This is a genomic window from Streptomyces sp. NPDC060184 (genome assembly GCF_042728795.1).
GTDB lineage: Bacteria > Actinomycetota > Actinomycetes > Streptomycetales > Streptomycetaceae > Streptomyces.
Genome location: NZ_JBHWYX010000014.1, coordinates 1 through 115,343, shown reverse-complemented (window position 1 = coordinate 115,343; position 115,343 = coordinate 1). Strand labels below are relative to the sequence as shown.

General features: G+C 71.7%; 89 protein-coding genes and 1 riboswitch (1 of these 90 running past the window's edge). Of the genes, 68 read left to right on the top strand and 21 right to left on the bottom strand.

Annotation, left to right across the window (positions count from 1 at the left end; genetic code table 11):
• Both ACFWEE_RS12360 and hflX read left to right on the top strand, forming a co-directional pair.
• On the top strand, positions 1-955 hold the 3' portion of the coding sequence (locus ACFWEE_RS12360; protein WP_386888540.1) for a M1 family metallopeptidase. Its footprint begins 596 nt before the window's first position; 955 of the gene's 1,551 nt are visible here — the last part of the coding sequence; its start codon lies beyond the left edge, outside the window; it ends in the stop codon at positions 953-955.
• A gap of 168 nt (positions 956-1,123) precedes the next feature.
• Positions 1,124-2,644 (top strand): GTPase HflX, encoded by a 1,521-nt coding sequence (gene hflX, locus ACFWEE_RS12355; RefSeq protein WP_386888539.1) that lies wholly within the window; start codon positions 1,124-1,126, stop codon positions 2,642-2,644.
• Positions 2,645-2,780: 136 nt separating this feature from the next.
• Here the strand turns inward: hflX and ACFWEE_RS12350 are convergent, their stop codons facing one another.
• Positions 2,781-4,004 (bottom strand): trypsin-like serine peptidase, encoded by a 1,224-nt coding sequence (locus ACFWEE_RS12350; protein WP_386888538.1) that lies wholly within the window; start codon positions 4,002-4,004, stop codon positions 2,781-2,783.
• 404 nt (positions 4,005-4,408) lie between these two features.
• Between ACFWEE_RS12350 and ACFWEE_RS12345 the strand changes: the two genes are divergently transcribed.
• The 5 genes from ACFWEE_RS12345 to ACFWEE_RS12325 all read left to right on the top strand — a co-directional run bounded on the left by ACFWEE_RS12345 (position 4,409) and on the right by ACFWEE_RS12325 (position 12,762).
• Positions 4,409-5,788: a diaminobutyrate--2-oxoglutarate transaminase family protein gene (locus ACFWEE_RS12345; RefSeq protein WP_386888537.1), complete on the top strand. Its 1,380-nt coding sequence runs from the start codon at positions 4,409-4,411 to the stop codon at positions 5,786-5,788.
• Positions 5,789-5,816: 28 nt separating this feature from the next.
• Positions 5,817-7,688: an IucA/IucC family protein gene (locus ACFWEE_RS12340; protein WP_386888536.1), complete on the top strand. Its 1,872-nt coding sequence runs from the start codon at positions 5,817-5,819 to the stop codon at positions 7,686-7,688.
• Positions 7,689-7,950: 262 nt separating this feature from the next.
• The gene (locus tag ACFWEE_RS12335) at positions 7,951-8,676 is read left to right on the top strand and encodes a GNAT family N-acetyltransferase (protein WP_386888535.1); all 726 of its coding nucleotides are present in this window, start codon (positions 7,951-7,953) and stop codon (positions 8,674-8,676) included.
• Positions 8,677-8,736: 60 nt separating this feature from the next.
• Positions 8,737-10,626 carry an IucA/IucC family protein gene (locus ACFWEE_RS12330; RefSeq protein WP_386888534.1) on the top strand — a complete coding sequence of 630 codons (1,890 nt, stop codon included), beginning with the start codon at positions 8,737-8,739 and terminating at the stop codon, positions 10,624-10,626.
• Between the two features lie 165 nt (positions 10,627-10,791).
• The gene (locus tag ACFWEE_RS12325; RefSeq protein ID WP_386888533.1) at positions 10,792-12,762 is read left to right on the top strand and encodes an ATP-dependent DNA helicase; all 1,971 of its coding nucleotides are present in this window, start codon (positions 10,792-10,794) and stop codon (positions 12,760-12,762) included.
• 244 nt (positions 12,763-13,006) lie between these two features.
• On the opposite strand, the gene lexA is transcribed toward ACFWEE_RS12325, so the two are convergent.
• A complete protein-coding gene (gene lexA, locus ACFWEE_RS12320; protein ID WP_386888532.1) occupies positions 13,007-13,804 on the bottom strand; it encodes a transcriptional repressor LexA in 798 nt (265 codons plus the stop codon).
• A 560-nt stretch (positions 13,805-14,364) separates the two neighbouring features.
• Between lexA and nrdR the strand changes: the two genes are divergently transcribed.
• Complete coding sequence (gene nrdR / locus ACFWEE_RS12315; protein WP_327178357.1) at positions 14,365-14,871, top strand: transcriptional regulator NrdR; 507 nt, start codon at positions 14,365-14,367, stop codon at positions 14,869-14,871.
• Between the two features lie 160 nt (positions 14,872-15,031).
• Positions 15,032-17,929: a vitamin B12-dependent ribonucleotide reductase gene (locus tag ACFWEE_RS12310; RefSeq protein WP_386888531.1), complete on the top strand. Its 2,898-nt coding sequence runs from the start codon at positions 15,032-15,034 to the stop codon at positions 17,927-17,929.
• 239 nt (positions 17,930-18,168) lie between these two features.
• Here the strand turns inward: ACFWEE_RS12310 and ACFWEE_RS12305 are convergent, their stop codons facing one another.
• Entirely contained in the window at positions 18,169-18,708 is a 540-nt protein-coding gene (locus tag ACFWEE_RS12305; RefSeq protein ID WP_386888530.1) for a TerD family protein, read from the bottom strand.
• A 295-nt stretch (positions 18,709-19,003) separates the two neighbouring features.
• Positions 19,004-19,960 (bottom strand): DUF1152 domain-containing protein, encoded by a 957-nt coding sequence (locus ACFWEE_RS12300; RefSeq protein WP_386888529.1) that lies wholly within the window; start codon positions 19,958-19,960, stop codon positions 19,004-19,006.
• Positions 19,961-20,060: 100 nt separating this feature from the next.
• Here ACFWEE_RS12300 and ACFWEE_RS12295 point away from each other — a divergent pair, with 100 nt between their 5' ends.
• The 6 genes from ACFWEE_RS12295 (at position 20,061) to ACFWEE_RS12270 (ending at position 26,501) form a co-directional block, all read left to right on the top strand.
• Positions 20,061-20,669, top strand: coding sequence for a DUF4937 domain-containing protein (locus tag ACFWEE_RS12295; RefSeq protein ID WP_386888528.1), 609 nt, complete (start codon positions 20,061-20,063; stop codon positions 20,667-20,669).
• 133 nt (positions 20,670-20,802) lie between these two features.
• On the top strand, positions 20,803-21,462 hold the full coding sequence (locus ACFWEE_RS12290) for a histidine phosphatase family protein (RefSeq protein ID WP_386888527.1): 660 nt from the start codon (positions 20,803-20,805) through the stop codon (positions 21,460-21,462).
• An 82-nt stretch (positions 21,463-21,544) separates the two neighbouring features.
• On the top strand, positions 21,545-22,462 hold the full coding sequence (locus ACFWEE_RS12285; RefSeq protein ID WP_386888526.1) for an ADP-ribosylglycohydrolase family protein: 918 nt from the start codon (positions 21,545-21,547) through the stop codon (positions 22,460-22,462).
• Positions 22,463-22,854: 392 nt separating this feature from the next.
• Positions 22,855-24,738, top strand: coding sequence for a DUF4153 domain-containing protein (locus tag ACFWEE_RS12280; RefSeq protein WP_386888525.1), 1,884 nt, complete (start codon positions 22,855-22,857; stop codon positions 24,736-24,738).
• 383 nt (positions 24,739-25,121) lie between these two features.
• A complete protein-coding gene (locus ACFWEE_RS12275) occupies positions 25,122-25,832 on the top strand; it encodes a ribonuclease HII (protein WP_386888524.1) in 711 nt (236 codons plus the stop codon).
• 60 nt (positions 25,833-25,892) lie between these two features.
• Positions 25,893-26,501 (top strand): hypothetical protein, encoded by a 609-nt coding sequence (locus tag ACFWEE_RS12270; protein WP_386888523.1) that lies wholly within the window; start codon positions 25,893-25,895, stop codon positions 26,499-26,501.
• A 137-nt stretch (positions 26,502-26,638) separates the two neighbouring features.
• Here the strand turns inward: ACFWEE_RS12270 and ACFWEE_RS12265 are convergent, their stop codons facing one another.
• A complete protein-coding gene (locus ACFWEE_RS12265; protein WP_386888522.1) occupies positions 26,639-27,280 on the bottom strand; it encodes a hypothetical protein in 642 nt (213 codons plus the stop codon).
• 333 nt (positions 27,281-27,613) lie between these two features.
• On the opposite strand from ACFWEE_RS12265, the gene ACFWEE_RS12260 reads away from it, so the two are divergent.
• The 7 genes from ACFWEE_RS12260 to ACFWEE_RS12230 all read left to right on the top strand — a co-directional run bounded on the left by ACFWEE_RS12260 (position 27,614) and on the right by ACFWEE_RS12230 (position 38,362).
• Complete coding sequence (locus ACFWEE_RS12260) at positions 27,614-29,773, top strand: RecQ family ATP-dependent DNA helicase (protein WP_386888521.1); 2,160 nt, start codon at positions 27,614-27,616, stop codon at positions 29,771-29,773.
• A gap of 344 nt (positions 29,774-30,117) precedes the next feature.
• On the top strand, positions 30,118-31,476 hold the full coding sequence (locus ACFWEE_RS12255) for a DUF4192 domain-containing protein (protein WP_386888520.1): 1,359 nt from the start codon (positions 30,118-30,120) through the stop codon (positions 31,474-31,476).
• A gap of 228 nt (positions 31,477-31,704) precedes the next feature.
• Complete coding sequence (locus tag ACFWEE_RS12250; protein WP_386888519.1) at positions 31,705-32,466, top strand: NUDIX domain-containing protein; 762 nt, start codon at positions 31,705-31,707, stop codon at positions 32,464-32,466.
• A 296-nt stretch (positions 32,467-32,762) separates the two neighbouring features.
• On the top strand, positions 32,763-34,487 hold the full coding sequence (locus tag ACFWEE_RS12245; RefSeq protein WP_386888518.1) for an ATP-binding cassette domain-containing protein: 1,725 nt from the start codon (positions 32,763-32,765) through the stop codon (positions 34,485-34,487).
• Between the two features lie 160 nt (positions 34,488-34,647).
• Entirely contained in the window at positions 34,648-35,532 is an 885-nt protein-coding gene (locus ACFWEE_RS12240; protein WP_386888517.1) for a FadR/GntR family transcriptional regulator, read from the top strand.
• A 320-nt stretch (positions 35,533-35,852) separates the two neighbouring features.
• On the top strand, positions 35,853-37,394 hold the full coding sequence (locus tag ACFWEE_RS12235) for an RNA polymerase sigma factor (protein ID WP_327178371.1): 1,542 nt from the start codon (positions 35,853-35,855) through the stop codon (positions 37,392-37,394).
• Positions 37,395-37,534: 140 nt separating this feature from the next.
• Positions 37,535-38,362, top strand: coding sequence for a S1 family peptidase (locus ACFWEE_RS12230; RefSeq protein ID WP_386888516.1), 828 nt, complete (start codon positions 37,535-37,537; stop codon positions 38,360-38,362).
• A 118-nt stretch (positions 38,363-38,480) separates the two neighbouring features.
• Here the strand turns inward: ACFWEE_RS12230 and ACFWEE_RS12225 are convergent, their stop codons facing one another.
• Complete coding sequence (locus tag ACFWEE_RS12225) at positions 38,481-38,714, bottom strand: hypothetical protein (RefSeq protein ID WP_266709915.1); 234 nt, start codon at positions 38,712-38,714, stop codon at positions 38,481-38,483.
• A gap of 445 nt (positions 38,715-39,159) precedes the next feature.
• On the opposite strand from ACFWEE_RS12225, the gene ACFWEE_RS12220 reads away from it, so the two are divergent.
• The 7 genes from ACFWEE_RS12220 to ACFWEE_RS12190 all read left to right on the top strand — a co-directional run bounded on the left by ACFWEE_RS12220 (position 39,160) and on the right by ACFWEE_RS12190 (position 47,362).
• Positions 39,160-41,292: a type IIA DNA topoisomerase subunit B gene (locus ACFWEE_RS12220; RefSeq protein WP_386888515.1), complete on the top strand. Its 2,133-nt coding sequence runs from the start codon at positions 39,160-39,162 to the stop codon at positions 41,290-41,292.
• Between the two features lie 169 nt (positions 41,293-41,461).
• Positions 41,462-42,013 carry a DUF1453 domain-containing protein gene (locus ACFWEE_RS12215; RefSeq protein ID WP_386888514.1) on the top strand — a complete coding sequence of 184 codons (552 nt, stop codon included), beginning with the start codon at positions 41,462-41,464 and terminating at the stop codon, positions 42,011-42,013.
• Positions 42,010-43,173 (top strand): sensor histidine kinase, encoded by a 1,164-nt coding sequence (locus tag ACFWEE_RS12210; protein ID WP_386888513.1) that lies wholly within the window; start codon positions 42,010-42,012, stop codon positions 43,171-43,173. Before ACFWEE_RS12215 ends, ACFWEE_RS12210 begins: the two co-directional genes overlap by 4 nt.
• The gene (locus ACFWEE_RS12205; protein ID WP_386888512.1) at positions 43,170-43,976 is read left to right on the top strand and encodes a response regulator; all 807 of its coding nucleotides are present in this window, start codon (positions 43,170-43,172) and stop codon (positions 43,974-43,976) included. The genes ACFWEE_RS12210 and ACFWEE_RS12205 overlap by 4 nt, the downstream gene beginning before the upstream one ends.
• Positions 43,977-44,072: 96 nt before the next feature.
• Positions 44,073-44,549, top strand: a complete 477-nt coding sequence (locus tag ACFWEE_RS12200) for a DUF485 domain-containing protein (protein WP_386888511.1) — start codon at positions 44,073-44,075, stop codon at positions 44,547-44,549.
• Positions 44,546-46,138, top strand: coding sequence for a cation acetate symporter (locus tag ACFWEE_RS12195; protein WP_386888510.1), 1,593 nt, complete (start codon positions 44,546-44,548; stop codon positions 46,136-46,138). The genes ACFWEE_RS12200 and ACFWEE_RS12195 overlap by 4 nt, the downstream gene beginning before the upstream one ends.
• Positions 46,139-46,342: 204 nt before the next feature.
• A complete protein-coding gene (locus ACFWEE_RS12190; protein WP_386888509.1) occupies positions 46,343-47,362 on the top strand; it encodes a LacI family DNA-binding transcriptional regulator in 1,020 nt (339 codons plus the stop codon).
• 58 nt (positions 47,363-47,420) lie between these two features.
• On the opposite strand, the gene ACFWEE_RS12185 is transcribed toward ACFWEE_RS12190, so the two are convergent.
• On the bottom strand, positions 47,421-48,971 hold the full coding sequence (locus tag ACFWEE_RS12185) for a citrate/2-methylcitrate synthase (RefSeq protein WP_386888508.1): 1,551 nt from the start codon (positions 48,969-48,971) through the stop codon (positions 47,421-47,423).
• A 124-nt stretch (positions 48,972-49,095) separates the two neighbouring features.
• Between ACFWEE_RS12185 and ACFWEE_RS12180 the strand changes: the two genes are divergently transcribed.
• Both ACFWEE_RS12180 and ACFWEE_RS12175 read left to right on the top strand, forming a co-directional pair.
• Positions 49,096-50,367 carry a citrate/2-methylcitrate synthase gene (locus ACFWEE_RS12180; protein ID WP_386888507.1) on the top strand — a complete coding sequence of 424 codons (1,272 nt, stop codon included), beginning with the start codon at positions 49,096-49,098 and terminating at the stop codon, positions 50,365-50,367.
• A gap of 38 nt (positions 50,368-50,405) precedes the next feature.
• Positions 50,406-51,725 (top strand): CobW family GTP-binding protein, encoded by a 1,320-nt coding sequence (locus ACFWEE_RS12175; RefSeq protein ID WP_386888506.1) that lies wholly within the window; start codon positions 50,406-50,408, stop codon positions 51,723-51,725.
• A 152-nt stretch (positions 51,726-51,877) separates the two neighbouring features.
• Here the strand turns inward: ACFWEE_RS12175 and ACFWEE_RS12170 are convergent, their stop codons facing one another.
• Positions 51,878-54,328, bottom strand: a complete 2,451-nt coding sequence (locus ACFWEE_RS12170; RefSeq protein ID WP_386888505.1) for a DNA topoisomerase (ATP-hydrolyzing) subunit A — start codon at positions 54,326-54,328, stop codon at positions 51,878-51,880.
• Positions 54,329-54,721: 393 nt separating this feature from the next.
• On the opposite strand from ACFWEE_RS12170, the gene ACFWEE_RS12165 reads away from it, so the two are divergent.
• The 4 genes from ACFWEE_RS12165 (at position 54,722) to ACFWEE_RS12150 (ending at position 59,626) form a co-directional block, all read left to right on the top strand.
• Positions 54,722-56,089 carry a M16 family metallopeptidase gene (locus ACFWEE_RS12165; protein ID WP_386888504.1) on the top strand — a complete coding sequence of 456 codons (1,368 nt, stop codon included), beginning with the start codon at positions 54,722-54,724 and terminating at the stop codon, positions 56,087-56,089.
• A gap of 26 nt (positions 56,090-56,115) precedes the next feature.
• Positions 56,116-57,498, top strand: coding sequence for a M16 family metallopeptidase (locus ACFWEE_RS12160; protein ID WP_386888578.1), 1,383 nt, complete (start codon positions 56,116-56,118; stop codon positions 57,496-57,498).
• A gap of 212 nt (positions 57,499-57,710) precedes the next feature.
• Positions 57,711-57,879: riboswitch (cyclic di-AMP (ydaO/yuaA leader) on the top strand.
• 12 nt (positions 57,880-57,891) lie between these two features.
• Positions 57,892-58,656 (top strand): M23 family metallopeptidase, encoded by a 765-nt coding sequence (locus ACFWEE_RS12155; protein WP_386888503.1) that lies wholly within the window; start codon positions 57,892-57,894, stop codon positions 58,654-58,656.
• A gap of 274 nt (positions 58,657-58,930) precedes the next feature.
• Positions 58,931-59,626: a GntR family transcriptional regulator gene (locus ACFWEE_RS12150; RefSeq protein ID WP_386888502.1), complete on the top strand. Its 696-nt coding sequence runs from the start codon at positions 58,931-58,933 to the stop codon at positions 59,624-59,626.
• 168 nt (positions 59,627-59,794) lie between these two features.
• Here the strand turns inward: ACFWEE_RS12150 and ACFWEE_RS12145 are convergent, their stop codons facing one another.
• A complete protein-coding gene (locus tag ACFWEE_RS12145; RefSeq protein ID WP_386888501.1) occupies positions 59,795-60,076 on the bottom strand; it encodes an HPr family phosphocarrier protein in 282 nt (93 codons plus the stop codon).
• Positions 60,077-60,589: 513 nt separating this feature from the next.
• On the opposite strand from ACFWEE_RS12145, the gene ACFWEE_RS12140 reads away from it, so the two are divergent.
• From ACFWEE_RS12140 to ACFWEE_RS12110, 7 genes are all read left to right on the top strand, one after another.
• Positions 60,590-63,550 carry a GNAT family N-acetyltransferase gene (locus ACFWEE_RS12140; RefSeq protein WP_386888500.1) on the top strand — a complete coding sequence of 987 codons (2,961 nt, stop codon included), beginning with the start codon at positions 60,590-60,592 and terminating at the stop codon, positions 63,548-63,550.
• A gap of 58 nt (positions 63,551-63,608) precedes the next feature.
• A complete protein-coding gene (locus tag ACFWEE_RS12135) occupies positions 63,609-64,211 on the top strand; it encodes a DUF5998 family protein (protein WP_386888499.1) in 603 nt (200 codons plus the stop codon).
• Positions 64,211-65,398 carry an alkaline phosphatase family protein gene (locus tag ACFWEE_RS12130; RefSeq protein WP_386888498.1) on the top strand — a complete coding sequence of 396 codons (1,188 nt, stop codon included), beginning with the start codon at positions 64,211-64,213 and terminating at the stop codon, positions 65,396-65,398. The genes ACFWEE_RS12135 and ACFWEE_RS12130 overlap by 1 nt, the downstream gene beginning before the upstream one ends.
• 63 nt (positions 65,399-65,461) lie before the next feature.
• Complete coding sequence (locus ACFWEE_RS12125) at positions 65,462-66,112, top strand: thymidine kinase (protein ID WP_386888497.1); 651 nt, start codon at positions 65,462-65,464, stop codon at positions 66,110-66,112.
• 668 nt (positions 66,113-66,780) lie between these two features.
• A complete protein-coding gene (locus ACFWEE_RS12120; RefSeq protein ID WP_386888496.1) occupies positions 66,781-67,731 on the top strand; it encodes a sugar ABC transporter substrate-binding protein in 951 nt (316 codons plus the stop codon).
• Positions 67,732-67,993: 262 nt separating this feature from the next.
• On the top strand, positions 67,994-69,574 hold the full coding sequence (locus ACFWEE_RS12115) for an MFS transporter (RefSeq protein ID WP_386888577.1): 1,581 nt from the start codon (positions 67,994-67,996) through the stop codon (positions 69,572-69,574).
• A 149-nt stretch (positions 69,575-69,723) separates the two neighbouring features.
• Positions 69,724-70,692: an Lrp/AsnC family transcriptional regulator gene (locus ACFWEE_RS12110; protein ID WP_386888495.1), complete on the top strand. Its 969-nt coding sequence runs from the start codon at positions 69,724-69,726 to the stop codon at positions 70,690-70,692.
• Positions 70,693-70,707: 15 nt separating this feature from the next.
• Here ACFWEE_RS12110 and ACFWEE_RS12105 read toward each other — a convergent pair whose 3' ends face one another.
• Entirely contained in the window at positions 70,708-71,484 is a 777-nt protein-coding gene (locus tag ACFWEE_RS12105) for a VOC family protein (RefSeq protein WP_386888494.1), read from the bottom strand.
• A 272-nt stretch (positions 71,485-71,756) separates the two neighbouring features.
• Between ACFWEE_RS12105 and ACFWEE_RS12100 the strand changes: the two genes are divergently transcribed.
• Positions 71,757-72,587 carry a sulfurtransferase gene (locus ACFWEE_RS12100; RefSeq protein WP_386888493.1) on the top strand — a complete coding sequence of 277 codons (831 nt, stop codon included), beginning with the start codon at positions 71,757-71,759 and terminating at the stop codon, positions 72,585-72,587.
• 75 nt (positions 72,588-72,662) lie between these two features.
• On the opposite strand, the gene sepH is transcribed toward ACFWEE_RS12100, so the two are convergent.
• The gene (gene sepH / locus ACFWEE_RS12095; RefSeq protein WP_386888492.1) at positions 72,663-73,706 is read right to left on the bottom strand and encodes a septation protein SepH; all 1,044 of its coding nucleotides are present in this window, start codon (positions 73,704-73,706) and stop codon (positions 72,663-72,665) included.
• Positions 73,707-74,235: 529 nt separating this feature from the next.
• Between sepH and ACFWEE_RS12090 the strand changes: the two genes are divergently transcribed.
• The gene (locus ACFWEE_RS12090; protein WP_386888491.1) at positions 74,236-75,321 is read left to right on the top strand and encodes a hypothetical protein; all 1,086 of its coding nucleotides are present in this window, start codon (positions 74,236-74,238) and stop codon (positions 75,319-75,321) included.
• A gap of 92 nt (positions 75,322-75,413) precedes the next feature.
• Here the strand turns inward: ACFWEE_RS12090 and ACFWEE_RS12085 are convergent, their stop codons facing one another.
• Positions 75,414-76,730 carry a D-arabinono-1,4-lactone oxidase gene (locus ACFWEE_RS12085; protein ID WP_386888490.1) on the bottom strand — a complete coding sequence of 439 codons (1,317 nt, stop codon included), beginning with the start codon at positions 76,728-76,730 and terminating at the stop codon, positions 75,414-75,416.
• 258 nt (positions 76,731-76,988) lie between these two features.
• Here ACFWEE_RS12085 and ACFWEE_RS12080 point away from each other — a divergent pair, with 258 nt between their 5' ends.
• Entirely contained in the window at positions 76,989-78,116 is a 1,128-nt protein-coding gene (locus tag ACFWEE_RS12080) for a ferrochelatase (RefSeq protein ID WP_386888489.1), read from the top strand.
• 88 nt (positions 78,117-78,204) lie between these two features.
• Entirely contained in the window at positions 78,205-79,005 is an 801-nt protein-coding gene (locus tag ACFWEE_RS12075) for an inositol monophosphatase family protein (protein ID WP_386888488.1), read from the top strand.
• Between the two features lie 184 nt (positions 79,006-79,189).
• Here ACFWEE_RS12075 and ACFWEE_RS12070 read toward each other — a convergent pair whose 3' ends face one another.
• The gene (locus ACFWEE_RS12070; protein ID WP_327178405.1) at positions 79,190-79,363 is read right to left on the bottom strand and encodes a hypothetical protein; all 174 of its coding nucleotides are present in this window, start codon (positions 79,361-79,363) and stop codon (positions 79,190-79,192) included.
• Between the two features lie 380 nt (positions 79,364-79,743).
• On the opposite strand from ACFWEE_RS12070, the gene ACFWEE_RS12065 reads away from it, so the two are divergent.
• The 4 genes from ACFWEE_RS12065 to ACFWEE_RS12050 all read left to right on the top strand — a co-directional run bounded on the left by ACFWEE_RS12065 (position 79,744) and on the right by ACFWEE_RS12050 (position 83,331).
• Entirely contained in the window at positions 79,744-80,397 is a 654-nt protein-coding gene (locus ACFWEE_RS12065; protein ID WP_145808652.1) for a response regulator transcription factor, read from the top strand.
• An 8-nt stretch (positions 80,398-80,405) separates the two neighbouring features.
• Positions 80,406-81,647 (top strand): sensor histidine kinase, encoded by a 1,242-nt coding sequence (locus tag ACFWEE_RS12060; RefSeq protein ID WP_386888487.1) that lies wholly within the window; start codon positions 80,406-80,408, stop codon positions 81,645-81,647.
• A gap of 406 nt (positions 81,648-82,053) precedes the next feature.
• The gene (locus tag ACFWEE_RS12055; RefSeq protein ID WP_003965732.1) at positions 82,054-82,350 is read left to right on the top strand and encodes a DUF4193 domain-containing protein; all 297 of its coding nucleotides are present in this window, start codon (positions 82,054-82,056) and stop codon (positions 82,348-82,350) included.
• A 12-nt stretch (positions 82,351-82,362) separates the two neighbouring features.
• Complete coding sequence (locus ACFWEE_RS12050) at positions 82,363-83,331, top strand: hypothetical protein (RefSeq protein WP_386888486.1); 969 nt, start codon at positions 82,363-82,365, stop codon at positions 83,329-83,331.
• An 84-nt stretch (positions 83,332-83,415) separates the two neighbouring features.
• Here ACFWEE_RS12050 and ACFWEE_RS12045 read toward each other — a convergent pair whose 3' ends face one another.
• Complete coding sequence (locus ACFWEE_RS12045; protein ID WP_386888485.1) at positions 83,416-83,883, bottom strand: DUF3093 domain-containing protein; 468 nt, start codon at positions 83,881-83,883, stop codon at positions 83,416-83,418.
• Between the two features lie 58 nt (positions 83,884-83,941).
• Here ACFWEE_RS12045 and ACFWEE_RS12040 point away from each other — a divergent pair, with 58 nt between their 5' ends.
• The 11 genes from ACFWEE_RS12040 to ACFWEE_RS11990 all read left to right on the top strand — a co-directional run bounded on the left by ACFWEE_RS12040 (position 83,942) and on the right by ACFWEE_RS11990 (position 95,901).
• A complete protein-coding gene (locus tag ACFWEE_RS12040) occupies positions 83,942-84,526 on the top strand; it encodes a PaaI family thioesterase (protein ID WP_386888484.1) in 585 nt (194 codons plus the stop codon).
• Complete coding sequence (gene dut / locus ACFWEE_RS12035) at positions 84,523-85,053, top strand: dUTP diphosphatase (RefSeq protein ID WP_327178410.1); 531 nt, start codon at positions 84,523-84,525, stop codon at positions 85,051-85,053. The genes ACFWEE_RS12040 and dut overlap by 4 nt, the downstream gene beginning before the upstream one ends.
• 1 nt (position 85,054) lies before the next feature.
• Positions 85,055-85,825, top strand: coding sequence for a DUF3710 domain-containing protein (locus ACFWEE_RS12030; protein ID WP_386888483.1), 771 nt, complete (start codon positions 85,055-85,057; stop codon positions 85,823-85,825).
• 391 nt (positions 85,826-86,216) lie between these two features.
• Entirely contained in the window at positions 86,217-86,306 is a 90-nt protein-coding gene (gene kdpF, locus ACFWEE_RS12025) for a K(+)-transporting ATPase subunit F (RefSeq protein ID WP_078075662.1), read from the top strand.
• Positions 86,307-86,312: 6 nt separating this feature from the next.
• Positions 86,313-87,977, top strand: a complete 1,665-nt coding sequence (gene kdpA / locus ACFWEE_RS12020) for a potassium-transporting ATPase subunit KdpA (RefSeq protein ID WP_386888482.1) — start codon at positions 86,313-86,315, stop codon at positions 87,975-87,977.
• A 26-nt stretch (positions 87,978-88,003) separates the two neighbouring features.
• Positions 88,004-90,100 (top strand): potassium-transporting ATPase subunit KdpB, encoded by a 2,097-nt coding sequence (gene kdpB, locus ACFWEE_RS12015; protein ID WP_386888576.1) that lies wholly within the window; start codon positions 88,004-88,006, stop codon positions 90,098-90,100.
• Between the two features lie 5 nt (positions 90,101-90,105).
• A complete protein-coding gene (locus ACFWEE_RS12010) occupies positions 90,106-90,774 on the top strand; it encodes a potassium-transporting ATPase subunit C (RefSeq protein ID WP_386888481.1) in 669 nt (222 codons plus the stop codon).
• Positions 90,775-91,076: 302 nt separating this feature from the next.
• Complete coding sequence (locus ACFWEE_RS12005) at positions 91,077-93,620, top strand: ATP-binding protein (protein WP_386888480.1); 2,544 nt, start codon at positions 91,077-91,079, stop codon at positions 93,618-93,620.
• Between the two features lie 190 nt (positions 93,621-93,810).
• Positions 93,811-94,503 (top strand): response regulator, encoded by a 693-nt coding sequence (locus tag ACFWEE_RS12000; protein WP_327178415.1) that lies wholly within the window; start codon positions 93,811-93,813, stop codon positions 94,501-94,503.
• A 231-nt stretch (positions 94,504-94,734) separates the two neighbouring features.
• Complete coding sequence (locus ACFWEE_RS11995; protein WP_386888575.1) at positions 94,735-95,085, top strand: OB-fold nucleic acid binding domain-containing protein; 351 nt, start codon at positions 94,735-94,737, stop codon at positions 95,083-95,085.
• Positions 95,086-95,088: 3 nt separating this feature from the next.
• Positions 95,089-95,901: a DUF3159 domain-containing protein gene (locus ACFWEE_RS11990; protein ID WP_386888479.1), complete on the top strand. Its 813-nt coding sequence runs from the start codon at positions 95,089-95,091 to the stop codon at positions 95,899-95,901.
• 142 nt (positions 95,902-96,043) lie between these two features.
• Here ACFWEE_RS11990 and ACFWEE_RS11985 read toward each other — a convergent pair whose 3' ends face one another.
• Entirely contained in the window at positions 96,044-96,904 is an 861-nt protein-coding gene (locus ACFWEE_RS11985; protein WP_386888478.1) for a phytanoyl-CoA dioxygenase family protein, read from the bottom strand.
• A gap of 109 nt (positions 96,905-97,013) precedes the next feature.
• Between ACFWEE_RS11985 and ACFWEE_RS11980 the strand changes: the two genes are divergently transcribed.
• Positions 97,014-98,066, top strand: coding sequence for a LacI family DNA-binding transcriptional regulator (locus tag ACFWEE_RS11980; RefSeq protein ID WP_386888477.1), 1,053 nt, complete (start codon positions 97,014-97,016; stop codon positions 98,064-98,066).
• A 244-nt stretch (positions 98,067-98,310) separates the two neighbouring features.
• Here the strand turns inward: ACFWEE_RS11980 and ACFWEE_RS11975 are convergent, their stop codons facing one another.
• The gene (locus ACFWEE_RS11975) at positions 98,311-98,991 is read right to left on the bottom strand and encodes a TrkA family potassium uptake protein (RefSeq protein WP_327178419.1); all 681 of its coding nucleotides are present in this window, start codon (positions 98,989-98,991) and stop codon (positions 98,311-98,313) included.
• Positions 98,991-99,659 (bottom strand): TrkA family potassium uptake protein, encoded by a 669-nt coding sequence (locus ACFWEE_RS11970; RefSeq protein WP_327178420.1) that lies wholly within the window; start codon positions 99,657-99,659, stop codon positions 98,991-98,993. Before ACFWEE_RS11970 ends, ACFWEE_RS11975 begins: the two co-directional genes overlap by 1 nt.
• Before the next feature lie 491 nt (positions 99,660-100,150).
• On the opposite strand from ACFWEE_RS11970, the gene ACFWEE_RS11965 reads away from it, so the two are divergent.
• Positions 100,151-102,199, top strand: coding sequence for an APC family permease (locus ACFWEE_RS11965; RefSeq protein WP_386888476.1), 2,049 nt, complete (start codon positions 100,151-100,153; stop codon positions 102,197-102,199).
• A gap of 227 nt (positions 102,200-102,426) precedes the next feature.
• Positions 102,427-103,755 carry a class I SAM-dependent RNA methyltransferase gene (locus ACFWEE_RS11960; RefSeq protein WP_386888475.1) on the top strand — a complete coding sequence of 443 codons (1,329 nt, stop codon included), beginning with the start codon at positions 102,427-102,429 and terminating at the stop codon, positions 103,753-103,755.
• 119 nt (positions 103,756-103,874) lie between these two features.
• Here the strand turns inward: ACFWEE_RS11960 and ACFWEE_RS11955 are convergent, their stop codons facing one another.
• Positions 103,875-104,867 (bottom strand): LacI family DNA-binding transcriptional regulator, encoded by a 993-nt coding sequence (locus ACFWEE_RS11955; RefSeq protein WP_386888474.1) that lies wholly within the window; start codon positions 104,865-104,867, stop codon positions 103,875-103,877.
• A 338-nt stretch (positions 104,868-105,205) separates the two neighbouring features.
• Between ACFWEE_RS11955 and ACFWEE_RS11950 the strand changes: the two genes are divergently transcribed.
• The 3 genes from ACFWEE_RS11950 to ACFWEE_RS11940 all read left to right on the top strand — a co-directional run bounded on the left by ACFWEE_RS11950 (position 105,206) and on the right by ACFWEE_RS11940 (position 109,058).
• A complete protein-coding gene (locus ACFWEE_RS11950) occupies positions 105,206-106,930 on the top strand; it encodes a discoidin domain-containing protein (protein ID WP_386888473.1) in 1,725 nt (574 codons plus the stop codon).
• Between the two features lie 230 nt (positions 106,931-107,160).
• Entirely contained in the window at positions 107,161-108,531 is a 1,371-nt protein-coding gene (locus ACFWEE_RS11945) for a DUF1996 domain-containing protein (RefSeq protein WP_386888472.1), read from the top strand.
• Positions 108,507-109,058, top strand: a complete 552-nt coding sequence (locus ACFWEE_RS11940; protein ID WP_386888471.1) for a DUF305 domain-containing protein — start codon at positions 108,507-108,509, stop codon at positions 109,056-109,058. The genes ACFWEE_RS11945 and ACFWEE_RS11940 overlap by 25 nt, the downstream gene beginning before the upstream one ends.
• 21 nt (positions 109,059-109,079) lie before the next feature.
• On the opposite strand, the gene ACFWEE_RS11935 is transcribed toward ACFWEE_RS11940, so the two are convergent.
• Together ACFWEE_RS11935 and ACFWEE_RS11930 are read right to left on the bottom strand one after the other, a co-directional pair.
• On the bottom strand, positions 109,080-111,914 hold the full coding sequence (locus ACFWEE_RS11935) for an FtsX-like permease family protein (protein WP_386888470.1): 2,835 nt from the start codon (positions 111,912-111,914) through the stop codon (positions 109,080-109,082).
• Positions 111,911-112,609: an ABC transporter ATP-binding protein gene (locus ACFWEE_RS11930; protein ID WP_386888469.1), complete on the bottom strand. Its 699-nt coding sequence runs from the start codon at positions 112,607-112,609 to the stop codon at positions 111,911-111,913. Before ACFWEE_RS11930 ends, ACFWEE_RS11935 begins: the two co-directional genes overlap by 4 nt.
• Positions 112,610-112,710: 101 nt before the next feature.
• Between ACFWEE_RS11930 and ACFWEE_RS11925 the strand changes: the two genes are divergently transcribed.
• Positions 112,711-113,343: a helix-turn-helix transcriptional regulator gene (locus tag ACFWEE_RS11925; RefSeq protein WP_386888468.1), complete on the top strand. Its 633-nt coding sequence runs from the start codon at positions 112,711-112,713 to the stop codon at positions 113,341-113,343.
• Between the two features lie 665 nt (positions 113,344-114,008).
• Here the strand turns inward: ACFWEE_RS11925 and ACFWEE_RS11920 are convergent.
• The gene (locus ACFWEE_RS11920) at positions 114,009-114,578 is read right to left on the bottom strand and encodes a PadR family transcriptional regulator (protein WP_386888467.1); all 570 of its coding nucleotides are present in this window, start codon (positions 114,576-114,578) and stop codon (positions 114,009-114,011) included.
• Positions 114,579-115,343: the final 765 nt, after the last annotated feature.

Below are 115,343 nucleotides of genomic sequence, written 5' to 3'. Positions count from 1 at the left end.
ACTGCCGGCCGGGGAGCGCCACCGGGGCACCACGGTGACCAGGACGTTCCGCACCGAGCACCCGATGGCCACCGAACTCGCCCAGGTCTCCCTCGGCACCTCCGAGGTCCTGCACCGCGACGGCCCCGGCGGCCTGGAGCTGCGCGACGTCGTCCCGGCGGCCGACGCCGCGGTCCTGGAGCCCTGGCTGAGCAGGACCCCCGCCCAGATGGAGTGGATGGAGCGGCAGGTCGGCCCGTACCCCTTCGAGACGTACGGGCTGCTGGTGGCCGACTCGGTCACCGGCTTCGAGCTGGAGACCCAGACCCTGTCGCTCTTCGAACGCCGGCTCTTCACCGGCACCACGCACCCCGGGTGGTACGTCGAGTCGGTGATGGTCCACGAGCTGGCGCACCAGTGGTTCGGCGACAGCGTCTCCCCGGCGTCCTGGTCCGACCTCTGGCTCAACGAGGGGCACGCGAGCTGGTACGAGGCCCGCTACGCGGCGGAGCGGGGCGGCCCGTCGCTGGAGCGGCGCATGCGGGACGCGTACACCCACTCCGACGGCTGGCGCGCGGCCGGCGGGCCCCCGGCCCGGCCCGCCCTGCCGACGGCCGGGCACAAGCTCGACCTGTTCCGGCCGGTGGTCTACGACGGCAGCGCCCTCGTCCTCTACGCGCTGCGCCAGGAGATCGGCGCCGAGGCCTTCGACCGGCTGGAGCGCGCGTGGGTGCGCGGACACCGCGACGCGTCCGCCACCACGGCCGACTTCGTGCGGCTCGCCTCGCGCGCGGCCGGCCGCGACCTCGCGGGGTTCCTGGACGGCTGGCTGTACGGGGAGAAGACCCCCGCGATGCCCGGTCACCCGGACTGGCACGCCGCCGCGCCGACGACGGGCCCGACGACGGCCCCGAAGGCGGCTCGGAAGCCGGCCTCGCCCACGGCCCCCGAGGCGGCCCCGCCGGCCGGCCGGTGACGGGCCCGGTGCGCGGGACCGCCGGGAAACCCGCATGACGGGCCCGGCGGGCGCATGCCACTATCAGGGGTCGGCAGCGCGGCCGGGCCGGTGCGTTCCCTCGGGAATCATCCGGCGACGTGACGCGTTGTGACTGTCACTACGAGAAATCTTCGACGTAAGGATCCAATGACCTCCTCTTCTTCCCTTCCCCAGGACGCGCAGGACGCGCAGAGCGCCACGGAGTCCGCCTCCGCACGTGCCACCGAGAGCCTTCGGGCCGACGCCCTGATGGAAGAGGACGTCGCCTGGAGCCACGAGATCGACGGAGAGCGGGACGGCGACCAGTTCGACCGCTCCGAGCGTGCCGCGCTGCGCCGCGTCGCCGGTCTCTCCACCGAGCTCGAGGACGTCACCGAGGTCGAGTACCGGCAGCTCCGTCTGGAGCGTGTGGTGCTCGTCGGTGTGTGGACCTCCGGGACCGTGCACGACGCGGAGATCTCCCTCGCGGAGCTCGCCGCTCTCGCCGAGACGGCGGGCGCCCAGGTGCTCGACGCCGTGTACCAGCGCCGCGACAAGCCGGACCCGGCCACCTACATCGGCTCCGGCAAGGCGTTGGAGCTGCGTGACATCGTGCTCGAATCGGGCGCCGACACCGTCGTCTGCGACGGTGAGCTCAGCCCCGGCCAGCTCATCCACCTCGAAGACGTCGTCAAGGTCAAGGTGGTCGACCGGACCGCGCTGATCCTCGACATCTTCGCCCAGCACGCCAAGTCCCGGGAGGGCAAGGCGCAGGTCTCCCTGGCGCAGATGCAGTACATGCTGCCGCGCCTGCGAGGCTGGGGTCAGTCGCTCTCCCGGCAGATGGGCGGCGGTGGCTCCAGCGGCGGTGGCGGCATGGCCACGCGTGGTCCCGGTGAGACCAAGATCGAGACCGACCGGCGCCGCATCCGCGAGAAGATGGCGAAGATGCGCCGGGAGATCGCGGAGATGAAGACCGGCCGCGAGATCAAGCGGCAGGAGCGCAAGCGCAACAAGGTGCCCTCGGTCGCCATCGCCGGTTACACCAACGCAGGGAAGTCCTCCCTGCTCAACCGGCTGACCGGAGCCGGCGTCCTGGTGGAGAACGCGCTGTTCGCCACCCTGGACCCGACCGTCCGCCGGGCCGAGACGCCCAGCGGCCGGGTCTACACCCTGGCCGACACCGTCGGGTTCGTACGGCACCTGCCGCACCACCTGGTCGAGGCGTTCCGCTCCACCATGGAGGAGGTCGGCGACTCCGACCTGATCCTGCACGTGGTGGACGGCTCGCACCCCGTCCCGGAGGAGCAGCTCGCCGCCGTTCGCGAGGTGATCCGGGAGGTCGGCGCCACCGACGTCCCCGAGATCGTCGTGATCAACAAGGCCGACGCGGCGGACCCGCTGGTCCTGGCGCGGCTGATGCGCGCCGAGCGGCACGCCATCGCCGTCTCTGCCCGTACCGGCGCCGGGATCGACGAGCTGCTCGCACTCGTCGACGCCGAGTTGCCCCGGCCGTCCGTGGAGATCGAGGCCCTGGTCCCGTACATCCAGGGCGCCCTGGTCTCGCGGGTGCACGCCGACGGCGAGGTGATCTCCGAGGAGCACACCGCGGAGGGCACCCTGCTCAAGGCCCGGGTCCACGAGGAACTCGCCGCGGAACTCGCGGTGTTCGTCCTCGCGGCCCACTGACCGCGTTTCTTCGCGGACTACGCGGACTACGCGGACTACGCGGACTACGCGGACGAAGCGCCGCAGCCGCACGTACCGGAGGCCCGGCCGCTCCCCCAGGGGACCGGCCGGGCCTCCGGCATGAGCGTCACTCCGGTCACCGCCCCGCGTACTTCCGGCTCACCCCGTCGTAGACGGCCTTCGCCTCCTTGCCCAGGCGCGGTCCCGCGAGCCAGCCCGCGGTGACCGGGCCGATCGAGGTGTTCGAGAACAGCGCGGGCTTGCCGTCGGCGCCCTCGCCGACCCAGCCGCCGCCCGAGGCGCCCCCGGTCATCGAACAGCCGATGCGGTACATCGTGGGCTGGTCCTCGAAGACCGACAGCCGGCCCGGGGCGTCGTCGCACTGGAACGCCTTCTGCCCGTCGTACGGGGGAGCGGCCGGGTAGCCGGTCGCCGTCAGCGAGGAGATCCCGGAGACCGCGGGCGCGTCGAACGCGACGGGCAGCGCGGAGCCCACCGTCTCCTCCAGCGACTTGCCCGTCGACCCCGTCTCCGGCGTCACGTGCAGCACCGCGAAGTCGTACGGGGCGCCCTGGCCGCCGGTGGACGCCCCCTGCGCGATCCACTGGTCCGAGGTGGAGGCCCAGTCGCTCCACCACACACCGTACGGAGCGATCTCCTCCTTCGACGCGGTCTCCAGCCGGGCCGTCTCCATGCCGCTGTCGTTGTACCCGGGGACGAAGGCGATGTTGCGGTACCAGCCGCCCTCCTTGCCCGCGTGCACGCAGTGCCCGGCGGTCCACACCAGGTTCGACTTGCCCGGGTGCGCCGGGTCCTGCACCACGGTGGCGGAGCAGACCATCGAGCCCTCGGGACCGTCGAACAGCAGTTTCCCGCTCTCCGGCACGCTGTCGTGGTACGGGGTGTGCGCCTCGACGGCCTCCCGGACGGCGGGCGTCGGGTCGGTCACCCCCTCGTCGCCGGAGATGTCGTCGGCGACGGGGCGCTCCGGGGCGGGGTCGGCGTCCCGCATCCGCTCCGGGTTCCAGAGGTTCTCGATGATCGGGTTGACGTAGTCCTTCGCCTCACGGAGCCACTGGTCCTTGTCCCAGTTCTTCCACTCGCCGTTCCGCCACTGGTCGAGATCGATCCCGTGCGCCTTGAGCCGGTCCTTCAGCTCGTCCGGGATGACGATCTTCCCGTCCGAGGAGGCGGTGGCCGAGCCGGTGGGCTCCTTGGCCGCGCCGTCGTCCTCGGGACCGCAGGCGGTCGCCGTGAGGGCGAGGGCCGTCGCCAGGGCGGCGGCGGCCAGCACGGACGAGGACCTGCGGCGCCCGCCCCTCCCGTTCCGGGCGGCATCGATCGGGTGAATGGGTCGCATCTGGTGATCCCCCTGTGACTTTGTCGTTCGTCGCTGCGTACGGCAACCCGGTCGCCCGGTGCCGCCCCGCCTGCCGGGCATTCGGCTCCGCACCGGGCGGGCGGGGACGGGGCGTGAATCGCCCTTCCCCGGCGCCCGGTTGGGCAACGGCCCTATGCTGAGCGGCCTCTACTATGCCGGTGCTCCCGAAGACCGCGCCGGGCAGGGCCGTGGTTCCACGCCGTCAGGAACCGCCGCCCGCAAGGATCTTCCGATTTACCCGTGATCCCCGGCCCGTCCGCTCGTTGGTCCGTACGGGGGACACACGCTCGGAGTTCACCCGCGCACTCCGTCGCCGGGAGAACGTACTCCGGGACGACCCAACGACGTGCAACTCAACCGTGAACGCAGGAGGATCAACAGTCGTGGCCGTGACCGAATCAGCACCGGCGGCCCTGCCCGCGGCGCACGAGGGCATCCTGCGCCGCCAGTCGCTGCGCGAGTCGGCGGCGCGCACCTACGCGCGCTCCCTGCCGATCGTGCCCGTGCGGGCACGCGGGCTGACCATCGAGGGAGCAGACGGCCGCAGATACCTCGACTGCCTCTCCGGCGCGGGCACCCTGGCGCTCGGCCACAACCACCCCGTGGTGCTGGAGGCCATCCGCAAGGTCATCGACTCCGGCGCGCCGCTGCACGTCCTCGACCTCGCCACCCCGGTGAAGGACGCCTTCACCACCGAACTGTTCGCCACGCTCCCGGGCGAACTGGCCCGCGACGCCCGTATCCAGTTCTGCGGACCCGCCGGAACCGACGCCGTCGAGGCCGCGTTCAAACTGGTCCGCGCGGCCACCGGCCGCACCGGACTGCTCGCCTTCACCGGCGCGTACCACGGCATGACCTCGGGGGCGCTCGACGCGTCCGGCGGCGCCCAGGAGGTGCGCGTCACGCGACTGCCCTTCCCGCAGGACTACCGCTGCCCCTTCGGGATCGGCGGGGAGCGGGGAGCCGAGATCGCCGCCCACTGGACCCAGCACCTGCTGGACGATCCCAAGGGCGGAGTCCCCGCCCCGGCGGGCATGATCCTCGAACCCGTGCAGGGCGAGGGCGGGGTCAACCCCGCCCCGGACGCCTGGATGCGCCGGATGCGCCGGATCACGGCCGACCGGTCCATCCCGCTGATCGCCGACGAGGTGCAGACCGGCGTCGGCAGGACCGGCCGCTTCTGGGCGGTCGAACACAGCGGGGTGGTCCCCGACGTGATGGTGCTCTCCAAGGCGATCGGCGGCTCGCTGCCCCTCGCCGTGATTGTCTACCGCTCCTCGCTCGACCTCTGGCAGCCCGGCGCCCACGCCGGTACCTTCCGCGGCAACCAGCTCGCCATGGCGGCGGGCGCGGCCACCCTGGCGTACGTCCGTGAGAACGGCCTGGCCGAACGCGCCGGCGAACTCGGCGAACGCATGCTCGGCCGGCTCCGCGAGCTGGCCACGCACCACCCCTCCATCGGGCACGTCCGGGGGCGCGGCCTGATGATCGGCGTCGAACTCGTCGACCCCGAGGCCGCCCCCGAACAGGACGGCGGCGCACCACCGCCCGACCCGGGCTTCGCCGTCGCCGTGCAGCAGGAATGCCTGCGCCGCGGCCTCATCGTCGAACTCGGCGGGCGCCACGACGCCGTCATCCGGCTGCTGCCGCCCCTCACCCTCACCGACGAACAGGCGACGGCGGTCCTCGACCGCCTCGCCGACGCGCTGCAAGCCGCAGAAGGCTCGCCGCACCGGCGGGCCGCCGCCGGGTCGCTCCGCTGACCCCGCAACCCCTCACAAGGAAGAAGCCGTGAACCCCACCCCCGCGCCCGAGGCCGACACCCCTCTCACCAGCCAGATCCGAGGGCAGGAAGCGCCGCTCGGCCCGCGTACGGCCGAGGCGACGACCGTTCCCCGTCAGAAGGCCGGCCACCACGGGGACGAGAGCGCCCCGGCCCCGCACGCGGACCCGCTGGACGATCCGGACCCGTACCGCGCGGCCGACGTCGCGGGCGCCGAGAGCCTGCTGCGCTGCTGGGCGCGGGAGATGGACCTGCCCCGCCCCGAGCGGGACACCCTGCGCATCCCCCTCCCGGCCAGCGGCACCGCCCTCCTCGTGCCGGTCCTCCACTGGTCGCCCACCGGGCACCACCGCTTCGGCCCGCCGACCCTCGAAGGCGCCCCCGCGGGAGCCCCGGCCGCCGACGCGGTCACCGTCGCCGCCCTGCTCTGCCGGGAGGGCGACCGGCACGCCGCCGCCGAACTCGTGGGCCGGGTAGCCGACTCCGTACGCCACACCAGCCAGTTCCTCACCCAGCGGCGCCGCACCCCCGAGGAGCCCCCCGGCACCGACCCCTTCCTCGCCGCCGAACAGTCCCTGCTGCACGGACATCCGCTCCACCCCACGCCCAAGAGCCGCGAAGGGCTCTCGGAGTCGGAGGCCCGGCTCTACTCGCCCGAACTCCACGGCAGCTTCCCGCTCCACTGGATGGCCGTCGACCGCTGCGTGCTCGCCACCGACTCCGCGTGGACCCGCGACGGCCGCCCGGTCACCGCCGAGGAACTCCTCGCCCCGCACACCGAGGGGCTGCGCCTCCCGGAGGGCACGGTCGCCCTGCCGGTCCACCCCTGGCAGGCCGAAGAGCTGCGGCGCCGCACCGAGGTCACCGAACTCCTCGACGCGGGCCTCCTGCACGACCTCGGCGAGGCGGGCGGACGCTGGCACCCCACCTCCTCGGTACGGACCGTCTACCGGCCGGGCGCGGGCGTCATGCTCAAGCTCTCGCTGGGCGTACGCATCACCAACTCCCGCCGGGAGAACCTCCGCAAGGAGCTCCACCGGGGCGCGGAGGTGCACCGGCTGCTCAGCGGCGGCCTGTCCGCCGAGTGGCGCCGGGCCCACCCCGGGTTCGACATCGTCCGCGACCCGGCCTGGCTCGCCGTCGACACCAAGGACGGCAGCCCGGTCCAGGGACTCGACGTGGTCCTGCGGAACAACCCCTTCGGCCCGCACGACGACGCCCTCTGCGTCGCGGGCCTCACCGCCGTCCGTCCCCGGCGTGGCCGCACCGCGATGCGCTCACGCCTGGCGGAGACGGTCTCCCGGCTCGCCGACCGCACCGGACGCACCGTCGGCGCCGTCTGCGCGGAGTGGTTCCTGCGCTACCTCGACCGCGTCGTACGCCCCGTCCTCTGGCTCGACGCGACCGCCGGGGTGGCCCTGGAGGCTCATCAGCAGAACACCCTCGTGGTGCTCGACGCGGACGGCTGGCCCGTGGGCGGCCGGTACCGCGACAACCAGGGGTACTACTTCCGCGAGTCCCACCGGGACGCGCTCGACCGCCGGCTGCCCGGCATCGGGACCGAGAGCGACACCTTCGTCTCCGACGCCGTCACCGACGAACGGTTCGCCTACTACCTCGGCATCAACAACGTCCTCGGGCTGATCGGCGCCTTCGGCTCCCAGCACCTCGCCGACGAACGCCTCCTGCTCGACGCGTTCCGCCGCTTCCTGCGCTCCGCCGCGCCGATGGGCTCGCCCCTCCCCGCGTACCTCCTGGAGACCACCCGGCTGCGCTGCAAGGCGAACCTGCTGACCCGGCTGAACGGCATGGACGAACTCGTCGGCCCCGTCGACACCCAGTCCGTGTACGTCACCATCACCAACCCGCTGCATTCCTGACCGCACGGCACCTACGGGACCCGGGCCCGGGTCCGGGGCCGGCGGGGAGTCCCGGGCCCGGGTCCCCGCCCGCCGACCCGGGAGTCCCGGTCCGAAGCACGGGCCGGGACTCCCGCCGGTTCCCGAGGGACCGCGGGATGCCGGGACGCCGGGACCGCCGGTCAAAGGAGAGGAGAACGCCGCTGTGCCATCCGCCGACACGCCCGGGAACCGGGCGGCCGGACCGGTTTCACGGAAGGCCACCCACGGACAAGATCCCAGGATGACGAGAGCAGAGGACGCCCGGACCACCGGCGGGGCGGGCCGAAGGAGCGCCCCGGCCACCGCCGTCGAGGACACCCTGGACCTGCGTCTGACCGAGGAACTGCTCGCCCTGTTCGCCGCGGACGCCCCGTCGGCCGCCGGTCCCGCCGCCTCGGCGCTGCTGGACGCGCCCGGCAGCTGGCGCCCCGCCACCACGTCCGCCGGGATCTTCCAGCTCGTCCCCGTACGCCTCGAACGCGACCTCGCCGTCGTCACCCGCTGGATGAACGATCCGGCCGTCGCCGCCTTCTGGGAGCTCGCCGGGCCCGAGGAGGTCACCGCCCGCCATCTCGCCGGGCAGCTCGAAGGCGACGGGCGGAGCGTCCCCTGCCTCGGCGTGCTCGACGGCAAGGCGATGAGCTACTGGGAGATCTACCGCGCCGACCTCGACCCGCTCGCCCGCCACTACCCGGCCCGCCCCCACGACACCGGGGTGCACCTGCTGATCGGCGGGGTCACCGACCGGGGCCGACGGGTCGGAACCACCCTGCTGCGCGCGGTGGCCGACCTCGTGTTCGACCACCGTCCCTCCTGCGCACGCGTCGTCGCGGAACCCGACCTGCGCAACACCCCTTCCGTCTCGGCCTTTCTGAGCGCGGGATTCCGTTTCTCCGCCGAACTCGACCTGCCCGAGAAGAAGGCCGCCCTGATGGTCCGCGACCGAGCCCACCGAGACCACCTGTGAAGAACACGCCGAAGCACGCACACCGCTCGAACCCCATCGGTTCCGTCCCGAGGAGTCCCCGTGCACACATATCCCCTGAGCCCTGAACAGGCGGGGCGTCAGCAGCTCCCGGCCCGCCCGGAACTGAACAGAGCCGTCTGGGACCGGGTCACGGCCCAGCTGCTCGCGAAGATGCTCGGCGAGTTCGCGTACGAGGAGATCCTCACGCCGCTCCCGCAGCAGCCCCCGGTCACCACGGACGGCACCGGCGAACCGTACGCCCTGCTCCTCGACGACGGCGCCACCCTCGCCTTCCGGGCCCGCCGCGGGGTGTACGGCAGCTGGCGCGTCGACCCCGCCTCGGTCCGCGAGACACCCCGGCCGGACGACGGCGGCGGGGACGCGGACAACCCGCCGCAGGGGCGGCCGTTCCGCGATCCACTGCTCTTCCTCACCCGCGCCCGGGGCCTCCTCGGCCTGGACGGCGCCACCCTCGGACACCTCGTGCGCGAACTCACCAGCACCCTGGCCTCCGACGCGCACCTCGCCCACACCGCGCTCGGCGCGGCCGACCTCGCCGACCTCGGTTACGCCGAACTCGAAGGCCACCAGACCGGCCACCCCTGGCTCGTCGCCAACAAGGGCCGCCTCGGGTTCTCCGCCGGCGACGCCGCCCGCTTCACCCCGGAGGCGCGCGCCGCCACCACCCTGCCGTGGATCGCCGTCAGCACCCGGATCGCCGGCTACCGCGGCGTATCCGGGCTCGACACCCCCGACCAGCTGTACGCCCGCGAGCTCGACCCCTCCGTACGGGACGCCTTCGAGGCCCGGCTCGCCGGCCGGGGGCTCGACCCGCGCGCGTACGTCTACCTGCCGGTCCACCCCTGGCAGTGGGACGAGTGGATCGTGCCGCTCTACGCGCCCGCCATCGCCGCGGACGACATCGTCCCCCTGCACGACGACGGCGATCTGCGGCTGCCCCAGCAGTCCATCCGGACCTTCGCCAACGTGGGGTGCCCCGAGCGCTTCACGGTGAAGCTCCCCCTGTCGATCCTCAACACCCTCGTCTGGCGCGGGCTGCCGACCGAGCGCACCCTCGCCGCGCCCGCCGTCACCGGCTGGGTGCAGGGGCTGTGCGACGCCGACCCGTTCCTGCGCGACACCTGCGCGGTGATCCTGCTCGGCGAGGTGGCCTCCGTGACGGTGGAGCACCCGCTCTACGACCGGCTGCCCGAAGTGCCCTACCAGTTCAAGGAGATCCTCGGCGCGATCTGGCGCGAGCCGCTGCCGCCGAGGCTGGCGGCGGGGGAACGGGCCCGCACCCTCGCCTCTCTGCTGCACACCGACCCCGACGGCCGTGCCTTCACCGCCGAACTGGTCGAACGCTCCGGACTGGCCCCCCGCGACTGGCTGGTCCGCCTCTTCGCCGCCCTGCTCCCGCCGCTCCTGCACTTCCTCTACCGGTACGGGACCGTGTTCTCGCCGCACGGTGAGAACGCCATCGTGGTCTTCGACGAACGGGACGTACCCGTGCGGCTCGCGATCAAGGACTTCGTCGACGACGTCAACGTCAGCGCCCACCCGCTGCCCGAGCACGCCACCATGCCCGCGGACGTGCGCGCCGTCCTGCTGACCGAGGAGCCCTCCTTCCTCACGCAGTTCATCCACTCCGGGCTCTTCGTCGGCGTCTTCCGCTATCTGTCGCCGCTCTGCGAGGAGCAGCTGGGGGTTCCCGAGGGCGAATTCTGGTCACTCGTGCGGGCCGAGGTGCTGCGCCACCACGCCCGCTTCCCCGAGCTCAAGGACCGGTTCGAGATGTTCGACATGCTGACGCCGGAGATCGAGCGCCTGTGTCTCAACCGCAACCGCCTGCTGGTGGACGGCTACCGGGACCGCCCGGACCGCCCGCACGCCGCCGTCCACGGCGTCGTCCCGAACCCGCTGCACATCGCCGGATCCGTCCAGGAGTGATCCACCGCGTCGTCCAGGAGTGATCCACCGGATCCGGCCCGCCCCGTCGGATCCGTCCTGGAACGATCCGTCTCGGAGAGATCCGTCGATCCGCCCCGGAACGATCGGTCGATCCGTCCTGGAGTGATCGCCGCTGTCACCGCCGCGCCGTAGGCTGGTGCGGCTATGACGAAGCCATCCCTCACCGAGCTCCTCCACGCCGCCGTCTCCGCCGTCGGCGGTACGGAACGGCCCGGCCAGGCCGCGATGGCCGAGGCCGTCGCCGGGGCCGTGGACGACAATTCCCACCTCCTCGTCCAGGCCGGCACGGGCACGGGCAAGTCCCTCGGCTACCTCGTCCCCGCGCTGGCGCACGGGGAACGGGTCGTGGTCGCGACGGCCACTCTCGCCCTCCAGCGCCAGCTCGTGGAGCGGGACCTGCCGCGCACCGTGGAGGCGCTGCACCCGCTGCTGCGCCGCCGCCCCCAGTACGCGATGCTCAAGGGCCGCTCCAACTACCTCTGCCTGCACCGCCTTCACGAGGGCATGCCGCAGGACGAGGAGGAGGGGCTTTTCGACCAGTTCGAGGCGGCGGCGCCGTCCAGCAAGCTGGGCCAGGACCTGCTCCGGCTGCGGGACTGGTCCGACGAGACCGAGTCCGGCGACCGGGACGACCTGACCCCCGGGGTCTCGGACCGCGCCTGGGCCCAGGTCTCCGTCTCCTCCCGGGAGTGCCTGGGTGCGTCGAAGTGCGCGTACGGCGCCGAGTGCTTCGCGGAGTCCGCCCGGGAGCGGGCGAAGCTGGCCGACGTGGTGGTCACCAACCACGCCCTGCTCGCCATCGACGCCATCGAAGGCGCACCCGTGCTCCCGTCGCACGAGGTGCTCATCGTCGACGAGGCGCACGAGCTGGTCTCGCGGGTCACCGGTGTGGCCACGGGCGAGCTCACGCCCGGCCAGGTCAACCGAGCGGTGCGCCGCGCCGCCAAGCTGGTCAACGAGAAGGCGGCCGACGCGCTCCAGACCGCGTCGGAGGGGTTCGAACGCGTCATGGAACTGGCCCTGCCCGGCCGGCTCGAAGAGGTTCCCGAGGACCTCAACTACGCGCTGATGGCGCTGCGCGACGCCGCCCGCACGGTGATCTCCGCGCTCGGCACCACCCGGGACAAGTCCGTCACGGACGAGGACGCGGTGCGCAAGCAGGCGATGGCCTCCGTGGAGTCGGTCCACGCGGTGGCCGAGCGGATCACCCAGCACTCCGAGTGGGACGTCGTCTGGTACGAACGCCACGACCGGTTCGGCGCGTCCGTGCGGGTGGCCCCCCTCTCCGTCTCGGGGCTGCTTCGCGAGAAGCTCTTCGCCGAACGCTCGGTGGTGCTCACCTCGGCCACCCTGAAGCTCGGCGGGGACTTCAACGGCGTCGGCGCCTCCCTGGGCCTCGCCCCCGAGGGCACCGCGGGCGAGGACGTCCCGCAGTGGAAGGGGCTCGACGTCGGCTCGCCCTTCGACTACCCGAAGCAGGGCATTCTCTACGTCGCCCGCCACCTGGCCACCCCCGGCCGGGAGGGTTCGCGCACCGACATGCTGGACGAACTGGCCGAGCTGATGGAGGCGGCCGGCGGGCGCACGCTCGGGCTGTTCTCCTCGATGCGCGCGGCGCAGGCGGCGGCGGAGGTACTGCGCGAGCGGCTGGAGAAACCCATCCTGCTCCAGGGGGAGGAGACCCTCGGCGAGCTGATCAAGAACTTCGCGGCCGACCCGGAGACCTGCCTCTTCGGCACCCTGTCGCTCTGGCAGGGCGTCGACGTACCGGGCGCGAGCTGCCAGCTGGTGGTCATGGACCGCATCCCCTTCCCCCGGCCCGACGACCCGCTGATGAGCGCCCGCGCGAAGGCGGTCGAGCAGGCGGGCGGGAACGGCTTCATGGCGGTCTCCGCCACCCACGCCGCGCTGCTGATGGCGCAGGGCGCGGGCCGGCTCGTCCGGGCCACCGGCGACAAGGGTGTCGTGGCGGTCCTGGACCCCCGTCTCGCCAACGCCCGGTACGGCAGCTATCTGCGTGCCTCGCTCCCCGACTTCTGGTACACCACGGACCGCAACCAGGCCCGCCGGTCCCTGGCGGCCATCGACGCGGCGGCGAAGGCCGAGGGGCGCTGACCACCCGGCTCGGGGCCGCGCGCCGATCGCTCACGGCGTGCCCTGAGCCGTGCGCGGGCCGCCGGGGCCCGAGTCCCGGGGCCCGTGCAGTCCCGAACGCTCGCGCGGGCTCGCGCGCGGGCCCGTGAGCGGTCTCGCGCGCAGCAGAAAGCCCCGGTGGGGCCGCCCGAACGTCTTCGGGGGCGGTCACCGGGGCTCTGCGCGCCAGGGTGGGTCTTCCGGGGTGGGTCTGCCGCGCCGCGGCTCAGACGCGCCGCAGCACCGCCACGACCTTGCCGAGGATGGTCGCCTCGTCACCGGGGATCGGCTGGTACGCGGCGTTGTGCGGGAGCAGCCACACATGGCCGTCCTCGCGGCGGAACCGCTTGACCGTGGCTTCGCCCTCCAGCATGGCGGCGACGATGTCGCCGTTCTCGGCGACGGGCTGGCGGCGTACAGTGACCCAGTCGCCGTCGCAGATCGCGGCTTCGATCATGGAGTCGCCGACGACCTTCAGAACGAACAGCTCGCCGTCACCGACCAGTTGGCGGGGGAGCGGGAAGACGTCCTCCACCGACTCCTCGGCGAGGATCGGACCACCGGCCGCGATCCGGCCGACCAGGGGGACGTACGAGGCGGCGGGCTTGCCGGTCGTGTCCGTCTGCTGCGAGATGGGCTGGTCCGAGCCCCGGACTTCGTACGCCCGCGGGCGGTGCGGGTCTCTGCGCAGGAAACCCTTGCGCTCCAGGGCCATGAGCTGGTGGGCCACCGACGAGGTGCTGGACAGGCCGACGGCCTGCCCGATCTCCCGCATCGACGGTGGGTACCCCCGGCGCTGCACCGAGTCGCGGATGACCTCGATGACCCGCCGCTGCCGGTCGGTGAGGCCCGAGCTGTCGGCCCGGATGCCAGGGGGGCGCCCGGGCAAGGAGCGTGCGGCCCTGGGGGGCTCCGGCCCGTCCGGGTTCGTGACAGAGTCGTTCATTGCATGCACCGGCTCAGGTCGGCTCGGAGAGCGGTGGTCCCGGGCAGTGATCGTGGCACTGTCGGCGCTGGTGGTCACATCGGCCCCTCTCGAAATGTTCTCCCTGGCTGGGACAACGGTAGTAGCTTTCGAAAGGTTGCGCCAAACACACGTTCGAGTGAAAAACGAATAAAGGCCTGCCGGGCCTCTGTGACCGGGTGTATGCGCTCGTGTGCGGGCGGCTCGCGAATTCGGTTCATAACGGTACCGCCGCACTTTTCGCGCGGTGGCCGCGGGGCCTTCCGGGCGCCCTCCCCTTGGCGCGCCCGGGAATGGTGCGCGGGAGTCGCCCGGCAGGTCCCGCGGGCCCCCGGCGGGCGCGCCGGAAGGGCCCCACCCGGCGTCCCGGGGCGCGGACGTTTCCCGTACCCTCGTGCCTTGGCCGTGCGCGGCCCGGGTGTCCCGGGCCGGTTCGACACGCCTGGGGCCGAAACCGAGTAAAACCCTAGATCTAGTGGTTGGATTGCCCGGGTCGCCCAGAGGTTGTGGTCCGCGGTCCGGCAAGCGCCGGGAATCCCCTATGCTGGTGACTGCTTCGAAGGGCCCCGGCGGGCCCCTGTGAGGCTCATTACTCGTGCCGTGAAGGAGGCTTGGGAACCATGCACTGCCCCTTCTGCAGGCACCCCGACAGCAGGGTCGTCGACAGCCGCACGACGGACGACGGAACGTCGATCCGGCGTCGCCGGCAGTGCCCCGACTGCTCCCGCCGGTTCACCACGGTGGAGACCTGCTCGCTCATGGTCGTCAAGCGCAGCGGGGTGACCGAACCCTTCAGCCGCACCAAGGTCATCTCCGGCGTCCGCAAGGCGTGCCAGGGGCGGCCGGTCACCGAGGACGCTCTCGCCAAGCTCGGCCAGCGGGTCGAGGAGGCGGTACGCGCCACCGGGAGCGCCGAGCTGACGACCCACGACGTGGGGCTGGCCATACTCGGTCCCCTGCGGGAACTCGACCTCGTCGCGTACCTGCGCTTCGCGTCCGTGTACCGGGCGTTCGACTCGCTCGAAGACTTCGAGGCCGCCATCGCGGAACTGCGCGAACGGCGGCTTCCCGCCGGAGAGGGCGGGGAGACCCCCGAGGTCCCCGCTCCCTCCGTTCCCGCCCACTGAGTGGTACGCGCCCTCCGGCTGAGGTCTGCCGGTCGGCGCCAGGGTGGTCCACAGACCTGCTTCCGACGCCGAGCGCGGCGTCCGGAGCACCAGACACAGCACCGTGCCCCGGGAAGAACTGGGCACTTCAGGGCGTTTTTGCCCACATATGGGAGGCGGCATGACAGAGACGGCGAGCGGCCCGGCACGGAGTTCCCGCACCAAGGGAGCCAAGCCGAGCAAGGGTCTGCGTATCGAGCGCATCCACACCACCCCCGGCGTGCATCCGTACGACGAGGTGGCGTGGGAGCCCCGTGACGTCGTCATGACCAACTGGCGCGACGGCTCGATCAACTTCGAGCAGCGTGGCGTCGAGTTCCCCGACTTCTGGTCGGTGAACGCGGTCAACATCGTCACCAGCAAGTACTTCCGCGGAGCTGTCGGCACGCCGCAGCGCGAGACCGGTCTGCGCCAGCTGATCGACCGGATCGTGACCACCTACCGCAAGGCCGGCGAGGAGCACGACTACTTCGCCTCTCCCGCGGACGCCGAGATCTTCGAGCACGAGCTGGCGTACGCCCTCCTGCACCAGATCTTCAGCTTCAACTCCCCGGTCTGGTTCAACGTCGGCACCCCCCAGCCGCAGCAGGTCTCCGCCTGCTTCATCCTGTCCGTCGACGACTCCATGGAGTCGATCCTCGACTGGTACAAGGAAGAGGGAATGATCTTCAAGGGCGGTTCCGGCGCAGGCCTGAACCTGTCCCGCATCCGCTCCTCCAAGGAGCTCCTCTCCTCCGGCGGCAACGCCTCCGGCCCGGTCTCCTTCATGCGCGGTGCCGACGCCTCCGCCGGAACCATCAAGTCCGGCGGCGCCACCCGCCGCGCGGCCAAGATGGTCATCCTCGACGTCGACCACCCCGACATCGAGAACTTCATCGAGACCAAGGTGAAGGAGGAGGAGAAGATCCGCGCCCTGCGCGACGCGGGCTTCGACATGGACCTGGGCGGCGACGACATCACGTCCGTCCAGTACCAGAACGCCAACAACTCGGTCCGCGTGAACGACGAGTTCATGAAGGCCGTGGAGTCCGGCGGCACGTTCGGTCTGCGCGCCCGCATGACCGGCGAGGTCATCGAAGAGGTCGACGCCAAGTCCCTCTTCCGCAAGATGGCCGAGGCGGCCTGGGCCTGCGCCGACCCGGGCATCCAGTACGACGACACCATCAACGCCTGGCACACCTGCCCGGAGTCCGGCCGCATCAACGGCTCGAACCCGTGCAGCGAGTACATGCACCTGGACAACACCTCGTGCAACCTCGCCTCGCTGAACCTCATGAAGTTCCTCAAGGACGACGGCGAGGGCAACCAGTCCTTCGAGTCCGAGCGCTTCGCCAAGGTCGTCGAGCTCGTCATCACCGCGATGGACATCTCGATCTGCTTCGCGGACTTCCCGACGGAGAAGATCGGCGAGAACACCCGCGCCTTCCGCCAGCTCGGCATCGGCTACGCCAACCTCGGCGCCCTGCTGATGGCGACCGGCCACGCGTACGACAGCGACGGCGGCCGTGCGCTCGCCGGCGCCATCACCTCGCTGATGACCGGTACCTCCTACCGCCGCTCCGCCGAGCTCGCCGCGGTCGTCGGCCCGTACGACGGCTATGCCCGCAACGCCGAGCCGCACCAGCGCGTCATGCAGCAGCACGCCGACGCCAACACCAAGGCCGTCCACGTGGACGACCTGGACTCGCCGATCTGGGCCGCCGCCACGGAGGCCTGGCAGGACGTGATCCGCCTCGGCGCGAAGAACGGATTCCGCAACGCCCAGGCGTCCGTCATCGCCCCGACCGGCACCATCGGTCTGGCGATGTCCTGCGACACCACCGGTCTGGAGCCCGACCTCGCCCTGGTCAAGTTCAAGAAGCTGGTCGGCGGCGGCTCGATGCAGATCGTCAACGGCACCGTGCCGCAGGCGCTGCGCCGTCTCGGCTACCAGCCGGAGCAGATCGAGGCGATCGTCGCCCACATCGCGGAGAACGGGAACGTCGTCGACGCCCCGGCCCTGAAGACCGAGCACTACGAGGTCTTCGACTGCGCCATGGGTGAGCGTTCCATCTCGGCCATGGGCCACGTCCGGATGATGGCGGCCATCCAGCCGTGGATCTCCGGCGCGCTCTCCAAGACCGTGAACCTGCCGGAGACGGCCACGGTCGAGGACGTCGAAGAGGTCTACTTCGAGGCGTGGAAGATGGGCGTCAAGGCGCTCGCCATCTACCGCGACAACTGCAAGGTCGGCCAGCCCCTCTCCGCCAAGACCAAGGAGAAGGAGAAGGAGGCGGTCACCGCCAAGGCCGAGGAGACCATCCGCACCGCGGTCGAGAAGGTCGTCGAGTACCGCCCGGTCCGCAAGCGTCTTCCCAAGGGCCGTCCGGGCATCACCACCTCCTTCACGGTCGGTGGCGCCGAGGGATACATGACCGCCAACTCCTACCCGGACGACGGTCTCGGCGAGGTCTTCCTGAAGATGTCGAAGCAGGGCTCCACCCTCGCGGGCATGATGGACGCCTTCTCCATCGCCGTCTCCGTCGGTCTGCAGTACGGCGTCCCGCTGGAGACGTACGTCTCGAAGTTCACCAACATGCGCTTCGAGCCGGCCGGTATGACGGACGACCCGGACGTGCGGATGGCGCAGTCGATCGTCGACTACATCTTCCGTCGCCTGGCGCTCGACTTCCTGCCCTTCGAGACCCGCTCGGCCCTCGGCATCCACTCCGCCGAGGAGCGTCAGCGTCACCTCGACACCGGTTCCTACGAGCCGACCGAGGAGGACGAGGACCTGCACACCGAGTCGCTGGCCCAGTCCGCCCCGCTGCACGTGGAGCCGCTGAAGGCCGTCGCCGCCCCGGTGGAGGCAGCCGAGAAGCCGGCGCCGCGGATCGCGCACACCTCGGCCGAACTGGTCGAGATGCAGCTCGGCATCAGCGCCGACGCCCCGCTCTGCTTCTCCTGCGGGACGAAGATGCAGCGCGCCGGCTCCTGCTACATCTGCGAGGGCTGCGGCTCGACCAGCGGTTGCAGCTGATCCCAGCCGCACGCGCCCGTGCGCGCGCTCGAAACCGCGCGCACGAGTGACAGTTGAGTGACCGCCGAGGGCGGTGGACCCGGGAGACCGGGACCACCGCCCTCGGCGCGTTTCCGTCGGGCTCAGGGAGCTCGGGACACCCCTGAGCGTTCCGGCGTTCGTTCCGCTGCCCGTTCTGCTGCTCGTCCGGACCTGCTGGTTCTACCGGGCTTCCGGGACCCCGGCGGCTCTCCGGGCCTTCACGCCGAGGGCCCCACGCCCCTGCCCATCTCGGCGGCGAAGGTGCCCGGATCGCCGTCGAAACCCCGGAGCACCGCGTGGAAGCTCCAGAGGCCGGAGCCGTCCCGGGTGAACTCGGCCACGACCGCCGCGGTCGCCGAGGCGACGCGAGAGAAGTCGTCCTCAGCCAGTTCGGTGTAGCCCTCGCGGATCTGCACACCGGTGTGGGGCACCGCCCCGAACGTCTTGCGGCCGTCGCGCTGCTGGATCGCCACGCCGACGACGACCCGTACGTACCGCTCGGCGAGCCGGTCGAGTTCCAGGGTCATCACTTCGTCGAACCCGAACCCCTGGCCGTTCCTGCTGTCCCGGTTGAGGGTGATGGTGCCGTCGGGGGAGCGGCTGTCGAAGTGCACGAGGTAGTCGGGGTCGCCGAACGGGGCGTCGGCGACATACGTGCCCGCGATGATGTCCAGGTCGTTGGGCGGTTCACCGAGCTCGCTGGGGTCCCACTTGATCCTTACTTCGACCTTCTCGATGTCCTTGTTGGGAGTGCTCATCGGACTTCCCTTCATGCCGCTGCGCCATCGATCCGGTCCTATCACCCGATGATGGCTATAACTCTTCCCGGATCCAACCGCGTTGGCGCCGGGCGGTCGGATCGGGCCACGTCCGGCCCGAAGTGGCGTGAAGCGGCCGTGTGGTGAAGGCCGCGGATGCTCAGGTTGCTTGCTCGGGGAGCTCGGGGAGCTCGGGGAGCTCGGGGAGCTCCGGGAGATCTCGGAGTGCTCCGGGAATCCGCGAGATCTCGGGTGCTTGGGGAGTGCTCGGAGTCCTCGGTGTTCTGGGTGCTTCTCAGTGCGGGATGCGGAGGGGGGCGCGCTGGACGGTCTCCTCGCGGAACAGCTCGATCCGGCTGCTGACCTGGCGCAGGAGGTGGGTGTCCTCGATGCGGTCGAGATAGAGGCAATTGCGGGCCACGCCTTCCAGCTCGAAGGCGAAGCAGAGCGACATCAGGGGGTTGATGAACAGTTCACTGCCCCGGGTGCGCGACGTGAACCGTACGTCCCCGAACGAGCCACGGACCGCTGCGGCGATTGACCCGTTGACGATGCTGGGGTGGCCCGGGGTGCTCTCCTGGGCGTGCGCGACCGCGTCGAGGTAGAGCGCGCCCTCGCGCGTCGAACGGGACAGGGAGAACGCGCCGAGGTAGGCGCCGTCCCGCTCCAGGGCGGCGATGTTCTCCAGCACGAGCCCGTGGCTGACCCCGTGGTACGCGTCCACCCCGAAGCCCACGGAGACGATCAGGCGCTGCGCCACGTCGATCCCGGCGAGCGCGGCGACGGAGGTCAGGTCCTCCTCGGGTGTGCCGAGACCTGATTCGTCGCCCCGCATGAGGATGTCCGTACTGCCGTCGACGAGGACGACCGCGTCAACGGCGTACCGCTCGATCAGCGCCCGGTACGCGTCGCGCAGAGGTTGGACACCCACGCGCGCGAGGGCGTGGACGGTACTGGGGTACCCGTTCAGTGCCAGCCACTGGGCGAGGGTGCGTTCGGGAAAGTACGTCTGGTACGGGGAGCTGTCGGGGGTGACGGCCGCGACGTCCGGCGCGACCCAGTCGTCCAGGGGGAGGCTCTCGATCGAGCTGAAGGTGAGATTGGCGAGCGTGACGTCCTGCCCTCGGTGCAGGAGCGACAGGGCGATCGGCAGGCCTGCGTAGATGTCGAAGCCGCCGCCGGCCCCGGTGACGAGTATGTGCTGGGCGGATTCCAGCCGGGAGAACAGCGGATGGGCGTGCAGTCCGGTCATGGTGATCATTCTGTGTATCCCGCACCGGATTGTGGACGGAGTTCGGACGTTCTCCACCGGAGAGTGACGCGCGCCACGCCCGGAGCCGTACGATGGCGCGGTGCTGGTCAAGTGGATGCGTTGCGCCGTGGTGGACCGTCATGGGTTCGAAGAGGGGCAGCGACAGGGGGCGGGGCTGCTCGATGAGCCGGGGTTCCGAGGGCAGGGCGGCGGGTGGAGCCGGGGGCGTCCGGACATCGCCCACGTTTTCGCGTTCTGGGAGAACCGGGTCTTCTACGACTCCTCCATGGCGCGCACCGGCGACGGCGCGACCGCCGGGCGACCGGGTGCGTACCGCGACGTGCAGGTCAAGCTGTTCGAGTACCGCTTCGACGTGAAGACGGGCTTCGAACCGGAATTCACCGACGCCGATGTCATCCGGGTGGCCCACAGCAAGGTCCGTGAGGACCGGGTCGAGCACTTCGCGCTCATGCAGCAGCGGGTCTGGAACCCGGCCATGGCGGGATCGCCGGGCATGCTGCGCGGGGTCTTCGGCGAGGCGCCGGGCCACGAGTTCCTGGTGCTGTCCATGTGGCAGTCGAGCGCGGAGCGCGGCAAGTACCGGGTCCAGAGCGCCGAGCGGCTGTCGGAGCGCGCCGGGACCGAGGCGGACGTACTGGCGCTGAGCGGCGACGTCGTCCAGCTGGAGCCGTCCTGGACGATCGCCTGACCCGGGCGCGACGTCATGCGTCCCGGCCCGGCCGTCGGACACGGACCTGACCGGCCGTGCCCGGCCGGGAGCCGGGGGGTTCGCCCCACCGTTCGAACGAGGCGTATTCGTTCGCAGCCCTTAGGGTCGTTCCATGGCACGACCGCAGCGCATCGTCCTCGTACGGCACGGAGAGTCCGAGGGCAATGTGGACGACACGGTGTACGAGCGTGAGCCCGACCACGCCCTGCGGCTGACGCACACCGGGCTCCAGCAGGCCGAGGCGACGGGTTTCCGGCTGCGCGCGTTGTTCGGTGACGAGCGGGTGAGCGTGTACGTCTCCCCCTACCGCCGCACCCACGAGACGTTCCGCGCGCTCGGACTCGACCTCACCCGGGTACGGGTGCGCGAGGAGCCCAGGCTGCGCGAGCAGGACTGGGGAAACTGGCAGGACCGGGACGACGTGCGGCTCCAGAGGGCGTACCGGGACGCCTACGGGCACTTCTTCTACCGCTTCGCGCAGGGCGAGTCCGGAGCCGACGTCTACGACCGGGTCGGCGCTTTCCTGGAAAGTCTGCACCGGAGTTTCGAGGACCCCGACCACCCGCCGAACGTGCTGCTCGTGACGCACGGGCTCACGATGAGACTGTTCTGCATGCGCTGGCTGCACTGGTCGGTCGCCGAGTTCGAGTCGCTGTCCAACCCGGGCAACGCCGAGACCCGGATGCTGCTGCTCGGACCCGACAACCGCTACACCCTCGACCGCCCGTTCGCGCGCTGGCGGACCCCGGAGCCGTACGGCATCACTGGATAGAGCGGTGGAGCGGCAGAGCGTTCCCCGAGCCGTCGTGGAATTCCCGAGCCGTCATCGAACTAGCGAATAGAGTGGTAGGAAGATGATCTCTTACTCCTCCGATACCTTCGAACGTCGTTACGAACGCACCCTCGCCAGTCTGCGCGGACTCTCCGTAGGGGACGCCCTGGGCTCCCAGTTCTTCGTCCCCGTGAACTACCCGCTGCTGCGGAGCCGCACGCTGCCGCCCGGGCCCTGGCAGTGGACCGACGACACCGAGATGGCCTGCTCGGTGGTGGCCGTGCTCGCCGAACACGGCCGCATCGACCAGGACGCGCTCGCCCACTCCTTCGCCGAACGCCACGACTTCGACCGCGGCTACGGCCCTGCGGTGAACCGGATGCTCCGGCTCGTGCGCGAGGGCGGCGACTGGCAGGAGCTCGCCGCCGGGCTGTTCCAGGGCCAAGGCTCCTGGGGCAACGGTTCCGCCATGCGCGTCGCCCCGCTCGGCGCCTGGTACGCCGGCGATCCCGAGCAGGCCACCCACCAGGCCGAGATCTCCTCTTACACCACCCACCAGCACCGTGAGGCCGTCACCGGAGCGATGGCCGTGGCCGCCGCGGCGGCGCTCGCCGCCTCCCCCGGGGGACCGCCCCCACCGGAGGAACTGCTCGACGCGGTGATCGCCCTGCTGCCGCGCAGCGCGGTGGTGGCCGGGCTGCGGCGCGCGAAGGACATGCTCGACTACGAGGACCCCACGACGGTCGCCGCGGTCCTCGGCAACGGCCGCCGTACCAGCGCTCAGGACACCGTCCCCTTCGCCCTCTGGTCGACCGCACGCTCCCTCGGCTCCTACGAGGAGGCGTTCTGGGTGACCGCCCAGGCGGGCGGTGACGTCGACACCACCTGCGCCATCGTCGGGGGAATCGTCGCGGCGGGCCGGGCCGGAGCCCCGCCCGCCGGATGGCTCTCACAGACCGAGGAACCGCCCGCCTGGGTGCCCGCCGAGCCACGCGTCTGACCCGTCTGACCGCTGTCCGTCGACCGCTGTGCGTCGATCGTTGTCCGCTGTCCGCTGTCCGCTGTCCGCTGTCCGCTGTCCGTCGACCGCTGATTGCCGTCGGCCGGGATTCCGGGGCACCCGGCCGGTGCGAACCGGGTTTTCCGGACGTGCACCGGGTGCCCAGCGGAAGCGTTCGGGCGCGGAGCGTGGTCATGCCGTCCTTCGTGTCACGGTCCTGCCACAGGGCCCCCGGGGCCGGTGCGCGCGGGCCCCGCGCGGCTACTGTTTCGGCCACGCGCCGCCCGGTGGTCTGCACCCGCGCGCGAGGGAACGAGACAGCGGGTGACGTGCCGACGCACGGCCGTGCCGACGCACGACCGCACGGTGGGCCCGCGCGGGGGAGGGGTCCCATGACAACGTCCGAGTCCGGCCAGCCGTCCGGAATACCGGATCCGCAGGACGCGTCACCGTCGTCCGGTGGTGCCGGTGGTGCCGGCGACGTGGGTGCGTCCGGTGCGTCCGGTCCGTCTGGTGGGTCAGGCGGCTCGGGCGGTTCTGGCTCCGGTGGGGTAGGCGGGGCGCCGCCCGTGTCCCCGGTGGCTGCGCATCCGTCCGTCTCCCCGGTGGCCGCGAAGTCGTCGGGCGGCAGCGCGCATCCGCGTGCGGCATCCCCGGCATCGGGGCCGGTTCAGGGGTCACCGGCGTCCCCGGGCGCGCCCGCCAACCCCTGGACGCCCCGGCCCGCGCAGCCAGGAGTGTTCGCCCAGGTCCGTCCGGCGACTCCGCCGCCCATCGGGAGCGCGACCCTGTGGGCGGTCGTCGCCACCGGAGTCCTCAGCGCCCTGCTGCTCGGCGACGGTCTCGGGATCAACCTCCTCATCGTCGCACTGCCCGCCGCGGCCGGAGCCTGGCTGGAGGCCCGCAGGGCCGGTCGTGGGGCGCGCGCGTGGACGCTGACCTGGGCGGTGGGCGGACTGGCACTGCTGGCGATCCCGGCGCTGCTGGACGCGGGCTGGCCGACCTTCCTCGCGGTGGTGTCCGCGGTCGCCCTGGGCTCACTCGCCCTGCACGGCAGCCGCAGCTGGGTGGGCGTGTTCGCGGGGTCGCTGGGGGTGCTGGACGCGGTGGTCCCGGGCGTCGGATGGGGCTGGCGCGGCGTCCGTGCGCGGGCCACCGGCTCGCGGGCGCGCTGGGGCACCGTGCTCCGGACGACCGCTGTCGCCGTGGTGCTGCTGCTGGTGTTCGGGACGCTCTTCGCGAGTGCCGACGCGGCCTTCGCGGATCTGCTCGGCGATGTCCTGCCGGACGTCTCGCTGGGCGACGGGCCCTGGCGGGTCTTCCTTCTCGCGCTGGGCCTGGCCGGCGCACTCGCCGCCGCGCACACGGCCGCCGCCCCCACGCGGTGGGACAGGATTGCCGTCAGGCCGGGGCGAGCGCGGGGGCGGGTGGAGTGGGCGCTGCCGCTCATCGTCCTCGACGTGCTGTTCGCCGCTTTCATCGCGCTCCAGCTCGTCGTGCTGCTCGGCGGCTACGACAAGGTCCTGGAGGAGACGGGCCTGAAGCCCGCGGAGTACGCCCGCGAGGGCTTCTGGCAGCTGCTGTGGGCCACTCTGCTGACCCTGGTGGTCATCGCCCTGGCTCTGCGGCTCGCCCCACGCGGCGGGGCGAAGGACCGCCTGCTCGTCAAGGGCGTGCTCGGTACCCTCTGCGTCCTCACCCTCGTCGTCGTGGCCTCCGCGCTGCGGCGCATGGATCTGTACGTCGACGCGTTCGGCCTCACCCGGTTGCGCATCTCGGTGGCGGCGGTCGAACTCTGGCTCGGCGTCGTACTGGTGCTGATCATCGCGGCAGGCGTCTTCGGCGCCCGGCATCTGCCCAGGGCGGTCGCGGTCAGCGCCGCCGTGGGCGTGCTGGCTTTCGGGCTGATCTCCCCCGACCGGCTGATCGCCGAACAGAACGTCCAGCGCTACCGCGAGGGCAAGGCGATCGACATCACCTACCTGCAGAAACTGTCGGCCGACGCGGTGCCCGCTCTGGACAGGATTCCCAGTGCGAGCATGCGTGCCTGCGCGCTCCGGGAAATCCAGAAAACGCTCCGGCGTTCGGACGCACCGTGGTACGCCACGAGCTGGAGCGAGGCGAAGGCGCGGGACATCCTCGCCGACCGCCCCGCAGCCCCGGCCGGAGCGCCGTGCAACGCGCTGAACGACACCGACGACCGGATCGGCCGCGACACCACCGATCCCACCGATCCTGTCGACCCCGGCGCCTTCGACCCGTACGACCCGTACTGACGCGGGAGCCCCGCACCCGCCTCCGACGCGGGGGCGCGCCGGAGCCGACCGACCGCCCGACCGACCGCTCGACTGACCGATCGTCCGCCGGAACCGCTCCGCCGCCGCTCCCGCCGACGGTACGGTTCCGTCCCGCGGCGGCGGCTCCGCGCCGGCAGTCGGTACGGCACGGCGGTGGCGGCTGCCGCGGGCGGCGGGCGGCGGGCGCCGGGCGCCGGGACCCGACACCGCATCCGTGCGGATACGGCGCCGGGCCCCACACCCCGGTATCCGAACGGATGCCCGTGTCGGTCGCTGGACACCGCGTCTGCCGGGCAGTTCACGGAATGCCCGGTCCCCCGGGGTGTCGCCACCGCCGCCATCGGCGTACGCTGTCTGGCGCCATGCCGTACGAACCACCCACGCACACCGTCGAGCGCTCGCTCCGTGCCACCACCGGTGCCCGGACCGTCGCCGGTGTCGACGAAGTCGGACGCGGAGCGTGGGCAGGTCCCGTCACCGTCTGCGCGGCGGTCACCGGTCTGCGCAGGCCCCCGGAGGGGCTCACCGACTCCAAACTGATCACGCCCCGGCGCCGCGCCGAGCTGGCGCCCGTCCTGCGTGACTGGGTCACCGCCTACGGCCTCGGCCATGCCTCTCCCGAGGAGATCGACGACCTCGGGATGACGGCCGCGCTCCGTCTCGCCGCCGTCCGCGCCCTGGACGAGCTGCCGGTACGCCCCGACGCGGTGATTCTCGACGGCAAGCACGACTACCTCGGAAGCCCGTGGCGGGTACGTACCGTCATCAAGGGGGACCAATCCTGCATCGCGGTCGCCGCCGCCTCGGTCATCGCCAAGGTGCACCGCGACACGATGATGGCGGAACTCGGCGCCGAAACCGGAGAGTTCGAGGACTTCGCCTTCGGAGCCAACGCGGGATACCCCTCACCGACGCACCGGGCGGCGCTGGAGGAACTGGGGCCCACCCCCCACCACCGCATGTCCTGGTCGTACCTCGACGCGCTGCCACGGTGGCAGCACCTGAAGAAGGTCCGTTTCTCCGCCGAGGCGGCAGCACTCGAAAGCGGGGGCCAGCTCGGCTTCGACTTCTGATCGCGCTTGCGCACCCACCCGCCGACACCAGGCGTATCGGCATTTGATAGACAACCATCCATGCCTCTCACCCCCGAGGAGCCTCAGATTCACGAGAGCGCTCAGGGTCCCCGTGTGACTCCGGCCGCCGGCCGCACCGCGTCGACCCCCCGTCCCGTTCCTGGCCCGCGTTCTGCGGCCACCCCGCGTCCCGGACACCCGGGACCCGCACGGCCTGCGCCTCCGGCGCAGCGCCCCCACCCCGTCCCCGGCCCGCCCGTGCGTACGGAGAATCGTTCCGTACCGCAGCTGCAGGTGATCCCGGCCCCCGTCGCCGGAGCGCTCGACGCCGCCGAGGAGGCTGTCGACCTGCTGCTCGACAACGGCCGTGCTCCGGGTGACGTCCTCGTGCTCACCACGGGCGAGCAGCACCCCTGGGCGACGCACGAACTCTCCTTCGGTGAGGCCTCGTACTGGGCGCAGCACGATGCCGGTGACGACGTGTTCTTCGCGGACCTGTCGTTGATCGGCCGCGCGGGCGGCCGTCCGGTCGTGGTCGTCGCGGTCAACGGCGACCTGGTCGGCGACGCGGCCCAGCGGCTGTCCCTCGCGCGCGAGCGGGCCGGCGCGCTGCTGATCGTGTGCGGCGACCCGACGGCGATCAACTCCGCTCTCGGCGCGAGCGTCTGATCCGACCGGGAGCCCGCCTGCCCGGAGCTTCGGTCCGGCCGTCCCGCACGGGGCGGCCGGGTTCCGGCCCGCCGGGTTTTGCCGGGTTTCTCCGGCCACCGGATTCCGGTCCGCCGGGGCGTGTGCGTGCGCCGGGTTCAGCGGGCAGCCGTGCGCAGCATCGCCTCGGTCGCGCGTCCGCCCGTGCGGAGTGGGGCAGGGGCGGGAGCGAAGGCCTCCGCGAGCGACGCGGGCGCGGACAGGGAACTCGGCTGCCTGCCTCCTCTGCCCTCGCCCAGCACCTGCCACCCGCCCCGGGTCAGCGTGATGTACGCCCCGCAGCGCAGCCCGTGCAGGGTGCAGGCGTCCCGCAGCCCCCACATCCAGGCGCCGTCCTCCTCCGTCCAGCGCTCGTCGCCCTCGCGGCAGTAGAGCAGGACGGCCGTACGGGCCGGGGTACGACGACGCAGGTCGTGCGGGATGACGCGGCGCAGGTGGGAGAGGAGCGCGTTGCGGAACTCCCACCCGTCCGCGGCAGCGGAGCCGCGCCGGACGAACGAGGCGCTGGCGTTCAGCCGTTCCTCGTGGTCGAGCACGGCCACGACGGCGGTGGCAGGGGTGGGACGGTGGCGCGCGTGGAGCCCGCTGACCACCTCACGGGGGTTGCGCAACAGTGGTATCCCCGCCGATGCCCACTCGGTGGGTTCCAGCATCCGGGCGAGACGACTGGTGGAGCCGGCCGGCATCGAGGACGCCGCCCACGGTGAGGTGTCTGCGGACGGTGCGAATCCGAAGGTCACGGTTCTCCCTTCGTTACGCGCCCACGGTGCGGGCAGGATGACAGAGGGCACGCCCATACGGGCCGTGAAATGACCGTGCGGGAGGCAACTCCAATTCTTCCTGGCGTATCGGCGGGCGGCAACGAGCAATTGGAACACCTGACGGATATCTGCCGTAAAGACCTGGATATCCCTGCCCGCCGAGGGCTCCCGCGACGCCTCCCGTCTCCTTCGAACAGCGAGGCGCAGAAAGAACACCCCGCAGCGGTGTCCGGCGCGGGAGCCTTCCGTACTGGTGTCCGTCACCCTGCGTGAGGTGGCCGTGCTGCCCGGACATCGGGTTGCATGGGGGGCATGAACACCCTGGATCTCCGCACCGAAGCAGACGCCATTCTCGCCGAACTGGTCGGTGACCCGGGCGGCTCCGCACGGTTGCGGGAGGACCAGTGGCAGGCGGTGGCAGCCCTGGTGGAGGACCGCCGCCGGGCTCTGGTGGTGCAGCGCACCGGGTGGGGCAAGTCGGCGGTGTATTTCGTCGCGACCGCCCTGTTGCGCCGACGCGGCGCCGGCCCCACGGTGATCGTCTCGCCGCTGCTCGCCCTGATGCGCAATCAGGTCGACTCGGCGGCGCGGGCCGGTATCCAGGCGCGCACCATCAACTCGGCCAACCCGGAAGAGTGGGAGACCATCTACGGCGAGGTCGAGCGCGGCGAGACGGACGTCCTGCTCGTCAGCCCGGAGCGTCTCAACTCGGTGGACTTCCGCGATCAGGTGTTGCCCCGGCTCGCCGCCACGACCGGTCTGCTGGTGGTCGACGAGGCGCACTGCATCTCCGACTGGGGCCACGACTTCCGGCCGGACTACCGCCGACTGCGGGCGATGCTCGCCGAGCTCGCACCCGGGGTGCCGGTCCTGGCCACCACCGCGACCGCCAACGCGCGCGTCACCGCGGACGTCGCCGACCAGCTCGGCACGGGCGCCGGTGAGGCGCTCGTCCTGCGCGGGCCGCTGGAACGGGAGAGCCTGCGCCTCGGAGTCGTACGACTGCCGGATGCCGCGCACCGCCTGGGCTGGCTGGCCGAGCACCTGGACGAGCTGCCCGGTTCCGGGATCATCTACGCCCTCACCGTCGCCGCCGCCGAGGAGGCCACCGCCTTCCTGCGGCAGCGGGGCTTCGCGGTCGCCTCCTACACGGGCCGCACCGAGAACGCCGACCGTCTTCAGGCCGAGACCGACCTCCAGGAGAACCGGGTCAAGGCGCTGGTCGCCACTTCGGCCCTCGGTATGGGCTTCGACAAGCCCGACCTGGGGTTCGTCGTCCACCTCGGCTCGCCGTCCTCTCCCATCGCCTACTACCAGCAGGTGGGACGAGCCGGCCGAGGCGTGGCCCACGCCGACGTGCTGCTGCTGCCGGGCAAGGAGGACGAGGCCATCTGGCGCTACTTCGCCGACACGGCTTTTCCGCCCGAGCCCCAGGTGCGGCAGACCCTCGCGGCGCTGGAGGGCGCGGGGCGACCGCTGTCGGTGCCGGCGCTGGAGGCGTCCGTCGAGCTCCGGCGCAGCAGGCTGGAGACGATGCTGAAGGTCCTGGACGTCGACGGCGCGGTGAAGCGGGTGAAGGGCGGCTGGACGGCCACCGGCGCCCCGTGGGTGTACGACGCCGAGCGCTACGCCTGGGTGGCGCGGCAGCGGGCGGCCGAGCAGCAGGCCATGCGCGACTACGTGAGCACGTCCGGCTGCCGGATGGAGTTTCTGCGCCGACAGTTGGACGACGAGGGCGCGGCCCCGTGCGGCCGTTGCGACAACTGCGCGGGAGCCTGGGCCGATTCCTCCGTATCGGCCGAGACGCTGACAGGCGCGGCGAAGGAACTGGACCGGCCGGGAGTGGAGGTCGAGCCGCGCCGGATGTGGCCGACCGGGCTGCCCGTCCTGGGCATCGAGCTGAAGGGGCGTATCCCGGTCAAGGAGCAGTGCTCCGGCGGGCGGGCCCTGGGCCGGCTCTCGGACATCGGCTGGGGCAACCGGCTGCGCCCACTGCTCGCCGAGAACGCACCGGACGTGCCCGTCCCCGACGACGTCCTGCGGGCGGCCGTGGACGTCCTCGCCGATTGGGCCCGCTCCTCCGGGGGTTGGGCGACGAACACCCCCGACGCCTCCTCCCGGCCGGTGGGGGTCGTCGCGGTCCCTTCCCTTTCGCGCCCGCAGTTGGTCGGCTCCCTCGCCCAGGGGATCGCTGCCGTCGGCCGCATGCCCTTCCTGGGCACGCTGACGTACACGGGTCCGGAAGGCGCGCACACCGCGCGCCGCAGCAACTCCGCTCAGCGCGTCCGAGCGCTGTCCGGTGCTTTCGCCGTCTCCGGCGAACTGGCGGCAGCTCTGGCCGAGTCGCCCGGTCCCGTCCTGCTCGTGGACGACTCCACCGACTCCGGCTGGACCCTCGCGGTCGCCGCGCGGCTGCTGCGCAGGGCAGGCGCCGAGCAGGTCCTTCCGCTGGTGCTGGCCGCCGCTGGCTGAGTCTCCGGCGACCCTCCCCGGGTGGTTCATGTCCCTTGCCGCACCGTCCGGTTGAAATCCGCTGTGGCGGGACGGAGACCGGCCGGGAGGGCGATCGAGGGACTGGAGAGGGGAAGGGCGGCCGTACCGACGGCCGCCCACGCGGTGGGCGCGTGCGAGGAACGAAGCGCGGCGTTGTGTACTGAGCGGTTCAACGTGCTGGTGAGTGGTCATGGCCCCATGAGAACCCCGGGTACTGACAATCCGCCAGTGACGCTCTGTGCCTGTGGATGAGTACCTGGGGGGAAATGTCGAAGTTATCCACAGGGGTCGCGGAAATCTGAGTGGTGCGAGACGGTCATGCCATGAACAAGCACTACGAATCCACCAGCTCCTCCGACGCTCAGCAGGTCACTCTGCGTGGCCCTGCGGATCTCGCCGATGCCCTTCCCTACCTCTTGGGGTTCCATCCGACCGACAGCGTCGTCCTGGTGGGACTGCACGGTGGCCGTGGCCGTTTCGGGGGGCGACTGCGCCAGGGAATCCCGCAGTCGGCACAGGAATGGGGCCCGGCGGCGGACCAGTTGGCGGACTGCCTGATCTCGGGAAGCGAGCAGCGCGGTGGCCGGCCGGACGCGATTGTTCTCTTCCTCTGCCAGGACCCGTCCACGGGGGAGTCCGCCGACGAGGTCATGGAGAGGCTGCGGCCCTTCGCTCAACTCCTGCGCACCGCTTGCGGGTCACTCGACGTTCCCGTGCTGGAGGCGCTCTGCATCTCCAACGGCAGGTACTGGTCGTACTGTTGCCCGGACGGCCGGTGCTGTCCGAAGGGCGGCACCTTGCTCGCCCTTCCGGGCACCACCGTGATGGCCGCCGCCGCGACCTATGCCGGGATCCAGGTCAGAGGGTCGCTCCGGGAGCTGGAGCAACGGCTGGTGCCTTGGTCCGGCGCGCACGAGCCGGAGCAGCTCCGCGCACTGGACGAGGTGGGCGCGGCGATGGTGACCCGCATCCTCGACACCCACGGACGCAGCCAGGTGGCCAGGGAGACCCTGGATCTGGCGCGGGGGCTGCTGGAGCGGGTCGGCGACACGCCCGTGCCCTCGGCCGAGGGTGTCGCCGACTTCCACGACGACGGCCTGATCAGCCACGACGAGGCCGCCGCCGTGATCCTGGGGCTTCAGGACAGGGAGACCCGGGACCGCGCCGCGCGATGGATGGAGGGCCCGGAGGCCCATGCGGCACTCCGCCTCTGGCGCGCCCTCGCCCGGCGTTGTGTGGGCCCGTACATGGAGCACGCAGCCGCCCCGCTGGCGCTGGCCGCCTGGGTCTCGTGGTCGACCGGGGACGAACCCGGCGCACGCGTGGCTCTCGAACTCGCCCTGCGGGCGGACCCCGACTACACCTTCGCCCGGCTCCTCCATCAGGCGTGCGACGAAGGCGTGGACCCGGAGAAGCTGCGCCGCTGCCTTCGGGAGGAGGAAGAAGAGGCCAGGCGGTCCGCCGCCGGACCAGGCGTCCAGCAGCCGGATCCGACGGAGCCACACAGGGTGGACCGGGCGGGGACGGGCGCGTCGGCAAGGTCGTCGGCCGCCGCGCGGAGCAGGAGGGTCTCCGCCCGCACCCGCCCCGTCTCCCCGGCCAATCCGGGGACGGCACGGGCCAGGCGCCGGGAACGGCTGCCGCGAGGGCACCAGGAGGACAGGGACGGCACCGGCGGCTGAGCTCGCTCGCCCCTGCCCCGATGCGGCCCGGTTGCTCCGATGCGGCCCGGTCTCCTCATGACCCCGTCTCGGTGGGAGCGGTGTGGTCCCGCGGGGGAGACCGCACCGCACCGCCACCCGCCGAGGCCGGAGCAACCGGAGCGCAACGCCCGCACCCGTCCCGGTGGCCGCGCCTTCGGACGTGCCGAATGGAGTGTTTATCGTCAGGGAGACGACTATGATCACCGCATGCCGTCCTACGACCCGTCGACGTTCCCGCCCTTCGCTGTCACCGTCGACCTGGTCGTGCTGACCGTGCGGCGCCACGCGCTCTGCGCGCTGGTCGTACGCCGCGGGGAAGCACCCTTCCAGGGCCGTTGGGCGCTGCCCGGCGGCTTCGTCCGCGCGGACGAGGACCTGAGCGCCGCAGCCGCCCGCGAACTGGTCGAGGAGACCGGACTCTGCGCACACGACCCGGCCGCTCCGGTCGCCGGAAACGGCGCCCACCTCGAACAACTCGCCACGTACGGCGCCCCGTCCCGTGACCCGCGCATGAGGGTCGTCAGTGTGGCCCACTTGGCGCTCTCGCCGGACCTCCCCGCTCCCCGCGCGGGAGGGGACGCCAACGGGGCGCGCTGGGCGTCGGTGGACGATCTGCTCGCGGCCGGCGGTGACACGGTGGGGGAGGAGTCCTCCGCGCCGCTTGCGTTCGACCACGCCCGCATCCTCGCGGACGGAGTGGAGCGGGCCCGCTCCAAGATCGAGTACTCCTCGCTCGCCACGGCGTTCTGCCCTCCCGAGTTCACGGTCGGAGAACTGCGACGCGTCTACGAGGCCGTGTGGGGTGTGGTTCTGGACCCCAGGAACTTCCACCGCAAGGTCACCGGGACGCCAGGATTCCTGGTGCCCTCCGGCGGTACGACAACCCGACAGGGCGGTCGACCCGCCCAGTTGTTCCGTGCGGGTTCGGCCACCGTGCTCAACCCGCCCATGCTGAGGCCCGAAGTCTGAGGCCCGAAGTCTGAGGCCCGAAGTCTGAGGCCCGAAGTCTGAGGCCCGAAGTCCGAGACCGGAAACCGGAAGCCCGAGGGTGTGGTCCGAAAAACCGACAGTACGACCTCGCTGGTCTGTCGGCCCGGGCGGTCAACGGGCCGGCTCGAACGCGGTGACTCCTTGGCTCCCCAAGACCGCGAGCGCGGAACACTCGTAGGATTCCGGCTGCACCAAAAGTCGCAAATGTCGCGTTATGTTGCTGAGGTACGCACGCTCCCTGCCGCCGAGCGCTCACACCTTCCGCGAGAGAAGCGATGCTCCAGGCCATCGGACTGACCAGTGCCCGCCGCCGCGACCTGCCGCCCGCGGTGGACGATCTCACCTTCGAGGCCCGCTCGGGCCGTGTCACCGCGCTCCTCGGCGTTCCCGGTGCCGGAAAGACGACGGCCCTGCGGCTGATGCTCGAACTCGACCCCGGACGCGGAGTCACCTACTTCAGAGGCCGCCCCCTCCACCGGATCGGGCACCCGCCCAGGGAGGTGGGCGTGCTCCTCGGAGACGTACCGGGGCATCCGGCGCGGACGGCGCGCGGGCAGCTGCGCATGCTCTGCGCCGCCGCGGGCGCGCCTCTGTCCCGCGCCGACGAGATGCTCGACGTCGTCGGTCTCTCCGGTCTCGGTGACCAGCGCATCGGCGGGCTCTCCGTCGGGATGGACCGCAGACTGGGGCTCGCCTCGGCCCTGTTGGGCGACCCGCACACGCTGCTGCTCGACGATCCCACCGATGGCCTGTCCTCCCGCGAGCGCGGCTGGCTGTACGGACTGATGCGGGCACACGCGGCCCAGGGGGGCACGGTGCTGTGGACCACGAGCGACCCCAAGGAGGCCGTCCGTTCGGCGGACCGCGTCGTCACCATCGGTGGCGGCAGGCTCGTGGCGGACCAGGAGGTCGCCGACTTCGCCCGTACCCGGCTCCGCCCTCGCGTCGCCGTGCATTCCCCGCACGCCGCCCGTCTCGCCGCGGTGATCGGGCGGGAAGCCCGGGAAGCCCGCAGGTCCGTGGAGATCGTGGCCGAGGAAGGCGCTCGCCTCTCGGTCTACGGGAGCAACTGCGCGGAGATCGGGGACGCCGCGTTCCGGTACGACATCCCCGTGCACCTGCTCGCCGACGAGCTCGGTGACGCGGGCCCTCCCGCACCCCCCGCGCCCGCTCCCGCCTCCGCGGCGGCGCTCTCCGAACTGCCGCCGCCCATCACGGTGCGTCCTCCGCGGGGCCCGCTGCGCCCGATGAGGTACGAGGTGAGGCGCATGCTGGGGGTGAGGACAACGACGTTGATCATGGCGGTGGTTCTGGTCGCGTCGGCTGCCGCCTCCGTCCTGCTGGCGCGTATCGGGGGAGTCTCGCAACCGCATCTGCTCGCCGGCTGGCCCGCGCTGCTGCCGCTTCCTCCGGCGGCGCTCGGGGCCGGGCTGCTGGGAGCACTCTCCTACGGTGACGAATTCCGCTACCCGGCTCTCGCGGCAAGCAGGGGGACGGTGCCGAGGCGGCTCGGTCTGCTCGTGGCGAAACTCCTCGTCACCGGCGTGGTGGCAGCGGCTCTCGCGCTCCTCGTCGTGGTCTGCGACGTCCAGTTGCTCCGCCTCTTCTACGGGGAGAAGGTGGCCGCGGCGCCGGGGAACGCGACCGCCCTGGCCGCGAGTTGGATCGGACTCTCGGTCGGCTGCGCTTGGGCGGCGCTCCTCGCGGCGGGAATCTTCCGGGTGGCCGGGGCCGGAGTGGCGGCGGTGCTCGCTGTTCCCGTGCTCGTGATGCCGCTGTTGCAGAAGGTGTTCGCAGGGCCCGCGGCGCACGCTCTCACCGGCCTTCCCGCACGCCTTCGCCAACTGGCCTGGCTCGACATCCCGCCGGGGCCGGACCGGTGGCTGCTGGCGGCCGGCCGGATTCTGGTTCAGCCCGTCGGTCTCGCGCTCCTGGTCTCGCTGGCGGCTCTGGTCTGCGCCTACGTCGGTACCGCCCTCCGGAACAGGGCGCGTTGGTGACCGTGGGAGAGTCGACGGTCGACTGCCGAACCCCAACTCGGCTCTGACTGACCGAATTGAGACGATAAAGCGTCAATTGCGACGCGGGCGACGATCACCCTTTCGTGTGCTTTTCAGCAAAGACCTCAAGGGGCGTGCGAGCCACGCCGACAAATGATGCGTGAGTACCCTTGCGCACACCATGATGACCACCGCCCGCTCCGCCGATTCCGGCCTCGCCGGCCCGGGCGATATCGACCGTTACCCCTACACGGAGCCGGCCGGCGACCGAGCGGCGCTGCGTTCCTGGGGCGGCTCCGAATCCGAGCTGGGGCGCACCGGCAGGCGGGGGTCGGCCAGCCGTGGCCGAGGCCTCCACGGCCAACTTGTCCAACAGCTCGGTCAGATGATCGTTTCAGGTGACCTCGGCGCGGACCGCCCTCTCGTTCCCGAGGAGATCGGGCAGCGGTTCGAAGTCTCCCGCACCGTCGTGCGCGAGTCCCTGCGTGTCCTCGAAGCCAAGGGTCTGGTCAGTGCCCGCCCCAACGTGGGGACCCGGGTGCGTCCGGTCAGTGACTGGAATCTGCTCGACCCCGACATCATCGAATGGCGCGCCTTCGGCCCCCAGCGCGACGACCAGCGTCGCGAGCTGGCGGAGCTGCGGTGGACGATCGAGCCGCTCGCGGCACGGCTCGCCGCCGGGCACGGCCAGGAGGACGTGCAGCAGCGGCTCGGCGACATGGTCGAGATCATGGGGCACGCGCTGGGGCAGGGGGACGGGGTCACCTTCTCCCGTGCCGACGCCGAGTTCCACGCCCTGCTGATCCAGGCCGCCGGCAACCGCATGCTGGACCACCTCTCCGGCATCGTTTCCGCCGCTCTCCACGTCTCCGGCAGTCCGGTCACCGGATGCGACCGGCCCAGCGAGGCATCGGTCGGCCAGCACGCCCGGATCGCCGACGCCCTCGCCTCGGGCGACCCGGCGGGCGCCGAGTCGGCCATGCGGCAGCTCCTCGTCGTCCACCCCGAGGTGGAGCGAGTGGTTCCGGCTCCGCGCGAGCACTGAGGGCGGTACGGCCGGGGTATACGCACCCTGTGCCGCCGGACCGCGCGGTCCGGCGGCACAATTGTGGGGAGATGTCACCCTTGGCACTGTTCATCGCAAATGAGGTGTGACTCGGGCCACGCGGATTGGGCGTAACACTCCTCGAAGCAGTGCGATGACCTAAGAGGTGACCGCCGCGGAAGGAATACAGCAGCCATTCGGTGCGCTGTGCAGTTCCCCGGCCAAGCCCGCGCCGTCGGCGACCATCCAGTCGGCGGACGTCGGTTCCAGCCCTCCAGGGCCGGGCCGGAAGCCGTTTCCATCGTTCCGAGAGGTTGTTCGTGTCGGCCAGCACATCCCGTACGCTCCCGCCGGAGATTGCCGAATCCGAGTCCGTCACGGCGCTCATCGAGCGGGGAAAGGCTGATGGGCAGATCGCCGGCGACGACGTGCGTCGGGCCTTCGAGGCTGACCAGATTCCGCCAACCCAGTGGAAGAATGTTCTGCGCAGCCTCAATCAGATCCTCGAGGAAGAGGGTGTGACGCTGATGGTCAGTGCCGCGGAGTCGCCGAAGCGCGCCCGCAAGAGCGTCGCAGCGAAGAGCCCGGTCAAGCGCACCGCCACCAAGACCGTCGCGGCGAAGACGACCGTGACGAGGACCGTCGCGGCGTCCGCGGCCCCGGCCGTCGACAGCGCTGACGCGTCCGGTGAATCCGGCGCGGTTCCCGCGAAGAAGGCGGTGGCCAAGAAGGCCGCCGTGAAGAAGACCGCCGTGAAGAAGACGGTGGCCAAGAAGACCGCCGCCAAGAAGTCCGGCAAGCAGGACGACGACCTCCTCGACGGCGACGAGGCGGTCGAGGACGTCAAGGTCGGCAAGGGCGAGGACGAGGAGGGCGAGGGCGAGAACAAGGGCTTCGTCCTCTCCGATGACGACGAGGACGACGCTCCCGCGCAGCAGGTCGCCGTCGCCGGTGCCACCGCCGACCCGGTCAAGGACTACCTGAAGCAGATCGGCAAGGTCCCCCTCCTCAACGCCGAGCAGGAGGTGGAGCTCGCCAAGCGGATCGAGGCGGGTCTGTTCGCCGAGGACAAGCTGGCGAACGCCGACAAGCTCGCGCCGAAGCTCAAGCGCGAGCTGGAGATCATCGCCGAGGACGGCCGTCGGGCCAAGAACCACCTGCTGGAGGCCAACCTCCGTCTCGTGGTCTCGCTCGCCAAGCGCTACACCGGCCGCGGCATGCTCTTCCTGGACCTGATCCAGGAGGGCAACCTCGGTCTGATCCGCGCGGTCGAGAAGTTCGACTACACCAAGGGCTACAAGTTCTCCACGTACGCCACCTGGTGGATCCGTCAGGCGATCACCCGTGCCATGGCCGACCAGGCCCGCACCATCCGTATCCCGGTGCACATGGTCGAGGTCATCAACAAGCTGGCGCGCGTCCAGCGGCAGATGCTCCAGGACCTGGGCCGTGAGCCCACTCCGGAGGAGCTGGCCAAGGAACTCGACATGACCCCCGAGAAGGTCATCGAGGTCCAGAAGTACGGGCGCGAGCCGATCTCCCTCCACACCCCGCTGGGTGAGGACGGGGACAGCGAGTTCGGTGACCTGATCGAGGACTCCGAGGCGGTCGTTCCGGCCGACGCGGTGAGCTTCACCCTCCTCCAGGAGCAGCTGCACTCGGTGCTCGACACCCTTTCCGAGCGTGAGGCGGGCGTGGTGTCCATGCGCTTCGGTCTCACCGACGGCCAGCCGAAGACGCTGGACGAGATCGGCAAGGTGTACGGGGTGACGCGCGAGCGCATCCGGCAGATCGAGTCGAAGACCATGTCGAAGCTCCGTCACCCGTCGCGTTCGCAGGTTCTGCGCGACTACCTCGACTGAGCCGACCGGGCAATCCGAAGGGGCCGGGGGCCCGGAACCGATGTGTTCCGGGCCCCCGGCCCCTTCGGTCTGAGGGTGCGGGCCGCTTCGGACTGGATGACTCTGAGTAGGTGATATCCACCTCGGAGTCAGGAGCGTTCATGTCCCACAGGTTTTCCCGTGCCTTGACCGGAGCGGTCGCGCTGGCATCCGCCGCCGCTCTGGCGGCCGGGTCCCAGGCGTCGGCCGCGACCGGCAGCATCATCATCGGAGGTGAGCCCGTCAGCGTGGCGGACAGCCCGTGGGTGGTGGCGCTGTCCAGCCGCGCCCTGTTCGGGGAGTCGCGCGCCGGGCAGTTCTGCGGGGCGGTGCTGGTCGCTCCCACCAAGGTGCTGACAGCGGCCCACTGTCTCGGCTCCGACGTGCTCGGGGGCGAGGTGGCCGACGTACCGGACTTGCGGATCGTCGCCGGCCGGGACGATCTGCGCGGCACCGGAGGGCGTGAGATCCCGGTGAAGGACGCGTGGATCAATCCCGCGTACGACCCCGCCACGAATGTGGGCGACGCCGCCGTCCTGACACTGGCGGAGGCGCTGCCGGAAGAAAGTGCGATCCCGGTCGCCCGGGACGGTGACGCGGCCTATTCTGCGGGCGGACAGGCGCTCGTCTACGGCTGGGGGGACACGACCGGGTACGGAACGTACGCGTCCACGCTGCGGGCGGCCTCTGTACAGGTTCTGTCGGACCAGGCGTGCGCCGTCGCCTACCCCGGCGGCTCACGCGGGACGTACGAAGCCTCCTCGATGGTCTGCGCCGGCGACCCGGAGGGGGGCTACGACGCGTGCCAGGGGGACAGCGGAGGGCCGCTGGTGGTCGACGGGCGCCTCATCGGGCTGGTCTCCTGGGGCAACGGCTGTGCGCGCGCCGACAGCCCGGGGGTCTACACGAGGGTCTCCGCCGCAATCACCTGGGCGGAAGGCGAGATCTGAGCCTCTCCGCAGCGGACGGCGCTGCGCGGACATGAGAACGGGCGGCCTCCCCCACACCGGGGAAGCCGCCCGTCGGACGGTCGGGGACCGGCCCATGGCTCGTCGTGGATGCGAGGTGTCAGTGTTGTGCCTCGTCGGCGGCACCGGCCTGTACGGCGGTGAGCCGATCCGTCTCATCCTGTATTTCCGCGGCGATCTTCTTGAGTTCCGGCTCGAACTTGCGCCCGTGGTGGGCGCAGAAGAGCAGTTCACCGCCGCTGATGAGGACGACGCGCAGGTAGGCCTGGGCGCCGCAACGGTCACAGCGGTCTGCTGCGGTCAGCGGGCTCGCGGGGGTCAGAACAGTAGTCACGTCGCCTCTTCTCTAGCTCGACGAGCTGTCGTACCAGGGTCAACATCCAACCAGGCCGAAAACGTTCCCGCTCGTGGCATTTCTTCGAAAACTTCTTTTCAGGTGGCTGGGCTGCCGACGGTTGGCGGCGAATGTGCCGTAATGCGGAGCGCTACGGTTTCGCGTTGCTGGTGTCGGGTCGGTCCTCCGGCTGGCTTGCCGGTTGTTCATGAGGACGTGCCCGGAGCCTAAATGGTTCATGCCTCAAATGGAACGTGATGTGCACGTCACTCCGAGGAATGATCGAACATCCATGCGATCCGCTGGGGGGCTCGACTAGCATGATGATTCCCCGAGGGTGGCGTGACAACCGCTCTACCAGGCCTCGGTAGGCTTTCAGCGGCCACCACGGCCGCGCCCGATACCCAAACGGGCCCCCTTTGAAATTCAGCGAGGAGCGAACCGCGTGACCGCCGATACGTCCGTGCCGTCCACTGCGCTGCTGACCGGAGCCGGCGGCGTCGTCGACAAGGACAGCTCCAACTACACCGCGCGGCACCTTCTCGTCCTCGAGGGGCTGGAGGCCGTCCGTAAGCGACCCGGCATGTACATCGGGTCGACGGACAGCCGCGGCCTCATGCACTGCCTCTGGGAGATCATCGACAACTCGGTCGACGAAGCCCTCGGGGGGTACTGCGACCACATCGAGGTGATCCTCCACGACGACTCCTCGGTCGAGGTCCGTGACAACGGCCGCGGCATTCCGGTCGACGTCGAACCCAAGACGGGCCTCTCCGGGGTCGAGGTCGTCATGACCAAGCTCCACGCGGGCGGCAAGTTCGGTGGCGGCTCCTACGCGGCCTCCGGCGGCCTCCACGGCGTCGGCGCCTCCGTCGTCAACGCGCTCTCCGCGCGGCTCGACGTGGAGGTCGACCGGAACAGCTCCACCCACTCCATCAGCTTCCGGCGCGGGGTGCCGGGCATCTTCGTGGAGCAGGGGCCGGACAGCCCCTTCGACCCGGCCAACGGGCTCCGCCGGACCAAGCGGGTACCCAAGGCGCGCACCGGCACCAGGGTCCGGTACTGGGCGGACCGGCAGATCTTCCTCAAGGACGCCAAGCTCAACCTCGAGACGCTGTACCAGCGCGCTCGCCAGACCGCCTTCCTCGTGCCCGGTCTCACCATCGTCGTGCGCGACGAGCGGGGCCTGGACGGCGAGGGCAAGACCGAAGAGACGTTCCGCTTCGACGGCGGCATCAGCGAGTTCTGCGAGTACCTCGCCCAGGACAAGGCCGTCTGCGACGTGCAGCGACTGACCGGTCAGGGCACCTTCAAGGAGACCGTTCCCGTCCTGGACGAGCGCGGGCACATGACCCCGACCGAGGTCACCCGCGAGCTGGGCGTCGACATCGCCCTGCGCTGGGGCACCGGGTACGACACCGTGGTCAAGTCCTTCGTGAACATCATCGCCACGCCCAAGGGCGGCACCCACGTCACCGGATTCGAGCGCTCGCTGACCCGCACGGTCAACGAGGCGCTGCGTTCGGCCAAGCTGCTCAGGGTCGCCGAGGACGACGTCGTCAAGGACGACGCCCTGGAGGGCCTCACGGCGGTCGTCACGGTGCGGCTCGCCGAGCCACAGTTCGAGGGGCAGACCAAGGAGGTGCTCGGCACCTCGGCCGCCAACCGGATCGTCGCCAACGTGGTGGCCAAGGAGCTCAAGGCCTTCCTGACGTCGACCAAGCGCGACGCCAAGGCGCAGGCCAGGGCCGTGCTCGACAAGGCAGTGGCCGCCGCCCGCACGCGCATCGCCGCACGGCAGCACAAGGACGCCCAGCGCCGCAAGACGGCCCTGGAGTCCTCGTCCCTCCCCGCGAAGCTGGCCGACTGCCGCAGCGACGACGTGGAGCGCAGCGAGCTCTTCATCGTCGAGGGGGACTCCGCACTCGGGACGGCCAAGCTCGCGCGCAACAGCGAGTTCCAGGCCCTGCTGCCCATCCGGGGCAAGATCCTCAACGTGCAGAAGGCGTCCGTCTCGGACATGCTGAAGAACGCCGAGTGCGGGGCGATCATCCAGGTCATAGGAGCCGGGTCCGGGCGGACCTTCGACATCGACGCGGCCCGTTACGGCAAGATCGTCCTGCTGGTGGACGCCGATGTCGACGGCGCGCACATCCGCATCCTGCTGCTCACGCTCTTCCAGCGGTACATGCGGCCGATGGTGGAAGCGGGCCGGGTCTTCGCGGCCGTGCCCCCGCTGCACCGCATCGAGCTGGTCCAGCCGAAGAAGGGCCAGGACAAGTACATCTACACGTACTCGGACGGTGAACTGCGCCAGACGCTGGTGGACCTGCGGCGCAAGAACATCCGCTTCAAGGACTCCATCCAGCGGTACAAGGGCCTGGGCGAGATGGACGCCGACCAGCTCGCCGAGACCACGATGGACCCCCGGTTCCGGACCCTGCGACGGATCAACATCGGCGACCTGGAGTCGGCGGAGAAGGTCTTCGACCTGCTGATGGGCAACGAGGTCGCGCCCCGCAAGGAGTTCATCACGAGCTCGGCGGCCACTCTGGACCGCTCACGCATCGACGCCTGAGCCGCTCGTACCGCTCCGCGTCTGGTGCGGGGCCGACGCCTCTCCACCCACCTCCACCCACGGGTGGAGAGGCGTTCTCCACCCGTGATCAACCCGGGGGTCGATCCGTCGGCAGCCCCCGCTCCGTAGCGTCGAAGGCGTCTGATCTTCCCGTTCTCCGGAGGGCGCCATGTCCGGCGTTGTGAGTGTTGTTGCGATCGTCGCCGTCGTCGGCTGGACGCTGCTGCGTCAGTTCTCGGCACGTCCTCTGTCGGCCCGGTGGTGGCTCCTTCCCGCCATCCTGGCGGTGCTCGCCTTGCGCGGCGGGCCGCTGCTCGACGCGCGTCACGAGACCCTTTCGGCGGAGGTACTGGCGGCCGAGCTGGCCCTCGGGCTCGTCCTCGGCGCCGGCTGGGGATGGACGACCCGACTCTGGCGGGAGCCGGACGGCACCCCGTGGTCCAAGGGCACTCGTGTCTCCGCCTTCGTCTGGGCGGGTGGTCTGATGCTCCGCGCCGCTCTCTGGGCCGTCGGGGCGGTCGCAGGGGTGGAGCAGAGCGGTGACGGTCTCCTGCTTGCACTGGCCGTGACCCTCCTGACGCGAGGAGGGACCCTGGCCTGGCGCCTCGGGGGGCTGTCGGCCGAGGCGGGGCCCGGAGGAGGTCCCGGGGACCGATCACCCACCGTGATCCGTCTCGTCGACGGGATACGGACGCCCTCGGCAGGAAAGGACCTTCCGTGACCGGGGTGAGCTGGACATCCTGGCCCTCTCGCGAGGCGCTCACGCGCACGCCGAGACTCCCTGCCCGGACCGTTCTGTCCCTGCTCATCTGGGCCCTGGTCGCCGCAGGACTGCTCTGGGCAGCGCTGAGCGACAGCCGGTCCGGTCCGGCTACGCTCCCGGTCGCGCTCGCGGTGATGGCTTGCTACGTCCCGGTGGCGCGGGGCTACCACCGGTTCACCCGGGAGCACCGTCTGTGGCCGGCTCTGGCCCTGCTGCTTCTCCTGGCGGGACTGGCACTGGTCGCCTACGGGGCGGGCACGACGGCGCTGGCGACCGCTCTGTGGTGCGCCAGTACCGTCCTCGCCATGGCGAGGCTGCCGCTCCGGGCGGCGGTGGCCGCGGCGTCCCTCACCCTGGCGTGCTTCGCGGTCCTGGCCCGTGGCGGGTGGATGACCACCCTGTTGACGGGGGCGGGTCTCTGCTTGGGCGGCTACGTGATCCGGTTGGACGCGGAAGCGAGCGGGAGCGCTCGGAGGCTGCTCGTCCATGAGCGCGCCGCCCGGGCTGCGGAGGCGGAGAGGGCCGCGCTGGACGAACGTTCCCGGATCGCCCGGGAGATCCACGACGTGCTCGCGCACAGTCTGTCGGCCCAGATGGTGCATCTGGAGGCGGCGAGGCTGCTGATCGAGCGTGAACCCTCCGGTGCGTTCCGTGACCAAGTCCTGGAAAGGGTCGTCTCGGCCCGCTCGATGGCCCGGGTGGGGCTGACCGAGACCCGGCAGGCGCTCTCCGCCCTCCGGGGCGAGATGACGCCCGTCGAGGACTTCCTGCGGGACCTGGTTTCCACCGGAACGGTCGAACTGGGCGTCGAGGGGCCCCGGCGGCCCCTGTCGGCCGGAGCCTCGCAGGCGGTGCGGCGGGTCGCGCAGGAGGCCGTCACCAATGCGCGCAAGCACGCCCCCGGAGCGCATGTTCGGATACGGCTGGAGTATCTGCCGGACACGGTGAGTCTGGAGGTGCGGGACTCGGGGGGAGGGGCGCCGGACGCGGAGCTGATGACCGGTGGGCCGGGCTACGGTCTGACCGGAATGCGGGAGCGCGCCGAAATCCTCGGCGGGACCTTGGAGGCAGGGCCGAGTGAGGAGGGATTCGTGGTGAGTCTGCGAGTGCCCGCGTGAGCGCGCGGGTGGTGGTCGCCGACGACCAGTCGGCGGTCCGGGAAGGCATTGTGATGCTGCTCGGGCTGCTGGGCGTCGATGTGGTCGGGGCTGCCAGGGACGGGGAGGAGGCGGTGGCGCTCGTCGCGGAGCACGCACCCGACGTGGTCCTGATGGACCTGCGGATGCCGCGCTGCGACGGTGTCGAGGCGACCCGGCGGGTTCGCACGGAGTACCCGGGGACCCACGTCGTGGTGCTGACCACCTTCGACGACGACGAATCGCTCTTCGCGGCGCTGAGGGCGGGTGCGCGGGGCTTCCTCACCAAGGACGCGGGCGGTGAGGAGATCGTGCAGGCCATCTCGGCCGTGCTCTCCGGTGACGCGGGTCTCTCACCCGCCGTGCAGCGGCGGCTACTGGAGCGCGTGGCCGGTGAGCCCGATGTGCCCCCGCACGCATCCTCCCGGGACCGGAGCCCGAGCCCGAACCCGGGTCTGGGCCCGAACCCGAGCCTGGGGTGGAGTCGGAGCCGCAGCCGCAGCCGGAGCCTGGGTCCTGGCCATGGTCCGGGGCAACGTCAGAGGCAGGGCCAGGGTCCCGGGCTTCCCGACGGGCTGACGCCGCGTGAGGCGGAGGTGCTGGTGCTCATCGCCGAGGGGCTTTCCAACGCCGAGATCTCACGTCGACTGCATGTGTCGCAGGCCACGGTGAAAACACACATCAACAACCTGTTCGCCAAGACGGATGTGCGGGACCGGGCACAGGCGGTGCGCTACGCATACGTACAGGGGCTCGCACGGGCACCTGGGACGGATGTCACCTGAACAGGTGAAAGCGGTGCATGCCGCAACCGAGATCCACCCTGTCCGGACACTCTTGACCGAGCGGCCGAAAAGGTTCGCGGACAAGGGAGTTGTTCGGTGGAGAAGGAAGCAGGGCGGGAGGCCGTGGCGACGCGGCCCGACGACTCGTGGTATCACGCACTGTCCCCCGGTTCGGGCGAGCAGAACGGTACGGGGACCGCGGTGAGCGACGCGCCGCCCGTGCCCGGGGCTCCGCAGAGCGGCCACAGCGCTGCCGACATCTACCGAGAGGTCCAGCAGAGCGAGGCCTTCCGCGAAGTCCGCCGCAGGTACCGGAGGTTCGTCGCCCCGGCGACCTGCGCGTTTCTCCTCTGGTACCTCGCCTACGTGGTCGCGGCCACGGGGGCACCCGGGCTGATGGCCCGTCCGGTGGCCGGTGCGGTGAATGTCGCGATGGTCGCCGGGCTCGGCCAGTTCCTCACCACCTTCCTGCTGACCTGGGCGTACGCGCGGCACGCGCGGCTCCGCCGGGACCGGGCGGCGCTCGAACTGCGCTGGGAGACGCAGGAGCTGACGAGAGGGATCGACCGGTGAGCGGAGACCACCAGACACTCGCGCTGGTGCTGTTCAGTGCTTTCATCGCCGTCACCCTGGGCATCACCACCTGGGTCGGCCGCACCCGCAAGGGCTCCGCCGAGGAGTTCTACGCCGGGGGCCGCCTGTTCTCCCCCATGGAGAACGGTTTCGCCATCGCCGGCGACTACATGTCGGCCGCCTCGTTCCTCGGGATCTCCGGGCTCATCGCGCTCTTCGGGTACGACGGCATGCTGTACTCGGTCGGTTTCCTCGTCGCCTGGCTGGTCGTTCTGTTCCTGGTGGCCGAACTCGTCCGCAACTGCGGCCGGTTCACCCTCGCCGACGTGGTCGCCGCACGCATGGCGGAACGCCCCGTACGCACCGCGGTCGGCGCGTCTTCGGTGACCGTCTCCGTGCTGTACCTCGTCGCGCAGATGGTCGGCGCCGGCAGCCTGGTCGCCCTGCTTCTCGGTGGTACCAGCGGGGCGACCCGCTCCTGGACCGTGGTCGGGGTCGGTGCGCTCATGGTCGTCTACGTGTCTCTCGGCGGCATGCGGGCCACCACCTGGATCCAGATCGTCAAGGCGGTCCTCCTCATGGCGGGCACGGTCGCTCTCACCGTTGCCGTCATGGTCCGATTCCACGGTGACGTCAACGAACTGCTCAACTCCGCGGCCGAACACAGCGGCCACGGGGCGGAGTTCCTGGCGCCGGGCCTCAAGTACGGCGGAAGCTGGACGGCACGCTTCGACTTCATCAGCCTCGGGGTGGCGCTGGTGCTCGGCACCGCCGGGCTGCCGCACATCCTGTCGCGCTTCTACACCGTCCCGACGGCGCGCGCGGCTCGCCGGTCCGTCGTCTGGTCGATCGGGCTGATCGGTAGCTTCTACCTGATGACCATCGTGCTCGGCTTCGGCGCGGCGGCGCTCGTCGGGTCGGCGGCGGTCCGGTCCTCCAGCGAGGCCGGGAACACCGCGGTACCTCTGCTGGCGCTCGCGCTGGGCGGCGGAGAGGGCTCCACCGGCGGAACGATCCTCTTCGCGGTGGTCGCGGCCATCGCCTTCGCCACGATCCTGGCCGTGGTCGCGGGAATCACCCTCGCTTCCTCCGCCTCCGTCGCCCACGATCTCTACGCCTCGCTCCGCCGCCCGGGCGGCAAGCCGTTCGGCGAGGTCGCGGTGGCCCGGGTGGCTGCCGTCGGGATCGGGGTGGTCGCCATCGGGCTGGGCCTGCTCGCCCAGGACCTCAATGTGGCCTTCCTCGTCGGGCTGGCCTTCGCGGTAGCCGCCTCGGCCAACCTTCCCGCGCTGCTCTACTCGCTCTTCTGGAAGAACTTCACCACGCGCGGTGCGGTCTGGGCCGTGTACGGGGGGCTGGTTCCGGCGCTGGTTCTCGTACTGCTCTCGCCGGTCGTCTCCGGTGGGCCCAACTCTCTTTTTCCTGGGGTCGACTTCCAGCTCTTCCCGCTGGAGAATCCGGGTCTCGTCTCCATTCCGCTGGGGTTTCTCGCGGGGTGGATCGGCACGGTGACCTCCGCCGAGGCGCCCGACCAGGACAAGCACGCCGAGACCGAGGTCAGGTCGCTGACCGGAGCCGGGGCAGTGTGACCGGAGCCGGGCGGGGTGACCGTAGAGTCGGTGGGCGTGAGCGGGGCCGGTTGGCATGAGCGGGTCCCGGTCGCCGTGAACGGGGCCGGGCGGTGTGGGCGGGGCCGGGCGGGTGCCGGATTACCGGGCGAGGCGGGCGCGGGGTGAGTGGCGGATTCCGCAGGCACGCAATCGGTTTGCGCTCCTTGCGCTAATCTTGCGCTCATGACGCGACGACTTGCTCAGGTGGCACAGAAGGTTGGGGTCAGCGAGGCCACGGTCAGCCGGGTGCTGAACGGTAAGCCAGGCGTCTCGGACGCCACCCGGCAGGCAGTGCTCTCCGCGCTGGACGTGCTCGGATACGAGCGCCCGACCCAGCTGCGGGGTGAGCGGGCCAGGCTGGTCGGGCTCGTCCTCCCCGAGCTCCAGAACCCCATCTTCCCGGCCTTCGCCGAAGTGGTCGGCGGCGCCCTCGCCCAGCAGGGACTCACCCCCGTGCTCTGTACGCAGACCAAGGGCGGGGTCTCCGAGGCGGACTACGTGGACCTGCTGCTCCAGCAGCAGGTGTCCGGGGTGGTGTTCGCCGGTGGCCTCTACCACCAGGCCGACGCCGTCCACGACCACTACAAGGTGCTCGCCGACCGGCGCATCCCCGTCGTCCTGATCAACGCGGCCATCGCCGAACTCGGTTTCCCGGGTGTCTCCTGCGACGACTCCGTCGCGGTCGAGCAGGCATGGCGGCACCTCGCCTCGCTCGGGCACGAGCGGATCGGCCTGGTGCTCGGCCCCAGCGACCACGTCCCCTCCCAGCGCAAGCTCGACGCCGCACGGCAGTTGGCCCGCGAGTACGGGGCGACCATCCCGGACGAACATGTCGCGCGGGCCATGTTCTCGCTGGAGGGCGGCCAGGCGGCGGCCTCCCGGCTGCTCGACCGTGAGGTCACCGGCATCATCTGCGGCAGCGACCCGCTCGCGCTCGGCGCGGTCCGTGCGGTCCGGCGCCGGGGGCTCTCCGTACCGCACGACGTCTCGGTGGTCGGCTACGACGACTCCGCCTTCATGAACTGCACCGAACCGCCCCTGACGACGGTTCGCCAGCCCATCGAGGCGATGGGCCGGGCGGCCGTCGAGCTGCTGTCCGTGCAGATCGGGGGCAAGGCCGTGCCCTCCGACGAACTGCTCTTCGAGCCGGAACTGGTGGTGCGCGGCTCGACCGCCCCGCCGCCGCGCGAGAATTCACGCTGATCTGTCGCTATCTTGCGCTCCCGGAACGCCCCGTTCGGGGTGAGGGGGCAGCCGAGGGTCAGGACGGAGCCGCAGAGGGAGCTGCGGAGGGGGCCGGGGTTGGCAGTGCCTGCGGCGGGGGCGGTCCGGTGTACTGGCCGCGGGGTCGCAGTCGCAATGGCCGCTCCGCGTACTCCTCCAGGGCGTGCGCGATCCAGCCCGCCGTGCGGGCCACCGCGAAAACGGTCTCGCCCGCCTCGGCCGACATGCCCGTGGAGACCGAGAGCACGGCCAGCGCGAGATCGATGTTGGCGTGCAGGGGTACGTGCCGTGCGGCGGTGGACACCACGTCACGAGCCGCGGCGACCACCGGCGCGGCCTCGGGAATGTCCTCAAGGAGGGTGAACAGGACCCGCGCCCGGGGGTCTTCGCCGTTGTAGAGGCGGTGGCCCAGTCCGGGCACGCTCCGCCCGGCCCGTAGGTGCTCGGCGACGACCGGTGCGGCACTGCCCCGCTCCACGACCTCGCGGAGCATTCGGTGGGCGAGCCCGCTGGCCGCGCCGTGCAGCGGTCCCTCCAGCACCCCGAGCCCCGCCGAGACGACGGCGTACGGATGCGCGTGCGCGGAGGCCGCCACCCGGACGGCGAGGGTGGACGCCGCGAGGTCGTGGTCGATCAGCAGCGCGAGCGCGGTGTCCAGGACGGCGAGCGACGCGGCGTCGGCGGGACGCGCGGTGAGCGCGGGCCACAACCGGGCCGCGATGCCGGGGCCGTGGTCACCGGCGGTGTCCGCCGTGTCGAGGTCCATGCCGTCGGGACCCATGTCCCCGGGCCCCGTACCCGTGGACCCCACACCCCCGGGAACAGCGTCCCCGGACCCCGCACCCCCGGAACCGGTGCCCCCAAAACCCGCGATGCCGCGCGCGTCGGTGGCCGGGGCCGGCGGGCGCAGCGCCTCGACCAGGGTCGGGATCAAGCCGCGGGCCGCGCCCAGGACCGAGGCGGGGGAGAGGTCGAACCGCAGCGGATCGGCCGCCGACGCCGCGACGACGGCGACCCGCAGCCGGTCCGTCGTCCCGCTGTGCGCGGGGAGGGCGGCCACCGCCTGCCGCGCCGCTGTCAGGGTCTGCGCCGGAGCGGAGAAGCCAACGCCTGGTTCGAGCCGGCCCGTCCACAGCCATTCGACGACTTCTTCGTAGCTGTGGCGCAGGGCGAGTTCGCCCGCGTCGACGCCACGGTAGTAGTACCGGTCCTGGTCGATGAGGGTGATGCCGGTACGGAAGACCAGATCGGCCCCGCCCGCCGGAACGGCTTCGCGTCGGCCCGTACGCCGCGCCAGGGCCCTGACCTCGTCGCCGTCGAAGGTGCTGCCCCGCCCTCCGGGCGCCCGCACGCTGCTGAGCTGGCCGCGGCTGACGTAGGCGTACACCGTCTCCGGTTTCACGCCGAGCAGAGCGGCCGTCTCGCGGGTGCTGAGTCGTTCCGCAGCGTGCCGTTCCGGGCCGGGCCGTTCGGGGCTGGGCGGTTCCGTGCTGAGTCGATGCGCGCCGGGCGGTTCCGCGTCGTGCCGTTCCGCACCGTGCCGATCCGCGCCCGCCGCGTCGAAGCCGCGCGCTCCTTGATCCGTCATGCGCTCACCGTATCCACTCGTCCTGTATTGATTCAATCAATATTGACGCCCATGGAGTCAAGCATGGATAGTCGAATCAATAGTCAGGAAGACCCGAACAGGACACCCGAAGAGGAGGCCGGCGATGCCGACCGAAACCCACAGCCCCGCCCAACCCCACAGCCCGGCCCAACCCCACAGTCCCGCCGGACCCCACAGCCCCACCGAGACCCGTGACCCGGCCGGGACACGCGGTCCCGCCGAGCCCCGAGGCGCCGCCACGACCGCCGTGCCGCGCGGCCTCGCGGGCGTCGTCGTCACCGACACGGCCTTGGGCGACGTCCGGGGGACCGAGGGCTTCTACCACTACCGCCAGTACTCGGCGATCGAGCTGGCGGAGACCCGGAGCTTCGAGGACGTCTCGTACCTGATGTTCCACGGCGAACTGCCCGACGCCCCGGCCCGCGCCGCGTTCGCCGCGCGCCTCGCCGAACTGCGCCACCTCCCGGACGAGGTCCGTGCGGCGCTGCCCGCCATCGCTCGCGCCGGAGCGGTGTCGGGACCGCTGGCCGGGCTGCGTACCGCGCTCTCGCTGCTCGGGGCGTCCGCCGGGTACCGCCCGCTGTACGACATCGAACCCGGGCGCCGCCGTGAGGACGCGCTCGCCGTCTGCGCGGCGGTGCCCACCCTGCTGACCGCGTTGCACCGGCTCGGCGAGGGACTCGACCCCGTCGAGCCGCGCGACGACCTGCCGCACGCGGCCAACTACCTCTACATGCTGACCGGCGAGGTCCCCGACCCCGTCCGCACACGGGCCGTCGAGCGCTATCTCATCTCCACCGTCGACCACGGGTTCAACGCGTCGACCTTCACCGCCAGGGTGGTCGCCTCCACCGGGGCCGACATGGCTGCCTGCCTGGTCGCGGCGGTCGGCGCGCTCTCCGGCCCGTTGCACGGCGGCGCGCCCAGCCGCGCCCTGGACACCCTGGACGCGATCGGCACCCCGGACCGCATCGACGGCTGGATCCGTGAGCAGGTCCTCTCCGGCGGACGGATCATGGGTTTCGGTCACCCCGTCTACCGCACCGAGGACCCTCGTTCGCGCATGCTGCGGGGGATCGCCCAGGACTTCGGCGGCCCACTCGTCGACTTCGCCGTCGAGGTGGAGCGTCAGGTGGAGGCCATCCTCGCCGAGCTCAAGCCGGGGCGTGAGCTGCACACCAACGTGGAGTTCTACGCCGGGGTCGTGATGGAGCTCTGCGGGCTGCCGCGGGCCATGTTCACGCCCACCTTCTGCGCGGCGCGGGTGGTCGGCTGGAGTGCCAATATCCTGGAGCAGGCGGCGGACTCGAAGATCATCCGCCCGGCGGCCCGCTATGTCGGGACGCCTCCGCCGCAGCCGGTCCCGGCCCCCTGACCGACGGCTGCTCCGCTGCTCCGTGAGGATGGTCCGTCTTGCCCGCTCCGGTCGCGCCGGGCGATGCCCGCATTCCGCAGATCCCGGTCATCGTGCTCGCGGGCTTCCTCGGCTCGGGCAAGACCACGCTCCTGAACCACCTGCTCCACCACCGGGCCGGCAACCGCATCGGCGTGATCGTGAACGACTTCGGGGCCATCGAGATCGACGCCATGACGGTCGCCGGGCAGGTCGGTTCGACGGTTTCGCTCGGCAACGGCTGCCTGTGCTGCGCGGTGGACGCCGGCGAACTGGACACCTATCTGGAGACCCTGACCCGGCCCGCCGTCCGCCTCGATCTGATCGTGATCGAGGCCAGCGGACTCGCCGAGCCGCAGGAACTCGTACGGATGCTGCTGGCGAGCGAGAACCCCCGGATCGTCTACGGGGGGCTGGTGCAGGTCGTCGACGCGGCCGAGTTCGACCGCACCCGGGAGCGGCACCCGGAGACCGACCGGCACCTCGCCGTCGCCGATCTGGTCGTGCTCAACAAGACCGACCGTATCGACGGAGCCGAACACGACCGGCTGCGTGCCTCGGTCGCCGCGCTGACCGACCGCGCCGCCGTCGTCTCCACCGAGCACGGACGGATCGATCCGGCGCTGCTCTTCGACCCCGCGCTCCGCCCGGACACGGAACAGGCGGCGGCCCGCCAGCTCACCTTCGAGGACCTGCTGGCAGAGGACGCATCGGCAGAGGACGCGTCGGCAGACGACCCACAGGCGGAGGGCCCGGAGGCGGAGGACCCGCAGGCAGAGGACCCGTCGGCAGGCCGGCCGGACTCCGCCGGAGCGGGGAACCACGCCGGTACGGGGAACCACCGCGGCACGGGGAACCACGGGAGCGCGGGGAGCCGCGCAAGGGCCCATCCCCACGCGGCGTACCAGAGCGTCGAACTCTCCACCGGTACGCCCCTGGACCCGCGCCGCTTCATGCGGTTCCTCGACTCCCGGCCGGAGGGGCTGTACCGGATCAAGGGCTTCGTGGACTTCGGCGCGGCCGATCCCCGCAACACCTACCTGCTGCACGCGGTGGGCAGGTTCCTCCGGTTCGTACCGCGTCCGTGGGGGCGTGGCGAACCGCGGCTCACCCAGCTCGTACTGATCGGATCGGGGTTCGACGCGAAGGCACTCCTGCGGGAACTGGAGGAGTGCCGGGTGCCGTCGACGGACGACCCCGGCCCGACCGTCGGCGCACCGGGCCCCGAGCCCCGCGACGCCGACGAGCTGGAACGCGCCATGTGGGGGGTGCTGCGTTACGTGGCCGACGACCGGCCCGCCGAAAAGGGCGGCGCGGACGCCGAGCCGGACCCGGCGTAACGAACACACCGGGCGCGCCGACCCGGCTCGCGGACGGGCCGAAGACGGGTGCGGGCGGAAGGCCGGGGCCCGCCCCCGCCTTCCGCCCGCACCCCGTCCACTTCCGGGAAGCCGCCCGCCCCCGCCTTCAGCGAAGCCGTTCGCTCCCGCGCCTACACCGGACCCGCGACCGCGGCGACCGGGTCGGTCATCGGGATGCCCGAGCCGTCGCGGCGCGGGTCGGGTTCCGGCAGCCGGGCCGGGGTGCCGTTCTGCTGTGCGGCCCGGGCGGGCAGGGGACCGGCCCAGGCGAAGACCAGCACGTCCTCACCCTTGAGGAACCGCTGGCACCGCACCCCACCGGTGGCCCGGCCCTTGCGCGGGTACTGGTCGAACGGTGTCAGCTTCGACGTGAACACCGAGTCGTCCAGCGTGCCGTGCGAGCCGGCCACCGTGAACACCGCCGCGTCCGCGGCCGGTTCGACCGCGGAGAAGGACAGCACCTCGGCGCCGTCCGACAGCTTGATCCCGGCCATGCCGCCGGCCGGACGTCCCTGCGGACGCACCTGGGCCGCCGGATAGCGCAGCAACTGCGCGTCGGACGAGATGAAGACCAGGTCCTCCTCGCCCGTACGCAGCTCCACGGCTCCGACGATCCGGTCGCCCTCCTTCAGGGAGATGACCTCCAGCTCGTCCTTGTTGGCCGGGTAGTCCGGCACGACCCGCTTCACCACGCCCTGCAGGGTGCCGATCGCCAGCCCCTGCGACGTCTCGTCGAGCGTGGTCAGGCAGATCAGGTCCTCGCCCTCCTCCAGCGTGAGGAACTCCGGCACCGGGGCCCCGCCCGAGAGGTTGGGCGCCGCGTGGGTGTCCGGCAGCTGGGGCAGATCGATCACCGCGACGCGCAGCAGCCGTCCGGTGGAGGTCACCGCCCCCACCTCGCCGCGCGCCGTGGCCGGTACGGCCGACACGATCACGTCGTGCTTCGCGCGCTTGCCGTCCTCGTCCTCGGCGACCGGGTCGGCGTTGGCCGTCCGGGCGAGCAGACCGGTCGAGGAGAGCAGCACCCGGCACGGGTCGTCCGCGACCTGCAGCGGTACGGCGGAGACCTGCGAACCCGCCGACTCCAGCAGCACCGTGCGCCGGTCGGTGCCGAACTTCTTGGCCACCGCGGCCAGTTCGGAGGAGACGAGCTTGCGCAGCTCGGCGTCGGACTCCAGGATCGTGGTCAGCGCCTCGATCTCGGAGTTGAGCCGGTCGCGCTCGCTCTCCAGCTCGATCCGGTCGAACCGGGTCAGCCTGCGCAGCGGGGTGTCCAGGATGTACTGCGTCTGGATCTCGCTCAGCGAGAAGCGCTCCATGAGCCGCTCCTTCGCGGCCGAGGAGTTGTCGCTGTCCCGGATGATCCGGATGACCTCGTCGATGTCGACGAGGGCGACGAGCAGCCCCTCCACCAGGTGCAGCCGGTCGCGCCGCTTGGTGCGGCGGAACTCGCTGCGCCGGCGCACGACCTCGAAGCGGTGGTCGAGGTAGACCTCCAGGAGCTCCTTGAGCCCCAGGGTGAGCGGCTGTCCGTCGACGAGCGCGACGTTGTTGATGCCGAAGGACTCCTCCATCGGCGTCAGCTTGTAGAGCTGCTCCAGCACGGCCTCCGGCACGAAGCCGTTCTTGATCTCGATGACCAGGCGCAGTCCGTGCGCGCGGTCGGTGAGGTCCTTGACGTCGGCGATGCCCTGGAGCTTCTTCGACGAGACCAGGTCCTTGATCTTCGAGATGACCTTCTCCGGACCGACCGTGAAGGGCAGTTCGGTGACGACGAGGCCCTTGCGGCGCGCGGTGACGTTCTCCACGGCGACCGTCGCCCGGATCTTGAACGTGCCGCGCCCGGCGGCGTAGGCGTCCTTGATGCCGCTCAGGCCGACGATCCGGCCACCGGTCGGCAGGTCGGGGCCAGGGACGAACCGCATCAGCGCTTCGAGGTCGGCGTTCGGGTACCGGATGAGGTGGCGCGCTGCGGCGACGACCTCGCCGAGGTTGTGCGGGGGCATGTTGGTCGCCATGCCGACCGCGATCCCGGACGCGCCGTTGACCAGCAGGTTCGGGTAGGCGGCCGGGAGGACGACGGGCTCCTGCTCCTGGCCGTCGTAGTTCGCCTGGAAGTCGACGGTGTCCTCGTCGATCGACTCCGTCATCAGGGACGTGGCGTCGGCCATGCGGCACTCGGTGTACCGCATGGCGGCCGGCGGGTCGTCGTTGCCGAGGGAGCCGAAGTTGCCGTGTCCGTCCACCAGCGGGAGCCGCATGGAGAACGGCTGCGCCATGCGCACCAGGGCGTCGTAGATCGACGCGTCACCGTGCGGGTGGAGCTTGCCCATGACTTCGCCGACCACGCGGGCGCACTTGACGTACCCGCGGTCGGGGCGCAGCCCCATCTCGTTCATCTGGGACACGATGCGGCGGTGCACGGGCTTCATGCCGTCGCGCGCGTCGGGCAGGGCCCGGGAGTAGATCACCGAGTACGCGTACTCGAGGAAGGAGCCCTGCATTTCGTCGACGACGTCGATGTCGAGGATCTTCTCCTCGAAGTCGTCCGGCGGCGGGGTTTTCGTGCTGCGGCGGGCCATCGCGGCTGCGACTCCTTCACAGATTCTGTCGGGCAACCTGAGGTTCTGACGCGGACCATTGTGGACCGCCCCGCCGACAGTGCCGACCTCGACCCGTCCCAAGCGGCCCGCCGGGACCCGCGGGGGCGCCCGTTCCCACGGGTTCCCCGGCCGTCGCCCACGCCGTGACGAAGCCCGTCACGGCGGTCGCGCGGGAGGCCGTACCGGAGCGCGGGACCATCCTTACGGACCGGCCCCGGCACGCGGGCGCCCGCACCGCGCGTCAACATCAGGCGTCAAGAACAAACCAACGAGCACAACATCGAAGGAACGGGAACTTCGCCAGGTACCCGTGCGCTTGCTTACAGTGGCAGGTCTGGCAGAAAGTCCAGTACCGCGATCGAAGGGACGTACATGCCCATGGGTCACACGGCCACCGCACAGGCCGGCTCCGGCGGCCTGACAGCGACCGAGCACCGTCTGGCCAATGGCCTGCGCGTGGTGCTCTCCGAGGACCATCTGACCCCGGTCGCCGCGGTCTGCCTCTGGTACGACGTCGGCTCCCGCCACGAGGTGGAGGGGCGGACCGGCCTCGCGCACCTCTTCGAGCACCTGATGTTCCAGGGATCGAAGCAGGTCAAGGGGAACGGCCACTTCGAGCTCGTCCAGGGCGCCGGCGGTTCGCTCAACGGCACGACGAGTTTCGAGCGCACCAACTACTTCGAGACCATGCCGACCCACCAGCTGGAGCTCGCGCTCTGGCTGGAGGCCGACCGGATGGGCTCGCTCCTCGCCGCGCTCGACGAGGAGTCGATGGAGAACCAGCGGGACGTCGTCAAGAACGAGCGCCGCCAGCGGTACGACAACGTCCCGTACGGCACCGCGTTCGAGCGGCTCACCGCCCTCGCCTACCCGGAGGGTCACCCGTACCACCACACGCCGATCGGCTCCATGGCCGACCTGGACGCGGCGACGCTGGAGGACGCGCGGACGTTCTTCCGTACGTACTACGCGCCCAACAACGCGGTGCTCTCGGTCGTCGGCGACATCGACCCCGAGGAGACCCTCGCCTGGATCGAGAAGTACTTCGGCTCCATCCCGTCCCACGACGGCAAGAAGCCCCCGCGCGACGGCTCGCTCCCCGGCACCATCGGCGGTCAGTTGCGCGAAGTGGTGCACGAGGAGGTCCCGGCCCGCGCGCTGATGGCCGCCTACCGGCTGCCGCACGACGGCACCCGCGAGGCGGACGCCGCCGACCTGGCCCTGACCGTGCTCGGCGGCGGCGAGTCCTCCCGGCTGCACAACCGGCTGGTGCGCCGTGACCGTACGGCGGTGGCCGCCGGGTTCGGGCTGCTGCGGCTGGCCGGCGCGCCCTCGCTGGGCTGGCTGGACGTCAAGACGTCCGGTGGCGTGGAGGTCGAGAGCATCGAGGCCGCGGTCGACGAGGAGCTGGCGCGGTTCGCCGCCGAGGGCCCCACGCCGGAGGAGATGGAACGCGCGCAGGCACAGTTGGAGCGCGAGTGGCTGGACCGTCTCGGCACGGTCGCCGGCCGCGCCGACGAACTCTGCCGCTTCGCCGTGCTGTTCGGCGACCCGCAGCTCGCGCTGACGGCCGTGGGGCGCGTCCTGGACATCACCGCCGACGAGGTGCGGAAGGTCGCCGCGGCCACGCTGCGTCCCGACAACCGTGCCGTGCTGGTCTACGAGCCGGTCGAACCGGCCGACGAGACCGGTGCCGAGGACGGCGCGGACACCGACGCCCACGAGGAGGCCGCCAAGTGAGCGACGCCACCGTGACTGGAGTATCCATGGACTTCCACCCGCAGCCCACCCCGGGTACCGCACGCCCCTGGGCCTTCCCGGCCCCCGAGCGCGGCACCCTGCCCAACGGGCTGACCGTGCTCCGCAGCCACCGCCCCGGCCAGCAGGTCGTCGCGGTCGAGATCCACCTCGAAGCGCCGCTCGACGCCGAGCCCGAGGGCTTGGACGGCGTCGCCACCATCATGGCGCGCGCCCTCTCCGAGGGGACCGACAAGCACAGCGCGGAGGAGTTCGCCGCCGAGCTGGAGCGCTGTGGCGCCACGCTCGACGCGCACGCCGACCACCCGGGCGTCCGGGTCTCGCTGGAGGTGCCCGCCTCCCGGCTGGCCAAGGCGCTCGGACTGGTCGCCGAGGCGCTGCGGGCCCCGGCCTTCGCGGACAGCGAGATCGAGCGGCTGGTGGGCAACCGCCTCGACGAGATCCCGCACGAGCAGGCCAACCCCGCGCGCCGTGCCGCCAAGCAGCTCTCCAAGGAGCTGTTCCCGGCCACCGCCCGGATGTCGCGCCCGCGTCTGGGCACCGAGGACACCGTGCGGCGGATCGACTCCGCCGCCGTGCGCGCCTTCTACGACGCCCACGTCCGCCCCGCCACCGCGGTCGCGGTCGTCGTCGGCGACCTCACCGGCATCGACCTGGACGCCCTGCTCGCCGACACCCTCGGCGACTGGTCGGGCGACGCCGGCAGCCCCCGCCCGGTGGCGCCGATCACCGCGGACGACACCGGCCGCGTGGTCATCGTGAACCGCCCGGGAGCCGTGCAGACGCAGCTGCTCATCGGCCGTATCGGCGCGGACCGGCACGACAGCGTGTGGCCCGCCCAGGTCCTCGGGACGTACTGCCTCGGCGGCACACTCACCTCGCGGCTCGACCGGGTGCTGCGTGAGGAGAAGGGCTACACCTACGGCGTACGCGCCTTCGCCCAGGTGCTCCGTTCCACGGCCGGCGGTGCGGACTCCGGCCCCGCCGGTGCGGCGATGCTGGCCATCAGCGGCTCGGTGGACACCGAGTCCACGGGCCCCGCGCTCGACGACCTCTGGAAGGTCCTGCGGACTCTCGCGGCGGACGGGCTGACCGACGCGGAGCGCGAGACCGCCGTGCAGAACCTCGTGGGGGTGGCCCCGCTCAAGTTCGAGACGGCCGCGTCCGTCGCGGCGACCCTCGCCGACCAGGTCGAGCAGCAGCTGCCCGACGACTTCCAGGCGCACCTGTACGCGCGGCTCGCCGAGACCGGCACCGTCGAGGCGACCGCCGCGGTGGTCAACGCCTTCCCGGTGGACCGGCTGGTGACGATCCTGGTGGGCGACGCGGCGCAGATCGCCGATCCCGTCCGTGCGCTCGGCATCGGCGAGGTGACGGTCGTGAACGGCTGACCGGCCGTCAACCACGGGCCGCGCACGTCCCGGCCGTGACCCCGGTGGGAGAGATCCCGCCGGGGTCGCGGTGTTTGTCCCCTTTGCCATGAAGCATGACTTTCTGCCCTGTGGGATGCGCTACAAAACCCCCTGTCCGTTTGGTGATCGAAAGCGCCGCGGCCTAGCGTCGATCCGGCTGTCCGTCGACTGTGTGCCGCACTCGCGGTGCCGGACAGTCATCGCCGAGTCCCCGTCAGGCGCGAGCCTGGGGAGCCGGGGACCCGTGAAGTCCCTGGGGTGAATCGGGCACCCGCGTCTCGTGAGAGGCGCGAACGCCCGTAGGAGACCTTCCTGCTCCGAACCCGTCAGCTAACCCGGTAGGCGAGAAGGAAGGAAAGGACCCGCTCCTCCATGGCGTTCACCCGTGCCACCGGGACGCATCGCGCCCCGGGCCGTCTGACGCGCTCCACCGCCAGGTTCGCCGGCGTCGCGGCGCTCGCCGCCACCGGCGTCGTCGGCTCGATGGCCTCCCCGGCCCTCGCCGCCGACTCCACCGTCCCGTCGCCCGGTACGACCGGCCTCATCGGGGCCGTGGTGCTCGGCGACTCCATCGCGGACCGGATAGCCGACCAGGCGGCGGCCCAGCAGCGCGGCGCGGAGGCCAGGGCGAAGGCCGCGGCGAAGGCGAAGGCCGAAGCAGCCGCACGGGCGAGGGAGGCACGCGAGGAGAAGGCGCGCGCCGCCCGCGCCGCCGAGCGCGCCCGCCTGAACTCCTTCCACCTGCCCATCGCGGGCTCCTACGTCAGCACCGGCTACCAGTCGAGCGGTTCGCTCTGGTCCTCCGGCAGCCACTCGGGCGTCGACTTCCACGCCGCCACCGGCACCCCCGTCCTCGCCGTGGGCGCGGGGACCGTCGTGGAGGCCGGCTGGGGCGGCGCGTACGGCAACAACATCGTGCTGCGGATGACGGACGGCACGTACACCCAGTACGGCCACCTCTCCTCCCTCGGCGTCTTCGTCGGCCAGCACGTCTCCTCCGGGGAGCGGATCGGCCTCTCCGGCGCCACCGGCAACGCGACCGGCCCGCACCTGCACTTCGAGGCGCGCACCGGCCCGGAGTACGGCACCGACATGGACCCCGTGGCGTATCTGCGGGCCCGCGGCCTCACCGTCTGAGCCCCGCCGCCGCACCGTCCCGGCCCGGTGTACCGCCGCCCGTCCCGCGGTACCGCCGTACGGGAGCGGTCGCGCACCCTCCTGATCGTCCCGACGCCCCGGCCCGTGCCGGGGCTTCGGCATATCACCCGAAACCCCTACGGCCGCCCGCTCCGCAGGCAAAAGATATGTGCGAATTCCGGTACGCCATCGGAAATTCACTCAGATTGCAATAGAGTCACGGTGCAGGCTTCGATCGGCCGCGTTTCGCGGGGATTAAGGCGGAGGTTCGGACATGCGCATTCCCGCGCACTCGGTATGCACGGCAATCCGTGACGACATCGTCTCGGGCGTCTACGAACGCGGCAGCCGCCTCACCGAGGAGCTTCTGGCGCGGCGCTACGGCGTCTCCCGCGTGCCCGTGCGCGAAGCGCTGCGGACCCTGGAGTCGGAGGGGTTCGTGGTCACGCGCCGACACGCCGGCGCCTGCGTCGCGGAACCGACGGAGCAGGAGGCGGCCGACCTCCTGGAGGTGAAGCTCCTGCTGGAACCGCTGGGTGCGGCCCGGGCCGCGCAGCGCCGCACCGAGGCGCACCTCAAGGTCCTGCGCGGACTGGTCAAGCTGGGGCAGGAGCGGGCCCGCCGGGGCGAGGGGGAGGACTTGCGCTCGCTGGGCGGCTGGTTCCACGAGACGCTCGCCCAGGCTTCCGGCAGTCCCGGTCTCATCGCCCTGCTGACCCAGCTCCGGCACAAGATCGCCTGGATGTACGCCGTCGAACAGCCGGTCCGCCCCGTCGAGTCGTGGGCCGAACACGGCGCCCTGGTGGACGCGGTGGCCCGGGGGGACGCGGAGCGGGCCAGGGGTCTGGCCGCCCAGCACGCGGAACGCTCGCTGGCCGCGCACCGGCCGCGGCGCCCGGCGCGGGCGGTGAAGCAGTCCCGGGTGAGCACTTTGCAACATCCCGTAAACACCTCGGGTGCCCGTCATTAACAATCGCGCCGTATACAAATAGCAGAGCGAATTGCAGCCGCTTTCTCGTGCTGTCGGAATTCCAGTCCTCACGGCTGCCCGGGAAATGACTGAGCCGCCCCGTCCATGAGGAGCGGTGCGGCCCGGTCGAGCGGGGAATTCCGTCGCGGAGTCCGGCGGAAGGGGGATTCAGACTGTTTCGGGAAGCTCGTCGAGCCCCTCGGTGACCAGCTTGGCCAGTCGGTCCAGCGCGGCGTCCGCGCCCTCCGCCTCGGAGGCGAGCACGATCTCCTCGCCGCCTTCCACGCCCAGCCCGAGAACCGCGAGCATCGACGCGGCGTTGACCGGGCTGCCGTCGGCCTTGGCGATCGTCACCGGGACCCCGGAGGCCGTGGTGGCGCGGACGAAGATGGAAGCGGGGCGGGCGTGCAGGCCTTCGGCCCATCCGACGTTGACGCGGCGCTCAACCATGGTTCTGCCCTTCGTGAATCTGCGATGTCCTGACCGGTAATTGATTTGTCTAGACCATTGTGTCATGGGGGCGTGGACCTGCGTACCCTCCCGGCGGCGGAGCCGCCCGGTGGGCTTCCCAGCCTGCCCCGGCACCGAATCCGCCGCGACCCGGGCCCCCGGCCGCGCGGATGCCCGTACGGCCCGGGACGCTCACCCCGGACGGCAGTCCCGAGGTCGGCCGAAAGGTGACCGCCCGACCGGTCGAACCATGTCCGTACGGCGGTCGGGCGGTGACCGGACGGTCCGTCGGACGGTGACCGGACGGGTATCCGGCCCCCGGCCGGACGGGCAGCCCGACGGGCAGCGGCGGGGCCTGTCGTACGGGCAGTGGCAGGGCCGGTCGCGCGGGCGGTCGCGGGGACACCGCGCCCGCGGCGGTACGGGCGGGCGGCCGTCCGGACGACGCGCCGAGCGCGCGGGGCGGCCCGCGCGGACCCTTCCCGGAGTGCGGGACCGCCGTAGGCTTTGCCCATGCAGCCCACGCCGGAACAGAGTCCGCATCACGCGTACCCCGACCACTGGGAGGCGGACGTGGTGCTGCGGGACGGCGGCACCGCCCGGATCGGGCCCATCACCCCGGACGACGCCGGACGGCTGGTCAGCTTCTTCGAGCAGGTCTCCGACGAGTCGAAGTTCTACCGCTTCTTCGCCCCCTACCCCCGTCTCTCCGACCGGGACGTCCACCGCTTCACCCACCACGACTACGTCGACCGGGTGGGGCTGGCCGCCACGGTGGGAGGGGAGTTCATCGCCACCGTCCGCTACGACCGGATCGACGACCGGGGCCGGCCCGCATCAGCGCCCGCCGACGAGGCCGAGGTCGCCTTCCTCGTGCAGGACGCCCACCAGGGCCGTGGTGTCGCCTCCGTGCTGCTCGAACACATCGCCGCGGTCGCCAGGGAGCGGGGCATCCGGCGGTTCGCCGCCGAGGTGCTGCCCGCCAACACGAAGATGATCAAGGTCTTCCGGGACGCCGGCTACACCCAGCAGCGGAGCTTCGAGGACGGCGCGGTCCACCTCACGCTCGACATCGAACCCACCGCGGAATCGCTCGCCGTGCAGCGCGCCCGCGAACAGCGCGCCGAAGCCCGCTCCGTCCAGCGGCTGCTGTCCCCCGCCTCGGTGGCCGTGGTCGGCACCGGCCGCGCCCCGGGCGGCGTGGGGCGGACCGTGCTCCGCAACCTCCGGCACTCCGGCTTCACCGGGCGCCTGTACGCCGTCAACCACGCCTTCGCCCCCGATCAGGACAGCGTCGACGGGGCCCCCGCGCACCGCTCGGTGGGCTCCATCGGTGAACCGGTCGACCTCGCGGTCATCGCCGTCCCCGCCGAACGGGTCCCCGAAGCCGTCGCGGACTGCGGGGAGCACGGGGTGCGGGGCCTGGTCGTCCTCTCCGCCGACTACGCCGAGCGGGGAGCCGAGGGCCGCGAGCGCCAGCGCGCACTGCTGCGCCAGGCGCGTTCCTACGGCATGCGGCTCATCGGACCGAACGCCTTCGGCGTCATCAACACCTCCGGCGCCGTCCGGATGAACGCCTCGCTCGCCCCCGAATCGCCCGCGCCCGGCCGCATCGGCCTCTTCACCCAGTCCGGCGCCATCGGCATCGCGCTCCTCTCCGGACTCCACCGGCGCGGCGCCGCGCTCTCCACCTTCATCTCGGCCGGGAACCGCGCCGACATCTCCGGCAACGACTTCCTCCAGTACTGGTTCGACGACCCCGACACCGACGTCGCCCTGCTCTACCTGGAATCAATCGGCAACCCGCGCAAGTTCACCCGGCTCGCCCGCCGCACCGCCGCCGTGAAACCGGTCGTGGTGGTCAAGGGCGCCCGGCACAGCGGCGCCACCCCGCCCGGCCACGCCGTGCCCGTCAGCCGCATCCCCGACGCCACGGTCTCCGCCCTGATGCGGCAGGCGGGCGTGATCCTGGTGGACACGGTGACCGAGATGATCGACGCCGCCCTCCTCCTCGCCGACCAGCCGCTGCCCGCGGGCCCCCGTGTGGCGATCCTCGGCAACTCGGAGTCGCTCGGGCTGCTCACGTACGACGCCTGCCTCACGGAGGGACTGCGGCCCCGGCCGCCCCGGGACCTGACCACGGCGGCCGGGCCCGCGGACTTCCGCGAAGCCCTGGCCGAGGCGCTCGCCGACCCGGCGTGCGACGCGGTGATCGTGACCGCGATCCCCCTGGTCGGGGGAGAGGGCGAGCTGCAGAGCGGCGACGGCGAGGTGCTGGCGGCAGCCCTGCACGAGGCCGTGGCGGCCCGGACCGCCGGACCGGCCAAGCCGGTGGCCGTCGTCCACCTGGAGATCGGCGGACTCGCCCAGGCGCTGGCGGCCACGGCGGGCACCCGCCCGCACGCGGCGTCGCCCGAGGGCGACGGGACCCCCGGCCGCCCTGGACCGGACACGCGCGGGGCGGCGGCTCCGTCCGGTCCGGCGTCCGGTCCGGCAGCGACGCGCCCACCCGCCCGCGACGACGCACCCGCCTCCGCGCCACCGCCCTCCGCCGCCGGACCGGCCGCGGAACCGGGGGTCCACACGCCCGCCCCCACCGGCCGCATCCCCGCCTACCCGGCCGCCGAAAGGGCCGTCCGCGCGCTGAGCGAATCGGTCAAGTACGCCCAGTGGCGCCGCCAGGCCGCCGCGCCGGGCAGGGTGCCCGAATTCCTCGACGACACGATCGACGAGCCCGGCACCGCCGCGCTCATCGACGCGCTGCTCGGCCCGGACCCCGATCCACGCGGCCGGCCGCTCGGCCACGACGAGGCCCGTGAGCTGCTGGGCCGCTACGGCATCGGCGTACGGGCGACGCTCCCCGCCCCCGACGCGGACGCCGCCGTGGCCGCCGCCGCCCAGCTCGGCTGGCCGGTCGCCCTCAAGACCACCGCACCCCATCTGCGCCACCGCGCCGACCTGGGCGGCGTCCGGCTGGACCTCGCCGGGGAGGACGCGCTGCGCCGGGCGTACGGCGAACTCACCGAACTCCTCGGCAAGCCCGCCGAACTCCAGCCCGTCGTGCAGTCCATGGCGCCCCGGGGCGTCGACACCGTGGTGCGGGCCGCGATCGACGCCACCGCCGGAGCCGTGCTCTCCTTCGGTCTCGCGGGCACCCCCTCCGAACTCCTCGGGGACATCGCCCACCGGCTGGTTCCGGCCACCGACCGGGACGCTGCCGAACTGATCCGCTCCATCCGCGCCGCCCCCGTGCTCTTCGGCTGGCGCGGCTCCTCGCCCGTCGACACCCGGGCGCTCGAAGAGCTGCTGCTGAGGGTCTCCCGCCTGGTCGACGACCATCCCGAGGTGGTCTCGGTCACCCTGGAACCCGTCGTGGTGGCCACGCACGGGCTGACCGTCCTCGGCGCGAGCGTGCGGCTCGCCCCGCCTCCCGCGCGGACCGACCTCGGCCCCCGCCGGCTCCCGAACTACTGACCGGCCACCCCTCCCCGTAGCGTCCCCGGCGGTCACCGGGGCCCGTAAGATGGGGGTCATGGCAAAGACCGGTACGACGACCCAGGGGCTGCGCGCGGCGATCGAGCGCAGCGGCTACTACCCGGCCCTCGTGGCCGAGGCGGTGGAGGCCGCCGTCGGCGGGGAGCCGGTCGCCTCGTACCTCGTGCACCAGGAGACGACCTTCGACTCCAACGAGGTCCGGCGCCATGCCACGGTCCTCGTCCTGACGGACACCCGCTTCATCGTCAGCCACACCGACGAGCAGACCTCCGAGACGGAGTCCCCGACGCCGTACGCGACGACCTCCACGGAGTCCGTGCACCTCGGCCGGATCTCGTCCGTCGTGGTGAGCCGTGTCGTGGCCGACCCGGAGAAGTACGTGCCCGGCTCGCTGCCCCGCGAGGTCGTCCTGACCATCGGCTGGGGCGCGGTCTCCCGGATCGACCTGGAGCCGGCCGCCTGCGGCGACCCCGACTGCGACGCCGACCACGGCTACACCGGCAGCTCCACCGCCGACGACCTCAGCCTGCGGGTCAGCGAGGCCGGCGACGGCCCGGACACCGTGCGGCAGACGCTCGCCTTCGCCCAGGCGCTCAGCGAAGCCACCGCGGCGACGGCGGCCACGCCGACCAACCGCTGATGACCCAGCCCGCCTGGCAGGACCCGGTACTCCTCCCTCTCGACACGGCTCCGGTACCCGAGTACGGCACCGGGTCCCTCGCGGATCTGCTGCCGACCCTCGTGGCCGGGCAGGAGGTGCCCGGCTTCACCGCGTCGATCCCGGAGCTCACCCCGGCCGACCGCAACTGCGTCTTCCTGATCGACGGCCTCGGCTGGGAGCAGATCACGGCGCACCCGGACGAGGCACCGTTCCTGCACTCTCTGCTGCCCACCTCGCGCGGCGGCACCGGGCGTCCCATCACCGCGGGCTTCCCCGCCACCACGGCGACCTCCCTCGCCTCGGTCGGTACGGGCCTGCCGCCCGGGAAGCACGGACTGCCCGGGTACACCGTGCGCGATCCGGCCACCGGCGGGCTGATGAACCAGCTCCGCTGGAAGCCCTGGACCTCGCCGAAGGCCTGGCAGCCGTACCCCACCGTCTTCAGCCTCGCCGACGCGGCCGGGGTGCGTACGGCCCAGGTCTCGGCGCCCGACTTCGAGCAGACGCCGCTGACCAAGGTCGCGCTCAGCGGCGGCTCGTTCCTCGGCCGTCTCGCCGGGGAGGAGCGCATGGACGTCGCGGCACAGCGGCTCGCCGCCGGGGACCGCTCGCTGGTCTACACGTACTACAGCGAGGTCGACGGCGCCGGCCACCGCTTCGGCACCGACTCCGACGCCTGGCGCGGGCAGCTGATGTACGTGGACGGACTCGCCCGGCGCCTCGCCGAGCAGCTGCCGCCCCGCTCGGCGCTCTACATCACCGCCGACCACGGCATGATCGACATCCCGTTCGACGAGCAGTCCCGCATCGACTTCGACGAGGACTGGGAGCTGCGCGCGGGCGTCGCCCTGCTGGGCGGCGAAGGCCGCGCGCGCCACGTCTACGCGGTGCCCGGAGCCCAGGCCGACGTCCTGACGGTCTGGCAGGAAGTGCTCGGAGAGCAGTTCTGGGTGGCGAGCCGGGACGAGGCCGTCGCCGCCGGCTGGTTCGGCCCCGAGGTCGACGAGCGCGTGTACGGCCGCATCGGTGACGTGGTCGCCGCCGCCCACGACGACGTGGTGATCACCGCCTCGTCCAACGAGCCCCACGAGTCCATGATGGTCGGGATGCACGGTTCGCTGACCCCGGTCGAGCAGCTCGTCCCCCTCCTCGAAGTCCGCACCTGACGCCGCCGCCCCACCGGCGCGTCCCTCCTTCCCCCCCCCATGTCGAAAGGCGTTCGACCTCTCATGCCCGAGCTTGTGTTCTTCTCCGGAACGATGGACTGCGGGAAGAGCACGCTGGCCCTGCAGATCGGGCACAACCGGTCCGCGCGCGGCCTCCAGGGCGTGATCTTCACCCGTGACGACCGGGCGGGGGAGGGGAAGCTCTCCTCGCGGCTGGGTCTGGTGACGGAGGCCGTCGAGGCCGCCGACGGCATGGACCTCTACGCGTACGTCGTGAACCAGCTGTCCCAGGGCGGCAAGGCGGACTACGTGATCGTGGACGAGGCGCAGTTCCTGGCCCCGCTCCAGATCGACCAGCTGGCCCGGATCGTGGACGACCTGGGGATGGACGTCTACGCCTTCGGCATCACGACGGACTTCCGCACGAAGCTCTTCCCCGGATCGCAGCGCCTGATCGAGCTGGCCGACCGCCTCGAACAGCTCCAGGTCGAAGCGCTCTGCTGGTGCGGTGCCCGCGCCACGCACAACGCCCGCACGGTGGGCGGCGAGATGGTCGTCGAGGGCGAGCAGGTCGTGGTCGGCGACGTCAACCGCCCGGCCAAGGAGGTCGGTTACGAGGTGCTGTGCCGCCGTCACCACCGGCGCCGCGCGACCTCCGCCGCGGCCCACGCGGGCGCGCTGTCGCCGGACGTCCTCCCGGTGAACCAGGCCTGACGGCTCGTCATGACGTGACGGCCCGTCGGCCGGCATCGCGCTCTCCGCGTACCCGGTGATCCCCGGGGTGCCGCTCGGCGCCACCCTGCAGACCTCGCGGGAGGTCGTGCGGGGCGCCGACGCGCTGCCGACGTACGTAGCCTCCGTCCTGGCGGGCGGTGAGCACTTCCGGGACCGGCGCGACCGGCCTGGACAGCCCGCCGGGAGGGACCGTGCGGCCCGGCCGAGGCCGTGACCGCCCCGTCCCGGTCAACGGCTGCCCCGCCGCCTCCGCGCCGGCCGCTGACCCGCTGTCGTCTTCGCGCGGGCCGCCGGCCCCTGCCGCCTCCGCGCCGGCCGCCACCCCGCCCTCCCCGCCGCCTCGGCCTTCACACCTGGTCCGCGCCGGTTCGCGCGACCCCCGTTCCTTGATCCCGTTCCCTGCAACCACACCTTGCGCGCCGCGCGGGGGTTGGCCGGGCAGGACGCGCGTTACGTTGTGCGCCGCCGCCGGACGTCCGGGGCGTCCGAGCGACCGCGCCGGCTCCTCCGGCATGTCCGTACGGCGACCCCGGCATGCCTTCGTCCGGGTGCGTTCGGGCCCTCGGACGGGCCGTTCGCCGACCCGGAACGGCTGCGCGAACCCGTGACCCCTCGTGTGATCCGCCCACCGCAGACAAGGCCGATTCGTGACTTCTTCGCCGCGCAGCGTCCCCGGGCGGCTGGCCGCCGCAGCCGCCCTGATCTCCCTGCTCGCGGGATGTTCCTCGTCCGACGACAGTGCGGGCGGGGACGACGGCTCGACGAAGATCGGCTTCGTCAACGGAGCCGACACCGTCTTCCACACCTGTCTGCAGAAGGCGATGGAACGATCCGCCGAATCCCAGGGCGCCCACCTCGTCGTCGCCAACTCCTCGCAGAACCCGGTCACCGAACTCTCCAACATAGAAGACCTGATCGCGCGGGACGTGGACGAGCTGATCGTGCAGACCGTCGACGTGGACACCCTCGACGTGGACGTGGCCAAGGCGCGGGCGGCCGATATCCCGATCTTCCTCACCTCGGTGACCGCGGAAGACCTCTCGGGGGTCCTCGGCGCCGTGGTCGTGGACCTCGGCCGACTCGGCGCACTCGACGCGGGTTGGGTGGAACAGGACGCGGCGGGGCAGGACGTCAAGGTCGGAGTGATCGCCGGAGCCCCCGGCGCGGCCTCGGATCTGATGGTCGCCGGGTTCGTGCAGGCCCTTCCGGCGAACGCGAAGATGGTCTCGGAGCTTCCGGGGATGTTCGATCCGGCCAAGGCCCGTGAGTCGGCAGGGGACATGATCGAGGCCCATCCCGATCTCGACTACGCCTTCGTGGCGAACGAGGAGATGGCCATGGGCGCCCGGCAGGTTTTCGACGCGGCCGGTGCCCATGTCAAGATCGTCACCGTGAACGGCACCGACGAGGGGCTCAAGGCGGTCAAGGACGGACGGTTCTCCGCCACGGTGGCCAACTCCGCCTCGACCCTTGGTCAGCTGGCGGTACGGAACAGCCTCGGGCTGATGGCGGGAAGCTCCGTGGAGAAGGTCACCTCCGCCCCGATCCTCCTGGTCACCCGGGACAACGTGGACGAGGCACCCGCGTACTGTCCCTGACGGCCCCGGGCGTGACCACGCAGGGGCGCCCGTCCGCCCCTTCTCCCCCCTTCCGGATGCCGAGAATCCGGCGTTCGGGACTCCGCGATGTCGAGAATCCGGCTGCAGGGCCCGCTGACTGGCACCGGTGCGTGCCCTGTCCGCATAGTTCCGTCTGGCATCGAAAGACAGCGGCGGGCACCCCGCCGCGGAGGAGTTCTCCGTGAACAGCACACCCCCGTCCGCCGGCCGCGCACCCGACCGGCGCGCGGCCACCTTGGTCATGGCCTGCATAGGCGTGTTCGTGGCCTATTTCCCGATCACCACCGTGTCGGTGAGCCTCCCCGTCATTCAGGAAGCTCTCGGCGCCTCCACCTCGGACCTCTCGTGGGTCTCGGACGCCTTTGTCCTGCCGGTGGCCGCTCTGATCCTGACGGCCGGAGTCTTCGGCGACGTGCACGGGCGCAAGAAGGTCTTCCAGGCGGGGCTCGCTCTCTGCGCCGCCGGTGCCGCGGTCTCGCTCTGCGCCCAGTCGATCGCCGTGATCTGGGTCGGACAGGCCCTCTCCGGGGCCGGAGCGGCGGCCTTGCTCCCGATGACCCTGGCGCTCATCAGCCACGTCGTCCCCGACCACCGCGAACGCGGCAAGTTCATCGGCCTGTGGACGACCTGCCTCATGGGGGCGCTCGCCGTCGGCCCGCTGATCGCGGGCACGATCACCGCCCACGCCCAGTGGCGGTGGATCTTCCTCCTGCCCGTCCCGCTCGCCCTCGCCGCCATGGCCGCCGGTGCGCGCCTGCTCGAAGAGTCCCGGTCGCCGTACCCCCGCAAGCTCGACTGGCCCGGCCAGATCACCGCAGCCGTGGCCATCACGGCCCTCGTCTACGGGGTCATCGAGGGCGGCGCCACCTCCTTCACCGAGCCGCAGGTCGTCGTCGCCCTGGCGCTCGCGGTGATCGGCGGGACCGCCTTCGTGCTGGCGGAGCGCCGCAGCGACAGCCCGATGCTCGACCTGCGGATCTTCCGCAGCCCGGCCTTCACCGGCTCCACCCTGGTGGTCATGATCAGCTTCCTGGGGCTGATCGGCTTCTTCTTCGTGCTGAGCCTCTACTTCGGCATGGTGCAGCGACTCACGACGCTGGAGGCGGGAACGCGCCTCCTGATGGTCACGATCATGCCGCTCGTCCTGGGCGCCGTCTTCGGCCGGCTCGCCCAGCGGCTCTCGGCCCGGCTCCTGATCGCCGGTGGGCTGCTGATCGCCACGGTGGGGCTCTGCACGCTGACCACCATCGGCATCGACACCTCCTTCGCCTCGCTGGCCTGGCGGCTCGTCCTGCTCGGCACCGGCCTCGGCATCGCCTTCCCCTGCATCACCGCGACCGCCGTGGGCTCCGTACCGCCTCACCAGGCCGGCATGGCGGCGGCGGGCAACAACGCCTTCCGGCAGGTCGGCGCCGCTCTCGGCCCCGCCATCCTGGGAGCGCTGCTGACCACGAAGGCGGTCGGCGCCCTCCCCGGGCACCTGGCCGGACAAGGGCTCACGGGGGCGGCCGGCGAGCGCATCACCGCGGCCGTCGACCACGGCGGCCTGGAGGCCGTCGCCGGGATGCCGCTGGGCGCCGACACGGGGCGTGCCCTGCACGCACTGTCGCTCTCCTTCGTGGACGGCCTCCACCTCTGCCTCGTCGTCTCGGCCGCTCTCATGCTCCTGGGCGCGATCGTCGCGGCCGTCACCCTGCGCCCCCGCGGCGGTGGCGCACCCTCCGCCCCCGCGGCGGGAAGCACCGGCCCCGTCCGGGCCGCCGGCGGATCGGCGCGCACCGGCGCACCGGCCGCCGCGGGCACCGGGCCGGACCACGCCTGACGGACCACCGCGGCCTGCCTCCACCAGCACGTGCCGCACGAGCGGGCATGCTGGTGGGGGCGGGCCGCCGGACGGTCCGCACACGCGCGGACGACGGACGTACGGTCCGCACACGCGCACCGTACGGACCAACGGATCGGAGACGCACGGTGGCCCCGCCCGACGCCCTGGACCTGAAGGTGATGCAGGCCCTCCAACTCGACGGCCGCGCCCCCTTCGTGCAGATCGCCGACGTCCTCGGCGTCTCCGACAAGACCGTCGCCCGCCGCTTCGCCGGACTGCGCCGCGATACCGGTTTCCGGGTGGTCGGGATGACCGACGAGACCAGGCTCGGACGGTCCAGCTGGATCGTGCGGCTGCTCTGCACACCCGATGCCGCCGACTCGCTCGCCACCGCGCTCGCCCGCCGCACCGACACCTTCTACATCAGTCTCATGTCCGGCGGCACCGAGGTCATGTGCGCCATGAGGCCGCGCACCCAGCGGGAACGCGACGAACTCCTGCTCGGGCGGCTGCCACGCACCCCGCGCGTCGTCCAGGTCAGCGCCCACTGCGTACTGAACCAGTTCTACGGCGGCCCGCTGGACTGGCTGAGCAAGATCGACGCACTGACCCCCGAGCAGGAGGACGCCCTGCGGCCCCGGCTCGGGGAGCCCCCCGCCGGGCCCGTGACCCTCGACGCCGTGGACGAGGCGCTGATCGAGGTGCTCCGCAGGGACGGCCGGGCGCCGATGGCCGAACTGCAGAGCAGGACCGGCCAGTCCGAAGCCGTGGTCAAGCGGCGGCTGGAGCGGCTGCGCCGCAGCGGCGCCCTCTACTTCGACGTCGAGTACGACCACGGACCTCTCGGCCACGGCGTGGGAGCCATGCTCTGGCTCACGGTGGCGCCCGCCGATCTGGTCGAGGTGGGAAAGACGCTGGCGGCCCACCCCGAGGTGCGGTTCGCGGCGGCGGTCACCGGTCGTGCGAACATCGTCGCCGCCGTCCAGTGCCGGACCACCCAGGACCTGTACGCCTATCTGACGGACCGTATCGGAGCCACTCCCGGTGTCCAGAACGCCGAGACGGTGCTGACGCTGCGCCAGGTGAAGGTGCTGACGTACGACCCCCGCCGGTGAGCGCCCACCCGCCGGTCAGCTCTCGCCGCTCTTGACGATGGTGAACGCCGCGCCCTCCGGGTCCGAGACCGTCGCCAGCCGCCCGCTCGTGCCCTCGCGCGGCGGCTGGAGGATGTGCCCGCCGAGCTCGACGACCCGGGCAGCCGTCTCGTCGGTGTCCTCGACCTCGAAGTACGTCATCCAGTGCGGCCCCCGGTCGCGCGGCAGGGCGTGCCCGACTCCGTGCAGAGCCGCCACCGGACGGCCGTCCAGGTGCAGGGTCTGGTAGTCGAAGTCGGCCGAGACGACCGCCTGGATCTCGTAACCGAACACCGCCTGGTAGAACTTGGCGACCGAGGACGTCTCGCGGGTGACCAGCTCGTTCCAGACCGGTGTGCCCGGGGTGCCCCAGAGCCGCGCCCCCGCGTGCCGGGCGGCCTGCCAGATGCCGAAGACCGCCCCGTTCGGGTCGGAGGCGATGGCCAGACGGCCCTCCGGGCCCGCGTCGAGGGGGCCGACCGCCACCGTGCCGCCGCAGGACCGGATCGCCTCGGCGGTGGCGTCCGCGTCGTCGGTGGCGAGGTACGTCGTCCAGGCGATCGGCAGATGGCGGTCCGGGGGCAGCTGGCCGATGCCCGCGATCTCCTCGCCCTGGAGCCGGCCGCGCACGTACGGGCCGAGCTGGTCCGGGCCGGGCGTGAACTCCCATCCGAACAGCGCGCCGTAGAAGTCCTGGGTGGCGCTCAGGCCGTGCACGATCAGGCTCACCCAGCAGGGCGTGCCGGGCATGCGCCGGGAGACAGCCTCGGTCATCGTCTTTCTCTCCTCGGACCATCGGTGGCCGTGCGGCAGATCGGGGCCGGTCCGCCGTCCAGGGGTGCGGTACGGCTCACAAAGGCTGTCCCGCAGCCTTCGGCGCCCCCGCCCCGATGCTCGCACCACCGGAGCCCGGAGACGCACCGGCCGCGCCGCGCGATGCGGGTTCACGACGGAACCCGGCCGATTTTTCCGATACGGCGGTCTTCTCGTCCGCGTTCACGCGGACGCCACACACCCGGGCCGGTCGCTGCGCGAGGATGGCCCTCATGAAGCCCATCATCACCGCATCCGCATACGCGGGCGAGTCGGCGGGACCCCGCCCGCCCGTGCTCCTCGACGTCCGCTGGCAGCTGGGCGGCCCCCACGGCCGGGCCGCGTACGAGGAGGGTCACCTCCCCGGTGCCGTCTACGTCGACCTGGACACCGAGCTGGCCGGACCCGCCGGAGCCGGTGGCGGCCGTCATCCGCTGCCCGACCCGGAGAGCTTCGGCGCCGCGATGCGCAGGGCCGGGGTCTCCCCGGACCGGCCCGTGGTGGTCTACGACGGCGGCCAGGGCTGGGCGGCGGCCCGCGCCTGGTGGCTGCTGCGCTGGGCGGGGCACGAGGACGTCCGGGTGCTGGACGGCGGGCTCGCCGCGTGGGACGGCGCGCTGACCACCGACGTGCCGCGCCCCCCCGAGGGCGATTTCCAGCCGAAGCCCGGGGCGCTGCCGGTGCTGGACGCCGACGGCGCGGCAGCCCTCGCCCGTACCGGCGTCCTGCTCGACGCGCGCGCCGCCGAGCGCTACCGGGGCGACGTCGAACCGATCGACCGGGTGGGCGGCCACATCCCGGGCGCCCTCTCGGCCCCGACCGGCGAGAACGTGGACGAGGACGGCCGCTACCTGCCCGCCGGGCGGCTCGCCGAGCGCTTCGCCGCCCTCGGCGCCGCCGGGGACCGGGAGATCGGCGTCTACTGCGGCTCGGGCGTCTCCGGCGCCCACGAGGTCCTCGCCCTGGAGATCGCGGGACTGCGGGCGGCGCTGTACCCGGGCTCCTGGTCGGAGTGGTCCTCCGACGAGTCGCGCCCGGTCGCGACCGGACCGGAGCCCCAGTAGGGCACGCGGAAAAGCCGGAGGGGCCGCATGCGCGGCGCGTGCGGCCCCTCCGGGCGGTCCGGTGGGTCCCGGGCCTCAGTCCTGCTTCTTGCGCCGGGTCCCGAAGACGATCTCGTCCCAGCTGGGCACCGCGGCCCGGCGGCCCGGACGGACGCCGTCCGCCTCCGCCTGACGGTCGGTGGTCCCGGTGAGGCGGTCCCGGTGACCCGCGACCGCGCGCGGCATCAGCACGTCGGCGTACGCGGACCCGGCACCCGCCGACGCCGCGGCGGCCGGCGGCTCGTCCGCCGCGGGCTCCTCGGCGGCGGGCTCGATCGCCGCGGGCTCCGGCTGCGAGGGCCGCTCCGGTACGACCATGTCGCCCCGGAAGCTCGGCACCGCCTCCAGCAGGCTGGTCAGCGAATCGCGTTCGGCGGCCGTCGGGGCGGTGAACTCCTCCGGTTCGGCGTGCCGGTCCATCTGCCGGTCCAGGGCCCGGTCCAGCGGCCGGTCACGGGGCAGCCGGGCGATCCTCGGGACGAACGGGAAGCTCGGCTCCGGAGCGGTCGCGTCCGACTCGCCGATGAGGGAGCGCGCCTCGTCGTCGACGGCCTGGACCAGCCGCCTCGGCGGGTCGTAGGTCCAGCTCGCCGAGTGCGGTTCGCCCGCGACGCGGTAGACCAGCAGCACTTCCCAGGTGCCGTCGTCGCGGCGCCAGGAGTCCCACTGAACCGTTTCCTTGTCCGCGCCGCGCAGCAGCAGACGCTCCTGCACCGCGTCGCCGAGCTGGGGGCCGGTGTTCTCGCCGGGACGGCGTACGGGAGTCTTCCGGGCCCGCTCGGCCATGAAGGCGCGCTCCGCGAGCACGGGGCCCTCGAAGCGGCGGACACGGTCGACGGGAATCCCGGCGAACTGGGCGACCTCCTCGGCGGAGGCACCGGCTCGTATCCGGGCCTGGATGTCCCGCGGGCGGAGGTGGCTCTCCACCTCGATCTCGATCTGTCCGAGCCGCGCGCGGTCGTTGCGCACCGCGGCACGGAGACGCTCGTCGATCGGAAGCGTGTACTCCGTGCTGTCCGCAGCCTTGAGCACCAGTCGTGTGCCGTCGTTGGAGACGGCCACGACACGCAGTTCGGGCATGGGGACCTCCCGGGTGGTGCCTGCCGACGTCACGTGCGTCGCTGCTTCCGCTAGTCGAGTGTGGCCTGCCCGGGTGCAGCCTGCCACAACCTTGCCAAGTTGCCCGGCGTGTGTCGGGCCTTGGCCCTGGTACGCCTTCGTGACACGGTTACCCATGGTGACGCAGAACGACCTGTGCGGTCGCCCTGTGCAACGAGTCTCCGTGCGATGCGTCGGCGCCGCCGGTTCGAGTGCCGTCTTCGGCCCCCTCCCGCAGGACCCGGATCACCCTTGCGGGAGTCCGGCCCCAGGGCTCGTCACAGTACTCCATTCGGGCCACCGGGGTGGACCGGCACGCCGTCCGAGTTGTCGACGGGTGTCCTTGGTGACGGTGGTTGACGGCGGGCATGAGGGTGGAGATACCCATTCGCCGTCCGTTTGCCCCTGGCGCGTGTCCTGCTTCACAGAATCACCAGAAACGGAACTATCCACTCCGCCCAAAGGTCTCTTCCTGGTGCAGGGTGGGAGAGATGCCGAGCAAGGGCTGGTCATGGTGGAAAAGCCGGAAGGCGACACGGAACAGAAGGAAAGGCGCATAGACCTGAACGTGCCGCAGGTCGCCGGCAGCGCCGTGGCCGCGGTCGCGGCTGCCGTGGCGGCCTCGCAACTGGGGGTGTACGGGACGATCCTGGGTGCGGGCGTGATGAGCATCGTCGCCACCTGCGGAGGCTCCGTCTTCCAGCACTTCTTCCGTCGCACGGGCGAGCAGATCCGCGAAGTCACCGTGCAGGTGACCAATCCGGGGGGCCGCCAGGTCGCCGTGCGGACCCGCGAGACGACGCGCGGCCGACGCGGCGCCGCGTCCGTCCCGGCGGACGGCGACGCCGATCCCGCCGTCACCCGGGTGATCGACCGCGCGCAGGCGATCGGCAGCACCCGGCTGCTCGGCGGTGCCGTGCCGGTGGACCCGGACCGGACGCGGATGCTCCGCCGGTCCGCCGGGGAGGACTCGGACCCGACCCGGCTGCTGCGGGCCGTCCCCGCCCCGGCGGACCAGCCGGACGACGCCACCCGGCAGCTGCGGGTCACCGGACCCGGCCTGGCGCCGGGGGAGTACGGACCCGGCGAGGGGTTCTCGGCGGCGACCACCCACGGCACCGCCCGCCGCAGCCGGCGGAAGCCCGTCGTGGCGGCCGTCGTGGTCTTCGTGGTGTCGATGCTCGGGATCACCGGGTTCGAGCTGGTCTCGGGCAACGACCTCAGCGGCGGCAACGGTACGACCGTGGGCTCCGTCGTCCGGGGCGGCGACGCGCGTACGGCCGATCCGCAGCCGTCGACGGGTACGGAGTCCGGCACCGGCGAGGAAGAGCCCGGCGCCGGACCGAGCGCCACCCCCGGCACCGGTACCGGCCAGGACGGAGACGGCGCCTCGGCCCCCGCGACCACCGACGACGGCGGCGCGGCCACGACCCCCGCCCCCTCGCCGACCGACGGCGCCACCACCCCGGCGCCCTCGGGGACGCCGACGCCCGCTCCGTCCGGCGACGGCGCGAGCACCGCGCCCGAGCAGACCGCCGAGAGCACCGGCACGGTCACGCAGGACCCCGCCGCCGGAGGCGACACCGGCGGGGAGTGACCCGCACCCGCATGCGTACCCGGCCACCGGCGGAGCCCCGGCCGCCGCCCCCTGAGGCCGGCGGCCGGGGCTCCGTCCCGTGCGGCGGCCCATCAGTCGCCCAGCACGCGCCGCAGGTAGTCGTTGCCGAACAGCCGGTCCGGGTCGAGCCGGTCGCGTACCGCCGTGAACTCGCCGAAGCGCGGATAGGCCTCCGCGAGGTAACCGGCGTCCCGGGTGTGGACCTTGCCCCAGTGCGGGCGGCCCCCGTGCGCCGTCATGATCCGCTCGACCGCCGTGAAGTACGCCTGGTGGGGCGTGCCCCGGTAGAGGTGGACGGCGATGTAGGCGCTCTCCCGGCCGGACGCCGTGGAGAGGGCCATGTCGTCGGCGGGCGCGGTGCGGACCTCCACCGGGAAGCTGACCCGCAGCGGCGACCGGTCCACCATCGCCTTGACCTCACGCAGCGCGGCCACGGCCGCCTCGCGCGGAAGGGCGTACTCCATCTCCACGAAGCGCACCCGGCGCGGACTGGTGAACACCTTGTAGGGGATGTCGGTGTACGTCCGGGCCGACAGGGCCCGGCTGGAGATCCGGGCGATCGAGGGGATGGCCGCCGGAAAGGCCCGGCCCACCGAACAGGCCACCTGGAAGATCCCGTTGGAGAGGAGCTCGTCCTCGATCCAGCCGCTGATCCGGCCGGGCGGGGCGGAGGGACCCGCGCTGCGGTTGTTGCGCTTGGTGTTGCAGTTCCCGGTGTGCGGGAACCAGTAGAACTCGAAGTGCTCGTTCTCGACGACCAGCTCGTCGAAGCCCGAGGTCACCGCGTCGAACGTCATCGGCTCCTCGCGGGCGGTCAGCAGGAAGACCGGTTCCACGGCGAAGGTGATCGCGGTGATCACGCCCAGCGCGCCGAGCCCGATCCGTGCGACCGCGAAGACCTCGGGGTTCTCCCGCTCGGAGCAGTGCAGCACCGTGCCGTCCGCCGTGACCAGCTCCAGGGCCCGGATCTGCGCGGCGATGGACGCGGAGTCGCGCCCGGTGCCGTGGGTGCCGGTGGAGGTCGCTCCGGCGACCGTCTGCTCCATGATGTCGCCCATGTTCGTGAGCGACAGGCCCTCCCGGGCGAGAGCGGCGTTGAGCCGCTTGAGCGGAGTGCCCGCCTCCACGGTGACGGTCATCGCCTCGCGGTCGATCCCGCGGATGCCGGTGAGCAGGTCGGGGCGGACGAGCACCCCGTCGGTGGCGGCCGTCGCCGTGAAGGAGTGGCCGGTGCCGACCGGTTTCACCCGCAGCCCGTCCTCGGCGGCCCGGCGCACGGCGGCGGCGAGCTCGTCCACGGAGGCGGGCGAGACCTCCCGTACCGGCCGCGCGGTGACGTTCCCCGCCCAGTTGCGCCACGCGGTCGTCGTCGCGTCGGTGCTGGTCATCTTCCCCACGCCTTCCCGTCTGCGCCGGCCCGCGAGCCGCCGCCGAAACCGGTGCGGCGAGGGCCTTCGTGGTGATCCGCCGACGGTGCGAGCGAGGCCCGGGGCATGGAGCGTCACGGCCGGGAACGGCGTGCTCCCGGCCAGTTGGAGGGGGATCATACTCACGGCCGCGCGGCAGAACGTCCGCCCACCCCGCCCCGGCGGTCCGGGCGGATGTCGGTTGCGATGCTCCCGTCGGCGGATGGCAGGATCAAAGCCATGTCCGATCTGCGCGACCCCGCCCCCTACGACGCCCTGCTGCTGCTCTCCTTCGGCGGCCCCGAAGGCCCGGACGACGTGGTTCCGTTCCTCCAGAACGTCACCCGCGGCCGGGGCATCCCCGAGGAGCGGCTGAAGGAGGTCGGAAAGCACTACTTCCTCTTCGACGGCGTCAGCCCGATCAACGGCCAGAACCGCGACCTCCTGGAAGCCCTGCGCGAGGACTTCGCCGCCCACGGCCTGGACCTGCCGGTGTACTGGGGCAACCGCAACTGGGCCCCGTACCTGACCGACACCCTCCGCGAGATGACCGAGGCCGGGCACCGCCGCGTCCTCACCCTCGCGACCAGCGCCTACGCCTCCTACTCGGGGTGCCGGCAGTACCGCGAGAACCTCGCCGACGCGCTGGAGACCCTGCGGGCGGAGGGCCTGACGGTGCCGCGCGTGGACAAGCTGCGCCACTACTTCAACCACCCGGGCTTCGTGACCCCCATGACCGACGGGGTGCTCGCCTCCCTCGCGAGCCTCGGCGACGAGGAACGCGCCGGGGCGCACCTGGCCTTCACCACGCATTCCATCCCGGTGTCGGCGGCCGACACCAGCGGACCGGTGGAGGACCACGGCGACGGCGGCGCCTACGTCGCCGAGCACCTCGACGTCGCCCGGACGATCGTGGACGCGGTGCGCGAGGAGACCGGCGTCGCGTACCCCTGGCAGCTCGTCTACCAGTCCCGCAGCGGCGCCCCGCACATCCCGTGGCTGGAACCCGACATCTGCGACCACCTGGAGACCCTGCACGGCGACGGCGTCCCGGCGGTCGTGATGGTCCCCATCGGGTTCGTCTCCGACCACATGGAGGTCCTCTACGACCTCGACACCGAGGCCACCGCCAAGGCCGCCGAGCTCGGGCTGCCCGTCCGCCGGTCCGCCACCGTCGGAGCCGACCCGCGCTTCGCCGCCGCCGTCCGCGACCTCGTGCTGGAGCGCGCCGCCACCGAACAGGGGTACCGCGTGGACCGCTGCGCGCTCGGCGCCCTCGGCCCCTCGCACGACCTCTGCCCGGTCGGCTGCTGCCCGGCGAGGACCCCGAAGCCGGCCGCCGCGGGTGCCGACAGCCCGTTCGCCTGACCGCGGCGCCCCGGCCCGCAGCCGGGCGGGCCCCCACCCGCCGTCCCACCGCCGACGCCCATGCCCGACCCCGACTCCTGGGAGTGCCGTGACCGACCCCCTGCTCGCCGAACTCCTCGACCTCGCGCGGACCGCCGCCACCCGCGCGGGCGCCCTGCTGCGCGACGGCCGCCCCGCCGACCTGGGGGTGGCCGCCACCAAGTCGAGCCCCATCGACGTCGTCACCGAGATGGACATCGCCGCCGAGAAGCTGATCACCGGCTACCTCTCCGAGCACCGCCCCGAGGACGGCTTCCTCGGTGAGGAGGGCGCGAGCCGCGAGGGCACCAGCGGCGTCCGCTGGGTCATCGACCCGCTGGACGGCACGGTGAACTACCTCTACAACCTGCCGACCTGGGCGGTCTCGATCGCCGCCGAACTCGACGGGGAGCGGGTCGTGGGCGTGGTCGAGGCGCCGATGCGCGGCGAGACCTTCCACGCGGTACGCGGCGGCGGCGCGTACGTGAACGGCACCGCGCTGCGCTGCCGCCCCGCGCCGCCGCTCGACCAGGCGCTCGTGTCGACCGGGTTCAACTACGTGGCGACCGTCCGCACCCACCAGGCCGACGTGGCCCAGCGGCTCATCCCCCGGCTGCGGGACATCCGGCGCGGGGGCTCGGCCGCCATCGACCTGTGCGACGTGGCCGCCGGTCGGCTCGACGGCTACTACGAACGCGGACTCCACCCCTGGGACCTGGCCGCCGGTGACCTCGTCGCCCGCGAGGCCGGCGCGCTCACCGGCGGGCGCCCGGGGCTGCCGGCCGACGGGGACCTGACGGTCGCCGCCTCGCCGGGCGTCTTCGAGCCTCTTCAGACGATCCTCGAAGAGCTGGGCGCCTGGCACGACTGACGCCGCCCGGACCCGGACACGTGAGAACGCCCGCCGCTTCCTCCTGGAGGAGGTCCGGCGGGCGTTCTCACGCGGTGCGGGTGATCCGGGTGGTGCGGGTGATCCGTGGTGCGGCTCGGTGGTGCTGAGGCCTGGTGGTGCGGCTCGGTGGTGCGGCGGCTCTGTGCGGCGTCGGTCGGACGGGTCAGACGGTGGTGGCGCCGGTCTCGACGCCGTGTTCGGCGGCGAGGCGCAGCAGATCGTCCAGCTCGCTCTGTTCGACGTCCGCGAGGAAGTCGTCGCCCGTCTCGCGGGCCCGGGTGAGGTCGGACTCGGTCGTCCTGATGCGGTGGAGCAGACCTGCGGTGAAAGCGTCCATGAAGCGCCCCCTCGGCGTGGGTCGGTGGCACGGGGGTGTGCCGGGATTTCTCGGGCCTGGTCCCGAGTGCCGTCGGTCACGCGGCCCCTCCGGGAAAAGGGACGGCAGTGGCGAGCCACGTACGTGGCGTGATCGCGGGTGTAAATGCGTCCTCCCCGGGCCCGCGGAGGGAGAAACCTCAACTCGCCCGTGAATATGCCCCCTTCTTCGATTCTCCTCGAACCCGCAGGTCGCCGGGGGCTGCCTTACCGCCGGTTTATGGGTGTTGCGGGCAGGATGGTCGCGAACAGTCGGCCCGACGTGCCCCGGGAGGGGCCCGGCCGGGCCCCTCCCGGACGTGCGGAACGTCCGCGGGACGACATCTGAGAAGGGACAGTGCCGTGCGCGTACTCGTCGTCGAGGACGAGCAGCTGCTCGCCGACGCGGTGGCCACCGGACTCCGCCGTGAGGCGATGGCCGTCGACGTGGTCTACGACGGAGCGGCGGCCCTGGAGCGGGTCGGGGTCAACGACTACGACGTCGTGGTCCTCGACCGGGACCTCCCGCTCGTCCACGGGGACGACGTCTGCCGCAAGATCGTCGAGCTGGGCATGCCCACCCGGGTGCTCATGCTCACCGCCTCCGGGGACGTCAGCGACCGGGTCGAGGGGCTGGAGCTGGGGGCCGACGACTACCTCCCCAAGCCGTTCGCCTTCAGCGAGCTGACCGCGCGGGTCCGCGCGCTGGGCCGCCGTACGACGGTGGCGCTGCCGCCCGTCCTGGAGCGGGCCGGCATCAAGCTCGACCCCAACCGCCGCGAGGTCTTCCGGGGTGAGCAGGAGATCCAGCTCGCGCCGAAGGAGTTCGCCGTGCTGGAGGTGCTGATGCGCAGCGAGGGCGCGGTGGTCTCGGCCGAGCAGCTGCTGGAGAAGGCGTGGGACGAGAACACCGACCCCTTCACCAACGTCGTCCGGGTGACCGTCATGACGCTGCGCCGGAAACTCGGTGAGCCTCCGGTCATCGTGACCGTCCCCGGTTCCGGTTACCGGATCTGAGCGACCCGATGGCCACGTCCTCGGCGCCGCTGACGGCGCCTCCGAAACCCACCTGGGACCCCAAGCAGCAGGACCCCACCTCGCCCTGGCTGCGCCCCACCATCCGGATACGGCTGACGCTCCTCTACGGCGGGATGTTCCTGATCGCGGGCATCCTGCTGCTCGCGATCATCTACATGCTGGCCGCGCAGGCCCTGCACGACGCGGGAGGCCCCGCCTTCCAGGTGTCCGGCACCAACGTCCGGATCTCCAGTACGACCTGCCCGCAGCTGGCCGCCTCGCAGAACAACGACCAGCTCAACGACGCCATCAAGGCCTGCACGGCCGCCCAGCGCCAGCACGCGCTGGACAGCCTGCTGAACCGGGCCCTGCTGGCGCTCGTCGGGCTCAGCATCATCGCGTTCGCCTTCGGCTACGCGATGGCGGGCCGCGTCCTGTCGCCGCTCGGCAAGATCACCCGTACCGCCCGCCGGGTGGCCGGGACCGATCTGTCGCGCCGGATCGAACTGGACGGACCGGACGACGAGCTCAAGGAGCTCTCGGACACCTTCGACGAGATGCTGGACCGCCTGGAGCGCGCGTTCACCGCGCAGCAGCGGTTCGTCGGCAACGCCTCGCACGAGCTGCGGACCCCGCTGGCGATCAACCGCACCCTGCTGGAGGTCCATCTCTCCGACCCGGCCGCGCCGCCCGAGCTCCAGCAGCTCGGCAAGACGCTGCTCGCCACCAACGAGCGCAGCGAGCAGCTGGTGGAGGGGCTGCTGCTGCTCGCCAGGAGCGAGAACCAGATCGTCGAGCGGAAACCGGTCGATCTGGCGGAGGTCGCCGAGCGCGCCCTCGACCAGGCGCGCGCGGAGGCGGCCCAGAAGGGCGTGGAGATCCGTGGCGAGCGCGCGCCCGCCGTCGTCCAGGGCAACGGCGTCCTGCTGGAGCGGATCGCCCTGAACCTCGTCCAGAACGCCGTGCGCTACAACGTCCCGGAGGACGGCTGGGTGGAGGTCACCACCCACTTCGGACCCGGGCAGGCGCTGCTGGTGGTCTCGAACACGGGGCCCGTGGTGCCCGCGTACGAGATCGACAACCTCTTCGAGCCGTTCCGGAGGCTCCGCACGGAGCGGACGGGGAGCGACAAGGGGGTCGGTCTCGGCCTGTCGATCGCCAGATCCGTGGCGCGGGCCCACGGAGGCCGTATCATCGCGGAGCCCCGAGAGGGGGGCGGTCTCGTGATGCGTGTCACCTTGCCCGTCTGAAAAGCGCCACGAAGCGATCAGGGGGAGGGTCCATCGCTTTCGCTTTGAGCGGAATTTTCGTGATGCGTCACCGGTTTGTCCCTGTGTGATCGATCACAGGGGCCTCAGGGGACGCATCTACTCTCCGTGAGCCCCCTCCGGGCGTAAAGCCGGGAAACGCCCGGGTTTTCGGGGGGTGGTATCACGGGAAGTACACGGGGTGGCACCCGTGAACCCCGGCATCCGGACCGTGTACGGTCCCCTTCGCCACCCAAGCCGACCGCTCGACAGCGGCCGGTTCGGGTGTCGATTGAGTAACAGACCTTGATGTGAGGCAAAATCTCCGCCTCAGGTCGGGCACAAGTCCGGCCTCTCACGCGTTACGTGCGCTGAGACACCCGCAGACACCCAAGAGGGGGAGAGCGACATGGCAACGGATTACGACACCCCACGCAAGACCGACGACGACGTCGATCAGGACAGCCTGGAAGAGCTGAAGGCTCGGCGGAGCGACAAGACCGCGTCCGCCGTCGACGTCGACGAGTTCGACGCCGCGGAGGGCCTTGAGCTGCCCGGCGCGGACCTGTCCAACGAGGAACTCGCCGTTCGCGTCCTGCCCAAGCAGGCCGACGAGTTCACCTGCATGAGCTGTTTCCTCGTGCACCACCGCAGCCAGCTGGCTCGCGAGAAGAACGGCCAGCCGATCTGCCGCGACTGCGACTGAGGCAGGCCCGCCGTGACAGGCGACAGACCGTTCCGGAAGCGGCGCTCACCGCGCAGTGGAGGGCCGGAGGCGAATGAGGGCGGTACGGGCCCGGCAGAAGGCTTGAGTGCCCCTGACGGGCGTCACAAGGCCCCGCACGACCCCTCCGGCACGGCCGACGACGAGCGGGGCCATCCGGCCTCGCTCGAAGTGGCCCCGGCGGCCGGCCTGCCGGACGGGGCCGGACAGGCCGGGGAGACCGGAGACCACGGGACCCCGGCACCCGCAGCGGCCCCGACCGGGCCGCTGAACGCTTTGAAACGGGGAGTGCACAAGGGCGGGGAGAGCGCGAGGGCGGTCGCCGGACATCTGGCCGACCGGATCATCGACACGGCGCCCCGTGTCCCCGTGCGCGACCTCGCCACGCTCCGCCGCCACTTCCCGGGACTCGGTCCCGAGGAGATCGCGGACCGCCTGATCGCGGGCGCGAGCAAGGCCACCGCGGCCGTGGGCGCCGGCATCGGGGCCGCGGCCATGCTGCCCGTACCCCCCGCCATGCTCGCCGAGCTGGCGGCGGAGATCACCGGGGTCGCCGCGATCGAGCTGAAGCTCGTCGCCGAACTCCACGAGGTCTACGGCAGGCGACCCCCGGGCAACCTCGCCCAGCGCAGCACCGCCTACCTCACGTCCTGGACGGAGGAGCGCGACATCGACGTCACCCGCCCCGTCACGCTCAACGCGGCCCTGGGCGGCCAGATGAGACGCGAGCTGCGCCAGCAGATCATGAAGCGCATGGCGCGCGACCTGCCCAATCTCATCCCCCTGATGATCGGCGCGGCCGTGGGCGCGGCGCTGAACCGCCGCGACACCAGGAAACTGGCCGGGCACATCAGGAAGGACCTGCGGAAACACCAGGTCCCCTGGGACCGGCTCGCCGGGCTTCCCGCGCTGGAGCAGCCCGCCGACCCCACTGTCATCCCTCCGGAGGCGGAGGGGCGCTGAGGGCCGCGCGAGCCGCCCTCTCCCCGTACGGCACGGCCGGACCGGACCCGCGGGGCCGGTCCCGGGCCGCGAGGCCGCTCGCTCTCAGTCCCGCGCCGCGACCGGCGACGTGGAGAGCGCCGCGATCAGGGCCTCCGGCTCACGGGTCGAGAGGTAGAGATAGGGCGTGGGGTCCGCGGGGTCGGTCACCTTCACCTTCACCGCCGTGGGGATGTAGCCACGCAACAGCATGAAGGCGCGGGCGTCCGCCTTGTACGTGCGCCAGGCGCGTGCCTCCTCCGCGTCCAGCGCCTCGGCGTCCCCGAGCGCCGAGAGCGGAATCCGCGCCTCCCCGGCGACCAGGGAGTCCGCGACCACCCGGATGCGGACGGAGCCGTACGAGCTGACCACGACCGCCGTCGCGGCCGTGCCGCCGACCAGCCCCGCGAGCAGGAACAGGCCGCCGAGCGGCAGGAGCATCAGCGCGCAGGCCACCCCCACCCCGAGGGCGATGAGCCACCAGGTGCGGGGTGCGGTGAGGCGTTCGTCGAAGGGCGGTACGGAAGGCTGCATGGGAACAAGCTTGGCACGGCGAGACCCGCGGTCGGGCTCGCGGGTAAGGTCTGCGCGTGTGAGTGGAACATCTGCAGCTCTGACACCCCCGGCCGACGCGGTGGCACCCGTCCGGCACCCCGAGGCGCCCGCGCCCGGGCAGCTTCTCGGCTCGCACTACGAACACTGTTTCGGCTGCGGCGGCGAGCAGCCCCACGGCCTGCACCTCGCGGCCCGGGCCGGCGAGGGCGTGAGCGTGACCGCCGAGTTCACGGTCCGTCCCGAGCACCAGGGCGCGCCCGGCCTGGCGCACGGCGGGGTGCTCGCGACGGCGCTGGACGAGACGCTCGGCTCGCTGAGCTGGCTGCTGCGGGTCATCGCGGTCACCGGCCGGCTGGAGACCGACTTCTCCGCGCCCGTGCCGGTGGGGACCGTGCTGCACCTGGACGCGCGGGTCGTCGCCGTGCACGGCAGGAAGATCTACTCGACCGCCACCGGCCGGATCGGCGGCCCCGAGGGCCCCGTCGCGGTGCGGGCCGACGCTCTCTTCGTCGAGGTGAAGGTCGACCACTTCATCGACAACGGCCGCCCCGACGAGATCCGCGCGGCGATGGCCGACCCCGACCAGATCAAGCGTGCCCGAGCCTTCGAGGTGAACCCGTGACCCGCCCTCCCGTCGACGTCCTTCTCCGGCGCCTGGATCCGGAGGTTCCGGTTCCCGCGTACGGACACCCCGGCGACGCCGGTGCGGACCTGGTGACCACCGAGGCGGCGGAACTCGCCCCGGGGGAGCGTGCGGTGCTGCCCACCGGCGTGTCGATCGCCCTGCCGGACGGCTACGCGGCCTTCGTGCACCCCCGCTCGGGCCTCGCGGCCCGCTGCGGAGTAGCCCTCGTGAATGCCCCGGGGACGGTGGATGCCGGGTACCGTGGGGAGATCAAGGTGATCGTCGTCAACCTCGACCCGCGCGAGCCCGTGCGGTTCGAGCGTTTCGACCGGATTGCCCAGTTGATCGTCCAGCAGGTCGAGAAGGTGCGCTTCCACGAGGTCGCGGAACTTCCCGGCTCGGCACGGGCCGAAGGGGGATTCGGGTCCACCGGCGGTCATGCCGCGGTGGACGGTGTCGGGGGCGGTATCACCCCGGGTGGGAACAACTACGCTTCGGTCGTATCCGACCGGGAAGGACAGTGACGTGTTCGGACGTCGCAAGAAGAGTGGTTCCGCCGAGGACGCGGTGGACGAAGCGCGCGAGACCGAGCAGGTCGCCGACGAGCTCGATGGTGCCGACGACGCGGTGAGCGCCCGTCGGACGAACCTTCCGCCGGCCCCGCGGCCGGACGGACCCTGGGACGTCTCCGAGGTCTCCAGGCCCGGCGAGGGCCGGGTCGACCTGGGCGGGATCTTCGTGCCCGGAGTCGAGGGCATGGAACTCCGGGTGGAGGTGGCCGGCGACGCGATCGTCGCCGCCACCGTGGTGCTGCGCGACAGCGCGGTCCAGCTGCAGGCCTTCGCCGCCCCCAAGAAGGAGGGCATCTGGGGCGAGGTCCGCGAGGAGATCGCCTCGGGCATCACCAAGCAGGGCGGGATCATCGACGAGGTCGAGGGCCCGCTCGGGTGGGAGCTGCGCGCCCAGGTACCCGTACAGCTTCCCGACGGCAAGAACGGCGTCCAGCTGGTGCGCTTCGTCGGCGTCGACGGGCCCCGGTGGTTCCTGCGCGGCGTGATCTCGGGCCAGGGTGCCGTGCAGCCGCAGGCCGCGGGCCTCCTGGAGCAGATCTTCCGGGACACCGTGGTCGTCCGCGGCGAGGGCCCGATGGCCCCCCGCGACCCGATCGTCCTCAAGCTCCCCAACGACGCCCAGATGGTGCCCGAGGGAGTCCAGCAGGAGGAGCAGGAGAGCTCCAAGTTCTCCGGCGGCATGGGCCAGCTCCAGCGCGGACCGGAGATCAGCGAGATCCGCTAGATCCGCTGGATCCGCTCGCGCGGTCCGTACGGGCGGACGGTTTTTTCAGGCCGGTGGGCCGCACCCCCTTTGCACCGGGGGTGCGGCCCACCGGCTTTTCCCATGCGTGCACGCCCGCGGTCGCGCGGGTGGTTTCGCGTGCCACCACGTGCCGCGCCGGGCCGGTCGTCAGGGGCGCGTATCGGCCACGTAAGGGCGCCGTCAAGGGAGCGCCCGTCCTCGTATGGAAGGCATCAACGGGGGCGTCAAAAGCTCTGGCCGGAGGTTTGCTCGTCACGTCCGAGAAACCGAACCTCATCTAGGAGCACACGATGGCCGACGTGGCCTTCGTCGTCACCACGATCGCGGTCTTCGCGCTGGTGGCCCTCATCGCCAGGGGGGTGGCGAAGCTGTGACTGCCGAGAACATCGTCGGCCTCGTCGTGGCCGTCGCCCTGCTGGGCTACCTCGTCCTCGCCCTTCTGTACCCGGAGAGGTTCTAGCCCGACATGAGTCCCGTCCTTGCCGGTGTGCTCCAGCTGCTCGCGATGATCGTCGCACTGGGCCTCGCCTACCGCCCCCTCGGCGACCACATGGCACGCGTCTACTCCTCCGACAAGCACCTGCGCGTCGAGAAGTGGATGTACCGGGCCATCGGCGCCAACCCGAACACGGAGATGCGCTGGCCCGCCTATCTGCGCGGCGTCCTCGCCTTCTCCGCGGTGAGCCTGCTCTTCCTCTACCTGCTCCAGCGGCTCCAGGGCAGCCTGCCCGGTTCCCTCGGATTCGTCTCGATCGACCCGGACCAGGCGTTCAACACGGCGGCGTCCTTCGTCGCCAACACCAACTGGCAGTCGTACTACGGCGAGCAGGCCATGGGCCACGTCGTGCAGACCGGCGGCCTCGCGGTGCAGAACTTCGTCTCCGCCGCCGTCGGCATGGCCGTCGCCGTCGCGCTCGTCCGCGGCTTCGCCCGGTCCCGCACCGGTGAACTCGGCAACTTCTGGGCCGACCTGGTCCGCGGCACCGTCCGCATCCTGCTGCCGATCGCGGTGATCGGCGCGCTGGTGCTGGTCGCGTGCGGCGCCCTCCAGAACTTCTCCGGCATCCACGACGTCGGCCAGTTCATGGGCGGCTCGCAGCAGTGGAACGGCGGCGCGATCGCCTCGCAGGAGGTCATCAAGGAGCTGGGCACGAACGGCGGCGGTTACTTCAACGCCAACTCGTCCCACCCCTTCGAGAACCCCAACGGCTTCACCAACCTCTTCGAGGTCTTCCTGATCCTCGTCATCCCCTTCGCGATCACCCGCACCTTCGGGCGGATGGTCGGCTCGCTCAAGCAGGGCTACGCGATCCTCGCGACGATGGGCGTCATCTGGGTCGGCTTCACCGCCCTGATGATGTGGACGGAGTTCGCCCACCACGGCCCCGCGTTCGACCTCGCGGGCGGCGCGATGGAGGGCAAGGAGAACCGGTTCGGCATCGGCGGCTCCTCGATCTTCGCGGTCGCCACCACGCTCACCTCCACCGGCGCGGTCGACTCGTTCCACTCCTCGTTCACCGGCTTCGGCGGCGGCATCACCCTGCTGGGCATGCAGCTCGGCGAGATCGCCCCCGGCGGGGTCGGCTCCGGCCTCTACGGCATGCTGATCATGGCGATCATCGCGGTGTTCATCGCCGGTCTGATGGTCGGCCGCACGCCGGAGTACCTGGGCAAGAAGATCGGCACCCGCGAGATCAAGCTCGCCGCCTGCTACATCCTGATCGTCCCCGCCCTGGTGCTCGGCTTCACCGCCGTGGCGATGGCCCTGCCCACCCCGCCGAACTCCATGACGAACACGGGCGCCCACGGCTTCTCCGAGATCCTCTACGCCTACACCTCCGGCGCGAACAACAACGGCTCCGCCTTCGCGGGCCTGAACGCCGACACCCAGTGGTTCAACACCACCATCGGTCTCGCGATGCTCCTCGGCCGGTTCATACCGATGGTCTTCGTGCTGGCCCTGGCCGGCTCGCTGGCCGAGCAGAAGCCCGTACCGGAGACCACCGGCACCCTCAGCACCCACAAGCCGCTCTTCAGCGGCCTGCTGGTCGGCGCCATCATGATCGTCACCGGCCTGACCTACTTCCCGGCCCTGGCCCTGGGCCCGCTCGCCGAGGGGCTGGCGTCATGACCACACGAACCCCGCAAGAGGACACGATGTCCACCCTGACCACGGCACCCGCACCGCACCCGGACGAACCGGCGGACCAGAAGCCCGCGGCCCGCGTCGGCGGAGGATTCTTCGACCCGAAGCAGCTGCTCACCTCCTTCCCCGAGGCGGTCCGGAAGCTCGACCCCCGGGTGATGGTCAAGTCCCCGGTCATGTTCGTCGTGCTGATCGGGTCGGTCTTCACCACCGTCCTCGCGGCCACGGACCCCACCGACTGGTTCGGCTGGGCCATCACGGCCTGGCTCTGGCTGACGACGATCTTCGCCAACCTCGCCGAGGCGGTGGCCGAGGGCCGCGGCAAGGCGCAGGCCGACACCCTGCGCAAGGCCAAGACCGACACGGTCGCCCGCCGGCTGGACGGGCCGCGCGAGGAGCGCGTCCCCGGCACCGAACTGCGCATCGGCGACCTGGTCGTCTGCGAGGCCGGTGACGTCATCCCCGGCGACGGTGACGTCGTCGAAGGCGTCGCCTCCGTGGACGAGTCCGCGATCACGGGCGAGTCGGCGCCGGTGATCCGTGAGTCCGGCGGTGACCGCAGTGCCGTCACCGGCGGTACGAAGGTCCTCTCCGACCGCATCGTCATCAAGATCACGACGAAGCCGGGCGAGACCTTCATCGACCGGATGATCAATCTGGTCGAGGGCGCGGCGCGGCAGAAGACGCCGAACGAGATCGCGCTGAACATCCTGCTGGCGTCGCTGACGATCGTCTTCCTGCTCGCCGTGGTGACCCTGCAGCCGTTCGCGGTCTACGCGGGCAGCAAGCAGTCGATGATCGTGCTGGCCGCGCTGCTGGTCTGTCTGATCCCGACCACGATCGGTGCGCTGCTCTCCGCGATCGGCATCGCCGGGATGGACCGGCTGGTGCAGCGCAACGTCCTGGCCATGTCCGGCCGGGCCGTCGAAGCCGCGGGCGACGTGTCGACGCTGCTGCTCGACAAGACCGGCACCATCACCCTCGGCAACCGCCAGGCCGCCGAGTTCCTCCCGGTCACCGGGGTGACCGAGGCGGAGCTCGCCGACGCCGCGCAGCTCTCCTCGCTCGCCGATGAGACCCCCGAGGGCCGCTCGATCGTGGTCCTCGCCAAGGACCGGTACGCGCTGCGCGAGCGCCACCGCGGTGAGCTCTCGCACGCCGTCTGGGTCGAGTTCACCGCCCAGACCCGCATGTCGGGCGTGGACGTGGACGGCCGCTGCGTCCGCAAGGGCGCCACCGGCTCCGTGGTGACCTGGGTCAAGGAGCGGGGCGGCACCGTCGCGGACGACGCCCAGACGCTGACCGACCGGATCTCGCAGGCCGGCGGCACCCCGCTCCTGGTGGCGGTCGACGACGCCGACGGCGCCCGGGTGCTGGGTGTGGTGCACCTGAAGGACGTCGTGAAGGAGGGCATGCGGGAGCGGTTCGACGAACTGCGCCGGATGGGCATCCGTACGGTGATGATCACCGGGGACAACCCGCTGACCGCGAAGGCGATCGCCGAGGAGGCGGGGGTCGACGACTTCCTCGCCGAGGCGACGCCCGAGGACAAGATGGCCCTCATCAAGCGGGAGCAGGCGGGCGGCAAGCTCGTCGCGATGACCGGCGACGGGACGAACGACGCCCCCGCCCTCGCCCAGGCCGACGTCGGCGTGGCGATGAACACGGGCACCTCGGCCGCCAAGGAGGCCGGGAACATGGTGGACCTGGACTCCAACCCCACCAAACTGATCGAGATCGTCGCGATCGGCAAGCAGCTCCTGATCACCCGGGGCGCGCTCACCACGTTCTCCATCGCCAACGACGTCGCGAAGTACTTCGCGATCATCCCGGCCATGTTCGCGGTGGTCTACCCGGGGCTGGACAAGCTCAACATCATGCGGCTCGACTCCCCGCAGTCCGCGATCCTCTCCGCCGTCGTCTTCAACGCGCTGATCATCGTCGCGCTGGTGCCGCTCGCCCTCAAGGGCGTCCGCTACCGGCCGGCCGGCGCGGACAGCATGCTCCGCCGCAACCTCGGGGTGTACGGCCTCGGCGGCCTGATCGCCCCGTTCATCGGCATCAAGATCATCGACCTGATCATCTCCCTCATCCCCGGAATCGGCTGATCGGCATGAACACCTCCGTAGGAAACACGACCCGGCTGCTGCTGGCCGGTCTGAGGGCGCTGCTCGTCCTCACCCTGGTCTGCGGCGTCATCTACCCGCTCGCGGTCACCGGTGTCGCCCAGGCGCTCTTCTCCCACAAGGCCAACGGCTCCGAGGTCAGCAGCGACGGCAAGGTGGTCGGCTCCGAGCTGATCGGCCAGCGCTACGACCTGCCCCTCAAGGACGGCCAGGAGACGGCGGACCCGGACCTCACGTGGTTCCAGCCCCGCCCGTCCAACGGCCTCGGCAGCAACAGCGTCAACACCCAGTACAAGATCATCCTCTCCGGGGCGACCAACCGCTCCGGCGACAACCAGGACCTGATCGACTGGGTCACCGCCGCCAAGGCCGCGGTCGTCAAGGACAACTCCGTCCCCGGCCACCCGGTCAGCCCCGACGACGTGCCGGCCGACGCCGTCACCTCCTCCGGCTCCGGCCTCGACCCGGACATCTCGCCCGCGTACGCACAGCTCCAGATCCGCCGCGTCGCCGAGCGCAACCACCTCGGCGTCGACCAGGTGACGAAGCTCGTCGACGACCACACCAGCGGACGCACCCTCGGCTTCATCGGGGAGCCCCGCGTCAACGTCCTCCAGCTCAACATCGCGCTGAAGGAACTCGTCAACGCCGGCTGACATCGCCGGCACGTGCTCCGGGGCCCGGCGGAGCCCCGGAGCCGCCCCGTGTCCCGCCCGGCCCACCTCCCCGGGCCGGGCGGGACACGCGGCTTCCGCGGTGTCCGGCGGATCGAGGCCGGACACCACCCAGTGCCGTCCAGGCACGGAACGGGGAGCGGGACACGCGGTGCGAGGCATCAGGGTTGCGTCAATACGCGCACCCTTCTCAACCGCCATCCGAAATGCCCGGATCTCCGGGAGTAGCGTCGTCAGTGGCTGCCGCACGGGCCGCAGCCCGCGCAAGAGAAGACAATGGGGCCATGGCACGCGGCAAGCTTCGTATCTACCTGGGGGCGGCACCCGGCGTCGGCAAGACCTACGCCATGCTCTCGGAGGCCCACCGGCGCATCGAACGCGGCACCGACTGCGTCGTCGCCTTCGTCGAGCACCACGACCGGCCCCGTACCGAGGTCATGCTGCACGGCCTCGAACAGATCCGGCGCCGCGAGATCGAGTACCGCTCGGCGGTCTTCACCGAGATGGACGTCGACGCCGTACTGGAACGGGCCCCCCAGGTCGCCCTCGTGGACGAACTCGCCCACACCAACGTCCCCGGCGCCCGCAACGCCAAGCGCTGGCAGGACGTCGAGGAACTCCTCCAGGCCGGCATCGACGTCGTCTCGACCGTCAACATCCAGCACCTGGAATCGCTCGGCGACGTGGTCGAGTCGATAACCGGCGTCCGGCAGCGCGAGACCGTCCCCGACGAGGTCGTCCGCCGCGCCGACCAGATCGAACTGGTCGACATGTCGCCCCAGGCGCTGCGCCGCCGCATGGCCCACGGCAACATCTACAAGCCCGACAAGCTCGACGCGGCCCTCTCCAACTACTTCCGCCCCGGCAACCTCACCGCCCTGCGCGAGCTGGCCCTGCTCTGGGTCGCCGACCGGGTGGACGAATACCTCCAGCAGTACCGGGGCGAGCACAACATCAGCTCCACCTGGCAGGCCCGCGAACGCATCGTCGTGGGCCTCACCGGCGGACCCGAGGGCCGCACCCTCATACGCCGCGCCTCCCGGATGGCCGCCAAGGGCTCCGGCAGCGAGATCCTCGCCGTCTACATCGCCCGCAGCGACGGCCTCACCTCGGCCTCGCCCAAGGAACTCACCGTCCAGCGGACCCTGGTCGAAGACCTCGGCGGCACCTTCCACCACGTCATCGGCGACGACATCCCCGCCGCGCTCCTCGCCTTCGCGCGCGGGGTCAACGCCACCCAGATCGTCCTCGGGTCCAGCCGCCGCAAGGCCTGGCAGTACATCTACGGCCCCGGGGTGGGCGCCACCGTAGCCCGCGAGTCCGGACCCGACCTCGACGTCCACATCGTCACCCATGACGAGGTGGCCAAGGGCAGGGGGCTGCCCATCGCCCGGGGCGCCCGGCTCGGCCGCGCCCGGATCATCTGGGGCTGGCTCGTCGGCGTCGGCGGCCCCGCGCTCCTCTCCGTACTGCTGCGCAGCATGGAGGACGGCCCGGGGCTCGCCAACGACGTCCTGCTCTTCCTCTTCCTGACCGTGGCCGCCGCCCTGCTCGGCGGCCTGCTCCCGGCGCTCGCCTCCGCCGCCGCCGGATCCCTGCTGCTCAACTACTGGTTCACCCCACCGACCCACACCCTCACCGTGCAGGACCCGGAGAACATCGTCGCCATCGTGATCTTCTTCGCGGTGGCGGTGGCGGTGGCCTCCGTGGTCGACCTGGCGGCGAGACGTACCCACCAGGCCGCACGGCTGCGCGCCGAGTCGGAGATCCTCTCCTTCCTGGCCGGCAGCGTGCTGCGCGGTGAGACCACCCTCGACGCCCTGCTGGAACGGGTCCGCGAGACCTTCGCCATGGAGTCCGTCGCCCTGCTGGAACGGCAGAGCGACGTCGAACCGTGGACCTGCGCAGGTTCGGTCGGACCCAGCCCGGTGACCCGGCCCGACGACGCCGACGTGGACATGCCGGTCGGCGACCACATGGCGCTCGCCCTCTCCGGCCGCGTCCTGCCCGCCGAGGACCGCCGGGTGCTCGGCGCGTTCGCCGCCCAGGCGGCCGTCGTACTGGACCGTCAGCGCCTGGTCGGCGAGGCCGAGAAGGCCCGCAGGCTCGCCGAGGGCAACCGCATCCGGACCGCCCTGCTCGCCGCCGTCAGCCACGACCTGCGCACCCCGCTCGCCGCCATCAAGGCCGCCGTCAGCTCCCTGCGCTCCGACGACGTCGCCTGGTCCGAGGACGACGAGGCCGAACTCCTCGAAGGCATAGAGAACGGTGCCGACCGCCTGGACCACCTGGTCGGCAACCTCCTCGACATGTCGCGCCTCCAGACCGGGACCGTCACCCCGCTGATCCGGGAGATCGACCTCGACGAGGTGGTCCCGATGGCGCTCGGAGGCGTACCCGAGGGGAGCGTCGAGCTCGACATCCCGGAGACCCTGCCGATGGTCGCCGTCGACCCGGGCCTGCTGGAACGGGCCGTGGCCAACATCGTCGAGAACGCCGTCAAGTACAGTCCGGACAGCACGCCCGTCACCGTGGCCGCCAGCACGCTGGGCGACCGCGTCGAGCTCCGGGTCTCCGACCGGGGCCCCGGCGTCCCGGACGAGGGCAAGCTGCGGATCTTCGAGCCCTTCCAGCGGTACGGCGACGCCCCGCGCGGCGCCGGGGTCGGCCTCGGCCTCGCGGTCGCCCGGGGGTTCGCCGAGTCGATGGGCGGCACCCTCGACGCCGAGGACACCCCCGGCGGCGGCATGACCATGGTGCTCACCCTCAAGACGGCGGCCGACTACGTACCCGCCAGCCAGGACCTGTCCCCGCAGGTCACCTCGTGACGCCGGAAGTGTGCGCACACCCCGGGGTGTGCGTGACGCCCGGCGTGCGTGTGGCGCGTGGGGTGCACGTGGCCCCCGGGATGTACGTGGCCCCCGGGGTGCGCGGGACGGCTGAGGGGGCCGTCACGCTCCCGACATCCGCGTGCAGCAGACTCTCTTCTCCCTACAGCAGCAGAAAGGCAGGACCGCGATGACCCGGGTGCTTGTGGTCGACGACGAGCCGCAGATCGTACGCGCCCTCGTGATCAACCTGAAGGCGCGGAAGTACGAGGTCGACGCCGCGCCCGACGGGGCCACCGCCCTCCAGCTCGCCGCCGCCCGCCACCCCGACGTGGTGGTGCTGGACCTCGGCCTGCCCGACATGGACGGCGTCGAGGTCATCAAGGGGCTCCGGGGCTGGACCCGGGTGCCGATCCTGGTGCTCTCCGCCCGGCACACCTCGGACGAGAAGGTGGAGGCGCTGGACGCGGGCGCCGACGACTACGTGACCAAGCCCTTCGGCATGGACGAGCTGCTGGCCCGGCTGCGTGCCTCGGTCCGCCGGGCCGAGCCGGTCGGCCAGGACGGCGCCGACGACGTGGTGATCGTCGAGACCGAGGGCTTCACCGTCGACCTGGCGGCCAAGAAGGTCCACCGCGACGGCCGTGACGTCCGCCTCACCCCCACCGAGTGGCACCTGCTGGAGGTCCTGGTCCGCAACAGTGGCCGCCTCGTCAGCCAGAAACAGCTCCTCCAGGAGGTCTGGGGCCCCTCCTACGGCACCGAGACCAACTATCTGCGGGTCTACATGGCCCAGCTCCGGCGCAAGCTGGAGGCGGATCCCTCGCACCCCCGGCACTTCGTCACCGAGCCGGGCATGGGCTACCGCTTCGAGCGCGGCTGAGCCCGTCGTACGGGCCGTGCACCCGGCGGCGCCGAGCCCGTCGCCGGGCTCGGCATCCACCCCTGACGAGCCCGGCGTACGCGGCCGTACACCCGAGGTCATGCACTCGTTCGAGTGAGTTTTCCGGAGCCCGCGCGTAGCTCGCGGGACCGGTACTCTTCGGGTATGAGTGCTGTTCCTCGATTCGACAAGGCCGGGAAGTCGGAGCGGTCCACCGGACGCTTCCGGCGCATGCTCGACCGCCTCTCCAGCTCCCAGGAGGACCTGGAGTCCGAGGAGCTCCAGGAGGACGCGCACGTGTCGGGGTGCACCCGCATCTCCGAATGCTCGGACCGCCAGATCGTCAAGGTGGCTGGTACGTTGCGGACCGTCACCCTGCGACCGCGTGCCGGAGTGCCCGCCCTGGAGGCGGAGCTCTTCGACGGCACCGCGCCGCTGGACGTGGTCTGGCTCGGCCGTCGCTCCATCGTCGGCATCGAGCCCGGCCGCCGGCTCATCGTCTCGGGCCGCGTCGCCATGAGCCACGGGCGCCGGGTGCTGTTCAACCCCACATACGAATTGCGACCGCTGGGCAAGGAGTAGCCGGTGACGTCTGACGACAAGCCGACGCACGACGGGGACCGTACCCCGGACACGGATCAGCAGGACGCGACGAACAGGGCGGTCACCGAGGCCGCCCTCTTCGAGGCGTTCGGCGGGGTCCGGGGGATGGTGGAGACCGTCCTGCCCGGACTGCTCTTCGTCACCATCTTCACCGTCAACAAGAACCTGCACGTCTCGGCCATCGCGGCCCTGGCGGTCTCGCTGCTGCTGGTCGTCGTCCGGCTGGTCCGCAAGGACACCGTCAAGCACGCCTTCAGCGGCGTCTTCGGCGTGGCCTTCGGCGTGGTCTTCGCGATGATCACGGGCAACGCCAAGGACTTCTACCTCCCGGGCATGCTCTACACGCTCGGCCTGGCACTGGCCTACCTGATCACCACCCTGGCGGGTGTCCCGCTGATCGGGCTGATCCTCGGCCCGGTCTTCAAGGAGAACCTCTCCTGGCGGACCAGGAACCCCGGCCGCAAGCGCGCCTACGCCAAGGCCAGCTACGCCTGGGGCCTCATCCTGCTCGCCAAGTGCGCGATCCTCTTCCCGCTCTACTGGTGGGCCGACACCGCGCAGCTCGGCTGGGTGCTGGTCGGACTGAAGATCCCGCCGTTCCTGCTCGCGGTGTACCTCACCTGGGTCTTCCTGGCCAAGGCGCCGGCCCCGATCGACGTCTTCGCCGAGATGGAGGCCGCCGAGCAGGCGGAGAAGGACCGCGAGGCGGAGCGCGCCGCGGAGCGGGCCCGCGAGGCGGAGGCCGAGAGCGTCCGGGGCGCGGAGACCGCGGCGGCGCGGAACCACGACGTCTGAGGGCAGCGGCACGCACACCGGCCGGAGGCGGCGGACACGTCCTGTGTCCGCCGCCTCCGGCGTTCGTTCCCGGCGTTCGTTCCCGGCGTTCGTTCCCGGCGTTCGTTCCCGGCGTGCGCTCCGGGCCTGTGTTCCGGGGCCCTCAGGCGTCGCCCATGACGAGGCCTTCGATGGTGTGCTTCTGGGTCACGGGCACCAGCACGTCGACGACCGCGCAGTCGAGGTGGCGCCGGACCCGCTCGGGGAGGCTCTCCCAGTACGGACGGGTCGCGGCGGTGTCGTGGCGTTCGCCGTTCGTGGCCTCCGGGCCGTCGACCCCGAGGACCAGCACGGGGCGCGGTTTCGCGGAGTGGTTGGTGGTGCCGCGGTGGACGGTCAGCGCACTGCGGGCCGAGATGTCGCCGCGCTTCGGGTACTTGCGTACGGCTCGTTCCTCGTAGCGCGGGTAGTGCGGCCGGGGCGGGAACATGCCGTGGCCGAACTCCGGGCTGTCGTCCCACTGGGTGCCCGGGGCTATCTCGAAGGGGCCCATGTCCTCCTCGGTGTCGACGGCCGTCACGTTGAAGGCGAGGGAGGTCAGCCGCCGCTCGGCGCGGGTCTCCTCGGGCATCGGGAAGTCCCGGTGCCACGGCTGGTCGACCGCCCCCGCGAGCGGCACGTCGAAGCCCAGCTCGACGATCCGGTAGCCGGGGCCGAGCACCGCCTCGCACACGGACCGCACCCACGGGTGCTCGACGAGGTCGACGAAGCCGCGCAGCTGCTCGGGGTGGATCTCCACGTAGTAGCGGTGCGGGCCGCGTCCGACCGCGCCGCCGGGCCGCCCGAGCGCTTCCTCGAAGGCCACCTCGATGTCCTCGCGGAGCCGGTCGGTCCACTCCGGGGTGAAGGCTCCCTTCCGCGCGGTGATGCCGTCCGTGTAGAGGGCCTCCACGTCCCGTGACACGTCGACGTCGAGGCCGGCCGTCGTGGGGCGGGGGTGGGCGTAGGGGGAGTACTGGGTCATCGGATGCCTCCTGTGGTGGTCGTACGGGGTGCGCCGGTGGACTGTCCGGCAGTTTTACATCGTTGATTGCAACGTGGCAACAGGGGTGCGGGTGTGCCACGATGTCGGGGTGAGCAGCAGCCTGAAGGACGTGGCCCTCCGCGCCGGGGTCTCCCCGCGCACGGTGTCGAACGTGGTCAACGGCTCCGCGCCGGTCGCGGAGCAGACCCGCCTGCGGGTGCAGCGGGCCATCGACGAGCTGGGCTACCGGCCCAACCTCGCGGCGCGCAGCCTGCGGGCCGGCCGCACGGGCATCATCGGCCTCGCCATCCCGGAGCTGCACTCGCCCTACTTCGCCGAACTCGCCGGCCTGCTGGTGGAGGAGGCGCAACGCCGGTCCTGGACCGTGATCATCGACCAGACGCTGGGCGACGCCGAGGCCGAGCGACGCCTGCTGACCGGGGACGGGGGGCGGGTGATGGACGGACTCGTCATCAGCCCCTGGGCGCTGGAAGCGCGGGACCTCACGGCCACCGCTCGCGCGCTCCCGGTCGTGCTGCTCGGCGAGCGGAGCCCCGGCGGACTGGCGGACCGGGTGGCGGTCGACAACGTCGCCGCCGCGGACGAGGCCACCACCCACCTGCTGGAGCGTGGCCGCCGCCGCGTCGCCGCCATCGGCCTCCAGCCGCACCTGGAGAACGGCACGGCCCAGCAGCGGGCGGCGGGATACCGCAGGGCACTGCGGCGAGCCGGTGTCGAGCCCCGTCCCGCGTGGGAGCGCCCCGTGGCCGCGCTGCACCGGAGCGACGGGGCCCGGGCCATGGCGGAGCTGCTCGACGGGGACGGGGACGGGGGCGGCGCGGACGGCGGCGTACCGGACGCGGTGTTCGCGTTCAGCGACGAGCTGGCCCTGGGCGCCCTGCACACGGCGCACGCGCGGGGGATACGGGTCCCCGAGGACTTGGCGATCGTCGGGTTCGACGACATCGAGGACGGCCGGTTCAGCCACCCGGGCCTCACCACCGTCTCGCCCGACAAGCGCCAGATCGCCGCACGGGCCCTGCAGTGCCTCGCCGACCGCGTCTACAGCCCCCGCAACGAGCTGCCCGCCTCCGACCTGACGATCCCGCACCGGCTCGTCGTCCGCGGCAGCACCGGCGGCCCCGGGGCGCACGCGCGCTGACGGAAGACCGGACCGTGCGTCGCACGCCAGCACGCCAGCACCGGCGGCCCCGGGGCGCACGCGCGCTGACGGGAGACCGGACCGTGCGTCGCACGCCAGCACGCCAGCACGCCAGCACGCCCGCGCGCCGATGGGAGACCGTACGCCCTGGGCCCTGGTCGCCTCCGGGTACGGAGAAGGGCCGGGACCGAGTGCGTACCACTCGGTCCCGGCCCTCGGCCGGTGCGGCCGGCGCCGCCTCGGCTCAGTCCTCGGCCGCTACGCCCCGGCGTACCGACAGCAGGTCTTCGAGCTGCTCCTCGCGGGCCTGCGCGGCCACGAACAGCAGCTCGTCACCGGCCTCCAGCGTCTCCTCGGGGCTCGGGGTCAGCACCCGCGTGCCCCGGATGATGGTGACCAGCGAGGTGTCCTCAGGCCACTCCACCGCGCCCACCTGCGTGCCGGCCACGGCCGACTCCGGGGGCAGGGTCAGTTCGACCAGGTTGGCGTCGCCGTGGCTGAAGCGCAGCAGCCGGACCAGGTCGCCGACGCTCACCGCCTCTTCCACCAGCGCCGACATCAGACGCGGCGTGGAGACCGCGACGTCGACACCCCAGGACTCGTTGAAGAGCCACTCGTTCTTGGGGTTGTTGACGCGGGCCACGACCCTCGGCACCCCGTACTCGGTCTTCGCGAGCAGCGAGACGACCAGGTTGACCTTGTCGTCACCGGTCGCCGCGATCACGACGTTGCAGCGCTGGAGCGCCGCCTCGTCCAGTGAGGTGATCTCGCAGGCGTCCGCGAGGAGCCACTCGGCCATGGGGACCCGCTCCACCGAGATGGCGGTGGGGGCCTTGTCGACGAGCAGCACCTCGTGCCCGTTCTCCAGCAGCTCGGCCGCGATGGAACGGCCCACCGCGCCGGCGCCGGCAATCGCCACGCGCATCAGTGACCGCCTTCCTCGGGGCCCTCGGCGAAGGCCGCCTCGACCTTCGCGACCTCGTCCGTACGCATCATCACGTGGACCAGGTCACCCTCCTGCAGCACCGTCTGGGACGAGGGCAGGATCGCTTCGCCCAGTCGGGTGAGGAAAGCCACCCGCACCCCCGTCTCCTCCTGGAGCGTGCTGATCTTGTGACCGATCCACGCCGCCGAGGTGTGCACCTCCGCGAGCTGCACACCGCCGCTCGGGTCGCGCCACAGCGGTTCGGCGCCGGACGGCAGCAGCCGCCGCAGCATCTGGTCCGCCGTCCAGCGGACCGTGGCCACGGTGGGAATGCCGAGACGCTGGTAGACCTCCGCGCGGCGGGGGTCGTAGATGCGGGCCGCGACGTTCTCGATGCTGAACATCTCGCGGGCCACCCGGGCGGCGATGATGTTCGAGTTGTCGCCGCTGCTGACGGCGGCGAAAGCGCCGGCTTCCTCGATACCCGCCTCGCGGAGGGTGTCCTGGTCGAAGCCGACTCCGGTGACGCGGCGGCCACCGAACCCGGAACCGAGGCGTCGGAACGCCGTGGGGTCCTGATCGATCACGGCGACCGTGTGCCCCTGCTGTTCCAGGGTCTGCGCGAGAGCGGCTCCGACTCGCCCGCAGCCCATGATGACGATATGCACCCTGTGCCTACCTCGCAGTCCTGGTCGTCCGGCTGACCTGCGAAAACACTGTGCTCACAACTCTCTCTCGGCTTACCGGGCAAAGAAACGGGGCAACCACGTCCGTCGTTGCCCGGAGATGAGCTTAAGCGGCATCCCCGCGCCCGCCTCACCCGAGTGTGCGTTCGGCCCAGCGACCGGGCAAAGGCGGAGCGCGCACCGGTGCAAGGCGAGCGAAAGCGGCGGCAAAGACGGAGTAAAGAGAGAGGGGGAGGGCGGGTCGAGCCGGTCCGGAGCGCGGCGCACGGGGGAAAAGTCCGTCAGGCGCGCGCGGAACCAGCACGAATGAGTGACTGAAAGCGGCGGAGTGGACGCGATGCGTCACATCGGCGGGAGAAAGCGCAAGGATTTCGTTAAGGATTTTGCGAACTTTTCCGCTGTACGCAGGAGATTGGGGTGCCACGCGGTAGCGGGGGACACCGGGCCCCCGGGCAACGCTTACGATCCTCTGCGTGTCCAAACTGACCGACGTGCCCAAGCGGATCTTGATCGGACGGGCTCTGCGCAGCGACAAGCTGGGAGAAACGCTCCTCCCCAAGCGCATCGCCCTCCCCGTCTTCGCATCCGACCCGCTGTCCTCGGTGGCGTACGCCCCAGGAGAAGTCCTCCTGGTGCTCTCCATCGCGGGCGTGTCGGCGTACCACTTCAGCCCGTGGATCGCGGTCGCCGTCGTGGTCCTGATGTTCACGGTCGTCGCCTCGTACCGGCAGAACGTCCACGCCTACCCGAGCGGCGGCGGCGACTACGAGGTCGCCACCACCAACCTCGGCCCCAAGGCCGGACTCACCGTCGCCAGCGCGCTGCTCGTCGACTACGTCCTCACCGTCGCCGTGTCGATCTCCTCCGGCGTCGAGAACCTCGGCTCCGCGATCCCCTTCGTCGTCGAGCACAAGACGCTCTGCGCGATCGCCGCGATCGTGCTGCTGACGCTGATGAACCTGCGCGGAGTGAAGGAATCGGGGAAGCTCTTCGCCATCCCGACCTACCTCTTCGTCGTCGGCGTCTTCATCATGATCATCTGGGGCGCCTTCCGCGGACTGGTCCTCGGCGACTCCATGCACGCGCCGACCGCCGACTTCACCATCAAGCCCGAGCACGGGGGACTGGCCGGGTTCGCGCTGGTCTTCCTGCTGCTGCGCGCCTTCTCCTCCGGCTGTGCCGCGCTCACCGGCGTGGAGGCGATCAGCAACGGCGTACCCGCCTTCCGCAAACCGAAGAGCAAGAACGCCGCGAACACCCTCGCGATGATGGGCCTGCTGGCCGTCACCATGTTCTGCGGGATCATCGCGCTGGCCATGGTCACCGACGTCAAGATGGCCGAGAACCCGGCGAAGGACCTGTTCCACAACGGCACCTCGGTCGGTTCCGGATTCACGCAGGACCCGGTGATCTCCCAGGTCGCCGCGGCCGTCTTCGGAGACGGCTCCTTCCTCTTCGTCGTCCTCGCCGCGGCCACCGCGCTGGTGCTCTTCCTCGCCGCGAACACCGCGTACAACGGCTTCCCGCTGCTCGGCTCGATCCTCGCCCAGGACCGCTACCTGCCGCGCCAGCTGCACACCCGCGGCGACCGCCTCGCCTTCTCCAACGGCATCGTGCTGCTGGCCGGGGCGGCCATCCTGCTGGTCTGGATCTACGGCGCGGACTCCACCCGCCTGATCCAGCTCTACATCGTCGGCGTCTTCGTCTCCTTCACCCTCAGCCAGACGGGCATGGTCCGGCACTGGAACCGGCACCTGCGCACCGAGAAGGACCCGAACGCCCGCCGCCGCATGATCCGCTCGCGGGCCATCAACACCTTCGGCGCCTTCTTCACCGGCCTGGTGCTGGTCGTCGTCCTCGCCACCAAGTTCACCCACGGCGCCTGGGTCGCCCTGCTCGGCATGGTGATCTTCTACGGAACGATGACCGCGATCCGCAAGCACTACGACCGCGTCGCCCGCGAGATCGCCGCCGACGAGACCCCGTCCGACGAGACCGTCCGGCCCTCGCGCGTCCACGCCATCGTCCTGGTCTCCAAGCTCCACCGCCCCACCCTGCGCGCCCTCGCCTACGCGAAGCTGATCCGCACGGACCACCTGGAGGCGCTCTCCATCAGCGTCGACCCGCAGGAGACGAAGGCGCTGCGCGAGGACTGGGAACGGCGCGGCATCAACGTCCCGCTCAAGATCCTCGACTCCCCCTACCGCGAGGTGACCCGCCCCGTCATCGAGTACGTCAAGGGGCTGCGCCGGGAGAGCCCGCGCGACGTGGTGAGCGTCTACATCCCCGAGTACGTCGTCGGGCACTGGTACGAGCACGTGCTGCACAACCAGAGCGCGCTGCGACTGAAGGGGCGCCTGCTCTTCACCCCCGGCGTCATGGTCACCTCCGTGCCGTACCAGCTGGAGTCCTCCGAGGTCGCGAAGAAGCGCGCCCGCAGGCGCGCCGAGTGGACCGCCCCGGGCTCCGTCCGGCGCGGACCGGTCGAGCGCAGGCCCAAGGAGCAGGCGAAGAAGTCCTGAGCGGGGGAGGGGCGGCCATCCGGCCGCGCCTCTCTCCGCCTGGTCCCTCCGTGGTGTGGTGAACGGCCGGACGACTCCCACGTAGACTGGTGGGCTGTTGTCCGGCCGCGTGCGTAGGGGCCGGAACTCGTCGCCCGGCTTCCGCTGCGGAGTACGGCCCGCGACTGCTGTGCCTCTGCGCGACCGCCGTACCTCTGTTCGTCCCCCGATCTCTGGAGCTTCCCCTCATGCAGAACGAATCCACGTCGTCGCTGGTCGGGGAGGAGTACGAGGTCGAGGTCGGGCCCGTCGCGCACGGAGGCCACTGCATCGCCCGTACGGCCGAGGGCCGGGTGCTCTTCGTACGCCACACGCTCCCCGGCGAGAAGATCATCGCCCGCGTCACCGACGGCGACACCGACTCCCGCTTCCTGCGCGCCGACGCCGTCACCGTCATCGAGGCGTCCAAGGACCGCGTGCCCGCGCCGTGCCCGTACGCCGGACCCGGCATGTGCGGCGGCTGCGACTGGCAGCACGCCAAGCCGGGCGCCCAGCGCAGGCTCAAGGGCGAGGTCATCGCCGAACAGCTCCAGCGCCTCGCGGGCCTCACCCCGGAAGAGGCCGGCTGGGACGGCACCGTCATGCCCGCCGAGGGCGACAAGCTCCCCGCCGGAGAGGTGCCCGCCTGGCGCACCCGCGTCCAGTACGCCATCGACGACGAAGGCCGCGCGGGACTGCGCAAGCACCGCTCCCACGACGTCCAGCCGATCGACCACTGCATGATCGCCGCCCCCGGCGTCACCGAGCTGGGCGTCGAGAAGCGCACCTGGCCCACGCTGGCCGGCGTCGAGGCGATCTCCGCCACCGGCTCCCACGACCGCCAGGTCGTCCTCACCCCGAAGCCCGGCGGCCGGCTCCCGCTGGTCGAGCTCGACAAGCCGGTCTCCGTCCTGCGCGTCGAGGAGCACGACGGCGGAGTGCACCGCGTCCACGGCCGCGCCTTCGTCCGCGAGGTCGCCGACGACCGCACCTACCGCGTCGGCTCCGGCGGCTTCTGGCAGGTCCACCCGCAGGCCGCCAACACCCTGGTCCGCGCCGTCATGCAGGGCCTGCTGCCCCGCAAGAACGACACCGCCCTCGACCTCTACTGCGGCGTCGGCCTCTTCGCCGGTGCCATCGGCCAGCGCATCGGCGAGAAGGGCGCGGTCCTCGGCATCGAGTCCGGCAAGCGCGCCGTCGAGGACGCCCGCCACAACCTGAAGGACCTCGACCGGGTCCGCATCGAGCACGGCAAGGTCGACCAGATCCTGCCCCGCACCGGCATCACCGAGTGCGACCTCATCGTCCTCGACCCGCCCCGCGCCGGCGCCGGCAAGCAGGTCGTCAAGCACCTCTCGGGGCTGGGCGCGCGACGCATCGCGTACGTCGCGTGCGACCCGGCGGCCCTGGCACGGGACCTCGCGTACTTCCGGGACGGCGGCTACAAGGTGCGCACGCTGCGGGCGTTCGACCTGTTCCCGATGACGCACCACGTGGAGTGCGTGGCGATTCTGGAGCCGGTGAAGAAGGACGACTGACCTGGGGTCAGCACGGTCTTCGGTCCGTTCGAGGACGGACGAATCCGCGGGGCCCCGCATCCGTCGCCGCACCGTGCGCACGGTGCGGCACCGCTGCCGTGGCGGGGTGCCCCAGCTGATCAGGTCGAATCGCGCACCACGAGTTCGTTCGGCATGATCACCGGCGTCGCGGGGCCGCCGTCGATCAGGCCGAGGAGCAGGTGGACGGCGGCGGTGGCCTGGTCGGACATCGGGCTGCGTACCGAGGTCAGGGCGGGGGTGGTGTAGGCCGCGGCTTCTATGTCGTCGAAGCCGATGACCGCCACGTCGTCGGGGACGCGTCGGCCCGCCCGGTGGAGGGTGCGCAGGGCGCCGATCGCCATCAGGTCGTTGGCGGCGAACACCGCGTCGAGGTGGGGGTCGTCCTCCAGGAGTTGGCGCATGGCTTCGGCGCCGGAGGTCCGGGTGAAGTCGCCCAGGGCCACGATGGAGCGCCTGCCGGTGTCGCGAAGGGTCCGGCGGTAGCCGTCGAGGCGTTCGCGCGCTTCGTACAGTTCGAGCGGCCCGGTGATGGTGGCGATGCGGCGGCGTCCGCGCTCCAGGAGGTGGCGTACGGCCAGGGCCGCTCCGCCGGTGTTGTCCAGCGCCACGTACGGCACGTCCTGGGCGGAGGTGCGGTTGAAGGACACGACGGGCAGGCCCTGGCGCGCCAGGGCGGCCGGCAGCGGATCCGTACCGTGCAGGGCGACCAGGAGCACGCCGTCCACGTGCCCGCCGGCGATGTACCGCACCACCCGGGTCCGGCTCTGGTCGGACTCCGCGAGCATGAGGACGAGCCGTTTACCCGCCTTTTCGAGCTCTCTGCTGACGGCCCGCACCACCGCGGAGAAGAGCGGGTCGTCGGAGACGACGCCCTGGGGCGGGTCGGAGACCACGACGGCGACGGTGTCCGTGCGGCGGGTAACGAGGTTGCGGGCCGCGCCGTTGGGCACGTAGCCCAGTTCGTGGACGGCGCGCATGACGACGTCCCGGATCTGGGGGGCGACCGTCGTCTCGCCGTTGATGACACGGGAGACGCTCGATTTGGAGACGCCCGCGCGGGCGGCGACCACTTCGAGGGTGGGGCGTCTCATGCGGGTCCGTCCCCCGTGCCGCCGCCCGGGGCCCTGCGCGGGGCGGGTTCTCTCATCGGGGCGACCTCCGGCTCTGCGTCGTGGCGATGTGAGCAGCGTATCCGCAGGCCGGAGTGGCGAGGGCGGGGTTCGGGCGCGTTCCGCTCGCCGCCGGACCGGGTACGGCCCTGCCGCGGGCGACTTCTGAGGGACCGTTCCCTCAGCCCTTTCCGGTCCGGAGGGTGCCGTTTTTTCGAGGTGAAAGAGATATTGACAGCCTTGGCATGCCCCTCCATCCTCCCTTCCAGGGAGCGCTCCCCGGAGTCCGTCCTCCCTCGCCCCCACTTGAGGAGTCGCCCGTGCACACCCTGCTGCGTCGCTTCGCCTTACTTCTGGCCCTCGTGGCCTCGACTCTCGCTCTCACCGCTCTGCCCGCCCCCTCAGCCCAGGCGGCGGAGGTCCTGCTCTCGCAGGGGAAGCCCGCCACCGCTTCGAGTACCGAAAACCCCTTCGTCGCTCAGAGCGCCGTCGACGGAGACCCCGGGACGCGCTGGTCCAGCGCCTTCGCGGACCCGCAGTGGATTCAGATCGACCTCGGTGCCAGTGCCGGGATCAGCCGGGTCGTCCTCAACTGGGAGGCCGCCTACGGCAAGGCGTTCAGGATCGAGGTGTCGAGCGACGCGGTGAGCTGGACCGTCGTCCACCAGACGGCCGCGGGCACGGGAGGCGTCCAGGACCTGGCCGTCTCGGGCACCGGCCGTTATGTGCGGATGTACGGGACGCAGCGCGCCACGCAGTACGGCTTCTCCCTGTGGGAGTTCCAGGTCTACGGGACCGCCGGTACGGGCACCCCCGGTGGCGACGCGGGCCGGCTCCTCTCCTACGGCAGGCCGGGCGCCGCTTCTTCCTCGCAGGCCGACTCGAACTGCTGGGAGTGCACGCCCGCCAGGGCTTTCGACCGCGACCCGGCCTCCCGCTGGGCCACGAGCCCCACCACCGGATGGACCGATCCCGGCTGGATCTCCGTCGACCTCGGCGCGACGGCACAGATCGACAAGGTGGTCCTGCAATGGGATCCCGCCTACGCCAAGTCCTTCCAGATCCAGGTCTCCTCGAACGGAGCCGACTGGACGCCGGTCTACTCGACGACGTCCGGCACCGGCTTCAAGCAGACGCTCGCCGTCTCGGGAACCGGCCGCTACGTGCGCATGTACGGGACGCAGCGCGCCACCCCGTACGGCTATTCGCTGTGGGAGTTCCAGGTGTACGGCACGGGCGGCGCTCCGATCCAGCCCCCGCCCCTGCCGAGCGACCCCGCGAATCCGCCGCGGCTCGTCTGGAGCGACGAGTTCGACGGCGCGGCGGGCGGCAAGCCCGACGCGTCGAAGTGGCGGGCCGATCCGGGCGTCGGTCCCAACAACGAGCTGGAGTACTACACCGATCACCGCAACGCCGCCCTGGACGGGGCGGGGCACCTGGTGATGGAGGCGCGCAAGGAGACCACCGCCGGATCGTCGTGCCCGACCGACCCGCTGAGCGGCAGCACCACCTGTCAGTACACCTCGGCGCGGATGAACACCGGCGCGACCTTCCAGTTCACCTACGGGCGCGTCGAAGCACGCATCAAGGTCCCCCAGGGCAACGGCCTGTGGCCCGCGTTCTGGATGATGGGCGCCGACTTCCTGACGGGCCGCCCGTGGCCGTACAACGGCGAGGTCGACATCATGGAAATCCTCGGCAAGGACGTGAAGACGGCGTACTCGACCGTCCACGCGCCCGCGTACAACGGCGGGGGCGGCATCGGCGCACCGTACACGCTGCCCGGGAACGCCGACTTCTCCGGCGATTACCACACCTGGGCCGCCGACTGGAACAGCCGGGGCATCACCTTCAGCCTCGACGGCCGGACCGTCCTCACCCTCGACAAGGACCAGGTGGAGCAGACCCGCGGGCCGTGGATCTTCGACCACCCGCACTACATGATCCTCAACCTGGCGGTCGGAGGCGACTGGCCGGGCCCGCCGGACGCCGGCACCCCGTTCCCCTCCAGGATGCTCGTCGACTACGTGCGGGTCTACCAGTAGCCCCGGCGCTTCACCACTCCCGTGCGCGCGGTGCTCCCGGGCCGCTCCACCCCTTGCGCGGGGCGGCCCGGGCCACCTGGTGCCGTGTCAGCCAAGGTTCGCCCCGTCGCCACTGGATCGCGCCGGGACACGGGACACCGTACGGCTCCGTCCCCCGGCGTCGCCGTGGACCGGCGCGAAGCAGGTCTTCACCCCTCGGTCTTCACCCCCCCCAGCCGTGAGGAAGTGACATGCGCAGATTTCCCGTTCCTCTGTACACCTCGTTGGTCAGCGCTCTGGTGGTCGTACTGGCCGCCGCGTTGAGTCTGACCGTCTCGGCCCCCCAGGCGCGGGCCGCGACGGTCACGGTCCAGGCCGAGTCCTACGCGGCGCAGTCCGGCGTCACCCTGGAGGCGACCGCGGACAGCGGCGGCGGGCAGAACGCCGCCTACCTCGCCGACGGCGACTGGATGCGCTTCGACGGCGTCGACCTCGGCGGATCCGGCCGGCTGACGGTCTCGGTCCGGGCCGCCTCCGCCGCGGGCTCGGGCACGGTGGAACTCCGTACCGCCGCGCCGACCGGACCGCTGCTCGCCGTCATCACGGTCTCCCCGACCGGCGGTTGGCAGAGCTGGTCGACCCTGACCACCGAGGTCGCCACTCATCCCACCGGCACGCAGACGGTGTTCGCCGTGCTGCGCTCCTCGGCACCCGGCGACTTCGTCAACATCAACTGGTTCTCCTTCGCCGGTGAGGGAGACGGGGCGGCGGCCGGATGGGTCCCCGTCGACCAGGCCAAGTGGAACGCGCAGCTGGCGCAGTTCCGTGCGATGACACCGGCCGCGGTGCCCGCGAACAATGTCCGGGTACCGGAGTTCAACGCCACCTGCACCTACAGCCACTCCAGGCCGGACGACCCCATCGTCCTGCCGGGACTGCCGGGTGCGTCCCACATGCACAGCTTCTTCGGCAACCGGAGCACCGACGCGTTCTCCACGTCCGAGTCGCTGTCGGCCAGCACGCCGACCAGTTGCACCCCCGCCGTCGACCTCTCGGCGTACTGGATCCCCACCCTCTACGAGGGCGACACGGCCGTCGAACCGGAAGGCATGATCGTCTACTACGGTTCCCGCCTCACCGACCCCGCGGCGACCGTTCCCTTCCCGCGGGGATTCCGCATGATCGCGGGCAGCGCCAAGACGCAGACACCCACCCCGGCGGGATCTCCCGGCCAGTTCTGGTGCGCCGGCCAGGGCGGCGAGACCGGACGCAGTGCCGACGGCAACTGGCCGGTCTGCGCCCCCACCGCCCACCTCACCCACCAACTGGTCTTCCCCGACTGCTGGGACGGCAAGAACCTCGACAGCCCCGACCACAAGTCGCACGTGGCGTTCACGTACGACGGCACGTGCAGCGGCGCCTACCCCGTCGCCATCCCCAACCTCTCCTTCGTCACCAGTTACCCGACCAGCGGCAGCGCCGCCGGCTTCCGGCTGGCTTCGGGCATGGCATCGTCCATCCACGGCGACTTCTTCAACGCCTGGGACAACGCCGCTCTCGGCCACCGCGTGAAGGACTGCATCAACCAGAAGGCCAAGTGCAACTCCGCCGGCACGTTCTGACCCTGTGGTCGGCGTGCGTCGTGGCCTTGGCGCTGCCCGCTGTCGGCTGCACCGCGCAGCCGACGGCGGGGGCGTCGGCAGCGGCCTTCAACGCCACCGACACCGCGTGGATCCTCCTGATGATCCCCATGGCCGAGCGGGCACGGCTGCTGACCGAACTGGCGCCCTCCCGCGCGGCGGACCCGGCCCTGGCCGCCCTGGCGGCGGACACCGGCGCGACACTCCGAGCGGACCTGCGCCGCCTTCGCGCGGTGCTGCGGCTCTCGGGCGTCCCCGACACCCATCCGCACGAGGGGCACGACATGCCGGGCATGGTCAGCCTCGACACCCTGCGGGCGGCGGCCGACGCGGACGGCCAGGCGTTCGACCGGATTCTCACCGACGCGCTGCGCGCCCACTTCGCGCAGTCCGGGCTGCTCTGTACAGGAGAGCGAGCCCGGGGCCGGGCGGACCGGGCGAAGGACCTGGCCGCGGCCCTCGCGAAGAGCGCCGCCGAGGGGGCCTCCCGGCTGAGGGCTGTCCCGTAGTTCCCGGCGGCGTCCGCCCGCTCAGTCGGCGGCCAGCAGGTGGGCGGTGCTGATCCGGGACAGCCCGCGGATCGGCACCGCCAGAGCCGCCACCACCAGGGCGGTCGCCGCGAGCGTGGCCAGCAGCGCGGCGCCGGTGACCGTCAGCAGGTGTCCGTGCAGCACGCCCCGGCCGAGGGCCAGCACCCCGGCCAGACCGGCCGCCGCACCGGACAGGCCGCCCAGCAGGGCCAGTCCGATTCCCTCGTGGAGGGTCAGCTTCGCCAGCTCCCGGTCGGTCCAGCCGGTCGCCCGCAGCACCGCGAGATCGGCCGCGCGTTCGTGCTGCGAGATGACCAGGACGTCGATGGCTCCGGCGGCGCCCAGCAGCAGGGAGAGGGCGACGCTGAGATAGTCGGCCCCGCGTGCCTGCGCCACCACGGCACTGCCGAGCAACGACCCGGCGACCTCCCCCCGGAAGGCGAGCGTCAGGGCGAGCAGCACCGTGAAGGCGGCGACTCCCAGCGCCAGTCCCGCCGCGCCCAGCAGCGTGCGGCCCCGCACGCGCAGCAGGTTGAGCACGGCCAGCCCGGCCACCGAGCGCACCGGGCGCGCGCGGCGGGCCGCCGTCACCGGGGGCCTGACGGCTTCCATCGGCCCCAGCCGGGTGGCGAGCCAGGCGGGGATCAGGCCCGCCACCGTGGCCAGCGCAAGCGCCACCGGGAGTACGAGGAGCGACTTCGCGCCGGCTCCGGGCTGTCCCAGTATCCGGCCCAGCACGTACGCGAGCACCGCGCCCGCGGCTCCGGCGGCCAGCCCGATCACCGCCAGTTCGCCGAGGATCAGGCGGAGCACTTCGCCGCCGCTCCAGCCGAGGCAGCGCAGCGTGCCGATCTCGGTGCGGCGTGAGCGCACCGAGGCCAGCGCCGCCTGGCCGAGGAAGAGCGCGCACACGACGAGGACCAGGACGAAGAGCACCGCGCTCTTGGTGTCCACTGCCCTGAGGATGCGCAGGGCAACACCCTTGGCGACCCAGCGCTCCGTCACCCGGGCCGAGTCGCTCAAGCCCACCGTCTGCGGCGCGGGCGAGCTGCCGACGGTGACGTCGACCTGGAGCAGCGGGTAGGCGGCCCGGATCTTCCCGGCCACCGCGTTCACCCGCGCCCGGGACGCGGTGTCGACGCCGGTCACTCCGGCCACCCGGATTCTGATCGCGCTGACCGGTGCCTTGTCCTGGAGGCTCGGGACGCGACGGCTCCCGGTGAGCGCGGTGATGGAGTCCATCGTCGTCAGCATGGTGGGCGGCGGGCTGACGTAGCCGCCCAGGTTGCGGTCGGGCATCAGCGGCTCGTCGTGGAGCTTCGCCCGGGTCGCGCTGTCCGCGCCGGTGACCTGGGGCGTCTGGTACGTCTCCAACGGGGTTTCGGACAGGGGCGAGAAGCCGGGCAGCCGAGCGGTGTCGTACCGGCCGACCAGTTGGACGAAGGGGTTGGGCAGGCGTCCGGAGTCCTGTTGGTCGCAGACGCCCAGTCCGATGCAGTCCGTGGCGGCGTGGCTGGTCACCTTCCGGTACTGGGTGCCCTGGTGGTTCTCCTCGGGGACGTTGGGGAACGGCTGCTGGTTCGTGTTGGTGATCCACAGGCCGGGGTTCTGCGGTGGCTGCGGCTGTGCGGCCAGGTCGCCGTCGGAGGTCCGGCGGTAGACGACCGGGCCGACCGTCCAGTAGGAATCGGTGTTGAACGAGTCCTCGCTCAGCGCTTTCTCGTAGCCCTTGCCCAGGTCGGCCCGGGTCCTGCCCACCAGGGTGCCGCGCAGGCCCCGGACGAAGCTGTTCGCCGTCGGGTTGCCCAGTTTCGAGGGCAGTCGGGCCGGGTCGCCGATGTCGAGCCGTTCCACGGTGGCGTCGAGCGTGCCGGTGGTCAGCGGGTTGTCGCTGAGCAGCGCCGGGATGTAGATGTCGTGCCGGCCGTGGACGCTCTTGGCGGTCGACTCCGTCCACGGCTTGTCCCGCTCGGTGAGCATCCGGCCCGAGGCGATGGTGCCGCCCAGGCCCACCAGCCGGTCCTCGGCCGCCGGGTCGATGGCGGACAGCAGCACGGGATAACTGACCGGGACGTCGATGGTGGCCTTGTCCCGGCCGGACTGGCAGTTCATCCGCGAACTCAGGTCCGGGTCGAACGGCGACCTGTCACTGAGGTCTTCGGCGATGATGTTCGGCTTCAACGGCAGTTCCAGACCGAACTTCTTCTTCTCGGTCTTGTCCCAGTTGACGTAGAAGCAGACGTCGTACTTCCCCTGGATCTGGTACCGCTGGGTGTTCTTGTCGACCGCACCCGCCTCCAGGGTGTCGGACTCGAAGAGGTCGTCCGACTCCGATCCCGACGTCAGGGGGGAGCGGGTGAGGTAGACGTACTCGTCCGAAGTGCGGTAGCTGCCGAGCCCGGAGGTGAGCGTGGGGCGGATGCGCAGGATCTGCCGGGACGCGTCGCCGTCGACGAACCGGGACACGTCCACCGTGACGGTGCTCGCCACCATGAGGTAGCCGATGTTGGCGACCGGCGCGGCCACGTCGACCCCCGCCATGCCGCGGATGCGGTCGTACTGGGCCATGGTGATGCCGCCGAACGTCCCGGACAGGAAGTTCGGCGCGACGAGTCCGCGCTGCCGTTCCACGTCCGTCTGCGCGTCGGGCGGGCGGACCAGGACGTCGTACGCGGACCGCGCGTTCTCCCGTACGGTGCCCACGGTGGCCGCCTGGCTCGTGCTCACCGTCGAGGTCAGCAGGGTGAAACTGGTCGCCGCCACCAGGATTCCGGCGGCCAGGGCCAGCGCGCGCCCGCGTCTGCGCCGGAGCTGATCGAGGATCACCGTGATCACGGGCGCAGGCCCCCCAGCCGGTTCAGCACGTCGGCGGAGGGCGTGACCCGCTGGTCGGAGGTGATCCTGCCGTCCTGCAGTCGCACCACCCGGTCGCCGTGGGCGGCGACCTCCGCGTCGTGCGTGGCGATCAGCATCGTCATCCCGTACCGCTCGCGCAGCGACATCAGCAGGTCGATGATCTCCCGCCCGATGACGCTGTCCAGGTTGCCCGTGGGCTCGTCGGCCAGGAGCAGCCCCGGCCGGTTGATCAACGCGCGTGCGAGGGCGACGCGTTGCTGCTGACCGCCCGACAACTGTGAAGGCAGGGCGTCGGCCCGCCGGTCGAGGCCGACCGCTTCGAGCAGCTCCATGCCGCGGGCACGCCGGTCGAAGTCCACCCTGCGCGGCAGGACGGGGGCGAGTACGTTGTCCAGCGCGGTCAGCGCGGGCAGCAGGTGGAAACGCTGGAAGACGAAGCCGATACGCCGCCGGTGACGGTCCAGGTCCCGGGGCACCAGTTCCACGCCGTCGATCTCGACGCGTCCCTCGTCGGGCCGGTCCATGCCGCCCGTCACGTGCAGAACGGTGGACTTGCCGGCGCCGGAAGGACCGGTCAGCATCACCACCTCGCCGGCCGCGACCTCCAGATCCACCCCGTCCAGAGCGGTCAGCCCGGGATACCGACGGCTCACCCCGTGTAACGCCACGCTCATGGCCATTGATGCCCCTCGCCCTCGTGCGTCGCGGCAGTCTCTCGCCGCCCCTGCATTGCGCCAATTCAGGGGTATGTTGTCACAATGTAGAAGGGACGTATATGCCGCTCCATCACGCCGTGCTCGCGCTGCTGACCCGGCGACCGAACCACGGGTACGAACTCAAGGCCCGCTTCGAGGAGGCCATCGGCCCGCAGTGGGGCGGCCTGAACATCGGTCACCTGTACCAGATCCTCGAACGGCTGGTCCGTGACGGCTATGTCTCACGCTCGCAGGTCGCGCAGACCGACCGGCCCGACAAGAACCTCTATACCCTCACCGAGGCGGGCGAGGCCGAGCTGCGCTCGTGGGCGACCACCGCCTGGGTGCGTGTCGGCGGCTTCCGCGACGAACTGTTCCTGAAGCTCCTCGGGGCCTCCGCCCTGGGCCCGCAGGCCCTGGCCACGCTGATCGAATCGCAGCGGCAGACGTACCTGTCCGAGCTCGCGGGCCTGGCGCGGCAGCGCCGCGTCCACGCAGACGAGCCGCTGGTCGCCGTCCTGATCGACGCCGCCGTCGCGCACACCAAGGCCGACCTCGGCCTGCTGGACAGCGCCGCACAACATCTGGGCCCGCTCGCCTCCGCGGCAGGGAGCGCGCGGACGCCGGAGCGCTCACCCGCACAGGCGCGGGGCGACACCGACGCGGCCGGGGGCCCCGGCGGGACGCGGGGGGACCGTACCGGGTCCGATTAGTCAGGTGGTGTCCGGCGGATCATGGCCGGGTCGCGACGCCCGGCACGGCACCTCGCGGCGTTGCCGAAACGACCGAATCGCGCCGCGACGAGGAGGTTTCAACGCCGTGCGACGCACCGCACCGAACGCCGCGCACTGTCCGGCCTTGATCCGCCGGACACCACCCCGACGCGCAAGGCCGTGTGCGGGAAGCGGCGCCGTCCGCCCGGAGAGCGTGCGTGCCGGGCGTCGCAGGACAGGCGGGACTTCCGGCACACGGCCCGGGGCGGCGCCGGGACTCTTCCGGTGACGTCGGCGATGCCGGTGTTCCGCCGCGGCAGGCGATGTCGCTGATGTGGGCGGGGTACCGGCGCCCGTGGCCGGTGAGAAGGAGCACCGGGACCCGGCCGCGTCGGTCGGTTCCGCCACCTGGCGGCGGCCCGGTGTGCGGTGCGGCCCTGGTGCGGCGATCCGCGGGGGTCCTGCGGAGTCGATGTGCTTCGTCGCGGACGACCGTGTCCAGATCGTTGGGCCCGGTCTCCGAGAAGCTGTTGGAGCAGCGATGATCTGCGTCTTTGGCTTCGTCACTCTTGTGCCGCACCGATCGTCACTGTGGTGCCGATCGGAGAGGCGCCGTGGGCGGTGGTGAACCCGCGCGGCACGGTCCGTTGGTGTACGACGCCCGGTCAGGCGCCTTGGGGCAGCCCCGCCGCGGCGGCGGGAGCCTTCTCCGCCGTGCGCTCCGAGGCGTCGAGGATCGCCGGCAGTTCGTCCATCCACGCGAGCACCGCCTCCTCGTACCGCAGGCCGAAGGCGAGGGTGGCACGCAGGTGGGGACCGCCCTCGGCGGTCGCGAGACGGGTGCGGTAGTCGTCGTGGCGCTCCTGGTGGACGGTGCGGTGGTCCGCCACGAAGCGCATCAGGGTCTGCGTGTCGAGGTGGCCGCCGAAGATGATGGAGAGCAGCAGCGGGTAGCGGATCTGTTCCGTGCCCGGCGGCTGGATGATCCAGTGGGCGAACGCCTCGCGGCCCTCGTCCGAGAGGTGGTAGCGGACGCGGGCGCGGGGGCCCGCGTCGCCGCCGGTGATGAGTCCGCGGTTCGCCAGCGCGGTCAGCTCGCGGTAGACCTGGCTGCGGGTGAGTGTCCAGAAGGCGCCGACCGTCCCCTCGGCGAAGGCCAGTAGTTCGTAGCCGCTGGCCTCGCCGCTGTGCAGCAGGCCGAGGAGGGTGGCGGCGGTGGAGTTGAGGCTGTGCATTTCGGTTCTCCCTTGACACTCCTCAGTGGACGGTGCAATCTGGCCACCGACGATAGTCCACTGTGGTTGGTCCACTGTGGCATGTTCAACGGGGCTGCGGAAGCCTCTACTTGGGCGAGGGTGGGAGCCGGGGCATGTTGCGGTGGGGTGCGGGTATCCGCGGCCCCGCCGGGGGAGACGGTGTCCAGGGCGCTCGACGTCCAAGGGGGCGGACCGGCCGACCGGACGGGGTGTTGTCGTTGCGAAGCGGCCTGCGTGGCCGACCGTGCCGACGGGCTGTACGGGCTGTACGGGCGGTGCGCGCCGGCGGGCCGGGTGGTCGGTGAATGGCGCCCTCCCGCGCGGGGGTTCGGCCGACCGGGGTGGTGAACCCCTTCCCTCTTTTGCCGAGTGGACGGCCTTTTGCTGAGAATTGCCGGTGGGACAGGAGTGGGGAACACGCTTCTTGGTGAGGGGGTGTGAAGGCGGTCGCGTGCGCGTGTAACTGGCGCCCCCGCCTTTCGGGCCTTTCCTTGTGCTGACGCCTTTCCGGGGGAGGCGCGTTCCGGGCTTGTGCGCATGGATATGTGCGCCTGCCCCGATGCCGCCACTTTTTTTGCGTGTTTTTTATCCGTGCTCCGTGGGGCCGGGTGAATTCCGTAGGAAGCGAACGACCCCGCCCGCTTCATTCTCGGCCCGACCTCCGAGGAATTCCCGGTCCGCGCTCCGGCGGGGTCGTGGCCGTCGCCACCGGTGCGCGTACGGGGCCGGTGCGGGGAGCCGCCG

Excerpts from the sequence above, each read along its gene's own strand:
- hflX (WP_386888539.1), top strand. The coding sequence starts at position 1,124 with ATGACCTCCTCTTCTTCCCTTCCCCAGGACGCGCAGGACGCGCAGAGC.
- ACFWEE_RS12350 (WP_386888538.1), bottom strand. The coding sequence starts at position 4,004 with ATGCGACCCATTCACCCGATCGATGCCGCCCGGAACGGGAGGGGCGGG.
- ACFWEE_RS12335 (WP_386888535.1), top strand. The coding sequence starts at position 7,951 with ATGACGAGAGCAGAGGACGCCCGGACCACCGGCGGGGCGGGCCGAAGG.
- ACFWEE_RS12325 (WP_386888533.1), top strand. The coding sequence starts at position 10,792 with ATGACGAAGCCATCCCTCACCGAGCTCCTCCACGCCGCCGTCTCCGCC.
- nrdR (WP_327178357.1), top strand. The coding sequence starts at position 14,365 with ATGCACTGCCCCTTCTGCAGGCACCCCGACAGCAGGGTCGTCGACAGC.
- ACFWEE_RS12310 (WP_386888531.1), top strand. The coding sequence starts at position 15,032 with ATGACAGAGACGGCGAGCGGCCCGGCACGGAGTTCCCGCACCAAGGGA.
- ACFWEE_RS12305 (WP_386888530.1), bottom strand. The coding sequence starts at position 18,708 with ATGAGCACTCCCAACAAGGACATCGAGAAGGTCGAAGTAAGGATCAAG.
- ACFWEE_RS12300 (WP_386888529.1), bottom strand. The coding sequence starts at position 19,960 with ATGACCGGACTGCACGCCCATCCGCTGTTCTCCCGGCTGGAATCCGCC.
- ACFWEE_RS12290 (WP_386888527.1), top strand. The coding sequence starts at position 20,803 with ATGGCACGACCGCAGCGCATCGTCCTCGTACGGCACGGAGAGTCCGAG.
- ACFWEE_RS12285 (WP_386888526.1), top strand. The coding sequence starts at position 21,545 with ATGATCTCTTACTCCTCCGATACCTTCGAACGTCGTTACGAACGCACC.
- ACFWEE_RS12280 (WP_386888525.1), top strand. The coding sequence starts at position 22,855 with ATGACAACGTCCGAGTCCGGCCAGCCGTCCGGAATACCGGATCCGCAG.
- ACFWEE_RS12275 (WP_386888524.1), top strand. The coding sequence starts at position 25,122 with ATGCCGTACGAACCACCCACGCACACCGTCGAGCGCTCGCTCCGTGCC.
- ACFWEE_RS12270 (WP_386888523.1), top strand. The coding sequence starts at position 25,893 with ATGCCTCTCACCCCCGAGGAGCCTCAGATTCACGAGAGCGCTCAGGGT.
- ACFWEE_RS12260 (WP_386888521.1), top strand. The coding sequence starts at position 27,614 with ATGAACACCCTGGATCTCCGCACCGAAGCAGACGCCATTCTCGCCGAA.
- ACFWEE_RS12255 (WP_386888520.1), top strand. The coding sequence starts at position 30,118 with ATGAACAAGCACTACGAATCCACCAGCTCCTCCGACGCTCAGCAGGTC.
- ACFWEE_RS12250 (WP_386888519.1), top strand. The coding sequence starts at position 31,705 with ATGCCGTCCTACGACCCGTCGACGTTCCCGCCCTTCGCTGTCACCGTC.
- ACFWEE_RS12245 (WP_386888518.1), top strand. The coding sequence starts at position 32,763 with ATGCTCCAGGCCATCGGACTGACCAGTGCCCGCCGCCGCGACCTGCCG.
- ACFWEE_RS12230 (WP_386888516.1), top strand. The coding sequence starts at position 37,535 with ATGTCCCACAGGTTTTCCCGTGCCTTGACCGGAGCGGTCGCGCTGGCA.
- ACFWEE_RS12215 (WP_386888514.1), top strand. The coding sequence starts at position 41,462 with ATGTCCGGCGTTGTGAGTGTTGTTGCGATCGTCGCCGTCGTCGGCTGG.
- ACFWEE_RS12190 (WP_386888509.1), top strand. The coding sequence starts at position 46,343 with ATGACGCGACGACTTGCTCAGGTGGCACAGAAGGTTGGGGTCAGCGAG.
- ACFWEE_RS12185 (WP_386888508.1), bottom strand. The coding sequence starts at position 48,971 with ATGACGGATCAAGGAGCGCGCGGCTTCGACGCGGCGGGCGCGGATCGG.
- ACFWEE_RS12180 (WP_386888507.1), top strand. The coding sequence starts at position 49,096 with ATGCCGACCGAAACCCACAGCCCCGCCCAACCCCACAGCCCGGCCCAA.
- ACFWEE_RS12170 (WP_386888505.1), bottom strand. The coding sequence starts at position 54,328 with ATGGCCCGCCGCAGCACGAAAACCCCGCCGCCGGACGACTTCGAGGAG.
- ACFWEE_RS12165 (WP_386888504.1), top strand. The coding sequence starts at position 54,722 with ATGCCCATGGGTCACACGGCCACCGCACAGGCCGGCTCCGGCGGCCTG.
- ACFWEE_RS12160 (WP_386888578.1), top strand. The coding sequence starts at position 56,116 with ATGGACTTCCACCCGCAGCCCACCCCGGGTACCGCACGCCCCTGGGCC.
- ACFWEE_RS12155 (WP_386888503.1), top strand. The coding sequence starts at position 57,892 with ATGGCGTTCACCCGTGCCACCGGGACGCATCGCGCCCCGGGCCGTCTG.
- ACFWEE_RS12150 (WP_386888502.1), top strand. The coding sequence starts at position 58,931 with ATGCGCATTCCCGCGCACTCGGTATGCACGGCAATCCGTGACGACATC.
- ACFWEE_RS12145 (WP_386888501.1), bottom strand. The coding sequence starts at position 60,076 with ATGGTTGAGCGCCGCGTCAACGTCGGATGGGCCGAAGGCCTGCACGCC.
- ACFWEE_RS12140 (WP_386888500.1), top strand. The coding sequence starts at position 60,590 with ATGCAGCCCACGCCGGAACAGAGTCCGCATCACGCGTACCCCGACCAC.
- ACFWEE_RS12135 (WP_386888499.1), top strand. The coding sequence starts at position 63,609 with ATGGCAAAGACCGGTACGACGACCCAGGGGCTGCGCGCGGCGATCGAG.
- ACFWEE_RS12130 (WP_386888498.1), top strand. The coding sequence starts at position 64,211 with ATGACCCAGCCCGCCTGGCAGGACCCGGTACTCCTCCCTCTCGACACG.
- ACFWEE_RS12125 (WP_386888497.1), top strand. The coding sequence starts at position 65,462 with ATGCCCGAGCTTGTGTTCTTCTCCGGAACGATGGACTGCGGGAAGAGC.
- ACFWEE_RS12115 (WP_386888577.1), top strand. The coding sequence starts at position 67,994 with ATGGCCTGCATAGGCGTGTTCGTGGCCTATTTCCCGATCACCACCGTG.
- ACFWEE_RS12105 (WP_386888494.1), bottom strand. The coding sequence starts at position 71,484 with ATGACCGAGGCTGTCTCCCGGCGCATGCCCGGCACGCCCTGCTGGGTG.
- ACFWEE_RS12100 (WP_386888493.1), top strand. The coding sequence starts at position 71,757 with ATGAAGCCCATCATCACCGCATCCGCATACGCGGGCGAGTCGGCGGGA.
- sepH (WP_386888492.1), bottom strand. The coding sequence starts at position 73,706 with ATGCCCGAACTGCGTGTCGTGGCCGTCTCCAACGACGGCACACGACTG.
- ACFWEE_RS12090 (WP_386888491.1), top strand. The coding sequence starts at position 74,236 with ATGGTGGAAAAGCCGGAAGGCGACACGGAACAGAAGGAAAGGCGCATA.
- ACFWEE_RS12085 (WP_386888490.1), bottom strand. The coding sequence starts at position 76,730 with ATGACCAGCACCGACGCGACGACGACCGCGTGGCGCAACTGGGCGGGG.
- ACFWEE_RS12080 (WP_386888489.1), top strand. The coding sequence starts at position 76,989 with ATGTCCGATCTGCGCGACCCCGCCCCCTACGACGCCCTGCTGCTGCTC.
- ACFWEE_RS12070 (WP_327178405.1), bottom strand. The coding sequence starts at position 79,363 with ATGGACGCTTTCACCGCAGGTCTGCTCCACCGCATCAGGACGACCGAG.
- ACFWEE_RS12060 (WP_386888487.1), top strand. The coding sequence starts at position 80,406 with ATGGCCACGTCCTCGGCGCCGCTGACGGCGCCTCCGAAACCCACCTGG.
- ACFWEE_RS12055 (WP_003965732.1), top strand. The coding sequence starts at position 82,054 with ATGGCAACGGATTACGACACCCCACGCAAGACCGACGACGACGTCGAT.
- ACFWEE_RS12045 (WP_386888485.1), bottom strand. The coding sequence starts at position 83,883 with ATGCAGCCTTCCGTACCGCCCTTCGACGAACGCCTCACCGCACCCCGC.
- kdpA (WP_386888482.1), top strand. The coding sequence starts at position 86,313 with ATGAGTCCCGTCCTTGCCGGTGTGCTCCAGCTGCTCGCGATGATCGTC.
- kdpB (WP_386888576.1), top strand. The coding sequence starts at position 88,004 with ATGTCCACCCTGACCACGGCACCCGCACCGCACCCGGACGAACCGGCG.
- ACFWEE_RS12010 (WP_386888481.1), top strand. The coding sequence starts at position 90,106 with ATGAACACCTCCGTAGGAAACACGACCCGGCTGCTGCTGGCCGGTCTG.
- ACFWEE_RS12005 (WP_386888480.1), top strand. The coding sequence starts at position 91,077 with ATGGCACGCGGCAAGCTTCGTATCTACCTGGGGGCGGCACCCGGCGTC.
- ACFWEE_RS12000 (WP_327178415.1), top strand. The coding sequence starts at position 93,811 with ATGACCCGGGTGCTTGTGGTCGACGACGAGCCGCAGATCGTACGCGCC.
- ACFWEE_RS11995 (WP_386888575.1), top strand. The coding sequence starts at position 94,735 with ATGCTCGACCGCCTCTCCAGCTCCCAGGAGGACCTGGAGTCCGAGGAG.
- ACFWEE_RS11985 (WP_386888478.1), bottom strand. The coding sequence starts at position 96,904 with ATGACCCAGTACTCCCCCTACGCCCACCCCCGCCCCACGACGGCCGGC.
- ACFWEE_RS11975 (WP_327178419.1), bottom strand. The coding sequence starts at position 98,991 with ATGCGCGTGGCGATTGCCGGCGCCGGCGCGGTGGGCCGTTCCATCGCG.
- ACFWEE_RS11960 (WP_386888475.1), top strand. The coding sequence starts at position 102,427 with ATGCAGAACGAATCCACGTCGTCGCTGGTCGGGGAGGAGTACGAGGTC.
- ACFWEE_RS11955 (WP_386888474.1), bottom strand. The coding sequence starts at position 104,867 with ATGAGACGCCCCACCCTCGAAGTGGTCGCCGCCCGCGCGGGCGTCTCC.
- ACFWEE_RS11945 (WP_386888472.1), top strand. The coding sequence starts at position 107,161 with ATGCGCAGATTTCCCGTTCCTCTGTACACCTCGTTGGTCAGCGCTCTG.
- ACFWEE_RS11930 (WP_386888469.1), bottom strand. The coding sequence starts at position 112,609 with ATGAGCGTGGCGTTACACGGGGTGAGCCGTCGGTATCCCGGGCTGACC.
- ACFWEE_RS11925 (WP_386888468.1), top strand. The coding sequence starts at position 112,711 with ATGCCGCTCCATCACGCCGTGCTCGCGCTGCTGACCCGGCGACCGAAC.
- ACFWEE_RS11920 (WP_386888467.1), bottom strand. The coding sequence starts at position 114,578 with ATGCACAGCCTCAACTCCACCGCCGCCACCCTCCTCGGCCTGCTGCAC.